Origin of the sequence: Mycobacterium sp. 050272, assembly GCF_039023525.1 — a bacterium.
Taxonomy (GTDB): domain Bacteria; phylum Actinomycetota; class Actinomycetes; order Mycobacteriales; family Mycobacteriaceae; genus Mycobacterium.
Genome location: NZ_JBCHKV010000002.1, coordinates 1 through 115,343 on the forward strand (window position 1 = coordinate 1; position 115,343 = coordinate 115,343).

The following is a 115,343-nucleotide window of genomic DNA, read 5'->3' on the forward strand; positions in this document are numbered from 1 at the left end:
CCCGCCACCATCATCGTGTCCACCACCCTGGCCGAACTCGAAGCCGCCGCCGGTCACGGCCTCACCGGCGGGGGCACCCGGCTCCCGCTCTCCGACGTGATCCGCCTGGCCCGCCACGCCCACCACTACCTGGCGGTCTTCGATGAGGGCAAACCTGTCAGCCTTTATCACGCCAAACGGCTGGCCTCCCCCGGGCAACGAATCGTGTTGTACGCCAAAGACCGCGGCTGCAGCGCCCCCGGCTGCACCGTGGGCGGCTACTACTGCGAAGTCCACCACATCACCGACTACGCCCAATGCCACACCACCGACATCAACAACCTCACCCTGGCCTGCGGCCCCCACCACCGCCTCCTGCAACCCCGCGGCTGGACCACCCGCAAACACCCCAACGGCCACACCGAATGGATCCCCCCACCACATCTGGACCGCGGCCAACCCCGCACCAACACCTACCACCACCCCGAACGACTACTCCACGACGGAGACGACGTAGCGTGAGCCGCGTGGACGGCGAGCGCACCCTGCTGCTGATGCGGCATGCGAAGTCTGGATACCCACCCGGTGTCGGGGACCACGAGCGGCCGTTGGCACCCCGGGGCATCCGGGAAGCGGCGCTGGGCGGTGACTGGCTGCGCGCCAACCAACCCGGCATCGACGCCGTGCTGTGCTCGACGGCCACCCGGACCCGCCAGACCCTGGACCGCACCGGCATCGATGCGCCCGTGCAATTCCGCGAAAGCCTCTACGACACCACCACCGGGACGATCATCGACGAGATCAATAAGGTTCCCGACTCGGTCGACACCCTGCTCGTCGTCGGACACGAACCGACCATGTCGTCGCTGGCGCTCGGCCTGGCCAGCGACGAGGGCACCGATGTGGCTGCAGTGCAACGCATTTCAGAGAAGTTCCCGACGTCGGCGATCGCGATCCTGAAGGTGACCGGCAACTGGAAGAACCTGCAACTGGGGACAGCCACGTTGACCGACTTCCACATCCCGCGCTGACGAGGGGCACCGCGCAGACCACCGAGACCGCGCTGACGAGCTAGGAATTCGTCGAGAGCGTCAGCTCCATCAGCTTGAGGGCCTGAGCGCAGGCATCGATGCCGGGTGCTTGCGGGTTGACCCACCAGCCGACGACACCGGCGGCGTCGCTGGCCACCCCACAGGCACCGTTCGGATCGTCCGGGCGCATCACGATCGAACTCACACCGGCGATCGTCCGGGTTTCCACCTTGTACTTGAGGAAGTCGGCGACCTTACGTTCTTCGCTCAGGCTGCCCTGCTCGAACCAGAACCGGGTGATGTCGATCAGGCCGGCCGGGTTGGCCGCCTGCCAGCGGCAGATCGCGCCGACGAACGTGCTCTGGATGTCGAGCGGGTCGGCGCCCACCGTCTTGGCCAGGATGTCGCTGGTCAGAACCTCACATTCCTTCAGCAGGTTCGGGTACTGCTGCTGGGAATTGTTGTTGCGCGGCACACCGCCGGCACCGGCCTTGACGGCGTTGCCGCCGATCGACCTCGAACAACCGGTCAGGACCATCAGCGCGGCGGTCAAGATGACGACCACCGCCGTCCGGACGCGTCTTGTCATCATTTCGAGTTCGCAATCGATTGACGAGTCAGTTCTTTGGCGATGTCACACGGCGGCGGGAAGGGCTTTTGGCTGAAGCTGATCGACCACTCGATGAAGTCGTCCTGGAACTGGATGCCGACCTCGCACAGCGAGTCGCCCAGGTTCGGCTCATTACCGACGGCGATGAAGCCGCTGTGACCGTTGATGTTGATGTCGTCGACGCTGGCGCGCGACAACTCCTCGGTCTTGCGTTCACGCCCGATCGGGCTGCCGCGGTACCAGGAGAAAGAGAAGTGCGGACCGAGAATGCCGCCGCCGGCCAACCACTGGCAGCCCACGGAATTGCGCGCCGTGTTGATCAGCCCGCTGACCTTGGTCAGCTCGGCGACCTGCTGGTCGTTGATGCCTCCGCATTGCGGAAACATCGGTCCGTGGTGGCCCTCCGCGTTGCCCGGCGTCGTCGAGGACGTCCCACCCGGCTTGTTGTCGCCGGAACCCGAGCAGCCCGCAACCGCCGGGACGAAGATCGTGATGGCCGCAAGGGCTAGCGCCGTGAGGTTACGACGCACCGCTACCCTGCTTCTGCTCAGCCTGCTGCTGGTCCACACGATGCACTGTAGCGGCAGCCCACCGGGTCAACCACCGACGCGCCACCTGAGCAGGCATTTCACAGTGTTTGCCAGACGGGGCGTGCACACCCAACCGCCCGGCGGTGCTGCGCCCCACGACGCGTGCCGTATGCGACAGTTACCAAATGCTTCTGGCACTGCTGCGCCAGTACATCCGGCCGTACCGCTGGCTGGTGGCGGTGCTGATGGTGCTCCAACTGATCAGCACGCTGGCGACGCTGTACCTGCCGACGGTCAACGCCGCGATCATCGATGACGGCGTCAGCAGGGGTGACACCGCGACCATCGTCCGGCTCGGCGTGGTGATGCTGGCCGTCACCGGGCTGCAGGTGCTGTGCTCGGTCGGGGCCACCTACTTCGGCTCACGAACGGGGATGGGGTTTGGCCGCGACCTGCGACTGGCGATGTTCGAACACGTCACCACCTTCTCCGAGCCCGAAACCGCCCGATTCGGCGCGCCGACGCTGCTCACCCGCAGCACCAACGATGTCCGCCAGATCCAGTACCTGGTTCAGATGACGGGCACGGTACTGATCACCGCGCCGATCATGTGCATCGGCGGGGTATTCATGGCCGTCCACCAGGAAGCCGCACTGACCTGGCTGCTGCTGGTCAGCGTCCCGATCCTGGCCGTGGCCAACTACTGGATCATGTCGCACATGCTGCCGCTGTTCCGCAGCATGCAAGCCCTGATCGACGGCATCAACCGGGTGATGCGCGACCAGCTGTCCGGAGTGCGGGTAGTCCGGGCCTTCACCCGCGAAGGCTTTGAGCGCGAAAGGTTTTCCCGCGCCAACACCGCGCTGTCGAATGCATCCCTGACCGCCGGCAACTGGCAAGCGCTGATGCTTCCGGTAACCACGCTGACCATCAACGTGTCCAGCGTCGCGCTGATCTGGTTCGGCGGGCTGCGCATCGATCGAGGCCAGATGCAGGTCGGCTCGCTGACCGCGTTTCTGGCCTACTTCACGCAGATCCTGATGGCCGTGTTGATGGCGACGATGACGCTGGTGGTGCTGCCGCGCGCGTCGGTATGCGCCGAGCGGATCACCGAAGTGCTGTCCACCCGTCCCGCCATCGCGAGCCCACAACATCCCCGGCATCCGGACGCGGGGATCACCGGCGTTGTCCGCCTGGACGGTGCGACGTTCACCTATCCAGGCGCCGACCGCCCTGTGCTGCAACATATCTCGTTGGCCGCGCTACCCGGCACCACCACCGCGGTCGTTGGCAGCACCGGCTCGGGTAAGTCGACGCTGGTGTCGCTGATCTGTCGGCTCTACGACGCGACCGACGGCACGGTCCTGCTCGACGACCTCGACGTCCGCGACTACGACACCGAGCGGCTCTGGTCGGCGATCGGCCTGGTCCCGCAACGCGGCTATCTGTTCTCCGGCACCGTCGCGGAGAACCTGCGCTTCGGAAAGGCCGACGCGACCGACGAGGAGATGTGGGAAGCGTTGCGGGTCGCGGCGGTCGACGAATTCGTGCGTGCGCACGCCGACGGGTTGCAGATGCGCGTCGCCCAGGCCGGGGTGAATTTCTCTGGCGGACAACGGCAACGGCTGGCGATCGCCCGGGCCGTCATCCGCCGCCCGGCGATCTACTTGTTCGACGACGCGTTCTCCGCGCTCGATGTGCACACCGACGCGCGGGTCCGGTCCGCACTGCGCGAGATCTCCGGCGACGCGACCATCATCATTGTCACACAGCGTATTTCGACTGCTTCGGCGGCTGACCACATCGTCGTCGTCGACGACGGGAAAATAGTGGGCTCTGGCACCCACGAGTCTCTGTTGGCCGATTGTGCCACCTACGCGGAATTCGCCGACTCGCAGTCGGTCGGCGCCTTGCGATCAGGCCAAGCGGGAGGAGCGCGGTGACCAGGGCGACGGACCGGGTCGCCCGCGAAACCGCGCCCCGCACGCGATCCCGCGACTTCTGGGGCACCGCGGTCCGGCTGGTGAAACGGCTTGCGCCCCAACGGACGCTGAGCATTGCGGTGGTCGCACTGGGCCTGACCGGCACGGTGATCGGCGTCATTGTTCCCCGAATCCTCGGCCACGCTACCGATTTACTCTTCAACGGCGTGATCGGGCGCCGGCTTCCGGCGGGAATCAGCAAGGCACAGGCCGTCGCCCAAGCTCGAGCGCGCGGTGACGCAACGTTCGCCGACCTGCTGTCGGGAATGAACGTGGTACCCGGCCGGGGCGTGGACTTCGGCGCGGTCGCACGAACCCTGGCCCTTGCCCTGGCCCTGTATGTCGTTGCCGCGCTCTTGATTTGGGCACAAGCCCGACTGCTCAACCTCACCCTGCAGCGCACCATGGTCGCGCTGCGCAGCGAGGTCGAGGACAAGGTCCACCGACTGCCACTGTCCTACTTCGACGGACGGCTGCGCGGCGAGCTGCTGAGCCGGGTGACCAACGACATCGACAACGTCCAATCCTCGCTGTCGATGACGATCAGCCAGTTGCTGACGTCGATCCTGACCGTGGTCACCGTGCTGGTCATGATGCTGTCGATTTCGCCGCTGTTGACGCTGATCACCGTGCTGACCGTGCCGCTGTCGCTGCTGGCGTCACGCGCGATCGCGCGTCGCTCACACCGCCTGTTCGTGGCGCAGTGGACCAGCATCGGAGCGCTCAACGCCCATATCGAGGAGACCTACAGCGGATTCACGGTGGTCAAGACCTTCGGTCACCGGGAGGCGGCACGCGCACAATTCCGCCGCCTCAACGACGACGTCTACCACGCCAGCTTCGGCTCCCAGTTCCTGTCCGGTTTGGTGGCACCGGCCACAACGTTCATCGGCAACCTTGGCTACGCCGCGGTCGCGGTGATCGGCGGCCTGCAGGTGGCCACCGGGCACATCACCCTCGGCAACATCCAGGCCTTCATCCAATACGTCCGGCAGTTCAACACGCCGCTGAGCCAGGTGGCCGGGATGTACAACACCCTGCAATCCGGGGTGGCCAGCGCCGAGCGGGTGTTCGAGCTGCTCGACGAGCCCGAGGAAGTCCCGGATGCCGCGCCGATGCCGCCCAACGGGCAGCCGCGCGGACGCGTCGAATTCCAGCACGTGAGCTTCGCCTACCGCCCCGGCACGCCGGTGATCGAAGACCTGTCGATGACCGCCGAGCCGGGCAGCACCGTGGCGATCGTCGGACCGACCGGAGCGGGCAAGACCACGCTGGTGAACCTGCTGATGCGGTTCTACGACCTCGATGCCGGCCGCATCCTGGTCGACGGCGTCGACATCACCACCATGAGCAGGCAAGCCCTGCGATCGCGGATCGGCATGGTGCTGCAAGACACCTGGCTGTTCGACGGGACCATCGCGGAGAACATCGCCTACGGACGGCCCGGCGCCGGCGCGGACGAGGTGGTCCAAGCCGCCCGGGCCGCCTATGTCGACCGGTTTGTCCAGACCCTGCCGGCCGGCTACCAAACCCGGGTCACCGGCGACGGCGCCAACATCAGCGCCGGCGAGAAGCAGCTGATCACGATCGCCCGCGCGTTTCTGGCCCGGCCGCAGCTGCTGATCCTGGACGAGGCGACCAGCTCGGTGGACACCCGCACCGAGGCGCTTATCCAGCGGGCCATGCACGAACTCCGCCGCGATCGCACGAGTTTCGTTATCGCGCACCGACTTTCGACTATCCGTGGCGCCGACCGCATCGTGGTGGTCGAGTCCGGGCGCGTCGTCGAGCAGGGCAGCCACGCCGAATTGATGGCGCGCCGCGGCGCCTATTACGCGATGACCAGGGCCTGAGTTTTTCGGTCCGCCCGCGAACCTGAGGCGTTACTGAAACGGCACCAAGAAGTTATAGAGGATCCATTTAGAAGTGCGGCTGACGCTAGTCCCATCAGCACCCCAACCGCACACCTGAAAAGGATCACAGCAATGTTCACTCGCCGCATCAACACCATCGCCAGCACCATCATCGGCGCCGCCGCCATCGGGATCGTCGCGGTCGGCACCGCCGGCACCGCCGGAGCCACCACCGCCGACGACGCGTTCCTCGCCCAGATGGACAAGCTCGGCATCTCCTTCAGCTCGCCGGCGGACGCCATCAAGGACGGCCACAAGGTCTGCCAGGAACTCGCCGCCGGCAAAACCGGGACCGACATCGCCACCGAGATCCTGCAGCAGACGGACCTGACCAACCACCAGGCGGCCTACTTCGTCGTCGACGCGACCCACGCCTACTGCCCGTCACTCGCACCGCAGCTCACCTAATCGCGCCACCCACTGGATGGGGGGTCCCGGATAATCGGGATCCCCCATCCGCCATTTACCCGTCGGCGCCCGCCAGGTCCCCCGCCAAGTCATTGAGAATCCTTTTAGGGGTGGGCGCAACGCTGTGTTCATCGGCAGAAAGACCGCACACCCGAAAGGACACAGCAATGTTCGCTCACCGTATCCGCACAATTGCCAGCACCGCGATCGGCGCCGCCGCCATCGGGATCGCCGCAGTCGCCACGGCCGGCGTCGCGGGCGCCAGCACAGTCGACGACTCCTTCATCACGCAGATGGGCAAGGTGGGCGTCACCTTCACCTCACCCGCCGAGGCAGTCAACAATGGCCAGAAGGTGTGCCAGGCACTGGCCTCCGGCGAAAGTGGCGTCGACATCGCCAACGAGGTCGTCGGCCAGACGAACCTCACCAGCAGCCAGGCCGCCCACTTCGTCGTCAACGCGGCCACCGCGTACTGCCCGCAACTGGGCGGCCCGCTCGGCTGAATCGCACTACCCGCTTGGCGGGGGGATCCCGGTAACCGGGATCCCCCCGTTCGGCATAAGCAGGCGCCGCAGGCGGGCGCACCTGCGCGCCGGCCACGCACCGCACTCGACGGAACAACCGAATCCACCACACCGAAGTGGGGTTGGAACGCTTTGCCAATCAAGGTAATTCATCGCATCGGTTGCAGGTATCCTGCTGCGCGCCGATTACTGAAGGCCGCCTGATCCGATTCAGACCTTCCGAATCCGACATCGGCCTCACTAAGCTTTCAGGGCGGCTGTTGATTTGCTGCGCGGCGATTGATATGCAGGAAGCAGCTGTGGCCAACACTTCAAGGAGATGTCGATGAAGCTCTCGCCTCGCACCGTTAGCGCCGCCGCTGCCGCCGCGCTCGCCCTCGTACTCACCATCGCCGGCTGCTCGAGCAACTCGAACACCGGCAAATCGCCCGGGACCACCGCCACCACCTCCAGCAGCGAGGCGGCCACGCTGCTCAAGCAGGCCGCGGACGCGATGACCAAGGTGACCGGGATGCATGTCAGCGTGGCGGTGCAGGGTGACGTGCCCAACCTGCGGGTGACCAAGCTCGACGGCGACATCTCCAACACACCGCAGACGGTTGCCACCGGTAGCGCGACGCTGCTCGTCGGCAAATCCCCGCAAGACGCGAAGTTCGTCTACGTCGACGGCCATCTGTACTCCGACCTCGGGCAGCCCGGCACCTACACCGACTTCGGCAACGGCGCCTCGATCTACAACGTGTCGGTCCTGCTGGACCCCGGCAAGGGGTTGGCCAACCTGTTATCGAAACTGCAGGGTGGCGCGGTCGCCGGCACCGAGCAGGTCAACGGCGTCGCAACCACCAAGATCACCGGCAGCTCGTCGGCTGACGACGTCGCCACGCTGGCCGGCTCCAAGCTGACCGCCCAGAGCGTGACGACCGTGCCCACCACGGTCTGGATCGCCTCGGACGGCTCCTCACACCTGGTCCAGCTTCAGGTCCATCCCACGAATGACACCTCGGTGACGCTGACGATGTCCGACTGGGGCAAGACAGTCACCGCCACCAAGCCCGTGTAGGCGCCCCCGGTCAAAGGCGCGGAATCGCAACCCCTGGAAGACGTGGAAACCGCCGGACCGCCGGCTTTCGGAAAGGAATCACCAATGAGGATGATTACTCGTCGCCGGCGGTTCACGGTGGCCGGCATGGCCGCCGCCGCCGTCGTCAGCGTCGCGCTGGCTCCCGCGGCCGGTGCCGCCGATCAATACGGCGCGATCGCCTACTCCAGCAACGGTTCCTGGGGCCGCAGCTGGGACTACCCGACCCGGCCGGCCGCGGAGGCCACCGCGGTCAAAAACTGCGCCTACACGGACTGCAAGGTGCTCACCAGCTTCACCGATTGCGGCGCCGTCGCGACCAATGGCAGGGCATTCCAGGGCGGGGTCGGCTCCACCCTGGCCGCCGCGATGAGGGACGCGCTGACCAAACTCGGTGGCGGCTCCATCGACACGTGGGCGTGCAACTAGCGGTCTTCATCCCCGCGCGGACGGCGCGGCGCGTGGTCACTCCAAGGATTCATGGAGATAACAAATAGGCCACGATCAGAGCCTTTTCTCAACCACCCCGCACGACCGCGGGACGAGAAAAGGGGACAACGATGAAGATCACGAAGATCGCCGCGATCGCCAAGACCGCCACCCTGGCAGTCATCGCCGTCGCCGTCGCACTGGGATTGGCCGCACCGGCCGGCGCGGCCGCCGGCACGATGTACGGCGACCCGGTGGCCGCCGCCAAGTACTGGCGCTACCAGAAGTACGACGACTGCGTCCTGATGTCGAGCGCGGATGTGATCGGCCAGATCACCGGCAAGGAGCCCTCGGAGCGGGCCATCATCAAGGCGGCGCAGGCCACGCCGAGCGTGGTGCACCCCGGTTCGATCTACACCACGCCGGCCAACACCAAGAACCCGAATTCCGGTATGGGCACCAGCTTTGCGGACATCCCGACATTGCTGGCGCTGTACAAGATCAACGGGACGATCACCAACAAGGAGCACGCCGCCAAAGATGGCGTCCTGGGTGGCATCGAAGGGCTCGAGGAGCAACTCGGCGAGGGCCATAAGGTCATCGTCAGCGTCAACGCAGAACTCATCTGGGGCCAGCCCGTCGAGAACAAGGACGACAAGGGCAACCCCCGCGGCGACCACGCGGTGGTGGTCACCGGTATCGACACCGCCAATGATGTGGTCCACCTCAACGACAGCGGCACGAAGGACGGCCGCGACGAGCAGATCCCGATGGCGCTCTTCATGAAAGCCTGGGAGGCCAGCAAGCAGCTGATGGTATTCACCACCTAGCGCACCCGCACGGCAAAACGGCGGGCAGCCACCCGAAGCACACGCATCGGGCCAGCTGCCCGCCTGATGCGTTTCGTGCAATCCCAACCGAATTCGACCGAGCCGTCGATGATCACACTGGCAGGGAACGCATTTCAGTCGACGGCAACGCCCAAGCCGCGGCACACCAATGTCCACCGTTATTACCGAATTCGGTGGGTTCGTATCACAATGTCAAGGAATGACACCGTATGGGCAGAGGACGCGGCGCAGAGAACCCGGAAGGGCTGGTTAGCGACGATGGTAGACAAAAGTCTCGAATTCGGCCTGCTCGGGCCGTTGGAGATGACTGTTGACGGCACCATGGTGGCGTTGGGCACGCCCAAACAGCGGGCGGTGCTGGCCATGCTGCTGATGAACCGGAACAGCCCGGTCGGCGTCGAAAGGCTGATCAGCGCCCTGTGGGAGGACGAGCCCCCGTCCGGCGCGCGGGCCAGCATCCACTCGTACGTGTCCAATCTGCGCAAGCTGCTCAGCGGCGCGGGTATTGACCCGCGGGTAGTACTGGCCGCGGCGCCGCCGGGTTACCGGCTCACCGTCGACGAAAACAGTTGCGATCTGGGACGGTTCATCACCGAGAAGACTGCGGGCGTGCAGGCGGCCGCGCTCAGCAGGTTCGAGCAGGCGAGCCAGCACCTGTCGACGGCGCTGGCGCAATGGCGGGGACCGGTGCTCGAGGACCTGCGCGACTTTCAGTTCGTCGACACCTTCGCCACCTCGCTCGTGGAAGAGAAAATTCTTGTCCACACCGCGAAGGCAGAGGCCGAAATCGCTTGCGGACGTGGCGCCTCCGTAGTCAGCGACCTCGAAGTCCTGATCACCGAGCACCCTTATCGCGAGCCACTGTGGGCCCAGCTGATCACGGCCTACTATCTGACCGACCGCCAATCCGACGCGCTGGCCGCGTACCGGCGGGTGAAGACGACGCTGGCCGACGAGCTGGGGATCGACCCCGGCCCGACGTTGCGTGATCTAAACGAAAAGATCCTGCGCCAGGAGCCGCTGGACGCCAAGAAATCGGCCAGGACCACGGCGGTCGGCACCATCACCCTGCTGGACCAGCGCACCAAGGTCCCCGCCGGCAAGCCCGCCGCCTATCTGCACGAGGCGTCGGGTCGCAGTTACCCACTGCGCATGGCAGAGACCCGGATCGGGCGTCTCAGTGATAACGACATCGTCCTGGCCAGCGCCAATGTGAGCCGCCATCACGCCGTCATCGTCGACACCGGCACCAGCTACATCATCAACGACCTGCGGTCGTCCAACGGCGTACACGTGCAACACCAACGCATCCGCTCGGCGGCCACGCTGAAGGACGGCGATCACGTCCGAATCTGCGACCACGAATTCACGTTCGAGATCCCCCGCGGCTACAACAGCGACGCAGGAACTGAATAAGGTTGTCGCACAAGATCTTTCGTGGTTAAGGCTGACATGGTCAATCACCACAAGGCTTTTCGCCGGGCGTGCCGGTGTCGGCGGGCGACTCGCCCGCGCCGGGATCTCGCGATTTGCCACGCGTTCGGGTACGCGACCGCCTACCGTGATGGTTGCTAGTCGCGGTGGTTACGAGCGAGGATCTGCCCGTAATTGTTGATATCGTCGGCGGGTCTGCGGTCGGTTTGGAGGATCAGCGATGAGCGAGGAGCAGAACTCGCGGGTCGGGACGATGTTCGGGCCCTACCGCCTAAAGCGGCTGCTGGGCCGCGGCGGGATGGGCGAGGTCTACGAAGCCGAACACACCGTCAAGGAGTGGACGGTCGCGGTCAAGGTGATGACCGCGGAGTTCAGCCGGGACCCCGTCTTTCGTGAGCGGATGCGGCGCGAGGCGCGCACCGCGGGCCGTTTGCAGGAACCGCACGTCGTACCCATCCACGACTATGGCGAAATCGACGGCCAGATGTTCATGGAGATGCACCTCATCGAGGGCATCGACCTGGACGACATGCTCAAGCGATTCGGACCGTTGACCCCACCGCGCGCGGTCGCGATCATCACTCAAATCGCCTCGGCCCTCGACGCGGCCCACGCCGCCGGCGTCATGCACCGCGACATCAAGCCGCCCAACATCCTGATCACCCGCGACGATTTCGCCTACCTGGTCGACTTCGGCATCGCCAGCGCCACCACCGACGAAAAGCTCACCCAGCTCGGCACCGCGGTGGGCACCTGGAAATACATGGCGCCCGAACGGTTTTCCAACGGCGAGGTAACTTACCGCGCCGACATTTATGCGTTGGCCTGCGTACTGTACGAGTGCCTGACGGGCACCCCGCCGTATCGCGCCGGCACCGCGGGCGAGCTGGTCCGGGCTCACACGACCGACGCCATTCCGCAGGCCAGCGCGGTGCGCTCGGGAATCCCGAAGGCTTTCGACGCGGTGATCGCTCGCGGCATGGCCAAAAAGCCCGAGGACCGCTACGCCAGCGCCGGTGATCTGGCGCTGGCCGCCCACGAGGCGCTCAGCAACCCCGATCAGGACCACGCCGACGACATCCTGCGCCGCAGCGTCGAGGCCACCTTGGCCGCCGAAATCAAGAGCGACCCTCCCCCGACGACTCCCGCCAACCCACCCCCGCCGCTCAGTACGCCGCCGGCGCCGTACCCGGGCCCGAGCTCCGGACCGGTGCCGCCGCACCACGCTCCGAGCCCGCGACCCTGGGCACCCGAGAGCGGCCCGGTCCCGACTCCGAGCCAGCACCCCTCCGGCGCGCAGTATTACCAAGGCACCAGCGGCAACTGGGGTGGCGCGCCGCCGGGCGCACCCCCGCCTGCCGGGCCCACGGCCTGGACGGTGGGACAGCCACCCCCGCCCAAGCCCAAGCGCAGCCCCTGGCCGATCGTCATCGGAGCGGTAGCCCTGGTCGTCGTCCTGGTGCTCGCGGCGATCGGTGTCTACCTCGCCACGAAGGAGGACGACAACCCGGCGCCGCATCCCACGCCGACCAGCACGACCCCCCCGCGCAAGACCACGACCACGACAACCCCCACCACCACGACCCCCGCGCCGGGCGACTTGGAAGGCCAGCTGCTCAGCATGGTGCCCCCGGGCTATCCGAGCGGCGTGTGCACACCGGCCACCGCAAAACCCAACACCGTGTGGTCGGACGCGCTCGCGGTGGTCGACTGCGACCAGAACACCAACCCGGGCGGCCCGTCTAAAGCGCGTTACGGGCTCTTCCCCAATCCGGGTGTCCTTAAAGATGCAACGGACGCCGACATCAAGCTCCTGACGCTGGCGACCTGTCCCGGGGAAACCAACAACCCGGAAACCTGGCAGCACCCGAATGACCCGAAGGTCGACGTCGGCGTGGTCGCGTGCGGCACCTACAACAACCACCCCAACATGGTGTGGAGCAACCAGGTCAAGCTGCTGCTGTGCGACGTCTTCGGCGACCCCCCGACCATCGAGGAGCTGCACACCTGGTGGACCAAATACGGTGGCTGACCCGCGGCAGCTAAAGATCAACCAGCCCAACGGCATTGCCAGCAAACCGCGCCCGAGGGCCGAATAACGCGAGGACCACCCCTGGATCAGCTATACAAGTGGTGGACGTGATGACCGTTCTCGAGGTGGCTAGCTAACACAGCGGAGGCAATGCGTGGACGACAGGACCGACATGGTCACCACCATTCCCGGGCTACAGCTGCGGGCGGGTGGGCGTACCTGGCAAGCCACCGGTGGCCGGTCCTGGAGCGTTGGCCGTGCGCACGAGGCCGACATTCAGCTGGAGAACCCGAGAGTGTCGCGCCAGCACGCGGTGCTGCAGCCGACGCCCGCGGGTTGGGTTCTGGTCAACCGCAGCAACAACGGGATGTTCGTGAACGGACGGCGAGTGGAGAGCCTGCCGATAACCCAGCCGATCACCGTCGTGCTGGGCTCGCCGTCCTCCGGGCAGTCGCTCGAGCTCTGGCCGATCGCCTCACCTCCGAGTCCAGCCCGCACACAAACCGTCGCGCCGACGATGACGTCGGTCGGCGAGACCACGGTGGCCCGGCCACCGACCGCGGTCTACACGATGGACCAGATAACCATCGGGATTGGCCGCGGAACCGACAACGACGTGGTGCTCGACGACTTGCTGGTCTCTCGCCACCATGCAGTGCTGCGCCGGTCCGGACATCAGTGGGAGCTGGTAGATAGCAACAGCGCCAACGGAACCTACGTCAACGGCCACCGGATCGCGCGCGCGATCATCGGCCCTAACGACATCGTCGGCATCGGCCATCAGCTGCTGCACCTGTCCGGCGACCAACTCGTCGAATACACCGACACCGGCGACGTGTCCTACCAGGCGTCGAACCTGCGGGTGGTCTCCAACAAGGGCAAGGTGTTGTTGGCCAACGTCAGTTTCGCCCTACCGCAACGCTGCTTCATGGCGGTGGTAGGGCCAAGCGGCGCAGGCAAATCCACGTTGTTGAGCGCCTTGACCGGATTCCGTCCGGCCTCCAGCGGTGAGGTCCGATACGACAATCGCGACCTTTATCAGAACTACGCCGAGCTGCGGCACCGGATCGGCTTCGTGCCGCAGGACGACATCCTGCACACTCAGTTGACGGTGCGACGAGCGCTGAATTACGCTGCGCAGCTTCGCTTTCCGCAGGACGTCTCGACCCGGGAACGAAAACAGCGCATCGACGAGGTGCTGGGCGAGCTCGGGCTGGCCGCACATGCCAATCAACGGATCGACAGCCTGTCGGGCGGTCAGCGAAAGCGCACCAGTGTCGCGCTGGAACTGCTGACCAAACCATCCTTGCTGTTCCTCGACGAGCCCACCTCGGGACTCGATCCGGGCTACGAGAAGTCCGTCATGCAGACGCTGCGCGCCTTAGCCGATGACGGCCGATCCGTCGTGGTGGTCACCCACAACACGGCGCAACTGAATCTGTGCGACCGGCTGCTCATCCTGGCGCCCGGCGGCCGGCTGGCGTACTTCGGTCCCCCGCAACAGGCTCTGAATTACTTCGGTTGCAACGACTTCGCCGACCTGTTCAACCTCCTCGAACACGACACCACGACCGACTGGACCGGCCGCTATGTCGCGTCGCCGATTCACGGCGCCCTGACCGGACCGCACGCCACGCTGAAGGCCCCGGCTCCGGCCAGCCGTCCCGCGAAGGCGGTCGCCCAGCAGAGCGCCGTCGCCCAATTCGCCACGCTGTGCCGCAGGTATTCGGCGGTCATCGCCGCGGATCGCCAGTACGCGGTGACGCTGCTGGTCCTGCCGCTGCTGCTGAGTCTGTTCGCGCACGCCGTCCCCGGGCAGGCCGGGCTGTCGCTGACCAAGGCCATCGAGACGAAGTCCACCCAACCCTCGCAATTGCTGGTGCTGCTGATCATCGGAGGCGCCCTGATGGGTTGTGCCGCCTCGATCCGCGAGATCGTCAAGGAACGGGCCATCTATCAACGCGAGCACGGCATCGGGTTGTCGCGCGTCGCCTATCTGGCCTCCAAGGTGGTGGTCCTGACCGCGTTGACCACGCTGCAAGGGCTGATTCTGGGCTTCCTGGGGGTCCTCGGCCTGCCTCCCCCGGACCAGGCCGTCGTCCTGCCTTGGCCCAGAGCCGAAGTGGCGATGGCGGTCGTCGCCGTCACCGTGGTCTCGATGCTGATCGGTCTGCTGATTTCGGCGATGATCGGCAACGCCGACCGCGGCATGCCGCTGCTGGTGCTCGTCGTCATGGCCGAACTCGTGCTGTGCGGCGGCATGTTTGGGGTGAAGGGCCGCATCCCGCTGGAACAATTGGCGTGGCTATCGCCGTCGCGCTGGGCCTACGCGATGGCCGCCTCGACCATCGATCTCGACGATCTGCGCCGCACCGCGGGCGGCGACGAAGACCCGCTGTGGGAGTACGACCCCGGCAATTGGTGGATGGCCGTGGCTGCCTGCGCTATCCAGGCGATCGTCTTGATCGTCCTGATCGCACTGCGACTCAGACAGCTTGACCCCCAACGCAAAGCGGCTAAATGACGCGTGCCCGTTGGGGGCCGGGATCGAGGCGAAGGCGCTCCGTCGGCGTTTGCCGTCGTCGAGCGGCGGGCCGGCCGCGCCCACCGTCATGGGTGCTTGCCGGGCGTCGCGGGCGACGGGTCTGCGGGGATTTTGTTGATATGGTCGGCGGGTCTGCGGTTGGTTTGGAGGATCAGCGATGAGCGAGGGGCAGGCCTCACGGGAGGGCTCGACGTTCGGGCCCTACCACCTGAAACGGCTGCTGGGCCGGGGTGGGATGGGCGAGGTCTACGAGGCCGAGCACACCGTCAAAGAGTGGACGGTCGCGGTCAAGCTGATGTCGGACCAGTTCAGCGCGGACCCCGTCTTTCGTGAGCGGATGAAGCGCGAAGCGCGCACCGCGGGCCGTTTGCAGGAACCGCACGTCGTGCCGATCCACGACTACGGCGAAATCGACGGAAAAATGTTCATGGAGATGCGCCTCGTCGAGGGCACCGACCTGGACAGCTTGCTCAAACGGTACGGTCCGCTGACGCCGCCACGCGCGGTCGCGATCATCACTCAGATCGCGTCGGCCTTGGACGCCGCCCACGCCGCCGGCGTTATGCACCGCGACGTGAAGCCGCCCAACATCCTGGTCACCCGAGATGATTTCGCCTACCTGGTCGACTTCGGCATCGCCAGCGCCACCACCGACGAGAAGCTCACCCAGCTCGGCACCGCCGTCGGCACCTGGAAATACATGGCCCCGGAAAGATTCACCAACGACGAGGTGACCTACCGCGCCGACATCTACGCCTTGGCATGTGTGCTGCACGAATGCCTGACCGGTGCCCCGCCGTACCGCGCCGACAGCGCCGGTGTGCTGGTCAAGGCCCACATGAGCGATCCGGTCCCGCTGCCCAGCGCGGTGCGTGCGGGCATTCCCAAGGCCTTCGACGCGGTGATCGCGCGCGGCATGGCCAAGAAGCCGGAGGACCGCTACGCGAGCGCGGGCGATCTGGCGCTGGCCGCGCACGAGGCACTGAGCACTCCCGATCAAGACCACGCGTCGGACATCCTGCGCCGCAGCCAGGAAGCGACGCTGCCCGGCAAGGACAAGCTCGAGCAGCCACCGACGATCGCGGGCACCGCGGCCGCGCCGCCCGTGCAGCGGCCGACCACACCCCCGCCGCCGCCGACGCCGACGCCGTACCCGCGTCCGAGCTCCCCGCCGGTGCCGCCGCACCACGCTCCGAGCCCGCGGCCCTGGGCGCCCGAGAGCGGGCCCGTCCCCACCCCGGGTCCGCCCGTCTCAGGTCCGCAGTATTACCAAGGCAGCAGCGGCAACTGGGGCGGCCCGCCATCGGGTGCCCACCCGCACGCGCAGCCCGTCGGCCCCACCCAGTGGAACCTGGGCCAGCAGCCGCCCAAACCCAAGCGCAATCCGTGGCCGATCATCGCCGCGGCCGCCGTGGTGCTCGTGGTCGTGGTCAGCGCGGTGGCTATTTGGCTGATCATTCCCGATCCCAAGCCGCCACCGGAACCGATCGCGTCCACGCGGCTCAACTCGCTGCTGCTGAGCGCCTCGGATATCAACACCATCATGGGCGCGACGAACATCCAGCCCGGCAAGCCCATTACGACGATGGGCACTTCCTCGATGACGGTGTCGATACCGGACTGCGAGGGCGCGCTGTACACGACTCAGGATCCGGTGTACGCCGGCAGTGGCTGGACGGGCATCTACGGCCTGGTGTCCGCCGAACCGGGCGACAACAACGACCACTGGGTCAACCAGGCGGTGGTGGCGTTTCCGACCGCCGACAAGGCCAAGGCGTTCCTGCAGGGCTCGTTGGACAAGTGGAAGAAGTGCGTCGGCCAGACGGTGACGGTGGACAATGCGGGCAAGACCTATCGGTGGACTTTCGCCCCCGTTCAAGGCAATTCGCCGAAGATATCGGTGCTGCAGACCCAGGAGGGGGCCGACGGCTGGCAGTGTGAGCACGCGATGAGCGTGGCGAACAATGTGATCGTCGACGTCAACGCCTGCGGTTACCACATCAGCGATCAGTCCAGCCAGATCGCCGAAAAGATCGTCGATAAGGTGAACAACACCTAGCGACGCCAATGCCTAAGCGGCACTGCGGCATTGGCTTACTCGGGTAGGTCTGGACCCTGGGCGCGCAGGTCGTCGACCGCCGACATCGCGTCGCGTAACTTGGCGAGCCATTCCTCGGTGTGTTCGCCGACGAGCTTGACCGACCACGCCAGAGCGTCGGCACGAGACCTGGCGACACCGGCGTCCACCAACGTGTCGAGCACCTGGCGTTCCGGTTGCTTCAAGCGCGTCATCACCGGAACGGCGATGTGCGTGAACAGGATTCGTTCACCACCGATCTCGAGGCCCCAGGAAACCTTGCGGCCGTAGCGATCCTGCGCCTCGTCGGCGATGCGCATCCGCTCCGAGCGGGTCTCCTCGCGGAACCGGGACGCTCGGCCCTCGGCGCGCGCCTCGCTGTCCTGCGCCGTGTCGGCGAGCTTGCCGATGACAGTGATCTCCTCGCGGTCCACGACGACTGTCGGGTCGCCGTCGAACCAGCCTTCGGGCAGGCGTCCGGCGAACCATTCCGCCGCGCCGGTGGCATCGGGTTGCTGGGCTTGCTGCCAGCCCCCGGGGCGGCCGTACCGCCTAGAACTGTGATGGTGCGATTTCATAATTACATGATTACACCGTTACACCTGTAATGGGCGAAGGTTCGCTCGCGGCGAACGCCACCCGGCCCCCGCTCGGGACCGCAAAACCGTTGATATGGCCCGCTCACAGGCGTATTTTTGATCACGAAGCAGGCCCGGAAGCGGCCAAGTCAAAGCGCCGGCAGAGGGGAAGGAGCCGGCCGCGTCGGACCGTGTCAGACGCCCCCCAGCGCCGCCCGGGCCTGCCTAAACGTGTAACGGACTCAGTCGTTGTCGCCGTCGCCGCGGCGCACCCGGAACAACTTGACCTCATTCTTGACGCCCTTGAGGCGGCGCGCGCCCGCGAAAGACGCGGAGAACTCCAAGGTTTCGCCGACGGCCTGCCACACCGAATCGGCGACCAGAACGGTGCCGGGGCGGGCCACGCCGGTGACCCGGCTCGCGACGTTGACCGGGCGGCCGAACCAGTCGCCGGCCCGGCTCACCGCCATCCCGGCGGCCACCCCCGCCCGCAGCCGGGGAAAGTCGTCGTCGGTATCGACGGTTTCCACAAGCTTCAGCACGACATCGAGCAATGGCGCGGGCTCGGGACAGACGAACATCACCGCGTCCCCGATCGTCTTGATGAACCGGACCGGTGGGACCGTGACGTCCCGGGCCAGCCCGGCGAGCCGACTGGCCAGTTGCCCCAGCTCCTCGGGCGAGACCACCTCGCCCAGCTTGGTGAAACCGACCAGGTCGGCGAACGCGACGGTGACCTCGCGCGCGCCCGGTAATGGTTCCCCCGCGGCGCGCTCGGCGGCGTTGACCGCTTCGGTCTCCATCATGTGCCGAAGCTGCATGAACAGCATCTGCTCGATCATCGGTCCGAGCTGTGGCGCGATCTGGCCCACCAGCGCCTGGGATGCCTTGGCGATCTCCAGCTCGGTGGCTCCCGGGCGCATGATCGCGTCCAGCGCGGCATACCGCATCACCTCGGCGGTGTGCGACAGGCCTTCGGCGAGCACCCGCACCACCAGCACCACCTGGTCGGGATTTAGCCCCAGCTCCACGAAGCGCTGAGCGTAGGCGGCCGCTTCGCCGTCGGCGCGCATGTGGATCGACGCGTCCGGATCGTCCACCCGGGCCAGCCCGATCGCCCGCTGCACGCGCTGCAGCAGCGTCAGGTCGATGTGGTGTTGCTCGCTGATCTCGCGCGCGGACACATAAGTGCCGTCGTCTCCGATCAGGCGACGGCTGGCCAGCAGCAGCGGCGGATTGGTGGCTCGAATCTCCGCGGTGGTGACGCCCTGTTCCAGCAGCCAGGCGACCAGCTCGGCGCGTTCGGTGCGCGCGTCGCCGTCGAGTCCGTCGAGCAGATCGTCAATGTTCGCGTCGACCTCGTCGTCCACCTGGCCAACCTACAACGCCGACGCGCGATGATGGCAGTGATGACCCCGCCGCTGCTGCATGGTTTCGCACCCGTCGTCGACGAGCGAGCCCGGTTGCTGATCCTGGGCTCGTTTCCCAGCGCCCAGTCGCTGGTAGCCCAGCAGTATTACGCCAATCCGCGAAATGCGTTCTGGCCCATCGCCGGTGAGCTCTTCGGGTTCGACCCCGACGCGCCCTACGAGTCCCGGCTGGCCGCGTTGCGATCCCGCGGGGTGGCGCTGTGGGACGTGCTGCGCAGCTGCCGCCGAGCCGGTAGCGCCGACGCCGCGATCGATCCGAAAAGCTTGGTGGTCAACGACTTTGCCGGGTTCTTCGCCGACTACCCCGGAATCACCCGGGTTTACTTCAACGGCGCCAAGGCGGCGCAGATATACCGCGGGCTGGCGCAGCCCGACGAGCGGCTCGAGTTCCAGCGGCTGCCGTCCAGCAGCCCGGCCCATGCCACGCGCCCGGGTGTCAAGCTGGCGGCCTGGCGCGAAATGTTGCGGCTGTGACGCGTCATGACACCGGCGGCCGGCGGTGCGCCCACGGTCGCGCCGCTTCGATCTGCGCGGACAGCGACAGCAGCGTCGCCTCGTCGAACGGCCGGCCCACCAGCTGTACCGACAACGGCAGGCCGTCGCCGTCGAAGTCCCACGGCACCACCGCGGCGGGCTGACCGGTCGCGTTCCACGGCGCGAAGTACGGCACCTGCTGGGCGACCAGCAGCAGCGTCGACACCGCGCCGCGGCGCCGATACGCACCGATGCGCGACGGGCCTTGCGCGGTGCCCGGCGTTATCACGACGTCGACATCGTCAAAGATCGACTGAATCTTGGCGTCCATGCCCTCCTCGGCGGCCCGCACGGCTGCCATCCTGCGGTCCGAGAAGAACGACCCCATCCGCGCCAGCGTGCGGGTGCGGGACTCGAGCCGTTCCGGGTGAGCCTGCGCGTCGGCGTCGTCGCAGATGCCGCGCAGATAGCGCGGCAGGAAGTTCGCGTAGAGCTGGGCCATTGGATAGTCGGGATCGGCGGTGATCACCTCGTGCCCGAGATCGCGCAGCAGCGCACCGGCCGCCTCGACCGCCGCCAGCTCTTCGCGCCCGACCCGCTGCGGGATCGTGGGGATCTTGGTGCTCAACGCAATCCGCAGTTTGCCTGGATCGCGCGACGCGGCGGCGGCGAACTCGCCCTCGGGTCCCGGGATCGTCGAGGTGGTATCGAGAAACAGCGCCGCATCGGCCACCGAGCGTGTGATCGGGCCGTTGACGGAGAGGCCGTACCAGGCGTTGTCGTGCGGTTCCAGCGAGACGCGATCGCGTTGCGGCTTCAGACCGTACAAGCCACACCAGGACGACGGGACACGGATCGAGCCGCCGCCATCGGATCCCAGCGCCATCGGGGCCAGCCCGGCGGCGACCGCGGCGCCGCTACCCCCGCTGCTGCCGCCCGGGCTGCGCCCGAGGTTCCACGGGTTGCGGGTCGCGCCGAACGTCAGCGACTCGGTTAACGGAAAGATCATCAGCTCGGGCACATTGGTCTTTCCGATGATGACCGCGCCGGCCGCGCGCAACCGGCGGACTACTTCCGCGTCGGAGGTCACCGGCGGACCGTGGCCGCCGCTGCCGCACGCCGTCACCTCGCCGGCGACGTCGACATCGTCCTTGATCGCGATCGGCACGCCCAGCAGCGGGAGCCGCTCGCCCGCATCGAGCAGTTCCTGGGCGGCGTAGGCGTCCTCACGTGCGCTGTCGGCCAGCACCACGCGGTAACAGCGCAAGTCGCTGTCCAGCCGGGCGATCCGTTCCAGGTAGACCTCGAGCAGGTCGACGGCACTGATTTCACCGTCGGCGAGCATCCGTGCCAGTGCGCCCGCACCGGCGAATGCGACATCGCGAGCGTCCACTGCGGCAGCCTAACCCTCGGCTGCGCCCGGCCAGTACGGTGGCGACATGTCCTGCGTGTTCTGTGCGATCGTCGCCGGGGAGGCTCCGGCCATCCGAATTTACGAAGACGACGACTACCTGGCGATCCTCGACATCCGCCCGTTCACGCGCGGGCACACGCTGGTGATCCCCAAACAGCACACCGTCGATCTGACCGACACCCCACCGTCGACGCTGGCCGGGATGATCGCCATCGGCCAACGGATCGCACGGGCCGCCCGGGCTACCGAATTGGCCGACGCGACAAACATCGGGATCAACGACGGCAGCGCGGCCTTCCAGACGGTGTTCCACGTCCACCTGCACGTGCTGCCCCGCCGCAACGGCGACAAGCTCTCGGTGGCCAAGGGGATGTTGCTGCGCCGCGACCCCGACCGCGAGGCCACCGGGCAGATCCTGCGCGACGCGCTGGCACGCATCGACGCCAGTCAGTAGAACTGAGTTCATGAGCAACCTCACCACTCTGGAGCGGATCTTTCTGGCTCCGCTGCTGCGCGTTCACGACTCGCTCTACCGAAAAACCGACGGCCGGATCGGCCACCACATACCCGGCATGCCGGACAGCCTGCTGCTGCACACGATCGGCGCCAAGACCGGCCAGCAGCGCTCCTCCACCCTGAGCTATGCCAAGGACGGTGACTCGTACCTGGTCGTCGCGTCCTACGGGGGTAGCGACAGTGCCCCCGGCTGGTATCACAACCTGCGCAAGCGCCCCGAGTGCGAAATCAACGTCGGCTCGAAGCGCTTCGCGGTGACCGCGCGCAGCATCGGCCCGGATGACCCCGACTACGCGCGGCTGTGGCAGATCGTCAACAAGAACAACGCCAACCGGTACGAGGGCTATCAGGGCCGGACGTCGCGGCCGATCCCGATCGTCGCGTTAACGCCTACCAAATAGCACTAACCTGCACAAAAGCACCAGCTAACCCATCTGGGACGTTTATTCTGCCCTAGCACTGGTGAAGCCTCCATGCGTTCACCCCGGGGGGGAACTGATCGGCTGGAGCGGCAATGAAGCGCTGGACGGGGATCCCGTGGCAGCGATTCGGGCTGTCCGCGCGCCTCGGTTGGCTCGTCGTCGCGGGATACGGCTGCGCCGGCCTGCTGATCGTCATCGCGGATGTCCGGAACCTGGAAGGCGCCTACGCGACCCGCCCGGTCGACGAAATCGCGTTGGCGGGAAGTCTGCTGTTCGGTTCGGCATGTTGTCTGCGGGCGGCGCGCTTCGCCGATGGGCGTCGCAGACTCGGCTGGCTGGCCATGGTGGCGGCCCAGCTGGGGTGGGCGATCGGTGAGCTCATCTGGGCGTTCTACGACGTGCGCTCACAGCTGGATCACGCGTCGCACCCGGCGGCCGCGGAGATCGTGCTGCTGTTGTGGCCATTCGGCGCCATGACGTCCTTGGTGGCGCTGTCCAACGTGTCTCGGCACAGTTCGCGGCGGCTGGTGCTCGACGGCCTGATCCTGGTCACCTCGCTGCTCGTGGTGTCGTGGGTCTTGGTGCTGGAAAAGCAGCTGCGTGACACCACCGGCTCCCGGACCGCGACGGTCGCACAGGTGGTCAACGACGGCATCCTGCTGACGACGGCGATCCTGATGCTGTCCCGGGGCCGCCCCGGTGAGCGACCAAGCCGCAGCCTGGTGGCCGCCGGCATCGCGGTGATCAGCATCGCCGACATCACGATGGTGTTCGACACCGGGATAGGCAGCTATCACGTCAGCGATCTGGGCGACCTGGGCCGAGTGGCCGGACTGTGCATGATCACGCTCGGCGCCTTGGCCAGCGTCCATGAGACCACTCAAGTCTCGGCGTCGCGCAGCGAGGTGTTGTCACGCGCCCTGCTGTGGTTGCCCTACCTGCCGCTCGCGCTGGCCGCGGTCGTCGGATTCGGCTCCATAGTCCGGACTCAGCACGGGGTGTTGACCGCTCTGCTGGGCATTCTCGTCGGCGCGGTGCTCGTTCGGCAATTCATCGCGCTCACCGAAAACCAGGACCTGCTGTCGGCGGTCGCACGGGAAGCGTTTCGGGACAGCCTGACCGGCCTGGCGAATCGACCGCATTTCCTGCATCGACTGGAAGACGCCGTCGCGGCTCGAAATGAAGACGGCGCGCCGATAGCGGTGCTGTGCCTCGACCTGGACAACTTCAAGGCGGTCAACGACGGCCTGGGGCACCCGGCGGGCGATGAGCTTCTCATTCGGGTAGCCGGGCGGCTCACCGCCGCCCTGCACGAAAAGGGACTGATCGCCCGCCTCGGCGGTGACGAATTCGCGGTGCTGCTCGAAGGTTCCGTCGAAGAGTCCCAGGCCGCCGCGCAAGACGTGCTCGAGGCGTTCAGCGCCCCGATCGTGATCGACGGCGTGCCCGTCGCGGTGCGGCCCAGCATCGGCTTCACCGTGGCCACGGCCGCGTCGACGTGCACCGTCGACCAGCTACTCCGGCACGCCGACCTGGCCATGTACACCGCGAAACGGGAAGGCGGGCACTGCGTCCGCAGCTTTGTGCCCGACATCCCGTTCTCCTACACATTCCCGCGGTCCACCGAGTCGGCGGTATCGGCGGCCTCGGCGTTGCCGGCCAAACTGGCGGACTGGGTGCCCGTTTCGGCCGCCGTATCGGGGCCCTCCAGCTCATCGCGCGCCGCGCGGGCAGAACCGAACGCATCGAAGCAGCCCGTGGCGCCGGAGCCGTCCGACACGCCACAATGGGGACCGTTGCCAGTCCGAATCGCTATGGCATTCCTGGCAATTGGTGTGATCACTTTTACCGCGACCAGCCTGGCCGGGCTCAACGCCAAAGACACCGCCTTCACCAATATCCTGTATGCGGCGCTGAACCTGTTGGCGGCCATCCTCATTGGAGCGCGTGCCTATCGCGTCGGTGCCGATCGATTGGCCTGGTCGCTGATTGCGCTCGGTATGGCAAGCTCGGCCGTCGGCGACGTTGTCTACCTCTTGCAGGTGCCCGACGGCCAGTCCCCGTCGGTGGCCGACACCGAGTATCTGGCGTTCTACCCATTCGTCTATCTCGGGCTACTGCTGCTCGTGCGGGCACGCCTGGCCGCCGTACCGATCCCGATCCGGCTCGATCCGCTGGTATGCGGTTTGGCCATGGCCGCACTGGGTGTGGCGCTACGGGCCGGACCCTTCCACGCGGCGGCGACCCGGGCGCCGGACACCGTCTTGGTAGGACTGCTGTACCCGTGGGGAGACCTGGTGCTGGCGGCCCTGGCCGCGGGCATGCTGCCAGTGGTGGGTTGGCGCAACGAATTCCGCTGGCTCTTGCTGGTGGCAGGGCTGGTGGGGTTCGCGCTCGCGGACACGGTTTATCTCTTCGAGACGGCCGCGGGTTCCTACCGGGTCGGCACCACGCTGGATGCCGCCTGGCCCGCGGCGTCGCTACTGGTGACCATGGCCAGCTGGGCGCCCGCCTCGTCGGTACCGCCGGCACTCAAGCGCGGATTCGGCTCCTACGCCGTGCCGGTGGCCTGTACGGCGGTGGCGCTAGGTGTAATCATCCTGGACGAAAACTCGCGACTCGCAACGGCTTTGGCGGCGTTGAGCCTCGTTACGGCGGCCGTGCGGTTCTCGCTGACATTGCGTGACGTCAGCATGATGGCCGAAAGCTACAAACACGCCATGACCGATGAGTTGACGACGTTGCCCAACCGGCGGTCACTGGCCACCGCGCTGATGTCGATGTCCGACTCCCCGTCGACAGAGCTCGATCCGGCACTCAAGACCCCGTCGCGTAAGGCGTTGCTGTTGGTGAAGCTGTATGAGATCGACGAGATCAGCGACTCACTCGGGCGCCATTTCGGGGCTGAGCTATTGCGCCATATCGCCGACCGGCTTGCGACCACCGTGCGCCGCGAGGATCTGCTGGCGCGCGTGACCGATGACGAATTCGCGATCCTGCTGACCGAGGGATCCGACCTGACCGGCGCCCGGGCCCAGGCGGGCCGCTTGCTCGAATCCCTCAGTGAGCCATTCGCATTGGACGCCATCACGGTGCGAGTCGATGCGCGCATCGCCATCGCGCTGTGCCCGGACCATTGCGAGCATCCCCAGGATCTGCTGAGTCGAGCCGAGGCGGCGATGCCGCACGCCAAATCCGCTCTGGGCAAGATCGCGGTCTACGATTCGGCGTTCGAGTTGTACCGCGACACCGACCCCAACCTCATCGAGGAATTGCGCGCCGCGCTGTTCGAGGGTGAGGAGCCGACGCTGTACTACCAGCCCAAGATCAACACCAGCGACGGAAGCGTACACAGCGTCGAGGCACTGCTGCGGTGGGACCACCCGACCCGCGGAGTGCTGCTGCCCGAAGAATTCCTGCCCGCCGCCGAACGGGCCGGTTTGATGCGCAAGATCGCGGACCGCACACTCAAACTCGCTCTCTCACAGATCCAGTACTGGCGCGAAAAGGGTGTCACATCGTCGGTCGCGGTGAACCTGGCGACGACCAACCTGCTCGACCTCGAACTCGTCGGCTCGATCGAAAGGCTGCTGTGGGCGCGCGGTTTGCCCGCCGACGCCCTGATCGTCGAGATCACCGAAAGCGCCCTGGTCGACTCGGCGCGGTCGCGTAACACCGTGGCCGAGTTGCAGCGGCTGGGGGTGCGCATCTCGCTGGACGACTACGGCACCGGCTGGTCGTCGTTGGCGCGCTTGCAGGATGTCTCGGTCGACGAATTGAAGCTCGACCGCATTTTCGTGGCGCGACTGGCTCAAGACGCGCGTTCGGTCGCCATCGTGCGGTCGACGGTGGCGCTGGCGGACAGCCTGGGCGCGGACCTGGTGGCCGAAGGAGTCGAAGACGAGGTCACGTTGAGCGCACTGCAGCGATTCGGCTGCACGATCACCCAGGGGTTCGTGCACACACCGCCGTTGCCGCCGGCCGAGCTCGAGGAATGGATCAGTCGCCATGTGCCCCAACATAATCCGAGAAGCTCGGAGCAGGCCGGCGTAGCCGACTAGAACAGTTCCTTGGCCAACAGCTCCAGCGTTGCCACCCGGCCCGGCGCGGTGGCCGGGTCGGTGCCGCGCCGGGCCGACGCGACGGGGTTCACCATCACCTCGTCGACCCCGAACCGCCCGGCCAGCGCTCGCACCTGCTCGGCGGCTTGGGCTGCAGTACCCAGGACGGCACGCGCCAGCCCGCTGTCCACGATGTGCTGTTGAGCCGGCGTCAGTTCGGCCACTTGCGCCTCCTCGACCAGCGGGACCGGGCCCAGCGGCTGTCCAGTCCGCAGCCGAGCCATCATCTGCAAGTTGGGCAACATCAATGCCGTTGCCTCTTCCCGTGTTTCGGCCACCGCGGCGTTCACCGTCAAGAACGTCACGGGCTCGGCGGTCAGTGCGCTGGGCTTAAATCGCGTGCGGTAGATGTCGAGCGCCTCTTCGGTTCCGTTGCCGGAGAAGTGATGTGCGAACACATACGGCAGTCCCTTGGCCGCCGCCAGACGCGCCGAGTACATCGACGAGCCCAACAGCCACAACCGCGGTTCACTGGCCGCGGCCGGAGTGGCCTTGAGCCGGTAGTCGCCGGAGCGCAACGGAACCACCACGCCGCGCGCACTCATCAACGCCGCGACGTCATCGAGGTATTCGGGAAAGTTCTCGATGTCGCGATCTTGCTCGGCCGCTGAGCGGGCACCGCGCAACGCATACGACGTCACCGGGTCGGAGCCGGGCGCCCGCCCGATGCCCAGGTCGATTCGGCCCGGCGCGGCGGCTTCCAGCAGGGCGAACTGCTCGGCGACGGCCAGCGGCGCGTGGTTGGGCAGCATGACTCCGCCGGATCCCAGCCGCACCAGCGAGGTCTGGGCCGCCAGGTAGGCGAGCAGCACCGGCGGGCTGGTCGCGCCGACCGATGCCATGTTGTGATGCTCGGCGACCCAGTAGCGGGTGAAGCCCAATTGGTCGGCGCTGTGCGCCAGCTGCACGGTAGCGGCCAGCGCGTCGCCGGTGGACTGGTCGGTGCGTACCGGGACGAGATCGAGGACGGAAAGTCGCACGATGGCCTCAACGCATTCGGCGCGGGGTTCGTTCCCGGCTAGTAGTTGCTCGGCGTAATCGAATTCACGACCGCCTCGAACTGCTCCTGAGAGATCGGGGCCCCGCCTGGGATGTTGTCGGTGGCCAGGAACTGGGTGCGCTCGGTATAGCCGTGAAAGCGCTTGAAGTAGTTGGTGAAGCCGACGCCGTGGTCGACCCAGTCGCCCCCGCTGACGCGCTTGAGCTCGCCGGCCAGGATGTAGGCGCCCAGCAGCGCGACACTGGTCCCCTGGCCCGACAGCGGCGAGCAGCAGTACGCCGCGTCGCCCACCAGAGCCACCCGCCCGATCGACCAGTGATCCATCACGATCTGCGCCATCTCGTCGAAGTAGAAGTCCGGGGCTTCGCGCATGTACTTCAGCAGTTGCGGGCGTACCCAGCCGTCGCCGGCCATGCGCTTTTCGACCTCGGCGAATTGGGCTTCGATGTCGCGGTAGTCCAGACGCAGTTCGGTGTCCATGAAGCCCAGCATGGCGCGCGCCTCGGTGTTGTTGCGGGCGCTGTAGACACCGGCCATCGTGGTGTCGCCGTAGTGCCACATCTGCCAGAAGTCCAGATTCAGGAAATTGGGCACGGTGAAGATCGCGGCGTGCGTGCCCAGCCGCTTGATGAATCGCTCCTCGGGACCGAAAACCAGTCGGCGCACATTGGAATGCAGGCCGTCGGCGCCGATCACCAGGTCGAAGCTGCGCGCCGGCGCACGTTCGAACGTCACATCGACGGCAAGGCCGCGGTTCTGCAGATCGGTGATGCTGTCGTCGAAGAGGTACTCGGTCGCGGGCTGCGTTGTCTCGTAAAGCAACTCGACCAAATCGTCGCGCAGCAGCTCGATGTCCGGATTGTCTATGGGGCCACCGGTCGGCGTCGATTCGGTGTCGCGGGACAGCTCGTTGCCGTCGCGGTCGACGACCGAGGAGCCGCGAATGCCCGTCTTGCGATCTGCGGCGGCGGCCAGCAGGCCCATGCGGTCCAGCACCGTCAGCGCCGGACCGCGCACATCGATGGCCTGCCCGCCCGGGCGCAGACCTGGGTGGCGCTCCACAACGGTCACCGAATAGCCATGCCGCCCAAGCCAATACGCCAACGTTGTACCGGCGACGCTGGCCCCGGAAATCAGTACTTCAAACATAGAAGGTCACTTAATCCCTGCCAGCTTCTTGGCTTCGATGAAGATGTCGTCAAGCATTGCCGGAGTCAGCCTACCGGTGAACATGTTTTGCTGGCTGGGGTGGTAGCAACCCAACAAACGCACGCCCGACGGTAACTCGGCGACCGCGCCGTGGCCGAAGCGCGGCTTTGGCGTTGATCGCATCGCGGTTATCCCAGGCAGCCGCAGCGCGATCTGCCAGCCGAACGCGCCGAGGGCGACGATGGTGCGCACGTGCTCGGCCACCAACCGCCATTCGGCTTCCAGCCAGGGCCAACACGTGTCACGCTCGGCCGGGGTGGGGGCGTTGGCCGGCGGCGCGCATCGGACCGGGGCGGAAATGCGAATCTGGTTGGTGTGCAACCCGTCTGCGGCGTCCACGCTGATCGGCTGGTTCACCAGCCCGGCCCGATACAGGGCGGCGTACAGCTGGTCGCCGGAGCGGTCGCCGGTGAACATCCGCCCGGTGCGGTTGGCGCCGTGCGCGGCCGGGGCCAGCCCGACGATGAAGATTCGCGGCCGTAGCGATCCCCATCCCGGCACCGGCCGGCCCCAATACGGCTGGTCGGCGAACGCGCGTCGTTTGGCCACGGCGACCTCCTCACGCCAGGCCACCAGACGCGGGCAGGCGCGGCAGACGCTGACCACGGCGTCCAGCTCCGCAACCGAGCGGGCCGCACCGGCCAGCGCCCGGACCTGCGCCGCGTCGGCGGCCTGCGGGGTCCCCGGTTCGGCCGGATCGCCGGGCCATCCGGTGCCGGGCAGCACCGGCGAATCAAAGGCCAATCCGGTATTCGGATGAACAAGCACATGAACATCCTGCATTCAGCCGATAGTGAGCACGAAATTCGGTGGCTGCCGCGATCGCTTTGGGGTTAGATTTTCCCGGCGATATTTATGACACATTCCAGCCGCGGTCCGGCGCTTCTGATTCTGTTCGCCACGCTGGTGGCGACCGCGGGTACCGGCATTTCGCTGGTCGCTTTCCCCTGGCTGGCGCTGCAGCATCGGGAGAGCGCGGGTGACGCGTCGATCGTGGCCGCGGCGATGACGGTGCCCCTGGTGCTCTCCACACTGGTCGCCGGTACCGCGGTCGACTTTTTCGGGCGCCGGCGCATTTCGCTGGTCTCCGATTGGCTGTCCGGCATGGCGGTGGCCTCGGTTCCGGTGATCGCCTGGGTATTCGGGGCGGATGCGCTCAACGTCGCCGAGCTGGCCGTGTTGGCGTTTCTTTCGGCCGGATTCGACCCCGCCGGGACGACGGCGCGCCAGTCGATGCTGCCCGAGGCCGCCGCGCGCGCGAACTGGTCGCTGGACCGCACCAACAGCGTGTACGAGGCGATTCTCAATCTGGCTTACATCGTGGGTCCGGGTATCGGCGGTTTAATGATCGCCACGGTCGGCGGCGTCAACACGATGTGGATCACGGCGGGCTGTTTTGGGTTGTCGTTCCTCGCAATTGGGGTGCTGCGGCTAGAGGGCATCGGCAAGCCGCACCACGCCACCCGGCCCGACGGGTTGGTGTCCGGCGTCGCCGAGGGTTTGCGGTTCGTCTGGAACATGCGCGTGCTGCGCACGCTCGCGTTGGTCGATCTGGTTGTCACGGCGCTGTATCTGCCGATGGAAAGCGTGCTGTTTCCCAAGTACTTCAGCGATCGTCACGAACCCGCGGAGTTGGGCTGGGCGCTGATGGCGCTCGGGGCCGGCGGCGTGGCGGGTGCGCTCGGCTATGCCGTGCTGTCGAAATACCTGCGCCGGCGCACGGCCGTGCTGACCGCGACGCTGACGTTCGGTGCCGCGTCGGTCGGGATCGCGTTCCTGCCGCCGCTGCCGGTGATCCTGGTGCTGTGCGCGCTGACCGGCTTGGTCTACGGGCCCATCCAGCCGATCTACAACTACGTGATGCAGACCCGGGCGCCGCACCATCTGCGCGGTCGGGTGGTCGGGGTGATGACGGGGCTGACCTTCGCCGCGGGCCCACTGGGCTTGCTGGTGGCCGGTCCGCTGGCCGACGCCGCCGGGCTGCGGGTCACGTTCCTGGCGTTGGCGGTGCCCATCATCGTGGTCGGCCTGATCGCCTGCGCGCTGCCGTCACTGCGCGAACTCGATCGCGCGCCGGAGTTTGCTGAGGATTCCGCGCCGTAAAATCGGCACGTGAGCACCACAGTCAATGAAGACATGCTGGCCGGCCTGATCGCCGATCTACCGGACGGGATGGTGGTCACCGACCCGACCATCACCGATGGCTATCGCCACGACCGCGCCTTCGATCCGTCAGCCGGCACGCCGCTGGCCGTGGTCCGGGTGCGCTGCACCGAAGACGTGCAGAAAGTGTTGCGCTGGGCCACCGCCCACCGGGTGCCCGTCGTGCCGCGCGGGGCCGGCACCGGCTTGTCGGGCGGCGCGACGGCGCTGGCCAACGGGATCGTGCTGTCGACCGAGAAGATGCGCGACATCACCATCGACCCGGTCACCCGGACCGCGGTATGCCAGCCCGGGCTGCTCAACGCCGAGGTGAAGAAGGCCGTCGCCGAGCACGGCCTGTGGTATCCGCCGGACCCGTCGTCGTACGAAATCTGCAGCATCGGCGGCAATATCGCCACCAACGCCGGCGGCCTGTGCTGCGTGAAATACGGCGTCACCACCGACTACGTGCTGGGCATGCAGGTGGTGCTGGCCGACGGCACCGCGGTGCGGCTAGGTGGTCCGCGGTTGAAGGACGTCGCGGGGCTGTCGCTGACCAAGCTCTTCGTCGGCAGTGAAGGCACGCTGGGCGTCGTCACGGAGGTGACGCTGCGGCTGCTGCCCGCGCAGAACACCTCGAGCGTCGTGGTGGCCAGCTTCGCCTCGGTGGAGTCGGCCGTCGACGCGGTGCTGGGCGTCACGTCGCGGCTGCGGCCCGCGATGCTGGAGTTCATGGATTCGGCGGCGATCAACGCCGTCGAGGACATCCTGCGTATGGACCTGGACCGTGGGGCCGCCGCAATGTTGGTGGCCGGCTCCGACGAGCGCGGCGGCGCCGGCGGCCAGGACGCCGAACTGATCGCCTCGATATTCGCCGAGAACAAGGCAACGGACGTTTTCACTACCGACGATCCGGCCGAGGGCGAGGCGTTTGTCGCCGCGCGCCGGTTCTGCATCCCGGCCGTCGAAGCCAAGGGTTCGCTGCTGCTCGAAGACGTCGGGGTGCCGCTTCCCGCGCTGGGCAAGCTGGTGACCGGGATTGCCCACATCGCCGCGCAGCGCGACCTGATGATCTCGGTGATCGCCCACGCCGGCGACGGCAACACTCACCCGCTGATCGTGTTCGACCCCGCCGACGCCGCGATGGCCGCGCGCGCCCAGCTCGCGTTCGGCGAAATCATGGATCTGGCAGTCGGATTGGGCGGCACCATCACCGGCGAGCACGGGGTGGGCCGGCTGAAGCGGCCCTGGCTGGACGGCTACCTCGGGCCCGAGGTGATGGCGCTCAACCAGCGCATCAAGCAAGCCTTGGATCCGCTCGGCATCCTCAACCCCGGCGCCGCGATCTAGTTCTACGGGTCGGCGTGCGGCGGCGGGTTGGCGGTGTGCCCTGCTGTGTACTGACGAGCGCCCGGCTGGCCGGGCTCACGATGTCGAGCAAGGTTGACAACCTGCGCCAATTGTCGTACGAATGAGACATGGCAGCGGTTATGTCTCACAACGCACCGGCCATGTTCGCGCTCGCCAACGCCGACACCTGGCCAAATCCATGGCCGATGTACCGCGCGCTGCGCGACCACGACCCGGTGCATCACGTGGTGCCCCCCAAACATCCCGAGCAGGATTACTACGTATTGTCCCGGCATGCCGACGTGTGGGCTGCCGCCCGCGACCACGAGACCTTCTCCTCGGCCCAGGGTCTAACGGTCAACTACGACGACCTCAAACTGATTGGACTGCAAGACAATCCGCCGTTCGTGATGCAGGACCCGCCGGTCCACACCGAGTTTCGCAAGTTGGTGTCGCGCGGGTTCACGCCTCGCCAGGTGGAGGCAGTCGAGCCCAAGGTCCGGCAATTCGTCGTCGAGCGCCTCGAGGCGTTGCGCGCTAACGGCGGCGGCGACATCGTCACCGAGCTGTTCAAGCCGCTGCCGTCGATGGTGGTCGCGCATTATCTCGGTGTGCCCGAGGAGGATTGGGCCCAGTTCGACGGCTGGACGCAGGCCATCGTCGCGGCCAATACCGCCGACGGCGGCGTCGCGGGGGCACTGGAAACGGTCGGCGACGCCGTCGGATCGATGATGGCCTACTTCACCGGGCTGATCGAGCGCCGCCGGACCGAGTCGGGCGACGACACCATCTCGCACCTGGTCGCTGCCGGCGTGGGAGCCGACGGCGACATCTCGGGCACACTGTCGATTCTGGCGTTCACCTTTACGATGGTCACCGGCGGCAACGACACCGTGACCGGCATGCTCGGCGGTTCGATGCCGTTGCTGCACCAGCGGCCCGATCAGCGAAAGATGTTGGTGGACAACCCCGAACTCATCACCGATGCCGTCGAGGAGCTGTTGCGGCTGACCTCGCCGGTGCAGGGGTTGGCCCGCACCACCACTTGCGACGTGGCGATCGGCGACACCACCATCGCGGCCGGTCGCCGGGTGCTGCTCCTCTACGGCTCGGCGAACCGCGACGAACGTCAATACGGGCCGGACGCCGGCGAGCTCGACGTCACCCGCTGCCCGCGCAATATCCTGACCTTCAGCCACGGCGCCCACCACTGCCTGGGTGCGGCGGCGGCCAGGATGCAGTCGCGGGTCACCCTGACCGAATTGCTGGGCCGGTGCCCGGATTTCGACGTCGACGAGAATTCGATCGAGTGGGCGGGCGGCAGCTACGTGCGGCGGCCGGTGTCGGTGCCGATCACCATGAAGTCCTGATGCCCGGTAACGACTGGCTTGCCTCGAGCCGCAGCGAGGCGGCAGTGGACCGCATCCTCGACGCAGCCGGGCAGCTCTACACCCAACGTGACTCGAACTCGATCGGCATGAACGAAATCGCAAGGGCCGCAGGCTGTTCCCGCGCGACGCTGTACCGGTACTTCGACAACCGGGAGGCGCTGCGCACCGCCTACATCCACCGCGAGACGCACCGGCTGGGCCGCGACATCATTGACCGGACCGGCGGCATCGAAGACCCCCGCGAAAAGCTGGTGGTGAGCATTCTCGTCACGCTGGGCATGGTTCGTGAGAGCCCGGCGCTGGCGTCGTGGTTCGCCACCACCCGGCCGCCGGTCGGTGGCGAGCTGGCCGGACAATCCGACGTGATCGCGGCCCTGGCGGCGGCGTTCCTGCGATCGCTGGGACCCGATGATCCCGCCGCGATCGAACGCCGAGCCCGTTGGACGGTGCGGGTGATCGTCTCGCTGCTGACCTATCCGGGACGCGACGCGCACGACGAGCGGGCGATGATCGAGGAATTCGTCGTCCCGATCATCACGCCGGTTCCCACCCGCTAGGCGCGTACCCGGGTGAGGCGGTGCAGCAGCCACGCCAGCGGGATCGTCACCACCAGCGTCGCGACGAACAGGTACAGCATCGGCCCGGTGTAGACGTGGGCGCGCACGATGTAGACCATGGTGAACTCCATGGTCACCAGGTGGATCAGGAAGATCTCGTAGGAGATTTCGCCGAGCCACACCATCGGCCGGCTGGCCAGCAGCTGCCAGTACCAGCCGTAGCCCTCGAGGGCCAGCGGGGCCACCGCCAGGGTGGCGATCACCGCGTAGAACACCGTCTTCACGACCGCCTCCGGCGTCGACGCCGGCGACGTGGTGGGCGCACCGCCGATCGGGGTCGCGACGATGAAATAGCAGATGGCCGCCAACGGGATGGCCGCGAATGCGTAACAGCGCACTCCCATTGCCTGCAGCACCGCCAGCAACATGCCACCCAGAAACCACGCCAGATAGGTCGGTAGCCACAGCCGGGCGCCATCGGCGAACCAATGATCGGTGTGCACCAATACCACCCAGATCGGGCTGATCAACGACAGCGTCAACAGCGTGCCGACCAGCAACCGTGGGCGCCAGCGCCGCCGGCAGATCACCACCAACAGCAGGTAGGCCAGAAACGGCAGCATGACGTAGAAGGACGCCTCAACCGCGAGGCTCCACATCTGGGTCAGGCCCTGATGCAGATACTTGCCGAGGTAGCCGTCGGTGTAGATCTGCGTCAACGTGAGATTGCGGATCAGCCCATGCCAGGAATGTCCGGGGTTAGGTCCGGCATCGCGGAAGTGGTACAGCACGTACGCGAACAGCACGGTGATGACGTAGGCCGGCATGATGCGCCGAACCCGGTGCCACGCATAGCGACTCACCGAGGGTGACGCTCCACCGGTGACGGCGGCCTTCACCCAGGGACGGAACAGCAGAAAGCCGGACAGCACGAAGAAGATCGGCACGCCGATCTCCATCCGGGCACCGACCAGGCCCCAATAGCCGTGCGTGTACTTACCGGTGGTGTAGGCGGCGTGGGTGCCGACGACCAGAATCGCGGCGACCGCGCGGATACCGGTCAGGGAGGCGACCCGGTCGACGTGCGCGACAGCCTCGAGTCCGCCTTGGGCGTCCCGTTCGTCGGACAGGGTCATCCGGCGTCGTTTCTGCGCGGCTTGGGCCCACCGCGCCGGGGCTTATCCGAGGACTTGCCGGACGAGCGGTCCGGCTTCAGGTCGATCAACACACCCGAGATACGAGTTTTCTCAAGCTTTTTCAGCGTCGCCGCCGGCAGCTTGACGGGCAACTCCACCAGCGAGAAGTCGGGCCCGATGGCGATGTGGCCGAAATCGCTGCGGTGCAGGCCGCCTTCGTTGGCGATAGCGCCGACGATCGCCCCTGGCCCGATCTTGTGCCGCTTGCCGACCGCGATCCGGTAGGTCTGGAACGACCTTGTGCCCCTTGGCTTTTCGGGACGTTCCCGACGCTCGTCGTCGCGCTCGGGCCGCTCGCGGCGCTGTCGCGGCGGTTCCGGCACCATCAAGAACTCTTCGCCGTCCCGGGACTGCACCGCCAACGCCGCGGCGATGTCGGCCATCGGGACATCGTGCTCTCGCTCGTAGTCCTGCACCAGCTTGCGGAACAGGTCGAGGCCCGGATTGCCCAGCGCGGCGGTGATGGAGTCGGCGAATTTCGACACCCGCTGCGTGTTGACGTCTTCGACGGTGGGCAGTTCGGACTCGGTCAGCGATTGACGAGTGGCCTTCTCAATCGACTTGAGCAGATGGCGTTCCCGCGGGGAAACGAACAGCAGTGCGGTGCCCGAACGTCCGGCCCGGCCGGTGCGTCCGATGCGGTGGACGTAGGACTCGGTGTCGTGCGGGATGTCGTAGTTCAGCACGTGCGAGATGCGCTCCACGTCCAGGCCTCGGGCCGCCACATCGGTGGCGACCAGGATGTCGATGCTGCCGTCCTTCAGCGCGGCGACGGTCCGCTCGCGCTGGGCCTGGGCGATGTCGCCGTTGATGGCGGCCGCGGAAAAGCCTCGGGCCCGCAGCTTCTCGGCCACCTCTTCGGTCGCCTGCTTGGTGCGCACGAAGACGATCATCGCCTCGAACGGCTCGACTTCCAGAATTCGGGTCAGCGCGTCCATCTTGCGCGGCCCGGCGACCTGAATGTAGCGCTGCGAAATGTTCTCGGCGGTAGCGGTTTTCGCTTTCGACGTAACTTCGAACGGGTCGTGCAGATATTTGTTGGTGATCTTGCGGATCGCCGGTGGCATGGTCGCCGAGAAAAGAGCAACCTGCTTGTATTCCGGAGTTTCGCTCAGGATGCGGTCGACTTCCTCGGCGAAACCCATCGTGAGCATCTCGTCGGCCTCGTCGAGCACCAGGTAGTCCACCCGGGACAGGTCCAGCGTTCCGCGTTCGAGGTGGTCGATGACGCGGCCCGGGGTGCCGACCACCACCTGGGCACCCCGGCGCAGCCCGGCCAGCTGCACGCCGTAGGACGCCCCGCCGTAGATCGGGAGCACGTTGAGCTGCGGCAGGTGGGCGCCGTATCGGCTGAACGCCTCGGCCACCTGCAGGGCCAGTTCGCGGGTGGGCGCCAGGACAAGGGCCTGGGTTGCTTTGCTGGTGACGTCGATTTTGGACAGGATCGGGGTGGCGAAGGCCGCCGTTTTACCGGTGCCGGTCTGCGCCAGGCCGACCACGTCCGAACCCGCCATCAGTGCCGGAATGGTCGCCGCCTGGATTCCGGTCGGCGACTCGTAGCCGACGTCGGCGAGCGCCCGCACGACGTCGGGATGAATCTGCAGGTCGGCGAACGAAGTAGCGGCCGCTTCAGGCGTGCCGTCGGGGACTGTCATCGTGGGAAGAAGTTTAGTGGTGACCGCGAGCACAGCGCAGCTGGGCGCGTGGGTCGTGAAATCGACCGGGCGCCGCGGCGCGCGGCATGCCTGTCACACCGGCGCACGCGATGCCGGTACGGTTGCGCGATGTGTGGTGCCTACCGTGTCGTGTCGAACCACTGACCGTCGGCGTCCTGCTCGCCGTGACGTTGTCCGGCTGCGGTTCGGGAGATTCGACGGTGGCCAAGACGCCGCAGGCCACCACGTCGACCGCGTCGATCACCGCACCCGCCACACCCAAGCCGACCGAAATCGCATCGCCGGGTTCCAGCGCGCCGGCCGATCCCTGCGCGGTCAACCTGACCTCGCCCACGATCGCGAAGGTGGTCTCCGAGTTGCCCCGCGATCCGCGCAGTCAGCAGGCCTGGAACCCGGAACCGCTGGCCGGTAACTACCACCAGTGCGCACAGCTTTCTGCGGTGATCATCAAGGCCAACACGAACGCGGTCAACGCGACCACCCGGGCGGTGCTGTTTCATCTCGGCCAGTTCATCCCGCAGGGGGTGCCCGACACCTACGGGTTCAACGGCATCGACGCGGCGCAAACCACCGGCGACACGGTCGCGTTGACCTATCCCAGCGGTATCACCGGCCTGAACACCAACGTCCGATTCCATTGGAACGGCAACGCCGTCGAGCTGATCGGCAACGGCCCCGGGCACTGACCCGGCACACCTTCGCCACCCGCATCGCTGTCGGCCGCCTCACCTACAGTGGCTGCTGTGTTCGTCACCGACGACAGCATCGTGTACAGCGCGTCGGACCTGGCCGCGGCCGCCCGATGCGAGTACGCGCTGCTCCGGAATTTCGACGCGAAGCTGGGCCGGGGTCCCGCCGTCGACGTCGAGGACGAGTTGCTGGCGCGCACCGCCGCCCTTGGTGACGACCACGAGCGACGCGAACTCGACCGGCTGCGCGACGAGTTCGCCGACGGCGTCGCGGTTATCGGGCGTCCGGCATACACGCTGGCCGGTCTGACCGCCGCCGCCGAGGCGACCCGGCGCGCGATCGCCAACCACGCCCCGGTGGTCTATCAAGCCGCGATGTTCGACGGCCGCTTCGTCGGGTTCGCCGACTTCCTGGTCGCCGACGGTGCGCGGTACCGGCTCGTCGACACCAAGCTGGCCCGCTCCCCCAAGGTCACCGCGTTGCTGCAGCTGGCGGCCTATGCCGACGCGCTGACCCAGATGGGCGTGGCGGTCGCGGACGAGGCGGAACTGCGGCTGGGCGACGGCACGGTGGTGCGCTACCGGGTCTGCGATCTGATCCCGGTCTTTCGTTCCCAGCGCGTGCTGTTGCAGCGGCTGCTCGACCAGCACCACGCCGGCGGAGCCGCGGTGCGCTGGGAGGACGAGGGCGTGCGGGCGTGTTTTCGCTGTCCGCTGTGCGTCGAGCAGGTGCAGGCAACCGATGATCTGCTGCTGGTGGCCGGCATGCGTGTCAGCCAGCGGGACAGGCTGATCGATGCCGGGATCACCACGGTCGCCGACCTGGCCCGGCACTGCGGGCCGGTGCCCGACCTGGCTCCCAGCGCGGTGGCCAAGCTGACTGCCCAAGCGAAACTACAAATGCGGCAACGCGATACCGGAATCGCTCAGTTCGAGGTCGTCGATCCGCAGCCGCTGACACTGTTGCCGGAGCCCGACGCCGGTGATCTGTTCTTCGACTTCGAGGGCGACCCGCTGTGGACCGCTGACGGCCAGGATTGGGGCCTGGAGTACCTGTTCGGCGTGCTGGATGCCGCGGGGAAATTCAGCCCGCTGTGGGCGCACAACCGGGTCGACGAGCGCAAGGCTCTGATCGATTTCCTGACGATGGTGAAAAAGCGCCGCAAGCGCCGGCCCAACATGCACATCTACCATTACGCGCCGTACGAGAAGACCGCGCTGTTGCGGCTGGCCGGACGCTACGGCGTCGGCGAGGACGACGTCGACGACCTGTTACGCAGCGGGACGCTGGTGGACCTGTACCCGTTGGTGCGCAAGAGCATTCGATGCGGTGCTGAGTCGTTCAGCCTCAAGGCCCTCGAGCCGCTGTACATGGGGGCACAGCTGCGCTCGGGCGACGTGACGACCGCCGCCGACTCGATCACCTCCTACGCCAAGTCCTGCGAGCTGCGCGACACCGGCCGCACCGACGAGGCCGAGACCGTGCTCAAGGAGATCGAAGACTACAACCACTACGACTGCCGGTCGACGCAGGAGCTGCGCAACTGGCTGCTGGTGCGTGCATGGGAATCCGGCGTCACACCCGTTGGTGCTCAACCGGTTTCCGGCGGCAACGCCGTCGAGGACCACGACGAGCTGGCGACCGCGCTGGCGGCGTTCACCGGGGACGTTGCCGTCGGCGACCGCACGCCGGAACAGATCGCCGTCGCACTGGTGGGCGCGGCGCGCGGCTACCACCGGCGCGAGGACAAACCGTTCTGGTGGGCACATTTCGACCGGCTGAACTTCCCGGTCGACGAATGGGCGGACAACACCGACGTATTCGTCGCCGACCCGGCACCGGGCAGCGTATCGGTCAGCGTGGAGTGGCATACCCCACGCAAGGCCCGCAAGCCGCAGCGACGGGTGAGGATGCGCGGCGAGCTGGCCCGCGGCGACCTGGTGCGCGACGTCTTCGCACTCTACGAGGCACCGGCGCCGCCGAGCATGACCGACAGTCCGGACCGGCGTGCGGCCGGACGGGCCACCGTCGTCGAGGCCGACGATCCGGCAGTGCCCACCGAAGTCGTCATCCTCGAACGAATAGGCAGTGATGGCAACGCTTTTCACCAACTACCCTTCGCCCTGACGCCCGGTCCGCCGCTGCCCACGACCGCGCTGCGCGAGTCGATCGAGTCCACCGCGATCGCGGTCGCGGCCGGCCTGCCGCAACTGCCCCGCACGGCGATGATCGACGTCCTGCTGCGCTCGGCACCCCGCACCAAGAACCCGCTGCCGCGCAGCACCGACACGATCGCCGACATCACCGCGGCGGCACTGGATCTCGAGTCGTCCTACCTTGCGGTACACGGGCCGCCGGGGACCGGAAAGACCTACACCGCGGCGGCGGTGATCACCCGCCTGGTCACCGAGCACGGCTGGCGCGTGGGCGTGGTCGCACAGTCGCACGCCACGGTGGAGAACCTGCTCGACGCCGTGATCGATGCCGGGCTGGCACCGAGCCGGGTCGCGAAGAAGAAGTACGACCACCACGCCCCGCGTTGGCAGGAAATCGATGGCAGCGAATACGGCGCATTCATCTCGGCCAATGCCGGATGCGTGATCGGTGGCACGGCTTGGGATTTCGCCAACGCCAATCGGGTGCTTCCGGGCAGCCTGGATCTCCTGGTGATCGACGAGGCGGGCCAGTTCTGCCTGGCCAACACGATCGCCGTGGCGCCGTCGGCACGCAACCTGCTGTTGCTCGGGGACCCCCAGCAGCTGCCCCAAGTCAGCCAGGGCACCCATCCCGAACCCGTCGACACGTCCGCCCTCGATTGGCTGGTCGACGGTCAGCGCACGTTGCCCGACGAGCGCGGTTACTTTCTGGACCTGTCCTACCGGATGCACCCGGCCGTTTGCGCCGCGGTCTCCGAGCTGTCGTACGAAGGCCGACTGCATTCGGTCACCGAGCGCACCGCCGCCCGCCGCCTCGACGGCTGCGTGCCCGGTGTGCATGTGATTTCCGTTCGCCACCAAGGCAATTCGATCGAAAGCCGCGAGGAGGCCGACGCGATCGTCGACCAGATCGGGCGCCTACTCGGGTCGTCGTGGAGCGACGAGCACGGCAGCCGGCCGCTGGCCGCCCCGGACGTGCTGGTGCTGGCACCGTACAACGCTCAGGTGGCACTGATGCGCCGGCGGCTGGCCTCCGTGGGCCTGGATGCGGTGCGGGTCGGGACCGTCGACAAGTTCCAGGGTGGACAGGCACCGGTGGTCTTCATCTCGATGACAGCATCGTCGGTCGACGAAGTGCCACGCGGAATCTCGTTCCTGCTCAATAGAAATCGGCTCAACGTCGCGGTCAGTCGGGCGCAGTACGCAGCGGTGATCGTGCGCTCGGAGCTGCTGACCGAATACCTGCCGACCACACCGGCCGGCCTGCTGGAGTTGGGCGGCTTTCTGGCGCTGACGGCGACCGGTGAAGCCTAGCTGCCCGAGGAATGCCGGCCGCGGCCGGTGGGATCGTCGTCCGGGCCGTAACGCTGCCCCCGCGGCGCCCGCAGAGAGCCGTCCACCCGCCGACCCGGCGACGGGGCGCTGCGATCGCTGCGGGTAGCCGGGCCGTGCCAGTGCGGCGGTAGCTCGACGATAGACCGGTACCTCTTTTCGCGATCGATGTGAGATCCGTTGTGGGCGAAGCCAATCGGCTTGGGTCGCGACGGTGGATCGTCGCGACTGCGCCGCCGCGGCCCGGCGGGATCGGTGTACAGCTCCTCGGGCGGTGCTCCCGCGGCCCTGGGCGGTGCTACCGCGGCGCGGGGCGCGGGCTGGCCGCTCTGCTCGCGGCGCAGGATGACTTCGACGTAGTCGTCGTCATCATCGTGATCGTCGTCGTTCGACGCCGCGGCGCCCCGGCCCGCGCGCGACATCATCGAAGACGCGAAGCCGACCAGGAACAGCGCGGCGACGATCCCGAACAACGCGATGAACGCGGGCAGCAGCACCGACTGTGACATCGCCGCCGCGAACGGCTCGCGCAGGAATTCGGGCAATTGCAGCGCAATGGCGCCATCGGCCGCATCGTGCTCGGACACCTCAGGCGGCATCTCGGCACCGATGCGCCACGCCATGAATGCGGCCATCGCGGCGCTGCCGAGTACCGCTCCGAGCTGGCGGACCGAGTTGTAGACGGCGGAACCGGTTCCGGCCAGTTCGGGTGGCAGATTGCGGGTCGCGGTGGCCGTCAGCGGCGACCACACGAACGCCATCCCGACACCGACCATGAAGAACGCCGACAGCAGCAGCCAGATCGGCGTATCGGGGGTCATCTCGAACGACAGCCAGGTCAACGAGATCGCCAGCACCGAAAAGCCGAACCCCAGCACCGGCCGCGGGTGGTATCGGTCGACGATCAGGCCGACGAACGGCGCGAGCGCGCCATTGGCAATCGCCATCGGGGCGATCACCAGGGCCGACATCGTCGGCGACAGCCCGCACACCAACTGCGTATAGAAGGTCAGCGGCAACATCATCGCGGTCGCCGAGAACGAGGTGATGCCGACCCCGAGGCTGCAGAGACTGAAATCGCGGTCAGTGAACACGTCCAGCGGGATCAGCGGCTCGCGGGTGTTCACCGACTGCCAGTAGGCGAACGCCGAGACGAACCCGACGCCGGCCACGACCGTCGCCCAGATCCATGGCTGCCAATGAGCCGACTGGCCCTGCTGCAGACCGAACACGATCAAAAACATGCCTACCCCGGACAGGGCGACGCCGAGCAGATCGAACCGATGCGCACGGATGGGTAGCTCGGGAATCAGCCCCACCGCCAGTGCCAGCCCGACGAGACCGATCGGGATGTTGACGAAGAAGATCCATTTCCAGCCCAGCCCGTCCACCAGCACGCCACCGACCAACGGGCCCACCAGGCTGGCGACGCCGGCGGTGGAGCCCCACAGGCTGACCGCGATCCCGCGCCGTTGCGGCGGGAAGATCCGCGTGATTGTCGACAATGTCTGCGGGGTGAGCACGCCGGCCCCGATCCCCTGCACCACCCGGGCGGCGATGAGCATGCCGGCACTACCGGCCAGTCCGCACCACATCGAGGCGGCGGTGAACACCACCAGGCCGATCAAGTAGAGGTTTTTCGGCCCGTACCGATCCCCCAGCCGGCCGGCCACCAGCAACACCACCGCGTACCCGAGCAGGTAGGCGCTCGTCACCCAGATGACCGCGTCGTAGCCGATATGCAGGTCGGCCATGATGGTCGGGTTGGCGATCGCGACGATGGTCGAGTCGACCATGATCATGAAGAACCCGATCATCATCGCGAAGAGCGCAAGCCACGGGTTGTCGCGGCTGCGCGGCCCCGGGGACACGAGGAACTTGCGTTCCGGCGCCATGTCGGCACGGCTGGGCCCCGCGCACCGGGTTCCGCCGGACGACGACCCGGACGTGGCCCCGGAAGTGGCCCCGGTCATGCATTCACCTCGCTTTAGCGCCCGACGACCGGCTTGCCGCCGTGAGCAGGTGTGATACCGCCCGCACGCCACGATTCCCCCAGCTGCAGCCGACAAACGGCCCGCATCGCCGCCGAGCGGTGTCCCGCCTGCATTATTCCGGGTCGCCCGACCATCCGCCGTCCGCGGTCGAGTTGACGCGCAGCGATCGCGGCTGGCGCCACGTTCAGCAAACGCGCGTTAGCCTGAAGAGACGCCATTGGCAGGAGAGGCACCATGAGCGCGCGACGCACAAGGTCAGGGCCCTGGTCCCTGAGACGAACCGAACCACCGCCAGAGCACGTGCCGTCCGGCCGCTCCGGCCGCCCGAAGGCTTCGACGCGCGCATTGGCGCAGGTCATCGAGCGTAGTTCGCGGGCCCAGGGGCCCGCCGCCGAAGCACTGGTGGCCCGGCTGCGGCGGGCGAACCCCGACGCGAGCCCGGCCGAGATCGTCACCAAGCTGGAAAACCGCTACCTGACCGCGCTGATGGCCAGCGGTGCCGCGGTCGGTTCGGCGGCGACCTTTCCCGGGGTCGGGACGTTGACGGCGATGTCGGCGGGCGCCGGTGAAACCGTATTCTTCCTGGAAGCGACCGCCATCTTCGTGCTGTCGACCGCCCTGGTCTACGGCATTCCGGCCGATCATTACGAACGGCGCCGCGCGCTGGTGCTGTCGGTCCTGGTGGGCGACGACAGCAAGCGGGCCATCGGCGAGTTGATCGGTCCGGCGCGCACCAATGGCGGCTGGCTGGCCGAGGGCATGGCCTCGCTGCCGCTCTCGAGCCTGGGCCGGTTCAACACGCGCATGCTCAAGTACTTCGTCAAGCGCTACGCGTTGCGGCGCGGAGCGTTGATGTTCGGCAAAATGCTGCCGGTCGGCATCGGCGCCGTGGTCGGTGGCGGCGGCAACCGCATCATCGGCAAGAAGATCATCCGCAATGCCCGCCACGCTTTCGGGCCACCGCCGGTCCGCTGGCCGAACCCCTTGCACGTGTTGCCGCCGGTGTCCGAGGCGAGCCGGTAGTCCGCCAGACCCCGGTTCCCAAGGTCTCGCTGGCGAATCAGCAGCGAAGGGTTAGCCTTTATGGGGCGGAAACGTACCAGTCCGTCGCGGGTGTGAGGTACCTCGTCGACCGAGGTGCGCAGAGTCGCAGGCGCCGGGGCAATGGGCTTGCAGAGCATAGGAATTGAGGCGAGCAGCGACCGTGAGCAATAGCAGTTCACCATTCGGGCAAAACGAATGGCTGGTCGAGGAGATGTACCGCAAGTTCCGCGACGACCCGACGTCGGTGGATCCGAGCTGGCACGAGTTCTTGGTGGACTACAACCCGGAGTCTCCGGCCGCACCCACCCAGGACGCGCCGAGCCCGGCTGCCGCGCAGCCCGCCGCGGCACCCAAGCCGGTCGCCGTCGTCGCGCCGCCGGCCGCTGCCACCGCGGCTCAGCCCGCCGCCACCCCGGCCGGCAACGGCGCCGCGACCCCGGCGCCCGCGCCCAAGCCCGCCGCACCCCCACCGGCCGACGGCGACGAGGTGCAGGTGCTGCGTGGCGCCGCCGCGGCCGTCGTCAAGAACATGTCCGCCTCGCTGGACGTGCCGACGGCGACCAGCGTCCGTGCCGTCCCGGCGAAGCTGATGATCGACAACCGGATCGTCATCAACAACCAACTCAAGCGCACCCGCGGCGGCAAGATCTCTTTCACCCACCTGCTGGGCTACGCGCTGGTGCAGGCGGTCAAGAAATTCCCCAACATGAACCGGCACTACGCCGAGGTCGACGGCAAGCCCACCGCGGTCACCCCGGCGCACACCAACCTCGGTCTGGCCATCGACCTGCAGGGCAAGGACGGCAAGCGTTCGCTGGTGGTGGCCGGCATCAGGGGCTGCGAGACCCTGCGCTTCGCGGAGTTCGTCTCCGCCTACGAAGACATCGTGCGCCGCGCCCGTGACGGCAAGCTGACCGCCGAAGACTTTGCCGGAGTAACGATTTCGCTGACCAACCCGGGCACCATCGGCACCGTGCACTCGGTGCCGCGACTGATGGCCGGCCAGGGCGCCATCATTGGTGTGGGCGCGATGGAATACCCCGCCGAATTCCAGGGCGCCAGCGAGGAGCGCATCGCCGAACTCGGTATCGGCAAGCTGATCACCCTCACCTCGACCTACGATCACCGCATCATTCAGGGTGCGGAATCGGGCGATTTCCTGCGCACCATCCACGAGATGCTGCTCTCGGATGCGTTCTGGGACGACATCTTCCGTGAGCTGGGCAACCCGTACCTGCCGGTGCGATGGAGCACCGACAACCCGGACTCGATCGTCGACAAGAACGCCCGGGTGATGGAATTGATTGCGGCATATCGCAATCGAGGGCATCTGATGGCCGACATCGACCCACTGCGGTTGGACACCGGCCGATTCCGCAGCCACCCCGACCTGGAAATCCTCAATCACGGCCTGACCCTGTGGGATCTGGACCGGGTGTTCAAAGTCAACGGCTTCGCCGGCTGCGAATACAAGAAGCTGCGCGACGTGCTGGGCCTGCTGCGCGATGCCTACTGCCGCCACATCGGCGTGGAATACACCCACATCCTCGAGCCCGAGCAGCAGCGCTGGCTGGAAGAGCGGGTCGAGACCAAGCACGTCAAACCGACGGTGGGCGAACAGAAGTACATTCTGAGCAAGCTCAACGCGGCCGAGGCCTTCGAAACCTTCCTGCAGACCAAATACGTTGGGCAGAAGCGGTTCTCGCTGGAAGGCGCCGAAAGCCAGATCCCGCTGATGGACGCGGTGATCGATCAGTGCGCCGAGCACGGCCTCGACGAAGTGGTCATCGCCATGCCACACCGGGGCCGGCTCAACGTGCTGGCCAACATCGTCGGCAAGCCCTACTCGCAGATCTTCAGCGAGTTCGAGGGCAACCTCAACCCGTCGCAGGCGCACGGTTCCGGTGACGTGAAGTATCACCTCGGTGCCACCGGCGTGTACCTGCAGATGTTCGGCGACAACGACATTGCGGTGTCGCTGACCGCCAACCCGTCTCACCTGGAGGCCGTCGACCCGGTCCTCGAGGGTCTGGTTCGGGCCAAGCAGGACCTGCTGGACAAGGGTGACAGCCCGGACGGCTTCTCGGTGATGCCGCTGATGCTGCACGGCGACGCCGCCTTCGCCGGCCAGGGCGTGGTCGCCGAGACACTGAACCTGGCACTGCTGCCCGGCTATCGCGTCGGTGGCACGATCCACGTGATCGTCAACAACCAGATCGGCTTCACCACCGCGCCGGAGTTCTCCAGGTCCAGCGAATACTGCACCGACGTGGCGAAAATGATTGGCGCGCCGATCTTCCACGTCAACGGCGACGACCCGGAAGCATGCGTGTGGGTGGCGCGGCTGGCCGTGGACTTCCGCCAGAAGTTCCACAAGGACGTCGTCATCGACATGTTGTGCTACCGCCGTCGCGGCCACAACGAGGGCGACGACCCGTCGATGACCAACCCCTACATGTACGACGTCGTCGACACCAAGCGCGGCGCCCGCAAGAGCTACACCGAAGCGTTGATCGGCCGCGGTGACATCTCGATGAAGGAAGCCGAGGACGCGCTGCGCGACTACCAGGGCCAACTGGAGCAGGTGTTCAACGAGGTCCGCGAGGTGGAAAAGCACGGCGTGCAGCCGAGCGCATCGGTGGAAGCCGACCAGCCGGTGCCCGCGGGGCTGGCCACCGCGGTGGACAAGGCGCTGCTGGCCCGCATCGGCGACGCGTTTCTGGCCGCGCCGGAGGGATTCTCGGTGCACCCGCGCGTGCAGCCGGTGCTGGAAAAGCGCCGGGAGATGGCCTACGAGGGCAAGATCGACTGGGCCTTCGGCGAGCTGCTGGCGCTGGGATCCCTTGTCGCAGAAGGCAAACTGATCCGGCTATCCGGCCAAGACACCCGCCGTGGCACCTTCTCGCAGCGTCATTCGGTGATCATCGATCGCCACAACTGCGCGGAGTTCACACCGCTGCAGCTACTGGCGACCAACCCCGACGGCACCCCGACCGGGGGCAAGTTCCTGGTCTACGACTCGCCGTTGTCCGAATATGCCGCGGTGGGTTTCGAGTACGGCTACACCGTGGGCAACCCGGACGCACTGGTGCTGTGGGAAGGGCAGTTCGGCGACTTCGTCAACGGCGCGCAGTCGATCATCGACGAGTTCATCAGCTCCGGTGAGGCCAAATGGGGCCAGTTGTCCAACGTGGTGCTGCTGCTGCCACACGGCCACGAAGGCCAGGGTCCCGACCACACCTCCGGCCGGATCGAGCGCTTCCTGCAGCTGTGGGCCGAGGGTTCAATGACGATCGCGATGCCGTCGACGCCGTCGAACTACTTCCACCTGCTGCGCCGGCACGCGCTGGACGGAATTCAGCGCCCGCTGATCGTATTCACCCCGAAGTCGATGCTGCGCAACAAGGCGGCCATCAGCGACATCCGGGACTTCACCGAGATCAAGTTCCGCTCGGTGCTCGAGGAACCCACCTACGAAGAAGGGGTCGGCGATCGCGGCAAGGTCCGCCGGATCCTGCTGACCAGCGGCAAGATCTACTACGAGTTGGCGGCACGTAAGGCCAAGGACAACCGCGATGACATCGCGATTGTGCGCATCGAGCAGCTCGCGCCGCTGCCGAAGCGGCGGCTGAGCGAAACGCTGGACCGCTACCCCGACGTCAGCGAGTACTTCTGGGTGCAGGAAGAGCCGGCCAACCAGGGTGCCTGGCCCCGGTTCGGCCTGGAGCTGCCCGAGCTACTGCCGGACAAACTGACCGGCATCAAGCGCATCTCGCGCCGGGCGATGTCGGCGCCGTCGTCGGGATCGTCGAAGGTGCACGCGGTCGAACAACAGGAGATACTCGACACCGCATTCGGCTGAGTTTTTCAGTCACCGGCTGGACCTCTGCAGACACCAGTTAACCTCGACGCATGGGGCGGACTTGGGAAAGGGTGTACATGCAGAAGTTCGCCGGCAAGGTCGCCGTCGTGACTGGGGCGGGTTCGGGCATCGGTCAGGCGCTGGCCGTCGAGCTCGGCCGCGCGGGTGCCAGCCTTGCGATCAGTGACGTCAACACCGAAGGACTGGCCCAGACCGAAGAGCAGCTGAAGGCGATCGGCGCGCCGGTCAAGGCCGACCAGCTCGACGTCACCGAGCGCGAGGCCTTCCTGGCCTACGCCGACGACGTCAAGGACCACTTCGGCAAGGTCAACCAGATCTACAACAACGCGGGGCTCACCCACATCGGCACCCTGGAGTTCAGCGACTTCAAGGACATCGAGCGGGTGATGGACGTCGACTTCTGGGGTGTCGTCAATGGCACTAAAGCCTTTCTCCCCCATGTGATCGCGTCCGGAGACGGCCACATCATCAACATCTCCAGCGTGCTTGGGGTGATGGCGCTGCCCGGTCAGGTCGCCTACGTCTCGGCCAAGTTCGCCGTCCGCGGATTCACCGAGGCGCTGCGCCAGGAGATGGCGGTGGCCGGCCACCCGGTGGGGGTGACCGTGGTACACCCGGGCGGTGTCAAGACCTCGTTCGGCACCAACGCCGTCGTCGCCGAGGGCATGGGCATCGACCACGAGCAGATGCTGGAAAACTTCGATCAGCAGGTGGCCAAGACCACACCGCAACAGGCCGCCCAAACCATCATGGCCGCGGTGGGCAAGAACAAGGCCCGGGTGCTGATCGGCGCCGACGCGAAATCCGCGGACCTGCTGGTGCGCGTTGCCGGCACGCGATACCACGAGCTGCTGTTCGGTGGGCCGGGCCTGCTGGGCCGGGTGACGACCTTCGCGCGCGGGTTGCTGGCGCGCAGGAGCTGACCCGTTACTACCCGGGACCGTCGGTACCGGTAATCTCGAGGCAATTGTGGACATGAGGGAGGGTGCACGTGCAGGGGTTCGCCGGCAAGGTCGCGGTGGTCACGGGTGCGGGTTCGGGCATCGGCCAGGCGCTGGCCGTCGAGCTGGCGCGCTCGGGTGCCAGCGTCGCGATCAGTGACGTCAACACCGAAGGACTGGCCCAGACCGAGGAACGGCTCCAGGCCATCGGCGCGCCGGTGCGCTCCGATCGGCTCGACGTGAGCGAACGCGAGGCTTTCCTGGCCTACGCCGACGCCGTCAACGAGCACTTCGGCAAGGTCAACCAGATCTACAACAACGCCGGGATCGCTTTCACCGGCGACATCGAGGTCAGCCAGTTCAAGGACATCGAACGGGTGATGGACGTCGACTTTTGGGGAGTTGTCAACGGCACCAAGGCATTTCTGCCCCACCTGATCGCATCCGGGGACGGCCACGTCGTCAACGTCTCCAGCGTGTTCGGGTTGTTCTCGGTGCCGGGCCAGGCCGCCTACAACGCGGCCAAGTTCGCGGTGCGGGGGTTCACCGAGGCGCTGCGCCAGGAGATGTGGGTGGCCGGGCACCCGGTGAAGGTGACCACGGTGCACCCGGGCGGCATCAAGACCGGGATCGCGCGCAACGCCACCGCGGCCGAAGGAATCGACGCGGCCCAACTGGCCAAGGTCTTCGACAAGCGGATGGCCAGGACCAGCCCGGAGACGGCCGCGCGGGTGATCCTGGACGCGGTCCGCAAGAACAAGCCCCGGGTGCTGGTCGGCACGGACGCCAAGGTGCTCGATGCCTTGGTGCGACTGACCGGCCCGGGATACCAGCGGCTGTTCGGGACCGCCACGCGCCGCATTCTGCCCAGCGGCAAGCGGTAGTCCTCAGCGCCCCAACGGGTGTTCGGCGAGCCAGCCGGCGGCGACCGCCAACGCGTCGGCACCGCCGGCGACCTGGCGGCGCATGTCGGCCAGGGCCGCGGTGTCCAGCACACCTGCCACTTCGTTGAGCGCCAGCACCTGCCGATCGGTCAGCGCGTTGCGGCGGTAGAGGGGCACCACGTTCTCCGCCCGGATCAAGGCCGGCTTGCCGTCGGCCAGTGACACCAGGTCGCCCGGAATGGCGGGGTCGGCGGTGGTGGCCCATCCCGTGGTCAGCTGGCCGGCCATTATTGCCGCGAACATCGTTGTGCCGTCTGGGAATTCGCGAGGAGCGGGCAGCCGGCAGCTGCCGATCGCCGTCGGGGCCTGATGACCGGCCACCAGCCCGACAACCAGCCCGTCACAGTGCTTGGGCAGCACGGAAAGATCCGCACTGCGGTCCTGCCCACCCCAGGCCTTGGCGGTCGGCTGGGTCACCAGCAGCACGGGTTTGTCCTCGGCGGCGGTGGTGTAGTCGCCCGCGGCGATGCCCTCGGGCAGTGCCGACACCATTGCGCGGTAGACCTGCGTGTCCGAGATCGCCATGGCCCCGGGCTGCAGGCTCTGCAGCGTGCGACCGGTGAAGGCGGGCGTCACGGTGAAGGCGCCGGAGTCCAGTCGCGCCATCGGATCGTCGGCGGTCTGAACTTCCGCGGCGAAACCGTAGGACCGTAGTGCCGCGAGGTAGACGCCGGCCAACAGCCTCGACGTCGGATCATTGCGGGATCCGACCACCAGCGCAGCCGCATCGCGGTGATCCCCGGGACCGGCCGAACAGCCGGCGCAGGGCGAGGCGGCGAGCACGGCGGCGATCAGCAGCGCCGCCAGCTTGCCGATTCTCACGCCGAGGAGTCTGCCGCCTGCGCCACGGCTTGCGCCACCGCCTCGCCGACACCCGGGTCCAGCGGGCTCGGCACGATCCGGTCGGCCGAGAGGTCGTCGCTCACGACGGCGAAGATCGCCTCGGCCGCGGCCACCATCATCTTTTGGGTGATCCGCCGGGCCCCGGCGTCCAGCGCGCCGCGGAACACCCCGGGGAACGCCAGCACATTGTTGATCTGGTTCGGGAAGTCGCTGCGCCCGGTGGCCACCACGGCGGCGTACTTGGCTGCGATGTCGGGACGGATCTCCGGGTCGGGATTCGACAGCGCGAACACGACGCAGTCCGGGGCCATCGTGGCGATGAGCTCCTCGGGCACCACGCCGGCCGACACCCCCAGAAACACGTCGGCTTCCTTGAGTGCTTCCACCATGCCGCCGGCCAGACCACGGGGATTACTGCTGCGTGCCAGATCGGTCTTGACGACGTTCATGTCGTCGCGGCCGATGTGCAGGATGCCGCGCGAGTCGAGCACGGTGACATCCGAAACCCCCATGGCGAGAAGGAGTTTCGAGCACGCAACACCTGCCGCCCCGGCACCCGAGACCACCACCCGCATCGAGCCCATGTCGCGGCCGAGCCACTTGGCGGCACCCATCAGCGCGGCCAGCACGACGATCGCGGTGCCGTGCTGGTCGTCGTGCATCACCGGGCAGTCCAGCGCCTCAATGGCCCGTCGTTCGATCTCGAAGCAGCGCGGCGCCGAGATGTCCTCGAGGTTGACCGCACCGAACGTCGGCCGCAGCCGCACCAGGGTTTCGACGATCTCGTCGGGATCCTTGGTGTCCAGCACGATCGGGATCGCGTCCAGATCGGCGAACTGCTTGAACAGCGCGCTTTTGCCCTCCATCACCGGCAGCGCCGCCGCCGGTCCGATGTCGCCGAGACCGAGCACCGCGCTGCCGTCGCTGACGACGGCCACCAGCCGGTTCGCCCACGTGTAGCGATCGGCCAGGGTGTGGTCGGCCGCGATCGCCCGACTGACCTGTGCGACGCCCGGCGTGTACGCGATCGACAATGCGCGCTGCGTGTCCAGCGGGGCCTTCATCGCGACCGAAAGCTTCCCACCTACGTGGGCGTCGAAGATCTCGTCGTCCCCGATGTCGATCTGTGACGGCACGATTTCGGACACGCGCCCAGGGTACTGACTACTCATTAGTAGCCCTAATCGACTGTGTCCGATCCCTTCAGATCAGCTTCAGCTCGGTGACCGCCGCGCGCTCGTCGACCAGCTCGGCGGTGGTCTTGTCGATGCGGCCGCGGGAGAACTCGTCGATCTCCAGCCCCTGCACGATGGACCAGTTGCCGTCCTTCGTGGTCACCGGGAACGACGACACGATGCCCTCGGGCACGCCGTAGGAGCCGTCGGAGTACACCGCCATCGACACCCAGTCACCGTCCGGGCTGCCCAGCAGCCAGGAGCGGGCGGCGTCGACGGTGGCCGAGGCGGCCGAGGCGGCCGAGGAGGCCCCGCGCGCGTCGATGATCGCCGCACCACGCTTGGCGACGGTCGGGATGAAGTCGTTCTCGATCCAGTTCTGGTCGGCCACGACCTCGGCGGCATTCTTGCCGCCGATCTCGGCGTGGAAGATGTCCGGGTATTGGGTGGCCGAGTGGTTGCCCCAGATGGTCATCTTCTTGATGTCGGTGACCGCGGCGCCGGTCTTGCGGGCCAGCTGCGAGATCGCCCGGTTGTGGTCCAGGCGGGTCAGCGCGGAGAACCGCTCCTTGGGGATGTCGGGGGCGTTGCTGAGCGCGATCAGCGCGTTCGTGTTGGCCGGGTTACCGGTCACACCGATGCGGATGTCGTCGGCGGCAACCGAGTTCAGCGCCTTGCCCTGCGCGGTGAAGATCGCGCCGTTGGCTTCCAGCAGGTCGCTGCGCTCCATGCCCGGGCCGCGCGGCCGCGCGCCGACCAGCAGCGCCAGGTTCACGCCGTCGAAGATCTTGTTGGCGTCCGCGCCGATCTCGACGCCGGACAGCAACGGGAACGCGCAGTCGTCGAGTTCCATCACGACGCCCTCGAGTGCCTTGAGCGCGGGCTCGATCTCGAGCAGCCGCAGTTCGATCGGGCGGTCGGGCCCCAGCAGGGAGCCGCTGGCCAGGCGGAACAACAGGCTGTAGCCGATCTGGCCGGCAGCGCCGGTGACGGCGACCTTCAGAGGAGTTGCGCTCACGTCGTTGGCTCCTTATGGAGAAAGTTCGGTCGTTTTGCTTCCGGTCGAAACTAGCGCACCCCCGCTTGCCGGAAATCTCCGGTCCGACGCCGCGCAGAATTCAGCGCGGCCCCTCGGGTAGCCGATCCCCCGGCGTGCCTTTTCATTCGGTGTTTTACCAGTACGCGTAGCATGGAGCACCGCTCTGCCAGACCTGCGCTGCGTGAGGAGGTTACGGTGTTCGAGGGTTTCGACGCATTGCCCGAAGCGCTTCGCACGATCGCGCACGAGCCGCGTCCAGAACCCGAGGCGCCACCCACCCCACGCGATGCCCTGGTCGACTGCGCCGTCTACGTCGCAGGCCAACGGCTACCCGGCAAGTTCAGCTACACCGCCGCCTGCAGCAAGGTGCACCAGATCGAGATGCTGGGGCATGAGGCCTTCGTCTGGGTCGGCTTGTACGAGCCGGACGAGACCCAGATGAAGGAAGTGGCCGACGTTTTCGGGTTGCACGCCCTGGCCGTCGAAGACGCGGTCTGCGCCCACCAGCGGCCCAAGCTGGAGCGCTACGACGACACGCTGGTGCTGGTCCTTAAGACGGTCCAGTACGTCCCGCACGAGTCGGTGGCGCTGGCGCGCGAGATCGTGCAAAGCGGCGAGGTGATGGTCTTCGTCGGCAAGGATTTCGTGGTCACGGTCCGCCACGGAGAACACAGCGGACTGGCCGACGTGCGCAAGGGCATGGAAGCCGACGGCGAACAGCTGCGGCTGGGCCCGTTCGCGGTGATGCACGCGATCGCCGACCACGTCGTGGATCACTACCTCGAGGTGACCCAATTGATGGAGAGCGATATCGACAGCATCGAGGAGGTGGCCTTCGCCCCGGGCCGCAAGCTCGACATCGAACCGATCTACATGCTCAAGCGCGAGGTTGTCGAGCTCCGCCGTTGCGTCAACCCGCTGTCCGCCGCGTTCCACCGAATCCAGGTGGAGAACAAGGACCTGATCTCCAAAGAGGTCCGGCGCTATCTGCGCGACGTCGGCGACCACCACTCCGAGGCCGCCGACCAGATCGCCAGCTACGACGACATGCTCAACTCGCTGGTGCAGGCCGCGCTGGCCCGGGTCGGCATGCAGCAGAACAACGACATGCGCAAAATGGCGGCCTGGGCGGGTATTTTGGCGGTGCCCACCATGGTCGCCGCGATCTACGGCATGAACTTCCACTTCATGCCCGAGCTGGACTGGACGTACGGCTACCCGGGGATCATGGGGTTGATGACGTTGGCCTGCCTGGTCCTGTACTTCCAATTCCGGCGCAACAACTGGCTTTAGCCACGCCGTCTGGCGTCGGGTGCTGACTCAGTGTGGTTGTGCCGCACGGCGATTCGGATCCAGCACGTCGACACCGTCGCTCTGCCATGCTTGTCGCATGGCCTCGGCACCTTTGAGCCGCACCCACGCAGCCTCGGTCGCGGTGATCGGCGTCGCCGCCAGAAACGTCACCGGATCGCACGGCGCCTGAAGCGGCAGATCCGCAATGTCGCTGCGTCCCAACAGAACAGCGGTGAAGGGAACCCGCCGCGACGGCCATGCCCATAGCGGCGAACCGAGATCGATCAGCGCATCAGCGACGAGCACCACACCGTCGACGGCCGGTGCGGCTGCCAGAATCGCCAGACTGCGGGCGATTCCGGTGGCCGGCCCGGGATCCCTTAAGCAGAGTGTGATTTCGGCGCGCGGGCCGCGCTGCGGGTCAACGACGATTTCGCCTGGATCGCTCATCGGGTGGCGCGAGCATCCCAGCGACACGTACTGCACCAAGCCGTCTTTCGCGCGAAACCGCAGCACTTCCGTGGGCTCGGCACCCAGAAAGGTCACACTCGCCGAGTCGGGCTCACCCCAGTTGCCCGTCTTCGCGAAGTGGTCGCGCAGGTGGGCGCGGACCTGCTCCAGAATCTGCGTCACGTGCTCGGCACGGTCAGGTTCGCACCGGAATCGGCATCGAACACGGCGAGTTTCGCGGTGTCGAAGGCCAATTCGACCATCTGGCCGATTGCAGCCTTGGACTCGGCCGGAACCCGTGCCACGAATTGGTTTTCGACGACCGTCGACTCGGCGGCCAGGTCGTCGAGCTGCGCCGAATGCACGTCGCATCCGGTGGTGGTGAAGTACACATACTTGTCGGCCCCCAGCGATTCGACCAGGTCGACCTTCACCTCGAAGGTCGTCGCCGTGATGCGCTGGTAGCCGTCGATCAACGCCGCGTCCAGCAGGTGCTCGGGCCGCACCCCGACGATGACGCCGCCAGGCCTGGGGTCCGGTTTCGGGTGCCCGGCGATCACGTCCTGGACTTGCGGAGCCAGCATCACGTCGCCGAAGGGCAGCGTCAAACCCGACGATGTCAGCGTGGCGGGGAAGAAGTTCATCGGCGGTGAGCCGATGAAGCCCGCGACGAACAGATTCGCGGGGCGCTCGTAGAGTTCGCCGGGCGTGCCGACCTGCTGGGCGACACCACCGTGCATCACCACCACGCGATCCCCCAACGTCATCGCCTCGGTCTGGTCGTGGGTGACGTACACGGTGGTGGTGCCCAGCCGGCGCTGCAGCCGGGCGATCTCGCCGCGCATCTGCACTCGCAGCTTGGCGTCGAGGTTGGACAGCGGCTCGTCCATCAAGAAGGCCTTCGGCTGACGCACGATGGCCCGGCCCATCGCGACGCGCTGCCGTTGCCCACCCGACAGTTGGGAGGGCTTGCGATCCAGAAGTTCGCTCAGGTCAAGGATTTTCGCTGTCTCCTCGACCTTCTGCGCGATGTCGGCCTTCTTCATCTTCGCCAGGGTCAGCGGGAAGGCGATGTTTTGGCGAACCGTCATGTGCGGATACAGCGCGTAGGACTGGAACACCATCGCGATGTCGCGGTCCTTCGGCGCCTTCTCGTTGACCCGTTCACCTCCGATTCGCAGCTCTCCCGACGAGATATCCTCAAGGCCGGCAATCATATTCAGCGTGGTCGTCTTGCCACAGCCGGACGGGCCGACCAGGATCAGGAATTCGCCGTCGGCGATGGTGAGGTTCAGGTCGGCCACCGCGGTGTGCCCATCGGGGTAACTCTTGTTGACGTGCTCCAGCACAATCTCGGCCATCGCGTTATCCCTTCACGGCGCCTGAGGTCAACCCGGCGACAATCCGTCGTTGGAAGATTAGAACAAACACGATGATCGGCACCGTGATCACGATCGCACCGGCCGCGATTGATCCGGTGGGTTCCTCGAATTGGGAGCTGCCGGGAAAATTCGCGATCGCCACCGGCGCGGTGATCGCCGCCTTGGTGGCGGTCAGCGACAACGCCAGCAGCAGGTCATTCCAGGCGAAGATGAAGACCAGGATCGCCGCGGTCACCACTCCCGGTGCCGCCAGCGGGACGATAACCTTGCGGAACGCCTGCGCCGGGGTGGCGCCGTCCATCTTCGCCGCCTTCTCCAAATCCCAGGGAATCTCGCGGAAGAAGGCGGACAAGGTGTAGATGGCCAGCGGCAGCGCGAAGGTGATGTAGGGCAGGATCAACCCCGGCCAGGTGTTGAAAATCCCGAGCCAGCGCTCGATTTCGAACAGCGGGGTGACCAGAGAGATGGCCGGGAACATGGTGATCAGCAGGGTGGCACCGATCAGCAGCCGCTTGCCGGGAAACGTCAGCCGCGCGATCGCATAGGCCGCCATCGCGCCCAGCAGCACCGCAATCGCGGTGGTGATCAACGCGATTCCGACCGAGTTGATCAGCGCCGAGCTGAAGGTGTCGCCGTGAAAGATACCGCGATAGTTCTCCAGGGTGATCGACGACGGGATCAGCTTCCCATCCTTGACCGTCGCCGTGGATTTGAGCGACAGACTGAGAATCCAGAGCACCGGCAGCAGCGCGTACACCACGACCAGGGTGTCGATCACGGCCCACATCGCGCTGCGCCGCGCGCCCGCTGACTCAGCGCCCATCGATGTCACCACCCGGAGCGGCGGCGCCGAACACCTTGATGAAGATCAGCGCGATGATGCCCACACAGACGAAGATCAGCACGCTGATTGCCGAGCCCAGGCCGACGTTGAAACCCTGGAACAGGTTGTCGTAGCCCAGCATCGACACCGAGCCGGTGTTGTTGGCACCCTCGGTCAGCACGTAGATGTTGTCGAAAATGCGGAAGGCGTCCAGGGTTCGGAAGAGCAGCGCGACGACGACCGCGGGCTTGATGATCGGCAAGATGACCTTGGTCAACCGCCGCCAGGCGCTGGCGCCGTCGACCTGCGCAGCCTTCAGCAAATCCGTTGGGACCACGGCTAATCCGGCCAGCAGTAGCAGCGCCATGAACGGTGTGGTTTTCCAGACTTCCGCCACGATCACGATGCCCAGCGACGGGATCTGTTCGGTCAACGGCGCGCTGCCGTGCGGCAGCAGATTGGCCAGATAGCCGGTGCCCGGCGTCCAGGCGTAATACCAGCTATAGGACGCGACCACGGTCACGATGCCGTACGGGATGAGCACGGCGGTGCGCACCAGGCCCCGACCGACCATGGTGTAGTGCATCACCAGCGCCAGCGCCATCCCCAGAACGAATTCGATCGACACCGAGACGACCGTGATCGCCAGCGTCACCGCCAGCGCGGTCCACCAATAGCGATCGCTCAGGATGGTTTGGTAGTTGCTCAGGCCGATGAATCCGGTCTCGTCAGGAGTGGTCAGATTGTTGCGCTGCAAGCTCAGCCAAATGGCATAGCAGACCGGATAACCCGTCACCGTCAGCATCAGGGTCGCCGCGGGCGCCACCAGGATGAAGGCCAATCGCTGCTCGGGCGGGCGGTTGCGGAGTCGGGTCACACGGCTCACGGCAGCAGCCCCTTGCCGTCGATGGCTTTCTGCACCTGCCTGGCCAGCTCGTCGGCGGTGGACTCCGGGTCGATCGCGGTGATCGGGCTCAGCGTCGCTGCCAGCCGAATGGACACCGCTCGGTAGACCGGCGTGGCCGGACGCATCGCGGCGTCGGTCAGCTGCTGACGGATGACGGTGTACATCGGGTATTTCGCCTGGAACTGCGGATCGGAATACAGCGATGTGCGCACTGCCGGCAGCCCGCCGCCGATCGAGATGTACTTCTGGCTCTGCAGGCTGCGCAGGCACCGGATGGCCTCGAAGGCTTCGGCCTTGTGCCGGGTGGTGCTGGCCACCGCCAGGTTCAGCCCGCCGATCGTCACCTTGGCCGGTCGGCCCGGCACCACACCGGGGTAGGGCGCGAAGCCGAACACCAACCGGGCGGCCTGATAGGCGATGTGGAATTGCTCCTCGTCGGGCACGAACGTGCCGAACTGGTTGATGCTGCCGGCCAGCGCCGGATTCTGGTTCAGCGGAAGGAAGTTCACGCCGCCCTTGACCGCGTTTTCCAGCATGGACGCCAAGACGTAGGGCCAGTTGACTTCCAGCGCGGCATTACCCTGCTCGACCGCCAGGCGCGCCGTGCCCGCGTCGGTCCGAGTGATCGACGGGTCGGCTCCCGGCGCGGTGGCCACCGCCTTGAGGATCCGCAGCGCGCTGACCGTGGCGGCCCGGTGCGCCGCAGTGTCGGTCAGCGTGACGTGTTTGCCGTCCTCGGAGAGCACCTGACCGCCGGCGCTGGCCAGCAGCGTGTTGAACCACACCACCAGTCCCTCGTCCTCGTGGGCCTGCACGGCGATCCAGCTGGGCTCACCCGCGGCGTGCAGCCGCGCCGCCTCGGCCACCATACCGTTCCAGTCATGCGGTGGTTCATGCACCAAATCCGTTCGATACCAAAGCAATTGGGTGTTGGTCGTGACGGGCGCGGCGTAAAGCCGGTGCTTCCAGCTTGCCGTGGCAAGCGGCCCCGGCAGCGTGTCGGCGGCGGCGTCGCCCTCGGCCAGGCCGGCCGGGTCGTCGGACAGTGGCAGCACCCAGCCCGCTTCAGCGAACTCCGCCGTCCAGATGACATCCAGTGACATCACGTCCAGCGTGCTGTCGTGACTGGTGAGCCGGCGGGCATATTGCAGCCGTTGCGCGCCGGGCTCCCTGGGCAGGCGGTAGTGGGCGATGGTGAACCGTCCACCGGATTCTTGGCTGCAGCGCCGGGCGACTTCGGCGAACGTAGTGCCGTCGGCGGCCGGGGTATAGAAGTTGATCACCAGTCCGTGGTGGCCGGACCCGCAGGACAGCACCGAGACGCTCAGCACCGCCAGCAGGATTGCGCTTACCCGGCGCACCCGCCCGTGGCGACTCACCAGCAAATTAGATCGCCAGTCGCGCAAGCAAATCCCGGGCGCGCTCGGCATTCTGCGGATCGCAGAGCACATCGTAGCGGCCGGCAACCAGTTGCATCGTCGAGCTGAAATCCCTTGTGCCGCGGGCCATTGAGTACGGAACGGCGGACGTGATCAAACCGAAGAACACCCCGGCGACCAGGCCGGTCGCCAGCGCGCCCCACGGGTTGGGGCTGAAGAAGCCGAGCACCAACCCGATGAACAGCCCGAGCCAGGCCCCGCTGAGCACACCGCCGCCGAGCACCTTTGGCCACGACAGCCGGCCGGTGACCCGCTCGACCTGCATCAGGTCCACGCCGACGATCGTCACCTGCTGTACCGGGAACTGCTGCTCGGACAGGTAGTCGACGGCGCGCTGCGCCTCGGCATAGGTGGGGTAGGAGCCCACCGGCCAGCCCTTGGGCGGAGTCGGCAACTGCGGCACACCGCGCCGGCCCGCGGCCCCGCCAGTGGGCGTTGAACCAGGGACTTGGCCAGGCTGGAAAGGACTAGTCATCGCAGCTCATTCTCCTACGCCGTGGCCGTAGTTTCACCTCGGCCCTCCCACCCTATCGAGGCAGCCCGCAAGCTAGGTTGAACACCATGACAGCTCCCGGCGGTGCCAGTGGAGAAGACGCCGCCGATCCGCACGCACCCGGCGGGCAGCCTCCTGCCCAGCCGGGATGGGCAGCCCCCTGGAATCCCCCGGCCGCGCCGCCACCAGCGGACTACCCGAACCCGCCCTACCCGCCGCCCGGCTACCCGCTCGACTACCCGCAGTTCACCCCGCCGTTCGGCTACCAGCAGCCGCCCGGCGCCCCGCCCTACCCACCGGGACCTGCGCAATTCGGCGGACCGCCACCCGGCTACGGTCCTGCGCCGTATCCCGGCGGCTATTACCCGGCACCGGATTATCCGGGCGACTACTGGTCGCACGAGGGCGTCCGGTCCGGTACGAACGGGATGGCGATCGCGGCGCTGATCACGTCATTCACCGGCTTGTTCTGCTGCGTCGGCGGGATCGCGGCGATCGTGCTGGGCACGGTCGCGCTCGACCAGATCAAGCGGACCCGCCAAGACGGTTACGGCATGGCCGTCGCCGGCATTGTGATCGGCATCGCGACCCTGGTGGTGGCTCTGATCGTGATGATCTTTGCGGTGCATTCCCATTAGCAAGGCTCGCCAGAGCCGGTTAGCTGCCATCGCGCGAGCGGCTGCCTAGGCTCTCCCCATGGCATCGGTCAACAGGGTGTACGTGGCGCGGCTGGCGCGGATGTTGGTGTTGGGGCCGATGGGCGAAAACTTCGGCCGCATCCGCGATGTCGTGATCAGCATCAGCATCGTCCGCCAGCAACCGCGGGTGCTGGGTCTGGTGGTCGATCTGGCCACCCGCCGCAGCATCTTCATCCCGATTCTGCGCGTCGCCGCGATTGAGCCGCACGCCGTGACCCTGAACACCGGCAGCGTGTCCCTGCGCCACTTCGAGCAGCGCCCGGGCGAGGTGCTGGCGATCGGTCAGATCCTCGACACTCCCGTCACGGTGAACGACCCCGAGCTGCCGGAGCTGGTCGGGCGCGACGTCGTGATCACCGATTTGGGCATCGAGCAGTCCCGGACCCGCGACTGGCTGGTGACCAGGATCGCGGTGCGAAGCCAGCGGCGGCTCGGCCGGCGTGGACCGGCACACGTCGTCGACTGGCAAAGCGTGCACGGATTGACACCGTCGGCGTTGGCGATGCCGGGCCAGGCGGTGGCGCAACTGCTCAACCAGTTCGAGGGACGCCGCGCGGTCGACGTGGCCGACGCCATTCGCGGGCTCCCCCCCAAGCGCCGCCTCGAGGTGTTCAAGGCTCTCGGCGACGAGCGGTTGGCCGACATCCTGCAGGAGTTGCCCGAGTCCGAGCAGGCCGACGCGCTGTCGCACCTGGGAACCGAACGCGCGGCCGACGTACTCGAGGAGATGGACCCCGACGACGCCGCCGACCTGCTCGGCGAGCTGAATCCGACGGATGCCGAGCTACTACTGGCCCGGATGGACCCCGACGAATCCGCCCCGGTGCGAAGGCTTTTGAAACACTCGCCCGACACCGCGGGTGGGTTGATGACGTCGGATCCGGTGGTGCTGACCGCCGACACCACGGTGGCCGAGGCGCTGGCCCTGGTCCGCGATCCCGACCTCACCCCCGCGCTGTCGTCAATGGTGTTCGTGACGCGCCCGCCGACCGCCACGCCCACCGGGAAGTACCTGGGCTGCGTCCCACTGCAGAAGCTGCTTCGCGAACCGCCGAGCGAGCTGGTCGGCGGAATCGTCGACAGTGATCTGCTGACCCTGTCCCCGGAGACCACACTGGCCTCCGTGACGCGCTACTTCGCCGCCTACAACCTGGTGTGCGGACCCGTGGTCGACGACCAGCGCCACCTGCTGGGGGCGGTCACCGTCGACGACCTGCTCGATCACTTACTGCCGCACGACTGGCGTGCGCAAGCCCAAGAGCTGACCGCGGCCGTCCCCGGCTCCGAAGCAACCGAGGGGGCCTCGTGAGCAAGTCGGCGCCGGTACGGCGGCTGTACACCCCGCGGACATCGCGGGGGCTCTCCCTGCGGCTGGATCCCGAAGCGGTGGGGCAGAGCACCGAGGCCATCGCGCGTTTCTTCGGCACCGGCCGCTATCTGCTGATCCAGACCGTCATCGTGGTGGTGTGGATCGCGATCAACCTGGCCGCGGCGAGTCTGCGCTTCGACCCGTACCCGTTCATCCTGCTGAACCTGGCCTTCTCCACCCAGGCCGCCTACGCCGCACCGCTGATCCTGCTGGCCCAGAACCGACAGGAGAACCGGGACCGGGTTGCCCTCGACGAGGATCGTCGCCGCGCCGCCCAGACCAAAGCCGACACCGAATATCTGTCGCGCGAGCTGGCCGCCCTGCGGCTGGCGATCGGCGAGGTCGTGACCCGCGAATACCTGCGCGATGAGCTCGATGAGCTGCGCGCCCTGCTGACCGGACCGGACGCGCAGACCCCGGCCAAGGAGTCCCCACCGCGCCGGTGATCACCCGGTCCGGACCAGGTAAGGGCCGGCTGCGGACCACTAAGAGATCCCCGTGAATACCTAATCCGCCATTGCGCCACTCCCGTCACAAGAGTTATGTATGGTGATCTAGTTCACGAGGCTAAGAACAGGTTTCCGGCAGCTCACACGGTCTGCGGCGACCCACATACTTAGGACGGTGGAGTGCGCATAGGGGGTCGCTTGGGTGCCCACCCGGCCGTCGCGGCGGTGCGGAAGCCGAGGCTTCCGGTTACCCGGGCTCAGGCCTTCAGCGTGGCGGTGATCAGTCCGTTGGTGTTCGCGGGTGCCGTCGGCGCCACGCCCGAGCCGTTACACGGACACACGAAGAGCCCTATTCCGTCGGTGCATGCCGTCATCACCCCGGTCGCCGCGGTTTCCCCGACCGTCCCCGATCTGTCCGGACCGGTTGTCATCGCCATCGACCGGGCGCCGACGGCCTTCCACGTCGCGGCGGGCGCCTCCTCGGCACCGCCGCCGCCCAGAGTGGTGAGTGCGCCTGGCGCGCTGGGCATTCCGATGATGGCGCTGACCGCATACCGCAACGCCGAACAGAAGATGTCGGTGTCCGACCCGGCCTGCGGGGTCAGCTGGAACCTGCTGGCCGGCATCGGGCGCATCGAATCCGGACATGCCGGCGGCGGCGCGGTCGACGCCCGCGGCACCGCGGTCACCCCGATCTACGGGCCTTCGCTGGACGGCACGCTGCCCGGTAACGAGGTGATCGTCTCCAGCAACGTCGGCAACCGCGTCACCTACGCCCGCGCGATGGGACCCATGCAGTTCCTGCCCGGCACCTGGGCACGGTATGCCGCCGACGGCGACGGGGACGGCATCGCTGACCCGCAGAACCTGTTCGACTCCACACTGACCGCCGCCCGCTACCTGTGCAGCGGCGGGCTGAACCTGCGCGACCCGGCCCAGGTGATGGCCGCGATCCTGCGCTACAACAACTCGACGGCCTACGCGCAGAACGTGCTGGGCTGGGCCGCGGCGTATGCCACCGGCGTGGTCCCGGTCGACCTGCCGCCGATCACCGGGCCGCCGCCGCCGCTCGGCAACGCTCACGACGAGCACCCCGAGGGGCTCGGGCCCGGTCTGCCGATCAACATGATCGGCCTGCCGCAGGACGACCCGATGGCGCGGATGCCGCTGATCGACCTGACCGGCCAGCAGCAGCTGCCGGCCAGCCCGACGCAGCCCATGTTCCCCTGGATGCCGCAGCCCAACACGCCGCCGCAGCCGACGATGGGCCACATGCCCGGGTGCACGGTGATCTGCATCAGCTCGCAAGCCCCGCCGCCGGGCGGCCCGCAGCCGTTTGCACCGCTGGCCCCGCCGCCACCGCAGAACGCGCCGCCGCCCTGGACGCCGCCGTGGGCGCAACCGCCGCAACCGCCGGCCGCGCCACCACCTCCGGACCCGCAGGCCGTGCCGCCGAGTGCTGCGCCTCCGCCCGCGGCGCCGAACCCGGCGGCCGCAACGCCCAGCGCGGCACCCGCGCCGAAGCCGGCCACCCCGGCGCAGGCACCCGCGCCGACGCACTGACCCGCCTGGCGGCAGCGCGAAGGGTGAGCCGCCTACACTCGGCGGTAATGTCTCGTCACGACACTGCCGATCTGAATGCAGCTATCCGCACCGCACTGGGCAAGGTAATCGACCCCGAATTGCGGCGTCCCATCACCGAACTCGGGATGGTCAAGAGCATCGACGTCGCCTCCGACGGCGGCGTGCACGTCGAGATCTACCTGACCACCGCCGCCTGCCCGAAGAAGACCGAGATCAGCGATCGGGTCGGCCAGGCCGTCGCCGACGTCCCCGGCACCGGGGCGGTGAAAGTCAGCCTCGACGTGATGAACGACGAGCAGCGCACCGAGCTGCGCAAGCAGCTGCGCGGTGACGCCAGCGAGCCCGTCATTCCGTTCGCCCAGCCCAGCTCGCTGACCCGGGTCTACGCGGTCGCGTCCGGCAAGGGCGGCGTCGGAAAGTCCAGCGTGACGGTCAACCTGGCCGCCGCGATGGCCGCGCGCGGCCTGTCCGTCGGGGTGCTGGACGCCGATATCCACGGCCATTCCGTCCCCCGGATGATGGGCACTACCGACCGGCCCACCCAGGTCGAGTCTATGATTCTGCCGCCGATCGCCCACGAGGTGAAGGTGATCTCGATCGCCCAGTTCACCGAGGGCAACGCCCCGGTGGTGTGGCGCGGTCCGATGCTGCACAGGGCACTGCAGCAGTTCCTGGCCGACGTGTACTGGGGCGACCTGGACGTGTTGCTGCTCGACCTGCCGCCCGGCACCGGCGACATCGCGATCTCGGTGGCCCAGCTGATCCCCAACGCGGAAATCCTGGTCGTCACCACGCCGCAGCTGGCCGCGGCCGAGGTCGCCGAGCGGGCCGGCAGCATCGCGCTGCAAACCCGCCAGCGCATCGTCGGCGTGGTGGAGAACATGTCGGGGCTGGTGCTGCCGGACGGCTCCACCATGCAGGTGTTCGGCGAGGGCGGCGGCGCGCAGGTGGCCGAGCGGCTGTCCCGCGCGGTGGGCGCCGACGTGCCGCTGCTGGGTCAGATCCCGCTGGACCCGGCGCTGGTCGCCGCCGGCGATTCCGGTGTGCCGATCGTGCTGAGCGCGCCCGATTCGCCGGTGGGCCAGCAGCTGCGCAGCGTCGCCGACAAACTGTCGGCGCGCAAGCGCGGCTTGGCAGGCGTGTCGCTGGGGCTGGACCCGACGCGCAAGTAGGCCTGACCGCGGTCCGTTAGGTGGCGTCGCTGTCGAACGGCGCCGGACCGTGTTGCCCAACGCCGAATGTCGGGTTGCCATTCGGCGCCGGGGGCTGCGCCTGCGGCGGAGTGCCGTTGACGGGCCGCTCGAAATTGCCGGTGAGGAACGAATCGTCGCCGTCCAGCAGGTGTTTGGTCAGCGCCGCGCGCGGCGTCATGCCGCGCAGCTTCTGCAGCTCGCTCAGCGGGCCGCGCAGGTCGTCGAATTCGGGGCCGATGTCCTCACGCAGCTGGCTGGTGACACCGCTGAGGTAGTCGCGGGCCTGACGCAGGGCGGTCGACGTCCAGCGGATCGCGCCCGGAAGCCGTTCCGGGCCAAGGATTACCAGCCCGACCACGACGAGGACGAGCATCTCCCCCCAGCCGACGTTGGCGAACATCAGCCGCTGTCGGCGTCGGGTTTGACGGTCAGGGTGACGTTGCGGCCATCGCGGACCACCTCGACCGGGGCATCTTGCCCGATGGTCAGCTGGCGCACGGCGACCACGAACTCGTCGGCGTCGGCGACCTTGCGGCTACCGACCTTGACGATGACGTCGTTCTCCAGGATGCCGCCCTTCTGCGCGGGGCTGCCCGCCTTGACGTTGGCGACCTGGGCACCGGCGGCGATCGAATTGCTCACCGATCGGGTGCTGACGCCCAGCGTCGGGTGCACGATCTTGCCGTCTTTGATCAGCGTCTGCGCCACCGACTTGACCTCGTTCACCGGGATTGCGAAGCCAAGGCCACTTGCGCTGTCGGACAACGACTTTCCGGCGGTGTCGATACCGATCACCTGAGAGTCCATGTCGATCAGCGGCCCACCGGAGTTGCCGTGGTTGATCGACGCGTCCGTCTGCAGGGCGTCGATGACGGTGTCGGTGTCAGACCCCTCCCCCGACAACGGAACCGGACGGTGCAGGGCGCTGATGATGCCGTGCGTCACGGTGCTGCGCAGGCCCAGCGGTGCACCCGCGGCGATCACCTCGTCGCCGACGCGCACCTTGTCGGAGTCGCCGAGCCGCGCCACGCTCAGGTTGTCGACGTTGTCGACCTTGAGCACGGCCAGGTCGGTCTTGGGGTCGCGACCGACCAGGTTCGCGGGCACTTCCTTACCGTCGTTGAACACCACGGTCGTCTTGAACTGGCTGGGGTTGTTGGCGGCCTCGGAGATCACGTGGTTGTTCGTGACGATGTAGCCGCGGCCGTCGATGACCACACCGGAGCCCTGCATGCCTTCTTGTTCGCTCTTCGACTCGATGGTCACCACCGAGTTGGCGGTCGCGGCCGCCACTTTGGCGAAGCGGCCCGCCGGTTCTTCGGTGTTGTTGTTGGTCGCCAACGTCACCTTGGAGGTGGTGAAGGCCTCGACGACCTCGGCCGTCTTGTTGCCGATCAGCCCGCCGATGGCGCCGATCACCAGCGCGATGACGAACAGGACGGCCAGCGCCAGGTAGGACACCTTCTTTCCGAACAGGACGTCGCGGACGCCGAGCTTGCCGGCGTATCCCGACGGCGTGGGCGCCGTGGTGTGGGCGACGGCCGGGGTCCCCAACGCCGCCGCGGCGCCCGGGTCCCGCCACGGATCGTCCGCCTCGTCCTCGTCGAAACCGTTCTGCTCGGCGGCCAGCGCGCTGGCGTCGATCGGGTGGCGCTGCAATGTCTCGGCGCCGCCGACGGGCTTGCTGAACGCCTCCTCCAGCACGGGGTCGCGGCGCTGGTCGTGCGGGCTGAATTCGATCTGATCCCGGTACTTCGAGGGGCGTACCCGCTCCGCGACGAAGGATCCCTGTAGACCATCCGGGCGACCGAAGGCCTGACGCGCCGCAGGGTCGACCGGTGGCCGGGAAATGGGGCGCGGCGCCAGCCGGTTGGCTCCGTTGTCGCCGCCGTCTTGCCCCTGGTAGAAGCCTTGGTCGGAGGTCATGAATCCTCTACTTGAATGCTCGAAACCGGCCTCGCAGCCGGCCCCTGTCCAGGGCGAGCACCAGGCACAGAATTGTCCGTGTCCACCCTAGTATCCACGGTTGCTGAGCGGTCGGCATGAACCCACGAGCTGGGGCAAGGCGAGTGCTACCGGCGCTTACGCTGGTCGCGCACATTGCGATCAGCGAAACGGTCGGTAGGCTGCGAGGGCGTGTCGTCGGGCGGGTAATGCGGAATCTCCGAGAGCATGCCGAGCAGGGTGCTGGGGATGCGGATCGGGTGGGAATCGCGCAGCGCGGCACGCGCCCGGCTCTGGTCGTCGACCTCGGACGCGCATTGCGGACATAGCGAGAGGTGATGGGCCGCCCGCAGGTGGGCGTTCATCCGGAGCTCACCGTCGACAAACGCGGCGATCGCTTCGACGGACAGGTGCTCGGTGGAGCCGAATTGCCGTGGCGCGCCCACCGGCGCGTCACTCTGGGAGGCGAACTGCGCGGGCAGCCAGGAGAACGCGCGGCGGAACACATGTCCCCGGTCGGCCATCACCAGCTCCTTTCGCTGCCACGTACCCCTCGAATGTAGCGCGATAAGGTGCCCTGCACCGATATGCATCCTGCGAAATCGCACGATTATCGGCTCGCGGGCCGTGCTGTGCACCGGCCCGGCCATTGTCTAAGCCGATTGGGCGTGGGTTTCCGGCGCGGAATGCGCGGCCAGGTAGTCGCGCAGCGCCTGACGTCCGCGGTGGATCCGGCTGCGGACGGTACCCAGCTTGACGCCCAGGGTGGCGCCGATCTCCTCATAGGACAGGCCTTCGATGTCGCACAGCACCACGGCGGCGCGAAACTCCGGCGGCAGCGAGTCCAGCGCGGCCTGCAGGTCGGGCCCCAGGCGCGCGTCGTGGTAGATCTGCTCCGGGTTCGGCTCGTCGGCCGGGACCCGGTCGTAGTCCTCCGGCAACGCTTCCATCCGGATGCGGGCGCGCCGGCGCACCATGTCAAGGAACAAATTCGTGGTGATGCGGTGCAGCCAGCCCTCGAAGGTTCCGGGCTGATAGTTCTGCACCGACCGGAACACCCGGATGAATGTCTCCTGGGTCAAGTCCTCGGCGTCCTGCTGATTACCCGAGAGCCGGTAAGCCAGGCGGTACACCCGGTCGGCGTGCTGACGCACCAACTCGTCCCACGACGGCATCGTCGTCTTGTCCCCGGTCGCGTCGAACACTGCGGTGCCCTGCAGGCCCTCGGCCGGTTCGACCCATTCGTCGTCCGGCAGTTCCTGGGCGTGCGACATCGTGTTCGGGCTTAAGAGAGTGGTGTTGATCGAATCCTCCGAATACTGTGCCCTGCCCGAAAGGGGCAGTTCGTCATCCGCAACACGCAGTTGCCAATCTGTATTCCCCGCCCAACGTCCTCCACGTTCCATACCGTCACCGTCGCCTACCGGCGTATGCGCGGCATAGGAGCAATCTGAGGTTTGGCTGAGAAACCTTATCGTTACCTGCCACACGCAGGGCATACCCACAGCGGAGTGACTTACGCCGCCCCGGTGTCGCCGGGCGTGTCGGAAACGGTCCGATCCGCCGCGCGCCTGTCGGACTGCGCGCCCACATGCAATACGCTGCGGGCATGGACGGCACCGAGGAAGAAACCCCCGGCCAGGCGGCCCCCAGTCGGGCCGAATCGCTCACCGCGCACGCGGAGGGTTCGATCTCCGAGGACGCGATTCTGGCCGCCGCCCGGGAGCGCTCCGTCGACATCGGCGCCGGCGCGGTGACGCCCGCGGTGGGGGCGCTGCTGAGCCTGCTGACCAAGCTCAGCGGCGGCAAAGCCGTGGCCGAGGTGGGCACCGGCGCCGGGGTCAGCGGACTCTGGTTGCTGTCGGGGATGAGCGACGACGGCGTACTGACGACGATCGATATCGAGCCCGAGTATTTGCGGCTGGCCAAGCAGGCCTTCTCCGAAGCCGGCATCGGACCGTCACGCACCAGGCTGATCAGCGGTCGCGCCCAGGAGGTGCTCACCCGGCTCGCCGACGAGTCCTATGACCTGGTGTTCGTCGACGCCGACCCGATCGATCAGCCCGATTACGTCGTCGAAGGCGTGCGGCTGCTGCGATCCGGCGGAATCATCGTCGTGCACGGCTCGGCGCTGGGCGGGCGGGCCGGCGATCCCGCGGCCCGCGACGCCGAAGTGGTCGCGGTCCGGGAGGCGGCCCGTCTGATCGCCGAGGACGAGCGGCTGACGCCCGCACTGGTGCCGCTCGGTGACGGCGTGCTGGCCGCGGTCCGCGACTAGCCCCGCGCCTCCACGCCCGGCATCGGACTGATTTCTTTTACGCATCCCTTACGGGGCTCCCCCTTGACCGTTGGCTGAACGCGCGTTTAGCGTACTGAACATGCGTTCAGCCGATCTGACCGCCGTCGCCCGGATCCGCGATGCCGCGATCGAGCAATTCGGCCAGCACGGCTTCGGGGTGGGACTGCGCAGCATCGCCGAGGCCGCGGGGGTGAGCGCCGCACTGGTCATTCATCACTTCGGATCCAAGGACGGCCTGCGCAAGGCCTGCGAGGACTACATCGCCGAGGAGATCTACCACAGCAAATCAGCGGCGCTGCGGTCCAACGACCCGGCAACCTGGTTCGCGCAGATGGCCGAGATCGAGGCCTACGCACCGCTGATGGCCTACCTGGTGCGCAGCATGCAATCCGGTGGCGAGCTGGCGACCATGCTGTGGCGCAGGATGATCGACAACACCTACGACTACCTGGAAGAAGGCGTGCGCGCCGGGACGATCAAACCCAGCCGCGATCCCCATGCCAGGGCGAAATATATCGGCATCACCGGCGGTGGCGGGTTTCTTCTCTACCTCCAAATGCACGACACCCCAACCGATCTGCGGGCCGTCCTGCGCGACTACGCCCGAGACATGATGCTGCCCGCCTTAGAGGTTTACACCGAAGGCCTGATGACGGACCGCACCATGTATGACGCATTCCTGGCCGCCGACGATCAAGGAGAATCCCATGGCAGTTGATAGCGTCGCACCCATCGAAATCCGGGACCTCACCAAGAACTTCGGTGCGGTACGGGCGCTGGACGGCCTCGACCTGACGGTGCGTCGAGGTGAAGTGCACGGCTTTCTCGGTCCCAACGGCGCCGGCAAGTCCACTACCATCCGCGTGCTGTTGGGCCTGGTTAAGGCCGACAGCGGCAGCGTGCGACTGTTGGGCGGCGACCCGTGGGCTGATGCCGTCGAACTGCACCGTCAAATCGCTTATGTGCCAGGCGACGTCACGCTCTGGCCGTCGCTGACCGGTGGCGAGACCATCGATCTGCTGGCCCGCATGCGCGGCGGCATCGACGACGTCCGACGCCGCGAGCTGATCGAGCGCTTCGACCTCGACCCGACCAAGAAGTCGCGCACCTACTCCAAGGGCAACAGGCAGAAGGTCTCGCTGATTTCGGCTTTCTCGTCGCGGGCCAGCCTGCTGCTGTTAGACGAGCCCAGTAGCGGCCTGGACCCGTTGATGGAGAACATCTTTCAGCAGTGTGTCGCCGAGGCCCGCGACCGTGGCGTGACGGTCCTGCTGTCCAGCCATATCCTGGCCGAAACCGAAGCGCTGTGCCAGACAGTGACGATCATCCGGGCCGGCCGGACCATCGAGAGCGGTTCACTGGACTCGATGCGGCATCTCAGCCGTACCTCCATCAAGGCCGAAATGATCCGTAGCCCTGGTGATCTCAGGCGGATCAAGGGCGTTGAGGATGTCAGCTTCGAGGGCAATATGTTGCGCGCACAGGTCGACAGCGAAAGCCTCGGGGAACTCATCCGGGTGCTGGGCGACGCCGGCGTGCGCAGCCTGGTCAGCCAGCCACCGACCCTAGAGGAGCTCTTCCTGCGCCACTACAACACCGGACGCAGTGAAAATAAGGTCTCGGCATCATGAGCACCGCGACCCTGCAGCGTCCGGAACACAGTGCTCCGCAACGTGGTTCGAATTTCGCCGGAACGCTGGGCATGCTGCGGCTGTATCTGCGCCGCGACCGGATCTCGCTGCCGCTGTGGATTCTGCTGCTGTCGCTTCCGCTGGCGACGGTCTACATCGGCAGCATCGAAAAGGTCTATCCCAGCCAAGCCGCCCGGGCCGGGTTCGCGGCGACCATCATGGCCAGCCCGGCCCAGCGCGCCCTCTACGGGCAGGTCTACAACGACAGCCTTGGCGCCGTGGGCATTTGGAAAGCCGGGATGTTCCATGTGCTGATCGCGGTGGCCGTGATTCTGACGGTGATCCGGCACACCCGCGCCGACGAGGAAAGTGGCCGCACCGAGCTGGTGGACTCGACCGGGGTGGGACGTTACGCCAGCCTGACCGCGGCGCTGATGCTGAGCTTCGGGGCCTGCATCGCCACCGGCGCAATCGGCGCGGCGGGACTGCTGTCCACCAACGTCGCGGCCGGCGGATCGCTGGCCTTCGGCGCCGCGCTGGCCGGCTCCGGCGTGGTGTTCACGGCGGTGGCCGCGGTGACCGCACAACTGTCGTCGAGCGCGCGATTCGCCCGCGGTGCCGCCTTCGCCGTGCTGGGAGCCGCGTTCACGCTGCGCGCCATCGGCGACGCCGGCTCCGGCACGCTGTCCTGGTTTTCCCCACTGGGCTGGTCGCTCCAGGTGCGCCCCTATGCGGGCGATCACGGGTGGGTGCTGCTGCTGCATCTGTTCACCGCGATCGTGCTGACCGCGGTGGCGTATCGGCTGCTGGCCGGGCGCGACGTCGGCGCGGGACTCATCGCCGAGCGCGCCGGCCCGGCCACCGCCGCATCGTGGTTGAGCAACGTGTTCGGACTGACCTGGCGGCTGGACCGCGGCGCCTTGCTGCTGTGGACGGTGGGCCTGTGCCTGTACGGACTGGTGATGGGCAGCGTCGCGCACGGCATCGGTGATGAGATCGGCGGCGGCATGGCGCGCGACATCGTCGCGAGGATGGGCGGCACCTCCGCGTTGGAGGAGGCCTTCATCGCGGTGGCGTTCAACATGATGGGCATGGTGGCGTCCGCCTTCGCCGTCTCGCTCACCTTGCGACCACACCAGGAAGAGGCCGGCCTGCGCGCCGAGACGACGTTGGCCGGAGCGGTGTCCCGAACTCGTTGGCTGGCAAGCCATTTGACGGTAGCCCTGCTGGGGTCCGCGGCGGCGATGGTGGTCGCCGGCGCGGCCGGCGGGCTGCTCTACGGGGTCGCGGCCGGCGACGTCGGCGCCAAGATGGCCGTCGTGATCGCAACCGCGGCCGTGCAGTTGCCGGCCGTCTGGCTGGCCTGCGCCGTGACCGTCCTAATCTTCGGTTTGGCACCACGATTCACGCCGGTGGCCTGGGGGGTGTTGATCGCCTTCATCGCCCTGTACCTGATCGGCTCCCTGGCCGGCTTCCCGCAGTGGGTCCTGGATCTCGAGCCCTTCGCACACGTGCCGCGGGTCGGCCGCGACTTCACCGCGCTGCCGCTGCTGTGGCTGCTGGTCATCGATGCGGCGCTGATTACGTTGGGAGTCGTGGCCTTTCGCCGACGGGATCTACGCTCATGAACACGGCTGTTCGAGCGACGGCAACGGCGATTTATGGGCTGGCCGCCGTCGGCTTGCTGCTGTTCTTGCCCGCCGGCACGTTCAACTATTGGCAGGCATGGGTTTTCATCGCCACCTCGACGGTGTCCACCACCGTGCCGAGTGTGTACCTGGCCCGGACGAATCCGGCCGCACTGCGGCGCCGGATGCAGGGCGGGCCGCAGGGCGAAACCAGAACACTTCAGAAGATCGCGATCACCGGCGCGATTGTGGCATTTGTGGGGATGCTGATGTTCAGCGCGTACGACCACCGGATGGGCTGGTCGCAGCTGCCCGCTTGGCTGTGCCTGGTCGGCGATGCGCTGGTGGCGCTCGGACTGTGTATCGCCATGCTGGTGGTCATTCAAAACGGCTACGCCGCTGCCAACATCACCGTGGAGACGGGCCAGACAGTGGTCAGCACCGGGCTCTACCGGCTCGTCCGTCATCCGATGTATGCCGGAAACGCCATCATGATGGTCGGGATACCGCTGGCGCTGGACTCCTACTGGGGGCTCCTTTTCGCCATCCCCGGCGTGGCGGTGCTCGTCGTGCGCATCCTCGACGAGGAAAAGATGCTGGCCCAGGAACTAGCCGGATACCGCGAGTACACGCAGCGCGTGCGCTTTCGGTTGCTGCCCAACGTCTGGTAGCGCTCCGGGGGGCTAGACCCAGACGCCCTTGCCCACCGCGACCACGCCGCCGGCGCTGATCGCGAAGCGCTCCCGGTCCTTCTCCAGATCCACCCCGACCATTTCGCCGGGCCCGATCACGACGTTCTTGTCCAGGATCGCGTGGCGCACCACCGCGCCACGGCCCACCCGGGCGCCCGGCATGATCACGCTGCCCTCGACGATCGCGCCGTCGTCGACGACCACATTCGACGACAGCACCGAGTTGCGCACCGAGGCCGCCGAGATGATGCTGCCCGCGCCGACGACCGACTCCTGGGCGGAGCCGCCGTTGACGAACTTCGCCGGCGCCAGGTTCTCCGTCGCGCCCTGAATCGGCCAGCGCCGGTTGTACAGGTTGAACACGGGGTGCACCGACACCAGATCCATGTGCGCGTCGTAAAACGCATCCAGCGTCCCGACGTCGCGCCAGTAAGCCCGGTCGCGATCGGTGGCGCCGGGCACCTCGTTGTCGTTGAAGTCGTAGACCGCGGCCATCCCGTCGTCCACCAAGCGGGGAATGATGTTGCCACCCATGTCGTGATCGGAGTGGTCGTCGTCGGCGTCGGCGCGAATCGCGTCGACGAGCACCTTGGTGGTGAAGATGTAGTTGCCCATCGAGGCGAACGTCGTCTCGGGATCGTCGGGCGTGCCCGGCGGCTCCAGCGGCTTCTCGACGAAGCTGCGGATCCGGCCGGATTCGTCGGCGTCGATGCAGCCGAATGCCGAGGCCTCGCCGCGCGGCACCCGGATGCCGGCCACCGTCGCGCCGGCCCCGCTGTCGATGTGAAAGCGGACCATCTGCTCGGGGTCCATCCGGTACACGTGGTCGGCGCCGAAAACCACTATGTAGTCCGGGTCTTCGTCGTAGATCAGATTCAGCGACTGGTAGATCGCGTCGGCGGAGCCGGTGTACCAGCGCGGGCCGAGGCGCTGCTGGGCCGGCACCGGGGTGATGTACTCACCGGCCAGACCGGACAACCGCCAGTTCTGCGAAATGTGACGGTCAAGTGAATGCGACTTGTATTGCGTGAGAACGCAGATTCGCAAGTACCGGGCATTGACGAGGTTGGACAGCACGAAGTCGATCAGGCGGTAGGCGCCGCCGAAGGGAACCGCGGGCTTGGCCCGGTCCGCGGTCAGCGGATACAACCGCTTGCCCTCACCGCCGGCCAGGACGATACCCAGCACGTGGGGTGCTTCCCTCATGACTCCAAACCTATCGGCCGTCACGAACCGCTGCCAGGGGCAATCCCCCGCGCCGCCGTTGCGACGGGCTGTCCGTCAAGGTATTTGGCAAACGTGACCGCCGCTCACCGTAATCGATTGTGCCGCCCGGCGCGCGGCGGCGTCGCCGCGGGGAATTCACCAGCCGCTTTTCGGTCCGATTCGCGAGGGGCGTCGCAAGCGAACTACGGTGCGGTGTATGCGGGTGGCAATGATGACTCGGGAGTACCCACCAGACGTCTACGGGGGAGCCGGCGTACACGTCACCGAGCTCGTCGCCCAACTGCGCCGACTGTGCACGGTCGACGTGCACTGCATGGGCGCCCCACGCCCCGGAGCCGTCGCGCACGAGCCCGACCGGCGCCTGCGCGACGCCAACGCGGCGCTGTCCACGCTGTCCACGGATCTGGTGATGGCTAACGCCGCGGCAGAGGCCACCGTGGTGCATTCGCATACCTGGTACACCGGCATGGCCGGGCACCTCACCGCGATGCTCTACGACATCCCGCACATCCTGACGGCGCACTCGCTGGAACCGTTGCGGCCGTGGAAGGCCGAACAACTCGGCGGCGGCTACCGGATCTCGTCGTGGGTGGAGCGCACCGCGGTGCTGGCGGCCGATGCGGTGATCGCGGTGAGTTCGGGCATGCGTGAGGACGTGCTGCGGGTCTACCCGACGCTGGATCCCAGCCAGGTGCACGTCGTCCGCAACGGCGTCGACAGCGACGTATGGCATCCCGCCGGAGCGGCCGAGACCGGCTCGGTGCTGGCCGAGCTCGGCGTCGATCCGAACCGGCCGATGGTGGCGTTCGTCGGGCGGATCACCCGGCAGAAGGGCGTCGGCCATTTGGTCGCTGCCGCGCACCAATTCAGCCCCGACGTGCAACTGGTGCTGTGCGCCGGCGCTCCCGATACCCCGGAGATCGCGGACGAGGTACACACCGCGGTGGACGAGCTCGCCCGCGTCCGCACGGGCGTGTTCTGGATCCAGGAAATGCTTCCCGTCGCGGAATTGCGCGAAATACTTTCGGCGGCGACGGTTTTCGTCTGCTCATCGGTGTACGAGCCGTTGGGCATCGTCAACCTGGAGGCGATGGCCTGCGCGACCGCGGTGGTGGCCTCCGACGTCGGCGGAATTCCGGAGGTGGTCGTCGACGGAGTCACCGGATCACTGGTGCATTACGACGCCGACGATGCCGGGGCTTACCAGGCGGGATTGGCACAAGCGGTCAATGAACTCGTCGCGGACCCGGCGAAGGCGCAGCGCTACGGACGCGCCGGACGCCGGCGTTGCATCGAGGAATTCTCCTGGGCGCATGTCGCTGAGCAGACCCTGGAGATCTACCGAAAGGTGTGTTCTTAGCTGCCCCCGACACCCGGGGGACTTAGCTGGTGACGCCTTTGAGTTCGTCGCCCAGGGCAGCGGCCTCGTCGGGCGTCAACTCGACGACGAGACGGCCACCACCTTCAAGTGGTACCCGCATTACGATGCCGCGCCCCTCCTTAGTCGCTTCCAGAGGACCGTCTCCGGTCCGGGGCTTCATCGCCGCCATCGAGTGCTCCCTCCAGATTCGAGTTGGCCCGTCCTCGCGAGCCTGGTCGGCGGCGAGCTAGTCCCGCCAGCGGATTTCCAGCCATACCCGACTTTGAACTGCCAAATCACCCCCCCATTGTTCCCTATTCCGCCCACTAAATGCACAAGACCCGTCCGTAGCGCCCTGCACGGGGGTTCCGAGCGTGGTTTGCCGGGCCCATCGCCCGACCCCTCATCGTGGCGAGGGAACCCAGCAATCACGGACGTGGTCGTCGACCATCCCGGTCGCCTGCATCAGCGCGTACGCGGTGGTGGGGCCCACGAACCGGAAACCGCGGCGCTTGAGTTCCTTCGCCATGGCCTTGGATTCATCGCTAGCGGAAGGGATTTCGGATTCGGAGGCGGGACGAGGCCGCGACGGCGGCGCGAACGACCACAGCAGGTCGGACAGGTCTTCCGCCGATCCCAATTCGGCCACCGCGCGCGCGTTGGCAATCGTCGCATCGATCTTGGCCCGGTTGCGGACGATGCCGGCGTCGGCCATCAGCCGCTGCACGTCCGCCTCGGTAAAGCGCGCCACCTTTTCGGTGTCGAACCCGGCGAAGGCGCGGCGGAAATTCTCCCGCTTGCGCAGGATCGTCAACCAGGACAGGCCGCTCTGAAAGGCTTCCAGGCTCATCCGCTCGAACAGTGCCACCCCGCCGCGCAGCGGGCGGCCCCACTCCTGGTCGTGATAGTCGCGGTACATGTCGAAGTCGGGCCCGGGCCGGCCAACCGCCCAGCTGCAGCGCGTCCGCCCGTCATCGGTCACGCCGGATCCCCACCCGGGGGGTCCTCGCCGTCGGCCACGTCGACGCCCTCGCGATCCGCTGCTGTTGCGGCCGCGCTGACCGCGGCCAGCTGACCGCGCAGCGCCTCGAGCTCGCGGGCCAACCGGTCCAGCACCCAGTCGACCTCGCTGGTCTTGTAGCCCCGCAGCACCTGGGTGAACTTGACCGCGTCGACGTCGGAGCCCGTGACACCGTAGGCGGGCAGCACCGTCGCCGTCGTCCCCCGCGGTAGGGGCGGCAACTGCTCACCACGCCCGAACAGCAGGCTCGCCGCGCCGAACAGCACGATCGCCACCAGCACCAACACCACGATGTAGAGCAAGACCAACGCCACGGAATCGATAGTGCCCTATCCCGCCGACAGGACGGCGATCAGCGTGGCCGCACCGTGTTCATCGGCGGCCGGTCCTCCAGCGACACCGGCGAGGTGTGCGGCGTGTAGCCGTCCTCGTCGGCGACGAACTGTGTCAGACCGACGCCGGAGTCGGGAATCCCGCAGCGCGACAGCAGCGTCGCGATGACCTGCCGGCTCATCGCTCCCAGCTCGCCCAGCGGCCGATTGCGGTGCGCCCGCTTCCCCAGGTTGACCTGCGCGATCGCGTCCAGACCCAACCGGTCGAAGGTGTCGATCAGCAAGCCGATCTCCACGCCGTAGCCGGGCGCGAACGGTACCGACGTCAGCAGTTCGCGGCTGGCCGCGTACTCGCCGCCGAGCGGCTGCAGCACGCAGCCCAGCTCGGGCCGTAGCGCCGCCAGCAACGGCCGGGCCGCCAACTCGGTGACCCGCCCGCCACCGGTGGGAGCCACGCCGCTGCCCGCAGCACAGCCGTCGCCCACCTCGCTGACCTTCAGGGGCCGCCGGTAGAAGCTTTTGACCAGGTGGACGCCGTCGCACAGCAGCAGCGGGCCGACCAGCCACGGCACGAACATCGGATGCGGATCGAGCAGGTCGGAGTCGATGAACACCACAATGTCGCCGTTGGTCGCGGCCAGCGAGCGCCACAACGCCTCACCCTTGCCCGGCCGGGTCGGCACCTCGGGCAACGCCTGTTCACGGCTGACGACGCGGGCGCCGGCCGCAATGGCGCGGATCTCGGTCTCGTCGGTGGAGCCGGAGTCCAGCACGATCAGCTCGTCGACCAGCCCGCCGGAATCGCGGACCAGCGGCGAAATACTGGCGACCACCGACGCGACGGTCTGTTCCTCATCGAGTGCAGGCAGCACCACCGAAATGGTTCGGCCCGCCTTCGCCTCCTCCAGTTGCCGCAGGGTCCACGCCGGACGACTCGAGTTGCGGTTGGATAGCCAGACGTCGCCGGGCCGGGCCGCGACGGCTCCGGCTGCGAGATCCCTGGCAACCAGCTCCGTCATGCCAGTCCTCGCACGGTGCGCGCCGGCGCCCGGATGCCCTGGATCGAGGCGACCATTTCCAGCACCCGTCGCGTCGCGGCAACCTGATGCACCCGAAATACGCGCACGCCGGCGGCCGCTGCCAACGCGGTGGCCGCCAGTGTCCCCTCAAGCCGTTCGGTCAGTTCCACACCCAAAGTCTCCCCGACGAAGTCCTTGTTGCTCAAAGCCATGAGCACAGGCCATCCGGTATTAACAAGTTCGCTCACGTGGCGCAACAGGACCAACCCGTGGAAGGTGTTCTTGCCCATGTCGTGCGTCGGGTCGATCAGCACCCGGTCGGGGGCCACCCCGGCGGCGACCGCGCGCTCGGCGGCGCCGGTGACCTGACGGATCACGTCGTCGACCACGCCGCGGGTGGTGGTGCCGAAACGCACCCGGAACGGACGGGTGCGCGGCTGCGCGCCACCGGTGTGCGAACACACCAGGCCCACGCCGAACTCGGCGGCGACTTCCGGCAGGGCCGGGTCGACGCCCGCCCAAGTGTCGTTGATCAGGTCCGCGCCGGCCGCGCAGGCCAGTCGGGCCACCTCGGAGCGCCAGGTGTCGACGCTGATCAGCTGGTCCGGGTAGGCGCCCCGCAACCATTCGATGAACGGCACCAGCCGGGCGATCTCCAGGTCCGCGTCCACGTTCTCGCCCGGTCCCGCCTTGACCCCGCCGACGTCGATGAGATCGGCACCGTCGGCGACGGCCCGGTGCACGGCTGATCGAGCCGCTTCGTCGCTGAAGGTCGCACCCTTGTCGTAGAACGAGTCCGGTGTGCGGTTGATGATCGCCATGACCAGCGCGCGGTCCCCGGCAACGGGTCGGCCGCACAGAGTTGACTGCACACGTCCATAGTGCCTGGTCCGTCCGGGGCCGGTGCGCTCCCCCAAGGCCTCAGCCTTGCGGTCGCTTACCGGCCGCTACCTCGGCCGGGTATTCGTCGTAGTACGGCACATAGCCCTCGTCGCGGCCGGCCAGCACGTACAGCGGATCCGCCACATCGGGCCCGTAGGCCTGCTCGCGCAATTCCACCTTGCGGCTCTTGAACGTCGTGGTGTGCTCGAGCGTCTTGACCACCCGGACGAACAGCGGCAGCGCATAGGCCGGCAGTTGTCCGTACACCGCACTGGCCAGTGCCTTGCCGTCGAACTCCGCGCCCTCGCGCAACTGGACCGCGGCCATCCCGGCACGGCCCCCGGTGTTGGGCACTTCGACACCGAACACGGTGCACTCCTCGACGGCCTTGTCCGACGCCACCGCCGCCTCGACCTGCGTGGTGGCGACATTCTCGCCCTTCCAGCGGAAGGTGTCGCCGAGTCGGTCGACGAACGCGGCGTGCCGCATGCCCTGCGGGCTCATCACGTCGCCGGAGTTGAAGTAGCAGTCACCGTCGCGGAAAGCGTTGCGCACCAACTTCTTTTCGCTCGACGCCTTGTCGGTGTAGCCGTCGAAGGGCTGCAGCCGGTTGACCGGGCTGAGCAGCAGACCGGGCTGACCGGCCGGCACCTTGCTCACCCGGCCGTTGGCGTCGCGCAACGGGTCCCCCGAGTCGGGGTCGTACTCCACGTACACCAGCGGCATCGGCGCGAGGCCCGTTGACCCGGGCACGTTGAAGATGTTGATGAAGGCCGTGTTGCCCTCGCTGGACGCGTAGAACTCACACACCCGCGAGATGCCGAACCGCTTGGTGAAGTCCTTCCAGATCTCGGGGCGCAATCCGTTGCCGGCGATCAGGCGCACCCTGTGTTTGCGGTCGGTGTCCTTCGGCGGCTGGTTGAGCAGATAGCGGCAGATCTCCCCGATGTAGATGAACGCGGTGGCCTGACTCTCGATGGCCTCGTCCCAGAACCGGGAGGCCGAGAACGACTTACCCAACGCCAGCGTCGCCCCGGAGTTGATCGCCGACGACAGCGCCACTGTCAGCGCGTTGTTGTGATACAGCGGCAGGCAGCTGTAGAGGGTGTCGGAGCCCTTCAGCCGCAACCCCAGCCCGCCGAACGCCGCCAGGGCCTTGAGCCAGCGCAGATGCGTCATCACGCTGGCCTTGGGGAACCCGGTGGTGCCCGACGTGAAGATGTAGAAGGCGGTGTCGCGGGCCTGCACGGCCCCCACCGAATCCGGGTTGGTGGCCACCGCTCCCACCGCGAAGCGCTCCAGGTCTTCGATCGTCAACGTGTTGGCGGTGCCCGCGGAACCGGTCTCGGCGACCGCGCTGACCAGGTCGGTCTCCGCGATCAGCACCTTGGCGTCGAGCAATCCAAGGCTGTGCGCGAGCACCTCACCGCGCTGGTGATAGTTGAGCATTCCGGCGACGGCCCCGCACTTGACGGTGGCCAGCATCGCCAGCACGGTGTTGGGCGAATTGCGCAGCATGATCCCGACAACGTCGCCGTGGCCGACTCCGCGCGCCGCCAACACCGCGGCATACCGGTTGGCGGCCGCGTTGGCCTCGCGGTAAGTCAGCTGCTGGTCACCGAAGCGCAGGAAGACCTTGTCGCCGTAGCGCGCGGCACGGTCCTGGAACACGCTGCCGATCGACCGGTGTGAGCCCGGCTGCGCCAACAGTCCGGTCGCCGCGCCGCGAAGGATCACCCGCATGTCGGCCAGTACGGCCGGCAGTCCCGACGCGATGTCGGTCAGGCCGATCCGTCTGCGTGCTCCCCCGGCGTGATCGGACACGTGCTCCCTCGATTCCCCTTGACGCAGCCGACCTCAGTTAGGGGCGCACGCCTCGATTGCGTCATTCACCTTATCGACCAGCATCAGCGTGTCCATCGCTACCTGTGAGATGTACCCGCGGTCAACCAAGTCGTTCAGCCAGACCCACAAGCCCTCGTAGTGTCCCCAGGTATCCAGCAGCACCACGGGTTTGTCGTGCATACCCAAAGAGCCCGTCGTCCACGCCTCGAACAGCTCGTCGAGCGTGCCGATCCCACCGGGAAGCGCGATGAACGCGTCGGAGCGGTCTTCCATGATCCGCTTCCGGTCGCGCATGTTGTCGGTGACGATCAGCTCAGAGGCGTTCTCGTCGGCGAGTTCGCGGCGCACCAACTGGCGCGGGATGATGCCGACCGTCTTGCCGCCGCGGGCGCGCGCCGCACTGGCCACCGCGCCCATCGCCGAAATGTCGCCGCCGCCCCACACCAGGGTCCAGCCGCGGTCGGCGATCGCTTGGCCGAGTTCGCTAGCCAGATCAAGCAATTCGGCGTGTGTCGGGCCGGATGCGCAGTAGACGCAGACCGCCCATTCGCTCGAGGATTCGCCGTCGGGCCGCATAACCGCCAAGGTAGACCAACGCCGTTCGAACCGTGCACGTATGGGGCTTTCGCGCCAGCTAGTCATCGGCTGGCCACCGCGCCGCCATAAAATTCGGCGATGCCGATTCGATGGAACGTCCCGCAGCACGCTGCCACCCTGGAACGACTGGATTCCGCTCTGGGTGACGCGGCGCGGCGCGGTGCGGTGGTGCTCGGTCCCGACGGCGTCGGCAAGTCGACCCTGGCGCGGTTGGCCGCCGAGAACTTCTCCAGCGCCAACCCGGGCACTTTCATCCGCTGGGTCACCGGCACCCCGACCGAGCGCGTGGTCCCGTTCGGCGCGTTCAGCCACCTCGTGGACTTCGCCAGTTTCGGGGACGACATCGGCAAGCCGGCCGCGCTGCTGCGGGCGGCCCGGGCAGCGCTGAGCGGGGACCCGCAGACAGATCTGCTGCTGATCGTCGACGATGCCCACGACTTGGACATCCTGTCGGCCACCCTCGTCTACCAGCTGGCGCTGGCCGGGACCGCCCGGATGATCGTCACCGCCCGCGACCCGGATTCGGGGGCCGCACCCGAAGCGATCGCCGCGCTGTGGACCGACGGCCTGCTGGAGCGCATCGATGTCGACGCGCCCGGCCAGCCCACCAGCACGGCCGAGGTCGACACCTTCATCGCCGAGTTGCCCGCCGCCGCGCGGGCGGTGCTCGACTATCTCGCCGTCGAGGAGCCGCTGTCGCTGGCCGATCTCACCGCGCTGGCCGGCGACGGCGCGGTCGGCGAGGCGCAGCAGTGGGGCGCGGCCGAAACCCGGGTGCGCGACGAGCGCGCCGAAGATCCGGTCGTGTACACCGCCCATCCGCTGTTCTCCGAACGGGCGCGGGCCGCGCTGGGTGCCGACGGTGCCCGGCGGCGGCGAACCGAGTTGGTCGAGCTGCACTCCCAGCATCCGTCCGATCACCTCAGTGACCGGCTGCGGCTGGCCTCCCTGGCGCTGGACAGCGACGCTGCGCAGTCGGTGGCCGCGGTCGTCGACGCCGCGCAGCAGGCGCTGCGGCTCGGCGATCTCACGCTCGCCGAACGATTCGCCCGCTGCGCGCTGGCGCGCTGCGAGGACGGCCAGGCACTGGCCGCGCGGCTGCCGCTGGCGAATTCGCTGGCGTTTCAGGGCCGGGGCCGCGAGGCCGAGGAGTTGCTGGCCGCCGTGGATTCCGCCGCGTTGTCCGAAGAAGACCTGATGGCATGGACCCTGCTGCGGGCGGCCAATCAGTTCTTCATGCTCAGCGAGCCGGAGCGGGCCACCGCGTTCCTGCTGACGATCCGCAATCGCGTTCCCGATGTCGGCCCGCGGGTCACGCTCGACGCGCTGAGCGCAACCTTCGCGATGAACGCCGGCAACGTCGAGGGCGCCGTCGAGATCGCGCATCGGGTACTGGACTCACCGGCCGCCGACGACCAGGCGGTGGCCTGGGCGGCGAGCGCGGCGACGCTGTGTTCGGCGCGCCAGGGCCGGTTCGCCGACGTCGAGCCGCTGGCGCAGCGCGCCCTGGGCGCCGAGCACCCCGGGTTGCTGCGGTTCACGGTCGGCCTGGGCGAGACGACGACCTTACTGATGGCCGGCCGGGTCGAAACGGCGACCGAATTGGCGCAGCAGTTCACCGATTTCGCCGAATTGCAGCAGCCGGGTCGCGCGATCGGCGAGGCGCTGCTGGCGCACATGATGATCGCCGCCGGCCGATTCGGCGAAGCCGCCGCGCTGCTGGGCCCGGCGGCCGCGGCACTGGAACGCACCGGCTACTCGTGGGGACCATTGTCGCTGATGCTGCTGGCCACCGCGCTGGCCCAGCAGGGCGACATCGCCGCCGCGGCAAAAGCCTTGAGCAGAGCCGAATCTCGGCATGGCACCAAGTCGGCTCTGTTCAGCCCCGAGCTGGGCGTGGCCCGGGCCTGGCGGCTGGCCGTTGGGCGCGACTCGCACGGGGCGATCGCCGCGGCGCGCGACGCGGCCCGGATGGCCGAACGCCGCGGGCAGTCGGCGGTGGCGCTTCGCGTCTGGCACGAGGCCGTGCGCCTCGGCGACATCCGCGCGGTGGATCCGCTGGCCCGGCTGTGCGGCGAGGTCGACTGCGTGGCGGGACAGCTCGCGCTGGCTCATGCCAAAGCACTGGCGACAAACGACGGGGACGCGCTGCGTGCGGTGGCCGAGGAGCTGGCGGCCGTCGGTCTGCACGCCGCGGCCGCCACTGCGGCCGCGCAGGCCCAGCAGTGCGCTTAGCCGCCCAGGTATCTGCGCAGCATCTCCGCGGCCGCGCAGATCGCGGCGGCTGGCACCCGCTCGTCGCGGGTGTGCGCCAGGTTGGGGTCGCCGGGCCCGAAGTTGAGCGCCGGGATGCCCAGGGCGGCGAATCGGGACACATCGGTCCAGCCGTACTTGGCGCGCACCTGCCCGCCGGCAGCCTCGACCAGCGCCTTGGCGGCCGGCTGCGACAAGCCGGGTAGCGCTCCGGCAGCGCCGTCGGTCTGCTCGATCCGCACGTCGATCCCGTCCAGCACGTCGTGCACGTGTTGCAGCGCCTCGGCGAGCGATCGGTCAGGGGCGAAGCGGTAGTTGACGGTGACCGAGGCCGCGTCGGGAACGACGTTGCCGGCGACGCCGCCGTCGACCCGCACCGCCGACAAGCCTTCCCGGTATTCACAGCCGTCGATCTCGACGGTCCGAGCCTGGTAGGCGGCCAACCGCTCCAGCACGGTACCCAGTTTGTGAATTGCGTTGTCGCCCAACCAGGACCGCGCCGAGTGCGCCCGAGTTCCGTTGGCGCTGACCACAACTCGCAGCGTGCCCTGGCACCCTGCCTCGATGTAGCCGCCGGTGGGCTCACCCAGGATCGCGACGTCGGCGGCCAACCAGTCCGGCAGCTCACGCTCGATGCGACCCAAACCGTTTGCGGCCGCGTCGATTTCCTCGCAGTCGTAGAGCACCAGCGTCAGATCGTGTGCCGGTTCGGCCACCGTGGCGGCCAGATGCAGAAAGACGGCGTCGCCGGATTTCATGTCCGAGGTGCCGCAGCCGTACAGCATGTCGCCTTCGGCGCCCACCGAGCGATGGCTGGGCAGGTTGTCGGCGGCTGGGACCGTGTCGAGATGACCGGCCAGCAGCACCCGCGACGGCAGGTTTCGCCGGGTGCGCGCCAGCACCGCGTTGCCGTTGCGGATGATCTCGAAGCCGGTGGTCTGCGCGCGCAGGGCCGCCTCGACCTCGGCGGCGATGCGCGCTTCGTCTCGCGACTCGCTGGGGATGTCGACCAGCGCCGCGGTCAGCTCGATCGGATCCCCATGCAAGTCCAGCACGCAACCAGCGTAATGGTCGGCGGGGCGGGGGGACCCCCGGCTCGACGGCCCAAGTAACCTGACCGCCGTGACTGGAGCTGCAGGTATCGGGTTGGCGACACTGGCCTTCGACGGATCGATCCTCGACACATGGTTTCCCGCACCGGAACTGACGGAGTCGGACACCAGCGGCACGTCGCGCCTCGCGCTGTCCGACATTCCGCCGGAGCTGGCCGCACTGGTCGGACGCGACGACGACCGCAACACCGAAACCGTGGCCGTGCGCACGGTCATCGGCTCACTCGACGAGGTGGCCGCCGACGCCTACGACGCCTACCTGCGGCTGCACTTGCTGTCGCACCGCCTGGTCGCGCCGCATGGGCTGAACGCCGACGGCTTGTTCGGCGTATTGACCAATGTGGTGTGGACTAATCACGGACCCTGCGCGATCGAGGGTTTCGAGTCGGTCCGCGCGCGGCTGCGCCGCAAGGGACAGGTGACCGTCTACGGCGTCGACAAGTTCCCGCGGATGGTCGACTACGTGATGCCCACCGGGGTCCGCATCGCCGACGCGGACCGGGTGCGCCTGGGCGCGCACCTCGCGTCCGGCACCACCGTGATGCACGAAGGTTTCGTCAACTACAACGCCGGCACGCTGGGCACCTCGATGGTGGAAGGCCGCATCTCGGCCGGCGTGGTGGTGGGCGACGGCTCCGACATCGGCGGCGGCGCGTCGATCATGGGCACCCTGTCCGGCGGTGGCACCGAAGTCATTTCGATCGGTAAGCGGTGCCTGCTCGGCGCCAACGCGGGCCTGGGCATCTCGCTGGGCGACGACTGCGTCGTCGAAGCCGGCCTGTATGTCACAGCCGGCACCAAAGTCATTACGCCCGAAGGCAAAACGCTGAAAGCACTCGAGCTGTCGGGCGGCAACAACCTGTTGTTCCGCCGCAATTCGGTCAGCGGTGCCGTGGAAGTGGTGGCCCGCGGCGGTCAGGGCATCGCGCTGAACGAGGACCTGCACGCCAACTGAGCTACAGCGGCGTCCCGCAGGTTTCCGGCAGCAGATAAGTGGAGACCAGGCTGATCAACGCGAGGGCCGCCAGCATGACCCCGATCGACCAGCTGCCGTAGGTCGCCAGCAGCGTCCCGGCGATCAGCGGCGGCACCGCCCCGCCGAAGACACCGGCCAGATTGATCGCCAGTGCCGAACCGCTGTAGCGGTAGCGAGTGGCGAAGAGTTCGGGGATAAAGGCTCCGACGGGTCCGCTGCCGATGCCGGAGATCGCGAAGGTGCCGACGATCGCGACCGCATACAACGCTTTGTGGCCGGTGTCGATCAGGGGGATCACCAGGAACGCCCACGGCACACACGTTGCCCAGCCCACCAGCATGATCCGGCGCCGGCCGAATCGATCGCTCAGAATGGCCGAGGCGATCACCGCCGCGATGCTCACCAGACCGCTCAGCACACCGACCGACCAGATGAAGCCGCGCGTATAGCCCAGGTGCGTGTGCGCATACATCGTGAAGTATGTGTTGCCCATGTAGCAGAACGCCATCGTGCACAGCACGCTGCCGGCGGCCAGCAGGATCTCCCGGCCCTGCAGGCGAAACACCTCGGCCAGCGGCGCTTTGGGCACCAGGTCGCGTGACTTCTCCTCGGCGAACACCGGAGTCTCGTCGATGTTGAGCCGCACGTACAACGCCAGCGCGATCAGCACCGAGCTGATCAGGAACGGGATCCGCCATCCCCACTGCAGGAACTCGGGGCTGTACTCACCGATCGTGACGTTCACGCCGAGGAAGGTCAGGCTGCTCAGCACTCCGGCGACACCGCCGCCCAGCAGGGTGAACATCCCGTACAAGCCGCGTCGGGCGCCCGGGGCGTATTCGGCGCTCAACAACGCCGACCCGGCCCATTCGCCGCCCACCGCAAACCCCTGCAGCAGCCGCAGCCCCATCAGGATCAACGGCGCCGCCATCCCGATGGAGGCGGTGCTGGGAACCAGGCCGACGCTCACGGTGGCCACGGCCATGATCAGCAACGTGGAGATCAGCGTCTTCTTGCGGCCCAGCCGGTCCCCGAAGTACCCGAAGACGGCCGCACCGATGGGCCGCGACAAAAACGCCGTGGCGAACGTTCCCATCGAGGCGATCATCGCCACGCCGGGCGTGAGGTTCGGAAAGAACACCGCGGGAAACACCAATGCCGCCGCGGTGCCGTAGATCAGGAAGTCGTAGAACTCGATTGCCGAGCCGACCAGACACGAGGTCGCGACCCGCGCCATCGGTGTGGCGCGCGGTTGGTCCGCGATCGTCGTCGCAGCACCCGCCGGGTGGATCGACTCACCCATGGCACATCCTTACCTGTCCCCGTGGTGTGTTTGCCTGCATGTCCACAAACGAAATTATGCGAAGCAGTGAACTCTCGCTGGTCCGAAAGCCTGGCAATATCCTGCGTGTCGCGAAAGCTCCAGCTGACAACCCATTTTGTGATGTCTTGGTTATCGCGCCGGTGCTCGCTCGGTTCCAGGCCGCTACAGACGGCCCTCAACCTGCATACCAGAAACGGCGCTACGTCTCATCCCTCGGACAGCAACTGCTTCTTGACGACCTTGCCCATCGCGTTGCGCGGCAACGCGTCCACAACCCGAACCTCGCGCGGTCGTTTGTGGATCGAAAGGTCTTGGGCGACAAAGTTAATTAGCTCGTCGGTGTTGAGGTCGGAAGCGCCGACCACGAATGCGACGATGCGCTGGCCAAGATCGTCGTCGGGCATCCCGACAACGGCCGCTTCCTGCACGCCAGGATGCCCCAACAGCGATGTCTCGATTTCGCCCGCGCCAATGCGATATCCGCCCGATTTGATCAGGTCGACCGATTCGCGGCCGACGATGCGGTGCATGCCCTCGCCGTCGACGACCGCGACATCGCCGGTCTGGTACCAACCGTCGGCATCGAAAACCTCCGCGGTGGCCTCCGGCCGATTCAGGTATCCGTCGAACAGCGTCGGGCCCCGAACCGCAAGCTTGCCAACGGTTTCCCCGTCATGCGGGACGGGGTCACCGGAGTCGTCGAGCAGCCGGGTCTCGACGCCGCTAAGCGGCAGGCCGACCCAGCCCGGGCGGCGTTCGCCGTCGGCCCGCGTCGACACCGTGATCAACGACTCCGAGGCACCGTAGCGTTCGATGGGCCGGTGACCGGTCAGCTGTTCCAGCCGGTCGAACACCGGTACCGGCAGCGCCGCACTACCGGACACCAGCAGCCGTGCCGTGCGCAATGTCTCGGCGGCCGCCTGATCGGCCACCACCCGCGACCACACCGTCGGCACCGCGAAGTACAAGGTGCCACCGGATTCCGTATGGGCCTTCGCATAACCGGCCGGTGTCGGTTTTCCGGTGTGCACGAAGCGATTTCCGATCCGCAACGACCCGAGCAGGCCCAGCACCAAGCCGTGGATGTGAAACAGCGGCAACCCGTGCACCAGCACGTCGTCGGGAGTCCACTGCCAGGCCTGGGCCAGCGCGTCCAGGTCGGCGGCGATCGCCCGGCGACTCACCACCACGCCCTTGGGCGCTCCCGTGGTGCCCGAGGTGTAGATGACCATCGCGGTGGCCTCGGGTGCCGGCTCGGGATAGCGATGCCAGGACCGGGCGTGCAGCCGCACCGGGATGTGCGGCAGGCCCTCCAGCTCGTCGGGCTGCGTCCCGAGCCACGCCTGCGCGCCGGAGTCGGTCAGCATGTGCTTGCGTTCGGCAGCGCCGACATCCGAGGGCACCGGGACGAAGGGGACGCCGGCGATCAGGCAGCCGGTGACCGCCAGCACGGTCGACACGCTCGGGGTGGCCAGCACCGCGACGCGGTCCGCCCCGGCGACGCGTTCGGCCACCGACGTCGCGCCGCCGACCAGGTCGCTGCGACTCAGTACGTCGCCGTCGATCTTGACCGCGTCGGGGATGTCAGTGGCGGCGGGATTCAGCGATGCGAGCAGCACCTCAGCAGGCTACCGACACTTGTCGACTAGGCCCTGTCAGGCCTGCTCGTCCCATATTTTCATCAGTGTGGACAGGATCTCTTCGCCACGGCCCAGCCCGGCCAGGTGACTTTCGCCCGGCAGCACGAACAATTCGCAGTCGGGCAGCAGGGACACCACGTGCTCGCCGTGGGCAAAGGGCACGATGTGGTCGCTGTCGCCGTGCCACCAGCGGACCGGAACCTTGACCTCGTCCAGCCGGAACCCCCAGTCCCGGACGAACAGGATCACGTCGTTGAACGGGGCCGCGAGCTGTTTGCGGCTGCCGTTGAGCAAATCGTCGAGGAACATGGCGCCGAACTCGGGCCGGGTGAGCAGGCGCCGGTCGGCTTCCGGCGAGATCGCGGCATACAGGTACAGCGCGGTGTTCGCGACCGGACGGACGGCCCGGACCATCAGGCTGGCGCCGATCCGCAGCGGGTCACCGCCCAGCCGCAACAGCGGTGCCACCCGCTTGCCCAGTTCCATCAGACCGCTGCTGATCCCCTCGTCGCCGACGAACGGCGCGACGCCCCCCAGCACACCGGTCGCCACGACGCGATCAGGCAGCACCGCGGCACAGGCGAGTGCGTACGGGCCCCCGCCGGATAGGCCGATGACGGCCATCTTGTCGATACCGAGGGTGTCGGCGATGGTGCGCAGGTCATCGGCGAACGCCCGGATGTTCTCGTAGCGGTGCGGCGTCGACGAGCCGATCCCCGGACGATCCAGGCCGATCAGCCGGATGCCGTGATCTTCGGCGTAGACGCGGGCCTCGGTCGGAATTTGCCGGCGGGCACCCGGGGTGCCGTGCAGCCAGAACACCGCCCGGCCGTGCGGGTCACCGAATTCGGCGAAGCCGATTTGGCGGTCGTCGCCGACGGCGACGTTTCCTTCTAGCTTTGGACGGGCGATCTCGATGACCATGTCAGCAGCTTGGCATGTGACAAGCCGTTTACGAAAGGCTCACGCCGGCGTCGCATCGCCTTCGGTAGGGTGCTGCTCGACCGGGTCAGGAAGGCTTTGCCATGCAGAGTTCGTTTCCGTTGCACTCCCCCGACTTCTACGCGGGCGACCCCTACCCCGGCTACCGAGAGCTACGCGCGACGGCACCGGTGTGCTGGAACGAGGTCGCCGGGTTCTGGGCGCTGCTGCGCTACGACGACGTCCGCTTCGTCTCGACGAACCCGGCGCTGTTCACCTCCACCCGCGGCATCAACATCCCCACCCCGGGCCTGCCCAATCCCGTGCAGGAAAGCAGCCTCATCTTCACCGACCCGCCGCGGCACCGGCAGCTGCGCAAGCTGATCAACGCCGGATTCACCCGCCGCCAAGGCGCCCTGCTAGAACCGGCGATCCGCGAGATCGTCGGCGGGATCCTGGACGGCATCGAGCCGGACTCGGTACACGACTTCATCGAGACCATCGCCGCTGCGCTGCCGGCGCGGGTGATCGCCGAACTACTCGGTGTGCCGCGCGAGGACCGCGAGCAATTCCGGGCCTGGACGGACGCGGTGATCGCAACCGCCGGCACCAGCCCCGAGCTCGACGGCTTCGAGACCGCCGGCCGGCTCTATCACTGCATCCGCCAGCTGGTCGCGGCCAGCCGCACCGCCGGTGGCGATGGCGTGTTGTCGGCGCTGGCCGGCGCGCGGGCCGACGGGGTTGGGCTCAGCGACGATGAGCTGCTTGACTTTTCGTTCCTGCTGCTGGCCTCCGGAATCGAGACCACCCGCAGTCTGCTCGCGCTCGGCACGCTGGCGCTGATCGCACACCCCGACCAGCGCCGGATGCTCGTCGCGGATCCGGCGAAGATCGCGGGCGGCGTCGAGGAGATGTTGCGCTGGACCAGCCCCGTGACGCACATGGCCCGAACGGCGACGACGGAGGTCGAGATTCGCGGTCAGCGGATCGGCGAGGGCGAGTCGGTGGTGATGCTGTACGGCTCGGCCAACCGCGACGAGGACGTATTCGGTTCCGACGCCGAAGAATTCAGGGTGACCCGGAATCCGAACCCACACATCGCCTTCGGCTCCGGTGAACATGCTTGTGTCGGTGCGCAATTGGCCCGCCTCACGGCAACGGTGTTTTTCGGCGAGCTGCTGGGTCGCTTTCCCGACGTGGAGCTGGCCGGCGAGGTGGACCGGATGCCGGCCACGATGTTGCCGTTGGTGACCCGCATGCCGGTGCGGTTCGGCGGCTAGGAGCCTTGCACCCGCTCGCCGATCACCCGCTGATCGCGCAGCGTGGCCACCTCGTCGTCGGACAGACCGAGACCACGCAGGATTTCGTCGTTGTGCTGCCCGAGGGTCGGCGGTGCGCTGTGGTGGTGGTGATCCGGCCCGGGACGGATGCGAAACGGCCAGCCAGGATAGCGGTGCGGGCCGGTGATCGGATGTTCGAGTTCCTCGTAGAAGCCACGCGCGTCGAGCTGGGCGCCGATGAATTCGGGCTCATACATCTGCTCGCCGGTGATCACTTGCTCGGCCGCAATGCCCTGCCTTCCAAGACTTTCGACGATGTCGGCGGGCTGCTGCGTGCGGGTCCAGGCGGCGACCAGCTCGTCGAAGACGTCGTGGTCGATCGTCTCGTCGTCGGGCAGCGACACCGCAACCCAAACACCCTCGGCGGCGGTCGGGTAGACGCCCTGCAGGTAGCCGCGTTGACGGTTGCCCTGCCGGGATGAGACGACCCCGTTCATCGAGTACTCGATCACCGGCTCGGCGGTCACACACGCGGCGACCTCGATCTGGGCGACTTCGATCAGCTGCCCGACTCCGGTGCGGCTGCGGTGTTCGAGCGCGGCGAGCAGCGCGACGCCTGCGTGCACCCCGACGATCGGGTCGGCCGGCCCCTGCGGATTGCACGGCGGTCCGTCCGGATACCCGGTGATCGCCGACATGCCGGCGGTCTGCTCGAAGTTCAGCGCCCAGCCGACGTAGTCGCGCCACGGCCCGGTCAATCCATAACCGGGCATTCGTATCACGATCACGTCGGGGTTCAGCGCCGTCAGCGCGTCGTAGTCCAGACCGAAGTTCTCCACCACGCGCGGGGAGAAGTTCTCCACCACGACATCGGCCGCCGCGGCGAGTCGCCGGGCGATGTCGCGGCCATGCTGCGAGGTCAGGTCGAGCGTCACGTCGCGCTTGTTGAGGTTGGTGCCCTGCCAGATCGGGCTGCGCTCATACCAGTCGTCGCCCTCGTAGGCGAACGCCCCCGAGTAGCGGAGGCCGTCGGGGCGCTGGATCGATTCGACCTTGACGATATCGGCGCCGAACGCGCCGAGGTAGCAGGTCAGATACGCCCCCGCCCAAAACGTGGTCAGGTCCAGCACCCGCAATCCGGCGAACGGCACCTCGCCCGCCACCGGCGCCAGCGATTGGCCCGCGGTGGGCCACGGGGCGGCTGTTGTTCCCAGGAGCGGCGGCGGGCCCGGTTGCGGCACAGGCGTTTTCGAGAACCGGAATGGCGGCCCGGGGCGCCGGTGGCCTTCGTATTCGACGAAGAATCCGCGCTCGGCGTACTGCGGGCAGTCCAGTACGCTGGCACCGTCATTGACCGGGGCGGCTGGAATCCGCAGCGCCTGGCCCAGTTCGACGATCTCGGCGACCGTCTGGCCGGCGAGCATCGGCTCGGCCTTGGCGAAGAATTCGTCACGCTCGGGGCCACCCAGCATGATCGCGATCTGCTGTTCACCGTACTCGGGCAGGCCCAGCATCGCGCACACGTCGAGCCAGTGCTGGCCCGTCAGGCAGTTGATCCCCACCCAGCCGTCGACGGCCCGCACCACGCCCAGCATCGGTGCCGAGCGCATATTCGCCGGCAGCCCAAGTCGTTTCATCCGCTGGGCCATCAACATCGGATAGGGCAGCGTCGACAACAACGCCTCGACCTGCGACACGTCCACCTCGCGGACCCGGCCGGCAGACCGCATGCGCAGCGCGGTCAGCGCGCCCAGTGCCCCGTACGCCCCCGCGACATATTCGCAGATCCGGCCGCCGACCTGCACCGGTGGGCGATCGGGATCCCGGCTGCTGATCCAGCCCGAGGCCGCCTGCATGGTCAGCGGCGTCATCGGCCGGTCCCGCATCGGTCCCGACTGACCGTAGTGAGAAATACGCAGCACCACCAGGTTTGGGTTGAGCTGTTGCAGGGTGTCGCTGCCGAGCCCCCAGCCGTCCAGCGTTGCGGGCGCGAAGTTCTCCACCAGCAGATGCGCGCCGGCGATCAGCTCGCTCGCGGCCGCAACGCCGTTCGGCTCGTCGAGGTCGAGGGTGGCACCGGTCTTGCCCGCGCTGAGGTATCCGAACAAGCCGCCGCATGCCGGGTCGGCATCCCCGGACGCAAACGGGCCCCAGCGACGCAGTGGATCCCCGGCGGCCGGCTCGATCTTGGTGACCTCAGCACCGAGGTCTACGAAAAGCTTTGCGGCGTAAGGACCTGCGATCTGGTTGGCGATTTCGACGACGTGGAGCCCGGTGAGGGGTCCCGTCACGCGGGAACCCCGATGGCCATCTGTTCCATGTATTGATGGATGCCGATGAGGCCACCGCCCTCGCGGCCGAGTCCGCTCAGTTTGAAGCCGCCGAACGGCGCCCCACCCGGGCTGCAACCATTGACGGCGACCTGCCCGGTCCGGATGCGACGCGCAACGCGGGCAGCGCGATCCACGTCGGCGCCCCACACCGCGCCGGAAAGTCCGTACTGCGAGTTGTTCGCGATCGCGATCGCGTCCTGTTCGTCGCGGTAGCGCAGCACCGTCATCACCGGACCGAACACTTCCTCTTGCGCGATAGTCGAATTCGGCTCGACACCGGTCAGGATCGTCGGCTCGAAGTAGAAGCCGCGGTGCTGGCCGGGCGGACGTCGACCGCCGGTGACCAGCGTGGCGCCCTCGGCCAGCGCGCCGGCCACGTGCGCCTCGACCCGCTCCCGTTGCGCGGCGCTGATCAGCGGACCCATCTGCACGTCTGGATCGGTGGGGTCGCCGACCTTGATCGCGCCGGCCAAAGCCGCCAGCCGATCGACCACCTCGTCGTGCAGCGAATCGGGAAGCAGCAGCCGGCTGTGCAGGATGCAGGCCTGCCCGGCGTGCAGCGAGCAGCCGTCGAACAGCATCTGTTGCAGCATCTCGTCGGTGATCTCGGTGTCGTCGAGAACGATGCTCGCCGATTTGCCGCCGAGTTCGAGCAGGAGTCTCTTCATCGTGTCCCCGGCGGCGGACATGACCTGGCGGCCGACGACCGAGCTGCCGGTGAAGCTGACCATGTCGATCCGTGGATCGGTGGTCAGCAGCCTGGCCGCCTCGACGCCCGACGGCGTCACCACGTTGACGACACCCGATGGTATGTCGGTGTATTCGTCGATGATCCGCGCCAGCGCAAGGCCGGCCAACGGCGTCAGCGGTGACGGCTTGAGCACGACCGTGTTTCCCGCGGCCAGGGCATGGTTGAGCTTCATCACGTTGAGGCAGTGCGGGAAGTTCCACGGCGTCAGCACCGACACCACGCCCAGCGGCTGGTGGCGCAGCACCGTGGTGCCCGCGCCCATCCCGCTGACCTCTTGGTCGGTCAGCTGGGTGGCGAGCTGGGCGGCGTACATGGACATGAACCCGGCTCCGTCGATCTGCATCATGCGCTCGTTGGCGGTGCAGCCCCACTCCACCTGCGACAGGGCGAAGAAGTCGTCGGCGTGCTTCATCAGCGCATCGCCGAGCTGACCGAGACACCCGGCGCGCTGCTCGGCGCTCATGGTGCCCCACGGGCCGCTGTCGAAGGCACGCCGCGCGGCCGCGATCGCGTCGCCCACCTGTGCGACGCCCGGGTCGGGTGCGGTCGCGATCACCTGCTCACTGGCCGGGGAGATGTCGTCGTAGCGACCGTCGGTGGGTTCGACCCAGTTGCCGTCGATATAGAGCCCGTAGGTGTCGACAAGCGTTTGCGGAGTTCGAAGCTCGGTCATCTGCATCCTCACCCGAGGGTCGGTCATCTAAACACCTGGTGTACACCCATGCGCCTGTGACGTCAATCACCAACCTCGTGAATTCCGCGGTACTACAGTGCGTTGCGCATGTATTGACAGCGTCGGGCGGGCCGGAGTAGACACAACGTCGCAGGACACATTGCGGCAATCTGTCGGATGGCCCGTCCCGCCGGAGCGCTAGGAAGGCCAGGCCATGCAGACCACCTTTCCACTGCACTCACCCGACTTCTACGCCGGCGATCCCTACCCGGCGTACCGGGAGCTGAGGGCCGGTGCGCCGGTGTGCTGGAACGACGTCACCAACTTCTGGGCGCTGCTGAAGTACGAGGACATCCGCTTCGTGTCGAGCAACCCGGCGCTGTTCACCTCCACCCACGGCATCACGATTCCCGATCCGCACCTGCCCAACCCGGTGCAGCAGGGCAGCCTGATCTTCACCGACCCGCCGCGCCACCGGCAGATGCGCAAGCTGATCAACGCCGGATTCACCCGGCGCCGGGTTTCGGTGCTCGAGCCGAAGATCCGCGAGATCGTGGCCGGCATCCTCGACGACATCGAGCCGGGCTCCGTCCACGAATTCGCCGAACAGATCGCCGCTCCGCTGCCCACCCGGATGATCGCCGAACTCATCGGCGCACCTCCCGACGACTGGGAGCAATTTCGGGCGTGGTCGGACGCGGCGACCGGCACGGCCGATCCGGAGATCGAGCTCGACCCGTTGGTGGCGGCCGGCCAGCTCTACGAATACTTCCAGCGGCTGATCGCCGCCCGCCGCAGCCAACCGCGCGACGACTTGCTGTCGGTGCTGGCCGACGCCGAGATCGACGAGGAACGGCTCACCGACGAAGACCTGCTCAACTTCGCGTTCCTGCTGCTGGTCGCCGGAAACGAGACGACCCGTAATCTGATCGCGCTCGGCACCCTGGCGCTGATCGCGCATCCCGACCAGCGCCGGCTGCTGGTGCAGGACCCGACGCTGATCCCGGGTGCCGTCGAGGAGATGCTGCGGTGGAATAGCCCGGTGGTCCACATGGCCCGCACCGCGACGGCCGATGTCGAGATTCGCGGTCAGCAGATCCGGGCCGGCGAGGTGGTGGTGATGCTGTACGGTTCGGCGAACCGGGACGAGGACATTTTCGGTTCGGACTCCGAGGAATTCAAAGTGACCCGGCATCCGAACCCGCACATCGCGTTCGGTTGCGGTGAACATTCCTGTATCGGTGCGCAATTGGCGCGCTTGGAGGCCACGGTGATGTTCGAAGAACTGTTGCGGCGCTTCCCCGCGATCGAGCTGGTGGGCGACGTGGACCGGATGCGGGCCACGATGGTGCCCGGGGTGAAACGTATGCCGGTGCGACTCGGGACAGGTGACTAAACGATGCAACTCGAGTACACCGCCGAGCAGGAGCAGCTGCGCGCCGAGATCCGCAGCACGCTGAAACAGGTGATGACACCAGAGCGCACCGACGCGATCAAGGACCGCATGGAGGGCGGCCCCGAGGTACGCGAGTGCGTGCGCGCCCTGGCCGAGGCAAACCTACTCGGTGTGGGATGGCCCAAAGAGTATGGCGGACGCGGTTTCTCGGCGATCGAGCAATTCATCTTCGCCGAGGAGGCGCGGCGGGTCGATGCTCCGATCCCTCTGGTGACGCTCAACACGGTCGGGCCGACCCTGATGCAGTGCGGCACCGAGGAACAAAAGCAGCGGTTCCTGCCGTCGATCCTCGACGGCAGCGTCGAGTTCGCGATCGGCTATTCCGAGCCGGGAGCCGGCAGTGACCTGGCGTCGGTCCGCACCACCGCGGTCAGGGACGGAGACGAGTACGTGATCAATGGACAGAAGATGTTCACCAGCGGTGCCGCCTACGCCGACTACATCTGGCTGGCCGCCCGCACTGACCCGAATGCCAAGAAACACAAAGGGATTTCGATCCTCATCGTGCCCACGTCATCGCCCGGCTTCTCCTGGCAGCCGCTGCATACCATGCCGGGCGTCTCCACCTTCTACACGTTCTACGACAACGTGCGGGTCCCGGCCAGCGCTCTGGTCGGCGGCGAGAACCAGGGCTGGCAACTGATCACCACGCAGCTGAACTTCGAACGCGCGGCTCTGGGTAACCTCGGCGCGCTGGAGCCGTTGTTCGACAAGACACTGGACTGGGCCCGCACCACCGCGCTCGACGACGGGTACGTGATCGACCAACCGTGGGTTCGGCTGACACTGGCCCGGGTCGAAGCGCAGGTTGCCGCGTACAAGCTGGTGAACATGCGGGTCAACGCGGCCATGACGAAGGGCGTGCTGAACATGGGCGAGGCGTCGGCCGCCAAGGTGTTCGGCACCGAACTCACCCAGCAGGTCGCCCGCCAATTGCTGGAGGTGCTCGACCACAACGGATTACGCAAGGGCAACGACGCGCCCCTGCGCGGCGCGCTGGAGTCGGCGTACCGGTTCGCGGTCATCAACACGTTCGGCGGCGGCGCCAATGAAATTCAACGTGACATCATCGCCATGGCGGGATTGGGCATGCCGCGAGCACCGCGTGACCTACGGGGCCCCCAAAACAGTCAGGAACAGTCAGGAGGATCCAGCAAGTGACCAACCAAGATCCCGAGTTCCTCGCCAAGTTGCGGGGGCTCGTCAACAAGCCCACCGGAGGCAGCGGAACGCCCACCCTTGCACCGGATCCGGTGAATCAACCGATGATCCGGCATTGGGCGTACGCACTGGACGACATGAACCCGGCCTACCTCGATCCGGAGTTCGCGGCGGCATCGCGGTTCGGCGGCATCGTGTCCCCACCGGTCATGCTGCAGACCTGGACGATGCCCTCGCCCAAGCTGGAGGGCATCGGCGAGCGCGGCGGGGCACCGATGGAGATCAAGGACAATCCCACCGCATTCCTCGACGAAGCCGGGTACAGCAGTACGGTCGCGACCAACTCGGAATTCGAGATCGAGCGCTATCCCCGGCTGGGCGATGTGATCAGCGCGACGTCGGTGTTCGAGGAAGTATCCGACGAGAAGAAGACCGCGAAGGGATCCGGCTTCTTCCTGACCTGGGTGATCACCTACTCCGATCAGAACGGCGAAGTGCTGGGCCGGCAACGGTTCCGGGTACTGCGTTTCAAGCCGGAGAATTCGTGAGCACCCGGCTGGCACCGGCGATCAGTCCGGACACCGAATTCTTCTGGAACGGGCTGCGCGACCACAAGTTGCTGATCCAGCGCTGCAAGGGATGTGCAACGCTGCGCCACCCGGCACGGCCCATGTGCCCCCACTGCCGCTCGCTGGAGTGGGAAGCCATCGAATCGTCGGGCCGCGGCACCGTCTATAGCTACGTGATGCCGCACGAGCCCAAGTTTCCGTTCTTCGAGTACCCCTACATCGTGGTGCTGGTGGAGCTCGACGAGGGCGTGCGGCTGGTGTCGAATCTCTGTGACATCGATCCGGCGGACGTCACGGTCGGAATGCCGGTCGAGGTTTTCTACCGGTCTTTCGATAACGACCTTGTGCTGCACCAGTTCCGGCCGAGCAGGTAGGTAACACCTGATGGACTTCGCCTTCACCGAAGAACAAGAGACGGTCAGCAAGGTGGCCCGCGACCTGTTCGAGCGCCGCGCCACCCCGGAGCGACTGACCGAGCTGGAAGCCGGCCAGACCCGCTTCGACGCCTCACTTTGGCAGGAACTCGCGGCCGTCGACCTGCTGGGCACCGCGTTGCCGGAGTCGTTGGGCGGCAACGGCGGCGGCTTCGTGGAACTCGGCGTGCTGTTGGCCGAGGTCGGCTGGAGCGTAGCCCCGGTGCCGGCCTACGCGACCTTGGTGCTGGGCGCGGACCCGATCGCCCGCCACGGCAGTCGCGAGCAACAGCAGCGATTTCTGCCCGGCGTCATCTCTGGAACTCGCATCCTGACCGCCGGGCTGGCCGAGCCCGGTCGTTCCGACCCGCTCAGGCCGGTCACCAAAGCTGTTCGCGATGGCCAGAACTGGCGCCTGGACGGGGTCAAGGAACTGGTGCCGGCCGCCCAGCTTGCCGACACCGTGCTGGTGCCCGCCACCACCGGCGACGGGCAGGTGAGCCTGTTCCTGCTGCCCAGCGACGCCCCAGGCGTCGAGATCCGACCGGTAGCGACGACCAGCCGAGAACCGCATGCAGATGTATTCCTTTGTGGTGCAACTGTTTCTGACACCGACCGGCTGGCCGGCCCGATCGAATCGCTGCACACCCGGGCGCTGATCGGGCTGTGCGCCATCCAGCTCTGCGTCACCGAACGGGCGTTGCGGATCGCCGCGGAATACACCAGCGGGCGTGAACAATTCGGGCGACCGATCGGCAGCTTCCAGGCCGTGCAGCAGCGGCTGGCCGACGCCTTCATCGACGTCGAAGCGATCCGCTGGACCACCTGGCATGCCGCCTGGCTGATCGCGAACGGACGCCCAGCCGATCGGGCGGCCCGCATCGCGAAGTTCTGGGCCGCCGACGCCGGTGCACGCGTTGTCGCCACCGCGCAGCACGTTCACGGCGGCATCGGAATCGACATCACCTATCCCCTGCACCGCTATTTCCTCTGGGCCAAACACAACGAGCTCACCCAAGGCTGCGCCACCGCGCAGCTCGCCGGTATCGGCAGCACCTATTGAGAAGGAAGCGATGACGACGACCGCACACCGCACCACCACCGTGAAGTGGGCCGACATCAACGTCGGGGACGAGGTCAGCCCACTCGAAATCCCGATCACCACAACCATGATCGTGGCCGGCGCGATCGCGTCGCGTGACTTCATGCCGGTGCACCACGACGTGGAATACGCGAAGAAGCAGGGCTCGCCCAACCTATTCATGAACATCCTGACCACCAACGGATATTGCGTGCGCTTCCTGACGGATTGGGCCGGCCCCGAAGCGATGGTCAAGAAATTGTCGATTCGCTTGGGCGTGCCGTGCTTTCCCGACGATCCGCTGCGCTTCACCGGCAGCGTGACCGCCAAGACCGAAGGGACGGGCGGTGAGAACTTCGTCGAGGTCACCTTCGCCGGCACCAACAGCCTTGGCGACCATGTCTCGGGGACGGCGATCCTCAGCCTGCTGGACGGAGCAGTCGCATGAGTCGCCTGCCCGGGAGTTGCGCGATCGCCGGCATCGGTCAGACCGAGTTTTCCAAGGAATCCGGGCGCAGTGAACTGCAATTGGCGTGCGAGGCGCTCAGCGCCGCGCTCGACGATGCGGGCCTGGCGCCCAGTGACGTCGACGGCATGGTCACCTTCACGATGGACTCCAGCGACGAGATCGACATCGCCCGCAACGTGGGCATCGGCGATCTCAGCTTCTTCTCCCGCGTGCATCACGGCGGCGGCGCCGCGGCCGGCACCGTCGTGCACGCGGCGATGGCCGTCGCGACCGGAGTCGCCGACGTGGTGGTGTGTTGGCGCGCCTTCAACGAACGTTCCGGGTTCCGGTTCGGTGGCAGCGGGCGCAACATGACCGAGACCCCGCTGTTCATGGCGCACTACGCGCCCTTCGGATTGCTCACTCCCGCAGCGTGGGTCGCGATGCACGCCCAGCGCTACATGTCGACCTACGGTGTCACCAACGAAGACTTCGGCCGCATCGCGGTCGTCGACCGCAAACACGCCGCCACCAACCCCGACGCGTGGTTCTACCAGCGCCCGATCACGTTGGAAGACCACCAGAAGTCACGCTGGATCGTCGAACCCGTGCTGCGGCTGCTGGATTGCTGTCAGGAAAGCGACGGCGGTGTCGCGCTGGTGGTGACCAGCGCACAGCGCGCTCGCGACCTGAAGCAACCGCCGGCGATCATCACCGCCGCCGCGCAGGGCGCGGCCGCCAACGGCGAGATGATGACCAGTTACTACCGCGACGACATCACCGGTCTGCCGGAGATGGGCGTGGTCGCCGACCGGCTGTGGCGCGACTCGGGCCTCAAGCCCCAGGACATCCAAACCGCCTTCATCTACGACCATTTCACGCCGTTCGTGTTCACCCAGCTCGAGGAACTCGGCTTCTGCGGGCGCGGTGAAGCCAAAGACTTCGCCACCGTCGAGCGACTGTCGCTGGGCGGGGAATTCCCGATCAACACCAACGGCGGGTTGCTCGGCGAGGCCTACATCCACGGGATGAACGGCATCACCGAGGGCGTGCGGCAGGTCCGCGGAACCTCGTACAACCAGGTCGACAACGTCGAACACGTGTTGGTCACCTCGGGCACCGGTGTGCCGACCAGTGGCTTGATTCTCGCGCCGGCGGGCTGAGGGGACTCGTGACTCAGACTTCTGCAGACCGCCAGGCGACCGATACGCGCGAGGTCATCGTCGAATCCGCGTTTGCCTGCTTCGGTAGGCAGGGTCTGCAGAGGGCCACGATCGTCGATATCGCCAAGCAGGCCGGGATATCGCGCAGCACGATATACGAATACTTTTCCGACAAGGCGTCCATCGTGGAGGCGTGCGCCGAGCATGCGTCACAGCAGTTTTACCGCGAGATGACCAAGGCGATGGAACGCGGCAGCTCGCTCGAGGACAAGCTCTGCGCGGCGGCGGTTTTCGTCACACAGGCGCGGCGAGTCATCGCTTCGGAGAAGTACTTTGACGAGGACGCGATCAGCCTGCTGTTGACCAAGGACGCAGCCGTGCTGCTGCGCGAGTGCGTCGAGTTCTTCACCCCCTATCTCGCGGCGGCCCGGCTCACCGGCGAGGTCCGCAAAGACCTCGACATCGAGGCCGCCGGGGAATGGTTCGCGCGAATCCTGTTCTCGCTCTTCAGCACGCCGTCGTCGACGCTGGACATGGACAACCCCGACGTCGCGGCCGAGTTCGTCCGTGCCCACGTGGTGCGCGGATTCGCCAGCGAGCGCCCGCGGAGACGGTGACTGACATGGGCACATCGTCGACTATGCGAAAAATCAGAGCAATCACCGCAGTCCTGCTGGCGATTTCGTCGATATTGTCGGGTTGCAACAGCCCCCAGGATTCACACGCGGTAGTGGTCGTCTCGGGTGGCGACGCGACGAGCCCGTTCACCACGCCGGACCAAGCCTGCGCGACGGGTCTTGCGGCGGGCAACACCGATACCGCGATCCGGGAATATCTGCTCACACAGCATTACCGGGCTTTCACCTCACCAGCGATGGCCGGCCGCGGGCAAGTAGTAGATCAGAGCGGCTTCGGCGCTTTCGGCCAGTGCCCGATCGGCTTGCCGGAGAACATGACCGTCAACTCCACCGGCAGCATCGACACGGCAGGAGAGCATCTGGCCCGGTTTCTGAATTACCTGCACAGCGAAAGGGGCATCACGGTCGTCGATCTAGTCGGCCATTCGATGGGTGGCTTGTACTCCCGCGCGGCAATCCGCGTGCTGGCCACCACGAATTCCCCGGTGCGCGTGCGCTCGCTGACCACCATCGGGACGCCCTGGCAAGGCTCCTACCTTTCGGATTACGCAAATGACTTCGTTCCGCTGACCGACTGTGCCGGCGATCAGTTCTGCGAGAACGCGATGAAGGGCTTCAAGGATGAAGTGCTGCGCCTGATGTCGGGCTCCGGGCGCGAGGTCAACCAGCCCTACCTGATGGGCAAAGACGGATGGAATCAATTCCAGTCCGGGGTGTTGGACAAAGTCCCGGTGGTGCTGATCGGCGGCAAGAGGTTCGCCAGGCCGGGTCCGGTGAACGCGATGGTGTGGCCGAATGACGGCATCGTCGCGCTGCGCAGCGCGCTGGCGGGCGATGTCGGGGACCAGGTGCTGCCACACCGGCGCTGCTATACCTTCGACGACACGCACAGCATCTACGTGTCCAACGCTGCGGGCCTGGACTGGAATACGGCGCTCACCTGGGACCCACGGGTCTTCGAGGTGTTGCACACCGCCCTGCAGAATGCACCAACATCATTCGACGGACCCAACCGCGACGGCTGCCCCGGCCCCTAGGCGCCGGCGAAGCTGACCGGCGAGGTCCGTAAGGATCTCGACATCGAAGCAGCGGGCGAATGGTTCGCGCGAATCCTGTTCTCGTTGTTCAGCACGCCGTCGCCGATCCGGGATATGGACGATCTGACGTCGTCACCGAATTCGTCTGCGCGCATGTGGTGCGTGGGTTCGCCGAGCTCAACACATGACTTTCGGCCCTCGCGACAGCGGCCCTCGTCATACACACTGCACATCATGACCAAGGGTGACCCCTGGATGGCGCAAGCCTGCCGCGGGCGCTCTTATCACGATTCAGGAGTACACGATCATGAGCACTCACTACGAGGCACGCCCTGCCGCAGGCGAATACAGCGCCGAAGACGACAACCAGCTGCAACCGGAAGACAGTCTCATCGACCGCGGTGTAAACGACATTCTCGACGAGGGCTATTCGCCGCCCGAACAGCCATATGGGCCCGGCGCATTTGGCCCGTCCGAAACCATGGACCAGATGCTCGGCGAGGAAGAACCGGATCCCGCGTCGCGACTCAATGTGCTGCTCGATGAGGCCGAACAACAGCGCTCCGACGAATCAGAACGCGAAACCGAATTTGCCCGGCGACGCGAGGTCGGTCGAGTCCGAGCGGGCCGGCTTATCGCGCCCGACCAGGGATCTGGCGAAGACGCCGAGGCAGAATTGGTCGCCGAGGATGTCGGTATCTGTGGCGGCGCCGCCTCTGCCGAAGAAGCCGCGGTTCACATCATCGACGACGAGATCGATGGCATCGAAGACGAGGATTAGCGAATTCGCCAGATTGCGAAGGACTGCTTTCACCATGAAAATGTGGGTCCAACTCGAGGGCCACGACGAAGACGACGAGTATCCGGACGACGCCACCTACGAGGTACTCACCGGTGGCGTCCTAAAGGTCAACAGCGGCAACGACATTCACCTGTACGGTCCAGCCTACTGGCAAGAGGTCACGATCGACACCCGCCCCGCCGCTGCCCATGAAGAGCAGGCCGAACGACTCGACGACGAGCTCAAATGGCAATGATGCGCGTTCGGAGTCAAATCTCGGTATCGGCGGTGGTACCGGTCGATGGTGCGGCAGGGCTGAAGGCGTCTTGGAATAGGTAGGCGCTGGCAAGACTGCGATACGGGCGCCACGGCTCTGCGAGGCGGACCACTTCGCCTTGGCTCGGTAGGTGGTCGAGCCCATAGCACCGCTGGATGGCCTTGCGCAGGGCGAGGTCTCCGGGCAGCACCACGTCGGGGCGCGCGAACGCGATGATCAGAAAGCCGTGCACGGTCCAGGGGCCGATACCGGGGATCGCGGTCAAGCGCGTCTGGATCTCGTCATCGGACAGTCCGCGCAGTTCACTGTCGCTGAGAGTGCCGTCGGCGAACTGGGCGGCAACGGTTCGCAGCGTGCCGATCTTGCGTCGGGACAGCCCGGTCTTGCGGAGCTGGTCGGGGTCGATGGCCAACAGCTCGGCGGGGGTGGGGAGATGTTCGTTGAAGAGGCCCTGGAGGCGATCGAGGATACGGCGGGTGACTGCGACGGACAGCTGTTGGCCGATGACCTGGAAGATCAACGTTGCGAACGCGTCCAAAGGCGGGAGGTCCGCCAGCCACGCGCGGGGGTCGAAGTCGGGGTGCTTGTCGATGATGTTGGCCAGCACGGGATCGGCGTGGCGCAGATGGTTGCGGGCGGGATCGGGCCGCCCGTCGACGACCGGGCTCATGGCCGTGACGCTACGCCTGCGCGGCCCCGGCCTAGGTGAGCTCAGTGGCCGCGTTGCGCCAGCGCCCGCAGGAAGAACGTCAGGTTGGCGGGCCGTTCGGCGAGCCGGCGCATGAAGTAGCCGTACCACTGGGTGCCGAAGGGCACGTAGACCCGAACGTGATGACCGGCGTCGGCCAGTCGTCGCTGTTCGTCGTCGCGGATTCCGTACAGCATCTGGTATTCGAATTCATCGGTGCCACGGCCGGATTCGCGCAGCAGCGCCGGCACCGCCGCGATGATGGCGGGGTCGTGCGAGGCCACCATCGGATACCCCGAGCCGGCCATCAGCACCCGCAAGCAGGCCAGATAGGAGTCGGTGACCTCGTCACGGGCCCGGTAGGCCACCGCCACCGGCTCGTCGTAGGCGCCCTTGCACAGCCGGATCCGGGCCCCGGAAGCGGCGAACTCCCGGCAGTCGCCCAGCGTGCGCTTCAGATACGCCTGCAAAACCGTTCCCAGCCATGGAAATTCGGTTCGCAGCTCCCGCACGATGGACAGCGTCGAATCGGTCGTGGTGTGGTTCTCGGCGTCCACCGTCACCCACACCCCGGCCCGCTGCGCGGCGTCGCAGATCGACCAGGCGTTCTCCCGGGCAACCTTTTCTCCGTCGCGCACCAGCGACTGCCCCAGCGCCGACAACTTGACCGAGACCTCGAGCGGCCGGATTCGCTCACCCGCAGAATCGAGGCGGCCCAACCGCTCGATCAGGTCGAGGTACACCCGGACGGCCGCATCGGCGCCGTCGGCGTTGCAGACGTCCTCGCCCAGATAGTCGATGCTGACCAGGCGGCTCGAAGAGCGCAGCGCAACAACGCTATTCAGCGCGGAATCGATCGTTTCACCGGGTACGAAGCGGTGCACCACCTTACGGGTGACCGGCAGCCCTTCGGCGGCGCGGCGCAGACCCGTACGCCGGCTGGCGGCCATGATGGCCGGCCGCAGCGTGGTGGCGAACACGCCGGCCATCAGTCGGACCCCATGTGCGGGTAGGTGTACTGCGTGGCCGGAACGAATGTCTCCTTGATGGTGCGTGCCGACGTCCAGCGCAGCAGGTTCAGCACCGAGCCGGCCTTGTCGTTGGTCCCCGAGCCACGCGACCCGCCGAACGGCTGGCGCCCGACGACGGCGCCGGTCGGTTTGTCGTTGACGTAGAAGTTACCGGCCGCGAAACGCAGTCGCTCCTGCGCGGTGAGCACCGCCCGACGATCGTCGGCGATCACCGCACCGGTCAGCGCGTAGCGCGACCCGGTGTCGATCACGTCGAGAATGCGTTCGTAGGAATCGTCGGGGTAGACGTGAACGGAAAGCAGCGGGCCGAAATACTCCGTCGAGAACGCCTCGTCGGTCGGGTCGTCGGACAGCAGTACGGTCGGACGCACGAAATAGCCGACGCTGTCATCGTATTCGCCACCGACCGCGATCGTGACACCGGCCGCGCCCTTGGCCCGCTCGATGGCGTTGACGTTCTTGGCAAAGGCTCGCCGGTCGATCAGGGCACCACCGTAGTTGGTCAAGTCGGTGATGTCCCCGTAGCTCAGGCCGGCCGTCGCGCCCAGGAAGTCGTCACCCATCCGTTGCCATACCGAGTGCGGGATGAATGCCCGCGACGCCGCCGAGCACTTCTGGCCCTGGTAGTCGAACGCCCCGCGAATCAGCGCCGTGCACAGCACCTCCGGGTGCGCCGAGGTGTGCGCGACCACGAAGTCCTTACCGCCGGTCTCGCCGACCAGTCGCGGATAACTCTGGTAGCGACCGATATTGGTGCCCACCTGCTGCCACAGATGCTGGAACGTGGCCGTCGACCCGGTGAAGTGAATTCCGGCCAGCCGCGGATCGGCCAGTGCCACATCGGAAACCGCGAAGCCGTCGCCGGTGACCAGGTTGATCACCCCGGGCGGTAGGCCGGCGGCCTCGAGCAGTTGCATGGTCAGATACGCCGACAGCGTCTGGGTGATCGACGGCTTCCACACCACCGTGTTACCCATCAGCGCGGGCGCGGTCGGCAGGTTGCCCGCGATCGAGGTGAAGTTGAACGGCGTGATCGCGTAGACGAATCCGTCCAGCGGCCGGTACTCACTGCGGTTCCATTCCCCCGGCCCGCTGACCGGCTGTTGTGCCAGGATCTGACGGGCGAAAGCCACGTTGAACCGCCAGAAGTCGATCTGCTCGCACGGCGAATCGATCTCGGCCTGGTAGACGGACTTGGACTGGCCGAGCATGGTCGCGGCGGCGATCTTCTCCCGCCACGGGCCCGCCAGCAGGTCGGCGGCCCGCAGGAACACCGCGGCGCGCTCGTCGAAAGGCAGGGCTGCCCAGTCGTGCTTTGCGGCCATCGCCGCCTCGATGGCCGCCGCCGCTTCCGCATGCCCGGCGTTGGTCAGAGTGCCCAGCGTGGCGTCGTGCTGGTGCGGCGCGACGACGTCGATGCGTGCACCGTCGCCCATCTTGTGCAGGCCGCCGATGACGTGCGGGAGTTCGATCGGATGATCGGCCAGCGCGGCCAGTTCAGCATGCAGGCGGGCGCGTTCGGGCGAGTGTGGGGCGTAGTCGTGGACCGGCTCGTTGACCGGCGCCGGCACCTGTGTGATCGCATCCATGTTGCCCAGGATCCTCGGCGCAGCCCGTCATCCTGTTAGCCGATTAGACAACATATCCCGTCACTCGTAGTAAAATCGGACAACATGCGGGTGCCCGGGGTCGGACTGGGCCAGCTGCTGCTGGCGCTGGACGCGACGCTGGTCAGCCTGGTCCCGGACGGTCGGGCCCCGCGTGGCCTGGACCTGCCGGTGAGATCGGCGGCGCTGATCGATTCCGACGACGTCCGGCTGGGCCTGGCGGCGGCAGCGAGCTCCGCCGATGTGTTCTTCCTGCTGGGTGTCGGCGACGACGAGGCGCTGCGCTGGATCGACAAGCAGGCACCGGAGCACGCCCCGGTGGCGATCTTCGCCAAGGAGCCCTCGGCGGCTCTGGTGCACAGGGCCATGGCGGTCGGGTCCGCGGTCGTGGCCGTCGAGCCGCAGGCCCGCTGGGAGCGGCTCTACCAACTGGTCAACCACGTCCTGGAACACCACGGCGACCGCACCGATCCGACCGAAGACTCCGGCACCGATCTGTTCGGCTTGGCGCAGTCGCTCGCCGATCGCATCCACGGGATGGTCAGCATCGAAAACGCGCAGTCGCAGGTGCTCGCCTACTCGGCCTCCAACGACGAGGCCGACGAGCTGCGCCGGCTTTCCATCCTGGGCCGGGCCGGACCGCCCGAGCACCTGGAGTGGATCGGCCAGTGGGGAATCTTCGACGCGCTGCGGGCCGGCGGCGAGGTGGTTCGCGTTGACGAGCGCCCGGAATTGGGTCTGCGTCCGCGGTTGGCGATCGGGATCTACCAGCCGCCGGCCGGGCCGCGGCGTCCGCCGGTGTTCGCCGGCACCATCTGGGTGCAACAGGGGTCGATACCCTTGGCCGACGACGCCGAGGAGATCCTGCGCGGCGCGGCAGTGTTGGCCGCTCGCATCATGTTTCGTCTAGCAGCCCGGCCGTCAACACATGCGCGACGGGTCCAACAGTTGCTCGGCCTGACCGACGCCGATCCGGCCGACGTGGCGGCGATCGCCCGTGAGCTGGGCCTGACCGCCGACGGCACCGCGGCGCTGATCGGTTGGGACGCAACCGACACCGGATCCCGTCACGCACGACTGGCCGACGTTTTAGCATTGAGCGCCAGCGCTTTTCGGCGCGACGCTCAGATCGCCTCGCAAGGATCGCGAATGTATGTACTGCTGCCCGCGACCTCGACATCCCGATCGGTGACGTCGTGGGTCCGCGGCACGATCAGCGCGTTGCGCGCCGAGCTCGGTGTCGAGCTGCGGGCCGCCATCGCCGCGCCGGTCGCCGGCCTGGCCGGGGTCGCCGCGGCACGCAGCGAGGTCGATCGAGTGCTCGATAGTGCTGAGCGACACCCGGTTTCGATTGGTCAGGTGACGTCGCTGGCCGAGGCGCGCACCACCGTCCTGCTCGACGAGATCGTCACGACGATCGGAACCGACGAGCGGTTGGTCGATCCGCGGATACGCGACCTGCGGGCGCGGGATCCCATGCTGGCCGAGACGCTGCGGGTCTACCTGGACAGCTTCGGCGACATCGCCACGGCCGCATACTGGTTGCAGGTGCATCCCAACACGGTGCGCTATCGGGTGCGCCGGATCGAAAAGCTGTTGGCGACGTCGCTGGGCGATCCCGAAGTGCGGCTACTCTTTTCGCTGGGTCTGCGGGTGCTGGAGCGCTCGAGCGTCTAGTGGCTGGCGGCGGGCGGCGTTAGGCGGCGTGGCGGCTGGCGGCTGGCGGCTGGCGGCGTTATCCGGCGTGGCGGCGGGCGGCGTTATCCACAGTCCGGTGTCTTTCCACAGGCGTGACCCTGCCAAGAAGTGTGAGTCAGTAGAAGCCGCTATATTCGAAATTATGTTCGATAGCGATCGCGCGGTGGTGGCCAGCATCACCGAATGCGCCCGGGCCGAAGCGGCGGCCGCGGCGCGCAAACTGCAGGCTATCGCCGAATTGGTGCGCCGGCGTGCCGATGGTCCCGTGGATCGCGGCAGCTGGTCGTGCGACAACTGGGATGCGATAGCCGCGGAAGTTGCTGCTGCGCAAGGGATTAGCCATGGTACGGCATCCGGGCAAATGTATCTCGCCGTCGCGTTGCGAGACCGACTGCCCCGGGTGGCGGCCCTGTTCGCCGAAGGCGTCCTCAGCGCACGGTTGGCCACGGCGTTGGTTTGGCGTACCGACTTGATCACCGACCCGCGAACTCTGCGAATTGTCGACGAAGCACTCGCCAGTGCGGCCGCGCGGCTCGGGCCACTCTCGGCCGCCAAGAGCAGCCAGGCGATCGACGCGATCGTCGACCGCCACGATCCCGCGGCGGTGCGCCGCACCCGGGCCGCCGCCCGCGGGCGTGATGTGGTGATCAGCCCCGGCGACAGTAACTCCGGCACCGCGGCACTGTGGGGCTCCTTGTTCGCAACCGACGCAGCCGTGTTGGACCGGCGGTTGACTCAGATGGCACACCAGGTGTGCGACAGTGACCCCCGCACGCTCGCGCAACGTCGCGCCGATGCGCTGGGCGCGCTGGCCGCCGGTTCCGATCTACTGGCGTGCACATGCGGAGCGCTCGAATGTCCAGCTGCCCTGGACACCGACCCACGCGCCCGCGCGGTGATGATTCATGTCATCGCCGAGGAAGCCGCCCTCGGCGCCCGGCCGGATCCGTGCATCTCCGGCGAACTCCCAAGCCGCCCGCTCACCGCGGATACACCGTTGCACGTCGCACTGGCCCCCGACCCCGAACCACCCGCGCCGGGTTGGACACCCGCCGCCCATATCCGCGGCGGCGGTATGGTCCCGGCGCCGCTGATGGCGCAACTCATCGGCAACGGCGCCGAGGTGCGGCCTGTGGTCCACCCCGCCGAGGCCTGTCCCGAGGTGGGCTACCACCCATCGGCGGGGTTGGACCGTTTCGTCCGGTGCCGGGATTTGACCTGCCGCTTCCCCGGCTGCGATCGTCCCGCGGAATATTGCGATCTGGACCATACGGTCCCCTACCCGCTAGGGCCGACGCATGCGTCGAACCTCAAGTGTCTGTGCCGAAAACACCACCTGTTGAAGACTTTCTGGACCAGCTGGCATGACGAGCAACAGCCCGATGGAACAGTCGTATGGACGACACCGAGCGGACAGACGTACGTCACTCGCCCGGGCAGCCGCCTGCTGTTTCCCGCACTGTGTCTGCCCACCGGGGAGTTGCCCACCGCTCCAAGCAGTGACCATCCGCCGGGCGCTCGTGGTGTCCTCATGCCGAAGCGTCGCCGAACCCGAGTACAAGACCGCGCGTATCGCATCAAGGCCGAACGCGCGCTGAATGTCGCACCGAGATAACCCTCGGAAACGAAGTGCGCCCGCATCTTTCGCGGCGACCGCAGCACGCGCCGGCAACGGGGCTTGACCTGCGCTTTCCGAAATGCGAGGGTCCAACCAGCGATAACGAAACGCCGAGCACGGGAGGTTAGATGCGCGATCAGGGTGCTCGAGGCCGGATGACGAAATTGTCTGTGGCCCTGGCAGTTATTGCCATCGCTTCGCCGGGAGTGCCGGCCAACGCAATGCCCGGTGCGCGGGTCGTGCCCGACAAGTTCCGCTCCGATCTGCCCACTGGTCCTGACGATCCCCGATGCCTGCAGTATCCCGGGTTCGCCGCGTGTCAGGGCGGCCCGTACTGGGTGGGGCCACCGACACCGTCCCCACCACCGGGACCGCCCACGGGTCCGCTCGATTCCCAATGCACCTTGTATCCCGCCGACGCGGCGTGTGTGGGAAGCCCGTTCCTGCCGCCGTCCCCGCCGATCGCACCCCCACCGCGGGTGGAACCGATCGCCCCGCCGCCGGAAATTCCGGGACACATCTAGGTCCGGCGATCCAGCCGCCGTCGACGCGATCGCGCCAGAACGGGTGCTCATCAGCAAACTTGACGAGAGTCAAGGGATTTCGCTGCTGAATTATGCTCAGCGTGAACGTAAATCTGCGTGTTGCAGGAGATTTGCATCCGGATAGGCTTTGCTGGTGGCACACAATCCGTCGTCCTATTTGGTGCTGGCCTCCCAGCGCAGTGGCAGCACGCTACTCGTCGAATCGCTGCGGGCGACCGGCGTGGCCGGCGAGCCCCAGGAGTTCTTCCAGTACCTGCCGAAGACCAGCCAGGCGCCCCAACCGCGGGAGTGGTTCGCCGGCGTCGACGACGAGTCGATCCTGCGCCTGCTAGATCCGCTCGACGAGGGGAAGCCGGACCTCGCGCCCCCGGAAATCTGGCGCGACTACATCCGCACCGTCGGCAGGACGCCGAACGGCGTGTGGGGCGGCAAGCTGATGTGGAACCAGACGCCGCTGCTGCTGGAGCGTGCCGATGGCCTGCCCAATCGGTCGGGCGACGGACTGCTCGCGGCGATCCGCGATGTCGTCGGCGAGGACCCGCTGCTGGTCTATGTCTATCGGCCCGATGTGGTGTCGCAGGCGGTGTCGTTCTGGCGTGCCGTGCAGACCCGGGTCTGGCGCGGCCGGCCCGACCCGGTCCGCGATGCGCGCGCCACCTACCACGCCGGAGCCATCGCGCACGTCATCACGATGCTGCGGGCCCAGGAGCAGGGTTGGCGCAACTGGTTCGCCGAAGAAGACGTCAAGCCCTTGGAGATCCCGTATCCGGTGTTGTGGCGCAATCTGACTCAAGTCGTAGGCAACATTCTCGCAGAGTTGGGCCTGGATCCCAACCTGGCGCCCGAGCCGGTGCTGGAGCGTCAAGCCGACAAACGCTCCGACGAATGGGTAGATCGTTACCGGGTCGACGCCGAACGAGAGGGGCTACCGACATGACCACCAGTACCGACACCCGCGTCGACGAATTGCGACTGCTGGAAGCAGAAGCGGTACACATCATCCGTGAGGTCGTCGCGGAGCTGGAGCGGCCCGTGCTGCTGTTCTCGGCCGGCAAGGACTCGATCGTGCTGCTTCGTTTGGCGGAGAAGGCTTTTCGTCCGCTCCCGCTGCCATTTCCGGTACTGCACGTCGACACCGGACACAATTTCCCCGAGGTCATCGAATTCCGGGACCGCAGGGTCACCGGCCAAGGACACAAGCTGATCGTCGCGTCGGTGCAGGAGTCCATCGACAACGGCCGGGTCCCCGACCCCGGCCCCGGCGCCTCGCGCAACCGGGCTCAGACACGCACGCTGCTCGACGCGCTGGAGGCCGGTGAGTTCGACGCGGCCTTCGGCGGTGCGCGCCGCGATGAGGAGCGCGCCCGCGCCAAGGAACGGATCCTGAGCTTCCGCGACGAGTTCGGCCAGTGGGATCCCCGCGCACAGCGACCGGAGCCCTGGTCGTTGTACAACGGCCGGATCAAAAAGGGTGAGCAAGTGCGGGTGTTCCCGCTGAGCAACTGGACCGAGATCGACGTCTGGCGCTACATCGAGCTGGAAGACCTTGAGATACCGTCGATTTACTACGCGCACAAACGCGAGGTGTTCGAGCGCGACGGCATCTTGCTGGCGGTCTCGGAATACACCAGTCCGCAAAACGGCGAAACCGCGGCGACGGAATGGGTGCGCTATCGCACCGTCGGGGACCTGACCATCACCGGGGCGGTGCGCTCGCGGGCGACCGACATCGCCCGGGTGATCACCGAGATCTCGGCCGCGACAGTGTCCGAGCGCGGCGAGACGCGAGCCGACGACCGCACGTCGGCCGCCGCGATGGAAGACCGCAAGCGAGAGGGTTACTTCTGATGACGGCTATCGAGAACGCCGCAAAGTCTCTGCCGCACAAGGGCATCACGCGTCAGTTGCTGCGCATCGCCACCGCGGGTTCGGTCGACGACGGCAAGAGCACGCTGATCGGGCGGCTACTGCACGACACCGACAGCCTGCCGCTGGACCACCTGGAGGCGGTGACGGACGAGGAGGGCATCGCCGACCTCGCCGCGCTGTCTGACGGTCTGCGCGCCGAACGCGAGCAGGGCATCACGATCGACGTCGCCTACCGGTTCTTCTCCACCGCCACCCGCAGCTACATCCTGGCCGACACTCCGGGCCACGAGCGCTACACCCGCAACATGTTCACCGGCGCCTCCAACGCCCACGTGGCCATCCTGCTGGTCGACGCCCGGGCCGGGGTGCTGCGCCAGACCCGCAGGCACGCTCGGATCGCAAAGCTGTTGGGCATCAAGCACTTTGTTGCTGCCGTCAACAAGATCGACCTGATCGACTTCGACGAGGCCGGGTTCGCCAAGGTGGCAGACGAGCTGCGGCAGCTGGCGGCACGCCTGGGCGAGGTGGACATCACGGTCATTCCGATCGCGGCCAAGCACGGCGACAACGTCGTCCACCGTTCCGAGAACACACCCTGGTACAGCGGCCCCACCCTGCTGGAGTACCTGGAGGGAATCGAACTGGCCGCACCGAACGCCGAGCCGTCGCGGCTGCGCCTGCCCGTGCAATGGGTTTCGCGACCCACCGCGGACGTGCGGCGCCGCTACACGGGACGACTGGCGGCGGGAACACTGTCCGTCGGCGACCCGGTGATCTCGCTACCCGCCGGCACCCGCTCGACGGTCACCGCGCTGGACACCCTCGACGAGGATCGCACCACAGGCGTTGCGCCGCTGTCGGTTTCGATCGAACTGGCCGACGACATCGACGTGGGCCGCGGCGATGTCCTGGTCAGCGGAGCCGAAGACGCGCAGCTGCCGGTGCAGGCCCGGGAACTGGACGCGACCGTGTGCTGGTTCGTCGACACTCCGCTGCGAGCCGGCGACCGGCTGGCCCTCAAGCAGACCGCCAAGACCGTGCGGGCCACCGTGCAGGAACTGCACTCGCGGCTGGATCCCGAGACACTCGACGAGCTCGACCAGCCAGTTGAGCTGACGCTCAACGACATCGGCACCGTGACCCTGCGAACCAGCTCGGTCGTCATCGCCGACAGCTACACCGACAATCGCGACAGCGGCGCGTTTATCCTGATCGACGAGACCACGAATGACACCGTCGGCGCGGGCACCATCATCGAGGCGCGGGAAGTCAAGCCAGGCACCCATCCACGCACCGACATTCGCTGGCATCCCTCGGCGCTGGACCGTGGCCACCGGTGGCACGCCACCGGCCAGGCCGGGGCGACGATCTGGTTCACCGGTCTACCCGCCTCCGGCAAGTCCACCGTCGCGGTTGCCGTCGAGCGCGCGCTCGTCGAATCCGGGCGGGTGGCCTATCTGCTCGACGGCGACAACCTGCGGCACGGACTCTCCGACGATTTGGGCTTCTCCCCCGGCGATCGCACCGAAAACATCAGGCGGGTTGGGCATTTGACTCGGTTGCTGGCCGACGCGGGCGTAGTCGCACTGGCCTCGCTGGTGTCACCGCTGAAGTCGGACCGGGAGACCGCACGCGCTCTCAACGACGCCGCCAAGCTGCCGTTCATCGAGGTGCACGTCGCCACCTCATTGGCCGAATGCGAAAGACGGGACCCCAAAGGTCTTTACGCGCGGGCCCGCAAGGGCGAGCTCAAGGGATTGACCGGTGTCGACGCGCCCTATGAACCGCCGGAGAATCCCGACCTGGTGCTCGACACGTCTGGCGCCGACATCGACGAGCTCGCCGCCCGGGTCATCGCGTTGCTCGACGAACGCAGCCCGCAGCGGCCCGCCACCTAGATTCAGCGCGAGCCAATCACTTGGTCCGCGACGCCGGGCCCGGCAATATGCGTGCGTGAGTGATTGGCGCGAGCGGGTCGGCTCGATATCGGTGGACTGGTGGGCGACGCTGATCGCCGGTGTGATCGTGGCGTTGGCGGTGGCCAATGCGCTTCCGAAGATTCCGTGGTGATCGCGTGAGCACCACTGGGGTCGAACCGGATGAAACGCTGGACGAACCAACGTTTACCAGCAGGCAGCCGCTGGACTACGCGCCGGGGGTCTTGCTGCTCATCGGCGTGGGCTTGCTGGGCAAATACGCACAGATCTGGTGGAACACGCTGGCCAAACACGAACACTGGCGGGTGCCCGACATCGAATACGTGTTGTGGGCCATCGTGATTGGGCTGCTGATCACCAACACCGTCGGCCTGCACCGGATATTTCGTCCGGGCGTGCAGACCTACGAGTTCTGGCTCAAGGTCGGGATCGTGGTGCTCGGGGCGCGCTTCGTGCTCGGCGACATCGCCAAGCTCGGCGCGATCAGCCTGGTCCAGATTCTGGTGGACATGACGATCGCGGGAACCATCATCATCGTCGTGGCGCGCGCCTTCGGACTGTCGGGC

Annotated in this window: 99 protein-coding genes and 3 pseudogenes (1 of these 102 running past the window's edge); 61 read left to right on the forward strand and 41 right to left on the reverse strand. The window is 67.2% G+C overall.

From position 1 onward, the window contains the following. Together AAHS21_RS04780 and AAHS21_RS04785 are read left to right on the forward strand one after the other, a co-directional pair. A partial coding sequence (locus tag AAHS21_RS04780; protein ID WP_342926581.1) for a DUF222 domain-containing protein occupies positions 1 to 501 on the forward strand: 501 nt, incomplete at its 5' end. A 5-nt stretch (positions 502 to 506) separates the two neighbouring features. Further along, positions 507 to 1,010, forward strand: a complete 504-nt coding sequence (locus tag AAHS21_RS04785; protein ID WP_342927072.1) for a histidine phosphatase family protein — start codon at positions 507 to 509, stop codon at positions 1,008 to 1,010. A gap of 40 nt (positions 1,011 to 1,050) precedes the next feature. On the opposite strand, the gene AAHS21_RS04790 is transcribed toward AAHS21_RS04785, so the two are convergent. Both AAHS21_RS04790 and AAHS21_RS04795 read right to left on the reverse strand, forming a co-directional pair. Next, positions 1,051 to 1,599: a DUF3558 domain-containing protein gene (locus tag AAHS21_RS04790; protein WP_342926582.1), complete on the reverse strand. Its 549-nt coding sequence runs from the start codon at positions 1,597 to 1,599 to the stop codon at positions 1,051 to 1,053. After that, positions 1,599 to 2,150, reverse strand: coding sequence for a DUF3558 domain-containing protein (locus tag AAHS21_RS04795; RefSeq protein ID WP_342926583.1), 552 nt, complete (start codon positions 2,148 to 2,150; stop codon positions 1,599 to 1,601). The genes AAHS21_RS04790 and AAHS21_RS04795 overlap by 1 nt, the downstream gene beginning before the upstream one ends. Before the next feature lie 185 nt (positions 2,151 to 2,335). Here AAHS21_RS04795 and AAHS21_RS04800 point away from each other — a divergent pair, with 185 nt between their 5' ends. From AAHS21_RS04800 to AAHS21_RS04850, 11 genes are all read left to right on the forward strand, one after another. Further along, entirely contained in the window at positions 2,336 to 4,093 is a 1,758-nt protein-coding gene (locus AAHS21_RS04800) for an ABC transporter ATP-binding protein (protein WP_342926584.1), read from the forward strand. Then, a complete protein-coding gene (locus tag AAHS21_RS04805) occupies positions 4,090 to 5,985 on the forward strand; it encodes an ABC transporter ATP-binding protein (protein WP_342926585.1) in 1,896 nt (631 codons plus the stop codon). The genes AAHS21_RS04800 and AAHS21_RS04805 overlap by 4 nt, the downstream gene beginning before the upstream one ends. 132 nt (positions 5,986 to 6,117) lie before the next feature. Continuing rightward, entirely contained in the window at positions 6,118 to 6,453 is a 336-nt protein-coding gene (locus AAHS21_RS04810; protein WP_342926586.1) for a DUF732 domain-containing protein, read from the forward strand. Between the two features lie 167 nt (positions 6,454 to 6,620). After that, positions 6,621 to 6,956, forward strand: a complete 336-nt coding sequence (locus AAHS21_RS04815; RefSeq protein ID WP_342926587.1) for a DUF732 domain-containing protein — start codon at positions 6,621 to 6,623, stop codon at positions 6,954 to 6,956. Positions 6,957 to 7,302: 346 nt separating this feature from the next. Continuing rightward, complete coding sequence (locus AAHS21_RS04820) at positions 7,303 to 8,037, forward strand: LppX_LprAFG lipoprotein (RefSeq protein ID WP_342926588.1); 735 nt, start codon at positions 7,303 to 7,305, stop codon at positions 8,035 to 8,037. A 90-nt stretch (positions 8,038 to 8,127) separates the two neighbouring features. Next, positions 8,128 to 8,484, forward strand: coding sequence for a DUF4189 domain-containing protein (locus tag AAHS21_RS04825; RefSeq protein ID WP_342927073.1), 357 nt, complete (start codon positions 8,128 to 8,130; stop codon positions 8,482 to 8,484). Between the two features lie 131 nt (positions 8,485 to 8,615). Further along, positions 8,616 to 9,314, forward strand: a complete 699-nt coding sequence (locus tag AAHS21_RS04830) for a C39 family peptidase (protein WP_342926589.1) — start codon at positions 8,616 to 8,618, stop codon at positions 9,312 to 9,314. Positions 9,315 to 9,593: 279 nt separating this feature from the next. After that, complete coding sequence (locus AAHS21_RS04835; RefSeq protein WP_342926590.1) at positions 9,594 to 10,751, forward strand: BTAD domain-containing putative transcriptional regulator; 1,158 nt, start codon at positions 9,594 to 9,596, stop codon at positions 10,749 to 10,751. A 238-nt stretch (positions 10,752 to 10,989) separates the two neighbouring features. Beyond that, positions 10,990 to 12,801 carry a serine/threonine-protein kinase gene (locus AAHS21_RS04840; protein WP_342926591.1) on the forward strand — a complete coding sequence of 604 codons (1,812 nt, stop codon included), beginning with the start codon at positions 10,990 to 10,992 and terminating at the stop codon, positions 12,799 to 12,801. A 172-nt stretch (positions 12,802 to 12,973) separates the two neighbouring features. Beyond that, the gene (locus tag AAHS21_RS04845) at positions 12,974 to 15,325 is read left to right on the forward strand and encodes an FHA domain-containing protein (protein ID WP_342927074.1); all 2,352 of its coding nucleotides are present in this window, start codon (positions 12,974 to 12,976) and stop codon (positions 15,323 to 15,325) included. A 178-nt stretch (positions 15,326 to 15,503) separates the two neighbouring features. After that, positions 15,504 to 17,405, forward strand: a complete 1,902-nt coding sequence (locus AAHS21_RS04850) for a sensor domain-containing protein (protein ID WP_342926592.1) — start codon at positions 15,504 to 15,506, stop codon at positions 17,403 to 17,405. Between the two features lie 35 nt (positions 17,406 to 17,440). On the opposite strand, the gene AAHS21_RS04855 is transcribed toward AAHS21_RS04850, so the two are convergent. Together AAHS21_RS04855 and AAHS21_RS04860 are read right to left on the reverse strand one after the other, a co-directional pair. Beyond that, positions 17,441 to 18,001 (reverse strand): hypothetical protein, encoded by a 561-nt coding sequence (locus AAHS21_RS04855; protein ID WP_342926593.1) that lies wholly within the window; start codon positions 17,999 to 18,001, stop codon positions 17,441 to 17,443. A gap of 242 nt (positions 18,002 to 18,243) precedes the next feature. Beyond that, positions 18,244 to 19,371 carry an adenylate/guanylate cyclase domain-containing protein gene (locus AAHS21_RS04860; RefSeq protein ID WP_342926594.1) on the reverse strand — a complete coding sequence of 376 codons (1,128 nt, stop codon included), beginning with the start codon at positions 19,369 to 19,371 and terminating at the stop codon, positions 18,244 to 18,246. A gap of 39 nt (positions 19,372 to 19,410) precedes the next feature. On the opposite strand from AAHS21_RS04860, the gene AAHS21_RS04865 reads away from it, so the two are divergent. Then, positions 19,411 to 19,905, forward strand: coding sequence for a DNA-deoxyinosine glycosylase (locus AAHS21_RS04865; RefSeq protein ID WP_342926595.1), 495 nt, complete (start codon positions 19,411 to 19,413; stop codon positions 19,903 to 19,905). A gap of 4 nt (positions 19,906 to 19,909) precedes the next feature. Here the strand turns inward: AAHS21_RS04865 and AAHS21_RS04870 are convergent, their stop codons facing one another. Next, complete coding sequence (locus AAHS21_RS04870) at positions 19,910 to 21,298, reverse strand: amidase (protein WP_342926596.1); 1,389 nt, start codon at positions 21,296 to 21,298, stop codon at positions 19,910 to 19,912. 46 nt (positions 21,299 to 21,344) lie between these two features. Between AAHS21_RS04870 and AAHS21_RS04875 the strand changes: the two genes are divergently transcribed. The 3 genes from AAHS21_RS04875 (at position 21,345) to AAHS21_RS04885 (ending at position 26,318) form a co-directional block, all read left to right on the forward strand. Further along, complete coding sequence (locus AAHS21_RS04875) at positions 21,345 to 21,773, forward strand: HIT family protein (protein ID WP_342926597.1); 429 nt, start codon at positions 21,345 to 21,347, stop codon at positions 21,771 to 21,773. 10 nt (positions 21,774 to 21,783) lie between these two features. Further along, the gene (locus AAHS21_RS04880; RefSeq protein WP_342926598.1) at positions 21,784 to 22,236 is read left to right on the forward strand and encodes a nitroreductase family deazaflavin-dependent oxidoreductase; all 453 of its coding nucleotides are present in this window, start codon (positions 21,784 to 21,786) and stop codon (positions 22,234 to 22,236) included. Between the two features lie 113 nt (positions 22,237 to 22,349). Then, positions 22,350 to 26,318 (forward strand): bifunctional diguanylate cyclase/phosphodiesterase, encoded by a 3,969-nt coding sequence (locus tag AAHS21_RS04885; RefSeq protein ID WP_342926599.1) that lies wholly within the window; start codon positions 22,350 to 22,352, stop codon positions 26,316 to 26,318. Here the strand turns inward: AAHS21_RS04885 and AAHS21_RS04890 are convergent. Genes AAHS21_RS04890 through AAHS21_RS04900 form a run of 3 tightly spaced genes read right to left on the reverse strand, consistent with a single transcriptional unit; the run spans position 26,315 to position 29,370 of the window. Beyond that, positions 26,315 to 27,358 carry an LLM class flavin-dependent oxidoreductase gene (locus AAHS21_RS04890; protein WP_342926600.1) on the reverse strand — a complete coding sequence of 348 codons (1,044 nt, stop codon included), beginning with the start codon at positions 27,356 to 27,358 and terminating at the stop codon, positions 26,315 to 26,317. The genes AAHS21_RS04885 and AAHS21_RS04890 overlap by 4 nt on opposite strands. Before the next feature lie 38 nt (positions 27,359 to 27,396). Further along, entirely contained in the window at positions 27,397 to 28,527 is a 1,131-nt protein-coding gene (locus AAHS21_RS04895; RefSeq protein WP_342926601.1) for an FAD-binding protein, read from the reverse strand. Between the two features lie 6 nt (positions 28,528 to 28,533). Continuing rightward, the gene (locus tag AAHS21_RS04900; RefSeq protein ID WP_342926602.1) at positions 28,534 to 29,370 is read right to left on the reverse strand and encodes a uracil-DNA glycosylase; all 837 of its coding nucleotides are present in this window, start codon (positions 29,368 to 29,370) and stop codon (positions 28,534 to 28,536) included. 72 nt (positions 29,371 to 29,442) lie between these two features. Here AAHS21_RS04900 and AAHS21_RS04905 point away from each other — a divergent pair, with 72 nt between their 5' ends. The 4 genes from AAHS21_RS04905 (at position 29,443) to AAHS21_RS04920 (ending at position 34,027) form a co-directional block, all read left to right on the forward strand. Continuing rightward, the gene (locus tag AAHS21_RS04905; RefSeq protein ID WP_342926603.1) at positions 29,443 to 30,690 is read left to right on the forward strand and encodes an MFS transporter; all 1,248 of its coding nucleotides are present in this window, start codon (positions 29,443 to 29,445) and stop codon (positions 30,688 to 30,690) included. A gap of 33 nt (positions 30,691 to 30,723) precedes the next feature. Further along, entirely contained in the window at positions 30,724 to 32,079 is a 1,356-nt protein-coding gene (locus AAHS21_RS04910; RefSeq protein WP_342927075.1) for an FAD-linked oxidase C-terminal domain-containing protein, read from the forward strand. 128 nt (positions 32,080 to 32,207) lie between these two features. Next, complete coding sequence (locus tag AAHS21_RS04915; protein WP_342926604.1) at positions 32,208 to 33,449, forward strand: cytochrome P450; 1,242 nt, start codon at positions 32,208 to 32,210, stop codon at positions 33,447 to 33,449. Further along, complete coding sequence (locus tag AAHS21_RS04920; RefSeq protein ID WP_342926605.1) at positions 33,449 to 34,027, forward strand: TetR/AcrR family transcriptional regulator; 579 nt, start codon at positions 33,449 to 33,451, stop codon at positions 34,025 to 34,027. The genes AAHS21_RS04915 and AAHS21_RS04920 overlap by 1 nt, the downstream gene beginning before the upstream one ends. Here the strand turns inward: AAHS21_RS04920 and AAHS21_RS04925 are convergent. Next, positions 34,024 to 35,163: an acyltransferase gene (locus AAHS21_RS04925; RefSeq protein WP_342926606.1), complete on the reverse strand. Its 1,140-nt coding sequence runs from the start codon at positions 35,161 to 35,163 to the stop codon at positions 34,024 to 34,026. The two genes, AAHS21_RS04920 and AAHS21_RS04925, sit on opposite strands and share 4 nt — an antisense overlap. Beyond that, on the reverse strand, positions 35,160 to 36,878 hold the full coding sequence (locus AAHS21_RS04930; RefSeq protein ID WP_342926607.1) for a DEAD/DEAH box helicase: 1,719 nt from the start codon (positions 36,876 to 36,878) through the stop codon (positions 35,160 to 35,162). The genes AAHS21_RS04925 and AAHS21_RS04930 overlap by 4 nt, the downstream gene beginning before the upstream one ends. 122 nt (positions 36,879 to 37,000) lie before the next feature. On the opposite strand from AAHS21_RS04930, the gene AAHS21_RS04935 reads away from it, so the two are divergent. Beyond that, on the forward strand, positions 37,001 to 37,585 hold the full coding sequence (locus tag AAHS21_RS04935) for an LppP/LprE family lipoprotein (RefSeq protein WP_342927076.1): 585 nt from the start codon (positions 37,001 to 37,003) through the stop codon (positions 37,583 to 37,585). Positions 37,586 to 37,642: 57 nt separating this feature from the next. Beyond that, positions 37,643 to 41,059, forward strand: coding sequence for a TM0106 family RecB-like putative nuclease (locus tag AAHS21_RS04940; protein WP_342926608.1), 3,417 nt, complete (start codon positions 37,643 to 37,645; stop codon positions 41,057 to 41,059). Here the strand turns inward: AAHS21_RS04940 and AAHS21_RS04945 are convergent. Beyond that, the gene (locus AAHS21_RS04945) at positions 41,056 to 42,972 is read right to left on the reverse strand and encodes an MFS transporter (protein ID WP_342927077.1); all 1,917 of its coding nucleotides are present in this window, start codon (positions 42,970 to 42,972) and stop codon (positions 41,056 to 41,058) included. The two genes, AAHS21_RS04940 and AAHS21_RS04945, sit on opposite strands and share 4 nt — an antisense overlap. A gap of 333 nt (positions 42,973 to 43,305) precedes the next feature. Here AAHS21_RS04945 and AAHS21_RS04950 point away from each other — a divergent pair, with 333 nt between their 5' ends. The 4 genes from AAHS21_RS04950 to AAHS21_RS04965 all read left to right on the forward strand — a co-directional run bounded on the left by AAHS21_RS04950 (position 43,306) and on the right by AAHS21_RS04965 (position 49,823). Continuing rightward, the gene (locus AAHS21_RS04950; protein ID WP_342926609.1) at positions 43,306 to 44,094 is read left to right on the forward strand and encodes a hypothetical protein; all 789 of its coding nucleotides are present in this window, start codon (positions 43,306 to 43,308) and stop codon (positions 44,092 to 44,094) included. A 181-nt stretch (positions 44,095 to 44,275) separates the two neighbouring features. Next, positions 44,276 to 47,977: a multifunctional oxoglutarate decarboxylase/oxoglutarate dehydrogenase thiamine pyrophosphate-binding subunit/dihydrolipoyllysine-residue succinyltransferase subunit gene (locus AAHS21_RS04955; RefSeq protein ID WP_342926610.1), complete on the forward strand. Its 3,702-nt coding sequence runs from the start codon at positions 44,276 to 44,278 to the stop codon at positions 47,975 to 47,977. Between the two features lie 77 nt (positions 47,978 to 48,054). After that, positions 48,055 to 48,921, forward strand: a complete 867-nt coding sequence (locus AAHS21_RS04960; RefSeq protein WP_342927078.1) for an SDR family oxidoreductase — start codon at positions 48,055 to 48,057, stop codon at positions 48,919 to 48,921. Positions 48,922 to 48,989: 68 nt separating this feature from the next. Continuing rightward, positions 48,990 to 49,823, forward strand: coding sequence for an SDR family NAD(P)-dependent oxidoreductase (locus tag AAHS21_RS04965; protein WP_342926611.1), 834 nt, complete (start codon positions 48,990 to 48,992; stop codon positions 49,821 to 49,823). A gap of 3 nt (positions 49,824 to 49,826) precedes the next feature. Here the strand turns inward: AAHS21_RS04965 and AAHS21_RS04970 are convergent, their stop codons facing one another. From AAHS21_RS04970 to AAHS21_RS04980, 3 genes are read right to left on the reverse strand one after another with little or no spacing between them, the layout of a single operon-like run. Beyond that, the gene (locus AAHS21_RS04970; RefSeq protein WP_342926612.1) at positions 49,827 to 50,705 is read right to left on the reverse strand and encodes a glycine betaine ABC transporter substrate-binding protein; all 879 of its coding nucleotides are present in this window, start codon (positions 50,703 to 50,705) and stop codon (positions 49,827 to 49,829) included. Beyond that, on the reverse strand, positions 50,702 to 51,874 hold the full coding sequence (locus tag AAHS21_RS04975) for an NADP-dependent malic enzyme (RefSeq protein ID WP_342926613.1): 1,173 nt from the start codon (positions 51,872 to 51,874) through the stop codon (positions 50,702 to 50,704). Before AAHS21_RS04975 ends, AAHS21_RS04970 begins: the two co-directional genes overlap by 4 nt. A gap of 55 nt (positions 51,875 to 51,929) precedes the next feature. Beyond that, positions 51,930 to 52,919, reverse strand: coding sequence for a malate dehydrogenase (locus tag AAHS21_RS04980; RefSeq protein WP_342926614.1), 990 nt, complete (start codon positions 52,917 to 52,919; stop codon positions 51,930 to 51,932). 216 nt (positions 52,920 to 53,135) lie between these two features. On the opposite strand from AAHS21_RS04980, the gene corA reads away from it, so the two are divergent. After that, positions 53,136 to 54,233: a magnesium/cobalt transporter CorA gene (corA, locus tag AAHS21_RS04985; protein WP_342926615.1), complete on the forward strand. Its 1,098-nt coding sequence runs from the start codon at positions 53,136 to 53,138 to the stop codon at positions 54,231 to 54,233. 27 nt (positions 54,234 to 54,260) lie between these two features. Here the strand turns inward: corA and AAHS21_RS04990 are convergent, their stop codons facing one another. The 6 genes from AAHS21_RS04990 to AAHS21_RS05015 are packed head-to-tail and all read right to left on the reverse strand — an operon-like array spanning position 54,261 to position 59,709. Continuing rightward, on the reverse strand, positions 54,261 to 54,866 hold the full coding sequence (locus tag AAHS21_RS04990; protein ID WP_342926616.1) for a suppressor of fused domain protein: 606 nt from the start codon (positions 54,864 to 54,866) through the stop codon (positions 54,261 to 54,263). Continuing rightward, positions 54,863 to 56,044: a sn-glycerol-3-phosphate ABC transporter ATP-binding protein UgpC gene (gene ugpC, locus AAHS21_RS04995; protein WP_342926617.1), complete on the reverse strand. Its 1,182-nt coding sequence runs from the start codon at positions 56,042 to 56,044 to the stop codon at positions 54,863 to 54,865. Before ugpC ends, AAHS21_RS04990 begins: the two co-directional genes overlap by 4 nt. Positions 56,045 to 56,048: 4 nt before the next feature. After that, on the reverse strand, positions 56,049 to 56,888 hold the full coding sequence (locus tag AAHS21_RS05000; RefSeq protein WP_342926618.1) for a carbohydrate ABC transporter permease: 840 nt from the start codon (positions 56,886 to 56,888) through the stop codon (positions 56,049 to 56,051). Then, a complete protein-coding gene (locus tag AAHS21_RS05005) occupies positions 56,878 to 57,774 on the reverse strand; it encodes a sugar ABC transporter permease (protein WP_342926619.1) in 897 nt (298 codons plus the stop codon). The genes AAHS21_RS05000 and AAHS21_RS05005 overlap by 11 nt, the downstream gene beginning before the upstream one ends. Continuing rightward, positions 57,771 to 59,177, reverse strand: a complete 1,407-nt coding sequence (locus AAHS21_RS05010; protein WP_342927079.1) for an extracellular solute-binding protein — start codon at positions 59,175 to 59,177, stop codon at positions 57,771 to 57,773. Before AAHS21_RS05010 ends, AAHS21_RS05005 begins: the two co-directional genes overlap by 4 nt. Before the next feature lie 4 nt (positions 59,178 to 59,181). Next, on the reverse strand, positions 59,182 to 59,709 hold the full coding sequence (locus AAHS21_RS05015) for a general stress protein (RefSeq protein WP_342926620.1): 528 nt from the start codon (positions 59,707 to 59,709) through the stop codon (positions 59,182 to 59,184). Between the two features lie 86 nt (positions 59,710 to 59,795). Between AAHS21_RS05015 and AAHS21_RS05020 the strand changes: the two genes are divergently transcribed. The 5 genes and pseudogenes from AAHS21_RS05020 (at position 59,796) to AAHS21_RS05040 (ending at position 64,999) form a co-directional block, all read left to right on the forward strand. Further along, positions 59,796 to 60,365 (forward strand): DUF4190 domain-containing protein, encoded by a 570-nt coding sequence (locus AAHS21_RS05020; RefSeq protein ID WP_342926621.1) that lies wholly within the window; start codon positions 59,796 to 59,798, stop codon positions 60,363 to 60,365. A gap of 58 nt (positions 60,366 to 60,423) precedes the next feature. Then, positions 60,424 to 61,732, forward strand: a pseudogene (locus AAHS21_RS05025) (CBS domain-containing protein); the annotation flags it as partial. After that, positions 61,731 to 62,189, forward strand: a pseudogene (locus tag AAHS21_RS05030) (DUF1003 domain-containing protein); the annotation flags it as partial. The pseudogenes AAHS21_RS05025 and AAHS21_RS05030, both read left to right, overlap by 2 nt. A gap of 234 nt (positions 62,190 to 62,423) precedes the next feature. After that, positions 62,424 to 63,806, forward strand: coding sequence for a lytic murein transglycosylase (locus AAHS21_RS05035; RefSeq protein WP_342926622.1), 1,383 nt, complete (start codon positions 62,424 to 62,426; stop codon positions 63,804 to 63,806). 47 nt (positions 63,807 to 63,853) lie between these two features. After that, positions 63,854 to 64,999, forward strand: coding sequence for an Mrp/NBP35 family ATP-binding protein (locus AAHS21_RS05040; RefSeq protein WP_342926623.1), 1,146 nt, complete (start codon positions 63,854 to 63,856; stop codon positions 64,997 to 64,999). 16 nt (positions 65,000 to 65,015) lie between these two features. Here AAHS21_RS05040 and tatB read toward each other — a convergent pair whose 3' ends face one another. From tatB to sigE, 4 genes are all read right to left on the reverse strand, one after another. Continuing rightward, positions 65,016 to 65,420, reverse strand: coding sequence for a Sec-independent protein translocase protein TatB (tatB, locus tag AAHS21_RS05045; RefSeq protein ID WP_342926624.1), 405 nt, complete (start codon positions 65,418 to 65,420; stop codon positions 65,016 to 65,018). Next, complete coding sequence (locus AAHS21_RS05050; protein ID WP_342926625.1) at positions 65,420 to 66,946, reverse strand: trypsin-like peptidase domain-containing protein; 1,527 nt, start codon at positions 66,944 to 66,946, stop codon at positions 65,420 to 65,422. The genes tatB and AAHS21_RS05050 overlap by 1 nt, the downstream gene beginning before the upstream one ends. A 146-nt stretch (positions 66,947 to 67,092) precedes the next feature. Next, positions 67,093 to 67,488, reverse strand: a complete 396-nt coding sequence (gene rseA / locus AAHS21_RS05055) for an anti-sigma E factor RseA (protein ID WP_342926626.1) — start codon at positions 67,486 to 67,488, stop codon at positions 67,093 to 67,095. 129 nt (positions 67,489 to 67,617) lie between these two features. Next, entirely contained in the window at positions 67,618 to 68,370 is a 753-nt protein-coding gene (gene sigE, locus AAHS21_RS05060; protein ID WP_342926627.1) for an RNA polymerase sigma factor SigE, read from the reverse strand. 203 nt (positions 68,371 to 68,573) lie between these two features. Between sigE and AAHS21_RS05065 the strand changes: the two genes are divergently transcribed. From AAHS21_RS05065 to AAHS21_RS05085, 5 genes are all read left to right on the forward strand, one after another. Beyond that, complete coding sequence (locus AAHS21_RS05065; protein WP_342926628.1) at positions 68,574 to 69,242, forward strand: O-methyltransferase; 669 nt, start codon at positions 68,574 to 68,576, stop codon at positions 69,240 to 69,242. A gap of 100 nt (positions 69,243 to 69,342) precedes the next feature. Beyond that, positions 69,343 to 69,981 carry a TetR family transcriptional regulator gene (locus AAHS21_RS05070; RefSeq protein ID WP_342926629.1) on the forward strand — a complete coding sequence of 213 codons (639 nt, stop codon included), beginning with the start codon at positions 69,343 to 69,345 and terminating at the stop codon, positions 69,979 to 69,981. Next, positions 69,971 to 70,894, forward strand: coding sequence for an ABC transporter ATP-binding protein (locus tag AAHS21_RS05075; RefSeq protein ID WP_342926630.1), 924 nt, complete (start codon positions 69,971 to 69,973; stop codon positions 70,892 to 70,894). Before AAHS21_RS05070 ends, AAHS21_RS05075 begins: the two co-directional genes overlap by 11 nt. Beyond that, a complete protein-coding gene (locus AAHS21_RS05080) occupies positions 70,891 to 72,522 on the forward strand; it encodes an ABC transporter permease (protein WP_342926631.1) in 1,632 nt (543 codons plus the stop codon). The genes AAHS21_RS05075 and AAHS21_RS05080 overlap by 4 nt, the downstream gene beginning before the upstream one ends. Continuing rightward, positions 72,519 to 73,193 (forward strand): isoprenylcysteine carboxylmethyltransferase family protein, encoded by a 675-nt coding sequence (locus AAHS21_RS05085; RefSeq protein ID WP_342926632.1) that lies wholly within the window; start codon positions 72,519 to 72,521, stop codon positions 73,191 to 73,193. Before AAHS21_RS05080 ends, AAHS21_RS05085 begins: the two co-directional genes overlap by 4 nt. 12 nt (positions 73,194 to 73,205) lie before the next feature. On the opposite strand, the gene glgC is transcribed toward AAHS21_RS05085, so the two are convergent. Next, entirely contained in the window at positions 73,206 to 74,420 is a 1,215-nt protein-coding gene (gene glgC / locus AAHS21_RS05090; protein WP_096289664.1) for a glucose-1-phosphate adenylyltransferase, read from the reverse strand. A gap of 217 nt (positions 74,421 to 74,637) precedes the next feature. On the opposite strand from glgC, the gene glgA reads away from it, so the two are divergent. After that, on the forward strand, positions 74,638 to 75,801 hold the full coding sequence (gene glgA / locus AAHS21_RS05095) for a glycogen synthase (protein WP_342926633.1): 1,164 nt from the start codon (positions 74,638 to 74,640) through the stop codon (positions 75,799 to 75,801). A gap of 22 nt (positions 75,802 to 75,823) precedes the next feature. Here the strand turns inward: glgA and AAHS21_RS05100 are convergent, their stop codons facing one another. The 7 genes from AAHS21_RS05100 to AAHS21_RS05130 form a co-directional block, all read right to left on the reverse strand. Next, on the reverse strand, positions 75,824 to 75,991 hold the full coding sequence (locus tag AAHS21_RS05100) for a DUF3117 domain-containing protein (RefSeq protein ID WP_003406247.1): 168 nt from the start codon (positions 75,989 to 75,991) through the stop codon (positions 75,824 to 75,826). Between the two features lie 213 nt (positions 75,992 to 76,204). Then, on the reverse strand, positions 76,205 to 76,783 hold the full coding sequence (gene tag, locus AAHS21_RS05105) for a DNA-3-methyladenine glycosylase I (RefSeq protein ID WP_342926634.1): 579 nt from the start codon (positions 76,781 to 76,783) through the stop codon (positions 76,205 to 76,207). Next, the gene (locus AAHS21_RS05110; RefSeq protein WP_342926635.1) at positions 76,780 to 77,136 is read right to left on the reverse strand and encodes a DivIVA domain-containing protein; all 357 of its coding nucleotides are present in this window, start codon (positions 77,134 to 77,136) and stop codon (positions 76,780 to 76,782) included. The genes tag and AAHS21_RS05110 overlap by 4 nt, the downstream gene beginning before the upstream one ends. 38 nt (positions 77,137 to 77,174) lie before the next feature. Next, complete coding sequence (locus tag AAHS21_RS05115) at positions 77,175 to 78,173, reverse strand: glucosyl-3-phosphoglycerate synthase (RefSeq protein WP_342926636.1); 999 nt, start codon at positions 78,171 to 78,173, stop codon at positions 77,175 to 77,177. Next, on the reverse strand, positions 78,170 to 78,994 hold the full coding sequence (gene folP / locus AAHS21_RS05120) for a dihydropteroate synthase (RefSeq protein ID WP_342927080.1): 825 nt from the start codon (positions 78,992 to 78,994) through the stop codon (positions 78,170 to 78,172). Before folP ends, AAHS21_RS05115 begins: the two co-directional genes overlap by 4 nt. 100 nt (positions 78,995 to 79,094) lie before the next feature. Beyond that, on the reverse strand, positions 79,095 to 80,879 hold the full coding sequence (gene fadD6 / locus AAHS21_RS05125) for a long-chain-acyl-CoA synthetase FadD6 (protein ID WP_342926637.1): 1,785 nt from the start codon (positions 80,877 to 80,879) through the stop codon (positions 79,095 to 79,097). 33 nt (positions 80,880 to 80,912) lie between these two features. After that, the gene (locus tag AAHS21_RS05130; RefSeq protein WP_342926638.1) at positions 80,913 to 81,476 is read right to left on the reverse strand and encodes a TIGR00730 family Rossman fold protein; all 564 of its coding nucleotides are present in this window, start codon (positions 81,474 to 81,476) and stop codon (positions 80,913 to 80,915) included. A gap of 99 nt (positions 81,477 to 81,575) precedes the next feature. On the opposite strand from AAHS21_RS05130, the gene AAHS21_RS05135 reads away from it, so the two are divergent. Then, complete coding sequence (locus AAHS21_RS05135) at positions 81,576 to 83,732, forward strand: GTPase domain-containing protein (protein WP_342926639.1); 2,157 nt, start codon at positions 81,576 to 81,578, stop codon at positions 83,730 to 83,732. Here AAHS21_RS05135 and dapE read toward each other — a convergent pair. Beyond that, a complete protein-coding gene (gene dapE / locus AAHS21_RS05140; RefSeq protein WP_342926640.1) occupies positions 83,729 to 84,805 on the reverse strand; it encodes a succinyl-diaminopimelate desuccinylase in 1,077 nt (358 codons plus the stop codon). The two genes, AAHS21_RS05135 and dapE, sit on opposite strands and share 4 nt — an antisense overlap. 58 nt (positions 84,806 to 84,863) lie before the next feature. Here dapE and dapD point away from each other — a divergent pair, with 58 nt between their 5' ends. After that, positions 84,864 to 85,817 carry a 2,3,4,5-tetrahydropyridine-2,6-dicarboxylate N-succinyltransferase gene (dapD, locus tag AAHS21_RS05145; protein WP_342927081.1) on the forward strand — a complete coding sequence of 318 codons (954 nt, stop codon included), beginning with the start codon at positions 84,864 to 84,866 and terminating at the stop codon, positions 85,815 to 85,817. Position 85,818: 1 nt separating this feature from the next. Here dapD and AAHS21_RS05150 read toward each other — a convergent pair whose 3' ends face one another. The 3 genes from AAHS21_RS05150 to AAHS21_RS05160 form a co-directional block, all read right to left on the reverse strand. Beyond that, a complete protein-coding gene (locus AAHS21_RS05150) occupies positions 85,819 to 87,075 on the reverse strand; it encodes an MFS transporter (protein WP_342927082.1) in 1,257 nt (418 codons plus the stop codon). A gap of 293 nt (positions 87,076 to 87,368) precedes the next feature. Continuing rightward, positions 87,369 to 88,781 carry an acyl-CoA synthetase gene (locus AAHS21_RS05155; RefSeq protein ID WP_342926641.1) on the reverse strand — a complete coding sequence of 471 codons (1,413 nt, stop codon included), beginning with the start codon at positions 88,779 to 88,781 and terminating at the stop codon, positions 87,369 to 87,371. A gap of 36 nt (positions 88,782 to 88,817) precedes the next feature. Continuing rightward, positions 88,818 to 89,726, reverse strand: a complete 909-nt coding sequence (locus tag AAHS21_RS05160) for an alpha/beta hydrolase (protein WP_342926642.1) — start codon at positions 89,724 to 89,726, stop codon at positions 88,818 to 88,820. A gap of 101 nt (positions 89,727 to 89,827) precedes the next feature. Here AAHS21_RS05160 and AAHS21_RS05165 point away from each other — a divergent pair, with 101 nt between their 5' ends. Beyond that, the gene (locus AAHS21_RS05165) at positions 89,828 to 91,003 is read left to right on the forward strand and encodes a cytochrome P450 (protein WP_342926643.1); all 1,176 of its coding nucleotides are present in this window, start codon (positions 89,828 to 89,830) and stop codon (positions 91,001 to 91,003) included. On the opposite strand, the gene AAHS21_RS05170 is transcribed toward AAHS21_RS05165, so the two are convergent. Together AAHS21_RS05170 and AAHS21_RS05175 are read right to left on the reverse strand one after the other, a co-directional pair. Continuing rightward, a complete protein-coding gene (locus AAHS21_RS05170; RefSeq protein ID WP_342926644.1) occupies positions 91,000 to 93,294 on the reverse strand; it encodes a CoA transferase in 2,295 nt (764 codons plus the stop codon). The two genes, AAHS21_RS05165 and AAHS21_RS05170, sit on opposite strands and share 4 nt — an antisense overlap. After that, complete coding sequence (locus AAHS21_RS05175) at positions 93,291 to 94,760, reverse strand: aldehyde dehydrogenase family protein (RefSeq protein ID WP_342926645.1); 1,470 nt, start codon at positions 94,758 to 94,760, stop codon at positions 93,291 to 93,293. The genes AAHS21_RS05170 and AAHS21_RS05175 overlap by 4 nt, the downstream gene beginning before the upstream one ends. Before the next feature lie 214 nt (positions 94,761 to 94,974). Here AAHS21_RS05175 and AAHS21_RS05180 point away from each other — a divergent pair, with 214 nt between their 5' ends. From AAHS21_RS05180 to AAHS21_RS05235, 12 genes and pseudogenes are all read left to right on the forward strand, one after another. Then, positions 94,975 to 96,156: a cytochrome P450 gene (locus AAHS21_RS05180; RefSeq protein WP_342926646.1), complete on the forward strand. Its 1,182-nt coding sequence runs from the start codon at positions 94,975 to 94,977 to the stop codon at positions 96,154 to 96,156. A gap of 3 nt (positions 96,157 to 96,159) precedes the next feature. Then, positions 96,160 to 97,377: an acyl-CoA dehydrogenase family protein gene (locus AAHS21_RS05185; protein WP_342926647.1), complete on the forward strand. Its 1,218-nt coding sequence runs from the start codon at positions 96,160 to 96,162 to the stop codon at positions 97,375 to 97,377. Continuing rightward, positions 97,374 to 97,925: a MaoC family dehydratase N-terminal domain-containing protein gene (locus AAHS21_RS05190; protein WP_342926648.1), complete on the forward strand. Its 552-nt coding sequence runs from the start codon at positions 97,374 to 97,376 to the stop codon at positions 97,923 to 97,925. Before AAHS21_RS05185 ends, AAHS21_RS05190 begins: the two co-directional genes overlap by 4 nt. Beyond that, positions 97,922 to 98,320, forward strand: coding sequence for a Zn-ribbon domain-containing OB-fold protein (locus AAHS21_RS05195; RefSeq protein ID WP_342926649.1), 399 nt, complete (start codon positions 97,922 to 97,924; stop codon positions 98,318 to 98,320). The genes AAHS21_RS05190 and AAHS21_RS05195 overlap by 4 nt, the downstream gene beginning before the upstream one ends. Before the next feature lie 10 nt (positions 98,321 to 98,330). Next, positions 98,331 to 99,422 (forward strand): acyl-CoA dehydrogenase family protein, encoded by a 1,092-nt coding sequence (locus AAHS21_RS05200; protein ID WP_342926650.1) that lies wholly within the window; start codon positions 98,331 to 98,333, stop codon positions 99,420 to 99,422. Between the two features lie 10 nt (positions 99,423 to 99,432). Continuing rightward, a complete protein-coding gene (locus AAHS21_RS05205) occupies positions 99,433 to 99,888 on the forward strand; it encodes a MaoC family dehydratase (RefSeq protein WP_342926651.1) in 456 nt (151 codons plus the stop codon). Then, complete coding sequence (locus AAHS21_RS05210; protein WP_342926652.1) at positions 99,885 to 101,051, forward strand: lipid-transfer protein; 1,167 nt, start codon at positions 99,885 to 99,887, stop codon at positions 101,049 to 101,051. The genes AAHS21_RS05205 and AAHS21_RS05210 overlap by 4 nt, the downstream gene beginning before the upstream one ends. Positions 101,052 to 101,059: 8 nt before the next feature. Further along, positions 101,060 to 101,668, forward strand: coding sequence for a TetR/AcrR family transcriptional regulator (locus tag AAHS21_RS05215; RefSeq protein ID WP_342926653.1), 609 nt, complete (start codon positions 101,060 to 101,062; stop codon positions 101,666 to 101,668). Positions 101,669 to 101,673: 5 nt separating this feature from the next. Further along, entirely contained in the window at positions 101,674 to 102,726 is a 1,053-nt protein-coding gene (locus tag AAHS21_RS05220; protein WP_342926654.1) for an alpha/beta hydrolase, read from the forward strand. After that, positions 102,727 to 102,914, forward strand: a pseudogene (locus tag AAHS21_RS05225) (TetR/AcrR family transcriptional regulator); the annotation flags it as partial. It abuts the gene before it with no gap. Positions 102,915 to 103,033: 119 nt separating this feature from the next. Beyond that, the gene (locus tag AAHS21_RS05230; protein WP_342926655.1) at positions 103,034 to 103,507 is read left to right on the forward strand and encodes a DUF5709 domain-containing protein; all 474 of its coding nucleotides are present in this window, start codon (positions 103,034 to 103,036) and stop codon (positions 103,505 to 103,507) included. A 34-nt stretch (positions 103,508 to 103,541) separates the two neighbouring features. Beyond that, the gene (locus AAHS21_RS05235) at positions 103,542 to 103,763 is read left to right on the forward strand and encodes a hypothetical protein (protein ID WP_342926656.1); all 222 of its coding nucleotides are present in this window, start codon (positions 103,542 to 103,544) and stop codon (positions 103,761 to 103,763) included. A gap of 13 nt (positions 103,764 to 103,776) precedes the next feature. Here the strand turns inward: AAHS21_RS05235 and AAHS21_RS05240 are convergent, their stop codons facing one another. From AAHS21_RS05240 to pruA, 3 genes are read right to left on the reverse strand one after another with little or no spacing between them, the layout of a single operon-like run. Further along, positions 103,777 to 104,454 (reverse strand): hypothetical protein, encoded by a 678-nt coding sequence (locus AAHS21_RS05240; RefSeq protein WP_342926657.1) that lies wholly within the window; start codon positions 104,452 to 104,454, stop codon positions 103,777 to 103,779. 41 nt (positions 104,455 to 104,495) lie between these two features. Continuing rightward, positions 104,496 to 105,461, reverse strand: a complete 966-nt coding sequence (locus tag AAHS21_RS05245) for a proline dehydrogenase family protein (RefSeq protein ID WP_342926658.1) — start codon at positions 105,459 to 105,461, stop codon at positions 104,496 to 104,498. Next, positions 105,461 to 107,092: an L-glutamate gamma-semialdehyde dehydrogenase gene (gene pruA / locus AAHS21_RS05250; RefSeq protein WP_342926659.1), complete on the reverse strand. Its 1,632-nt coding sequence runs from the start codon at positions 107,090 to 107,092 to the stop codon at positions 105,461 to 105,463. Before pruA ends, AAHS21_RS05245 begins: the two co-directional genes overlap by 1 nt. 84 nt (positions 107,093 to 107,176) lie before the next feature. Between pruA and AAHS21_RS05255 the strand changes: the two genes are divergently transcribed. From AAHS21_RS05255 to AAHS21_RS05285, 7 genes are all read left to right on the forward strand, one after another. Then, on the forward strand, positions 107,177 to 108,787 hold the full coding sequence (locus tag AAHS21_RS05255; RefSeq protein ID WP_342926660.1) for a helix-turn-helix domain-containing protein: 1,611 nt from the start codon (positions 107,177 to 107,179) through the stop codon (positions 108,785 to 108,787). Between the two features lie 163 nt (positions 108,788 to 108,950). Beyond that, entirely contained in the window at positions 108,951 to 110,423 is a 1,473-nt protein-coding gene (locus AAHS21_RS05260; protein ID WP_342926661.1) for a DUF222 domain-containing protein, read from the forward strand. 158 nt (positions 110,424 to 110,581) lie between these two features. Then, a complete protein-coding gene (locus tag AAHS21_RS05265; protein WP_342926662.1) occupies positions 110,582 to 110,950 on the forward strand; it encodes a hypothetical protein in 369 nt (122 codons plus the stop codon). 154 nt (positions 110,951 to 111,104) lie between these two features. Further along, positions 111,105 to 111,908, forward strand: coding sequence for a Stf0 family sulfotransferase (locus AAHS21_RS05270; protein ID WP_342926663.1), 804 nt, complete (start codon positions 111,105 to 111,107; stop codon positions 111,906 to 111,908). After that, positions 111,905 to 112,819, forward strand: coding sequence for a sulfate adenylyltransferase subunit CysD (gene cysD / locus AAHS21_RS05275; RefSeq protein WP_342926664.1), 915 nt, complete (start codon positions 111,905 to 111,907; stop codon positions 112,817 to 112,819). Before AAHS21_RS05270 ends, cysD begins: the two co-directional genes overlap by 4 nt. Beyond that, positions 112,819 to 114,738, forward strand: coding sequence for an adenylyl-sulfate kinase (gene cysC / locus AAHS21_RS05280; protein WP_342926665.1), 1,920 nt, complete (start codon positions 112,819 to 112,821; stop codon positions 114,736 to 114,738). Before cysD ends, cysC begins: the two co-directional genes overlap by 1 nt. 146 nt (positions 114,739 to 114,884) lie before the next feature. Beyond that, positions 114,885 to 115,343: the beginning of a YeiH family protein gene (locus tag AAHS21_RS05285; RefSeq protein ID WP_342926666.1), read on the forward strand. 690 nt of this gene lie beyond the right edge of the window; 459 of the gene's 1,149 nt are visible here — the first part of the coding sequence; the start codon lies at positions 114,885 to 114,887; the stop codon falls past the right edge of the window.

What these genes read in the sequence shown, in the direction of transcription:
- AAHS21_RS05200 (WP_342926650.1), top strand. Translation starts at nt 98,331, where the DNA reads ATGGACTTCGCCTTCACCGAAGAACAAGAGACGGTCAGCAAGGTGGCC.
- AAHS21_RS05210 (WP_342926652.1), top strand. Translation starts at nt 99,885, where the DNA reads ATGAGTCGCCTGCCCGGGAGTTGCGCGATCGCCGGCATCGGTCAGACC.
- AAHS21_RS05040 (WP_342926623.1), top strand. Translation starts at nt 63,854, where the DNA reads ATGTCTCGTCACGACACTGCCGATCTGAATGCAGCTATCCGCACCGCA.
- AAHS21_RS04855 (WP_342926593.1), bottom strand. Translation starts at nt 18,001, where the DNA reads ATGAAATCGCACCATCACAGTTCTAGGCGGTACGGCCGCCCCGGGGGC.
- AAHS21_RS05245 (WP_342926658.1), bottom strand. Translation starts at nt 105,461, where the DNA reads ATGGCCGGCGTGTTCGCCACCACGCTGCGGCCGGCCATCATGGCCGCC.
- AAHS21_RS05075 (WP_342926630.1), top strand. Translation starts at nt 69,971, where the DNA reads ATGGCAGTTGATAGCGTCGCACCCATCGAAATCCGGGACCTCACCAAG.
- AAHS21_RS05180 (WP_342926646.1), top strand. Translation starts at nt 94,975, where the DNA reads ATGCAGACCACCTTTCCACTGCACTCACCCGACTTCTACGCCGGCGAT.
- AAHS21_RS04840 (WP_342926591.1), top strand. Translation starts at nt 10,990, where the DNA reads ATGAGCGAGGAGCAGAACTCGCGGGTCGGGACGATGTTCGGGCCCTAC.
- ugpC (WP_342926617.1), bottom strand. Translation starts at nt 56,044, where the DNA reads ATGGCCGAGATTGTGCTGGAGCACGTCAACAAGAGTTACCCCGATGGG.
- glgA (WP_342926633.1), top strand. Translation starts at nt 74,638, where the DNA reads ATGCGGGTGGCAATGATGACTCGGGAGTACCCACCAGACGTCTACGGG.
- AAHS21_RS05130 (WP_342926638.1), bottom strand. Translation starts at nt 81,476, where the DNA reads ATGCGGCCCGACGGCGAATCCTCGAGCGAATGGGCGGTCTGCGTCTAC.
- AAHS21_RS04915 (WP_342926604.1), top strand. Translation starts at nt 32,208, where the DNA reads ATGGCAGCGGTTATGTCTCACAACGCACCGGCCATGTTCGCGCTCGCC.
- AAHS21_RS04910 (WP_342927075.1), top strand. Translation starts at nt 30,724, where the DNA reads ATGCTGGCCGGCCTGATCGCCGATCTACCGGACGGGATGGTGGTCACC.
- AAHS21_RS04960 (WP_342927078.1), top strand. Translation starts at nt 48,055, where the DNA reads ATGCAGAAGTTCGCCGGCAAGGTCGCCGTCGTGACTGGGGCGGGTTCG.
- AAHS21_RS05185 (WP_342926647.1), top strand. Translation starts at nt 96,160, where the DNA reads ATGCAACTCGAGTACACCGCCGAGCAGGAGCAGCTGCGCGCCGAGATC.
- AAHS21_RS04880 (WP_342926598.1), top strand. Translation starts at nt 21,784, where the DNA reads ATGAGCAACCTCACCACTCTGGAGCGGATCTTTCTGGCTCCGCTGCTG.
- AAHS21_RS05085 (WP_342926632.1), top strand. Translation starts at nt 72,519, where the DNA reads ATGAACACGGCTGTTCGAGCGACGGCAACGGCGATTTATGGGCTGGCC.
- AAHS21_RS05100 (WP_003406247.1), bottom strand. Translation starts at nt 75,991, where the DNA reads ATGGCGGCGATGAAGCCCCGGACCGGAGACGGTCCTCTGGAAGCGACT.
- AAHS21_RS04905 (WP_342926603.1), top strand. Translation starts at nt 29,443, where the DNA reads ATGACACATTCCAGCCGCGGTCCGGCGCTTCTGATTCTGTTCGCCACG.
- AAHS21_RS04925 (WP_342926606.1), bottom strand. Translation starts at nt 35,163, where the DNA reads ATGACCCTGTCCGACGAACGGGACGCCCAAGGCGGACTCGAGGCTGTC.
- AAHS21_RS05160 (WP_342926642.1), bottom strand. Translation starts at nt 89,726, where the DNA reads ATGGTCATCGAGATCGCCCGTCCAAAGCTAGAAGGAAACGTCGCCGTC.
- AAHS21_RS05255 (WP_342926660.1), top strand. Translation starts at nt 107,177, where the DNA reads ATGCGGGTGCCCGGGGTCGGACTGGGCCAGCTGCTGCTGGCGCTGGAC.
- AAHS21_RS05150 (WP_342927082.1), bottom strand. Translation starts at nt 87,075, where the DNA reads ATGGCGCGGGTCGCGACCTCGTGTCTGGTCGGCTCGGCAATCGAGTTC.
- AAHS21_RS04830 (WP_342926589.1), top strand. Translation starts at nt 8,616, where the DNA reads ATGAAGATCACGAAGATCGCCGCGATCGCCAAGACCGCCACCCTGGCA.
- AAHS21_RS04875 (WP_342926597.1), top strand. Translation starts at nt 21,345, where the DNA reads ATGTCCTGCGTGTTCTGTGCGATCGTCGCCGGGGAGGCTCCGGCCATC.
- AAHS21_RS04865 (WP_342926595.1), top strand. Translation starts at nt 19,411, where the DNA reads ATGACCCCGCCGCTGCTGCATGGTTTCGCACCCGTCGTCGACGAGCGA.
- AAHS21_RS05115 (WP_342926636.1), bottom strand. Translation starts at nt 78,173, where the DNA reads ATGACGGAGCTGGTTGCCAGGGATCTCGCAGCCGGAGCCGTCGCGGCC.
- AAHS21_RS05070 (WP_342926629.1), top strand. Translation starts at nt 69,343, where the DNA reads ATGCGTTCAGCCGATCTGACCGCCGTCGCCCGGATCCGCGATGCCGCG.
- AAHS21_RS04950 (WP_342926609.1), top strand. Translation starts at nt 43,306, where the DNA reads ATGAGCGCGCGACGCACAAGGTCAGGGCCCTGGTCCCTGAGACGAACC.
- tatB (WP_342926624.1), bottom strand. Translation starts at nt 65,420, where the DNA reads ATGTTCGCCAACGTCGGCTGGGGGGAGATGCTCGTCCTCGTCGTGGTC.
- AAHS21_RS04885 (WP_342926599.1), top strand. Translation starts at nt 22,350, where the DNA reads ATGAAGCGCTGGACGGGGATCCCGTGGCAGCGATTCGGGCTGTCCGCG.
- AAHS21_RS05230 (WP_342926655.1), top strand. Translation starts at nt 103,034, where the DNA reads ATGAGCACTCACTACGAGGCACGCCCTGCCGCAGGCGAATACAGCGCC.
- AAHS21_RS05260 (WP_342926661.1), top strand. Translation starts at nt 108,951, where the DNA reads ATGTTCGATAGCGATCGCGCGGTGGTGGCCAGCATCACCGAATGCGCC.
- AAHS21_RS04850 (WP_342926592.1), top strand. Translation starts at nt 15,504, where the DNA reads ATGAGCGAGGGGCAGGCCTCACGGGAGGGCTCGACGTTCGGGCCCTAC.
- AAHS21_RS05265 (WP_342926662.1), top strand. Translation starts at nt 110,582, where the DNA reads ATGACGAAATTGTCTGTGGCCCTGGCAGTTATTGCCATCGCTTCGCCG.
- AAHS21_RS04930 (WP_342926607.1), bottom strand. Translation starts at nt 36,878, where the DNA reads ATGACAGTCCCCGACGGCACGCCTGAAGCGGCCGCTACTTCGTTCGCC.
- AAHS21_RS04820 (WP_342926588.1), top strand. Translation starts at nt 7,303, where the DNA reads ATGAAGCTCTCGCCTCGCACCGTTAGCGCCGCCGCTGCCGCCGCGCTC.
- AAHS21_RS05135 (WP_342926639.1), top strand. Translation starts at nt 81,576, where the DNA reads ATGCCGATTCGATGGAACGTCCCGCAGCACGCTGCCACCCTGGAACGA.
- AAHS21_RS05050 (WP_342926625.1), bottom strand. Translation starts at nt 66,946, where the DNA reads ATGACCTCCGACCAAGGCTTCTACCAGGGGCAAGACGGCGGCGACAAC.
- AAHS21_RS04825 (WP_342927073.1), top strand. Translation starts at nt 8,128, where the DNA reads ATGATTACTCGTCGCCGGCGGTTCACGGTGGCCGGCATGGCCGCCGCC.
- AAHS21_RS04945 (WP_342927077.1), bottom strand. Translation starts at nt 42,972, where the DNA reads ATGGCGCCGGAACGCAAGTTCCTCGTGTCCCCGGGGCCGCGCAGCCGC.
- AAHS21_RS05080 (WP_342926631.1), top strand. Translation starts at nt 70,891, where the DNA reads ATGAGCACCGCGACCCTGCAGCGTCCGGAACACAGTGCTCCGCAACGT.
- AAHS21_RS04920 (WP_342926605.1), top strand. Translation starts at nt 33,449, where the DNA reads ATGCCCGGTAACGACTGGCTTGCCTCGAGCCGCAGCGAGGCGGCAGTG.
- AAHS21_RS04900 (WP_342926602.1), bottom strand. Translation starts at nt 29,370, where the DNA reads ATGCAGGATGTTCATGTGCTTGTTCATCCGAATACCGGATTGGCCTTT.
- cysC (WP_342926665.1), top strand. Translation starts at nt 112,819, where the DNA reads ATGACGGCTATCGAGAACGCCGCAAAGTCTCTGCCGCACAAGGGCATC.
- AAHS21_RS05015 (WP_342926620.1), bottom strand. Translation starts at nt 59,709, where the DNA reads ATGACTAGTCCTTTCCAGCCTGGCCAAGTCCCTGGTTCAACGCCCACT.
- AAHS21_RS04800 (WP_342926584.1), top strand. Translation starts at nt 2,336, where the DNA reads ATGCTTCTGGCACTGCTGCGCCAGTACATCCGGCCGTACCGCTGGCTG.
- AAHS21_RS04810 (WP_342926586.1), top strand. Translation starts at nt 6,118, where the DNA reads ATGTTCACTCGCCGCATCAACACCATCGCCAGCACCATCATCGGCGCC.
- AAHS21_RS05165 (WP_342926643.1), top strand. Translation starts at nt 89,828, where the DNA reads ATGCAGAGTTCGTTTCCGTTGCACTCCCCCGACTTCTACGCGGGCGAC.
- cysD (WP_342926664.1), top strand. Translation starts at nt 111,905, where the DNA reads ATGACCACCAGTACCGACACCCGCGTCGACGAATTGCGACTGCTGGAA.
- AAHS21_RS05235 (WP_342926656.1), top strand. Translation starts at nt 103,542, where the DNA reads ATGAAAATGTGGGTCCAACTCGAGGGCCACGACGAAGACGACGAGTAT.
- AAHS21_RS04790 (WP_342926582.1), bottom strand. Translation starts at nt 1,599, where the DNA reads ATGACAAGACGCGTCCGGACGGCGGTGGTCGTCATCTTGACCGCCGCG.
- AAHS21_RS04895 (WP_342926601.1), bottom strand. Translation starts at nt 28,527, where the DNA reads ATGTTTGAAGTACTGATTTCCGGGGCCAGCGTCGCCGGTACAACGTTG.
- AAHS21_RS05220 (WP_342926654.1), top strand. Translation starts at nt 101,674, where the DNA reads ATGGGCACATCGTCGACTATGCGAAAAATCAGAGCAATCACCGCAGTC.
- AAHS21_RS05175 (WP_342926645.1), bottom strand. Translation starts at nt 94,760, where the DNA reads ATGACCGAGCTTCGAACTCCGCAAACGCTTGTCGACACCTACGGGCTC.
- AAHS21_RS04845 (WP_342927074.1), top strand. Translation starts at nt 12,974, where the DNA reads ATGGTCACCACCATTCCCGGGCTACAGCTGCGGGCGGGTGGGCGTACC.
- AAHS21_RS05240 (WP_342926657.1), bottom strand. Translation starts at nt 104,454, where the DNA reads ATGAGCCCGGTCGTCGACGGGCGGCCCGATCCCGCCCGCAACCATCTG.
- rseA (WP_342926626.1), bottom strand. Translation starts at nt 67,488, where the DNA reads ATGGCCGACCGGGGACATGTGTTCCGCCGCGCGTTCTCCTGGCTGCCC.
- AAHS21_RS04815 (WP_342926587.1), top strand. Translation starts at nt 6,621, where the DNA reads ATGTTCGCTCACCGTATCCGCACAATTGCCAGCACCGCGATCGGCGCC.
- glgC (WP_096289664.1), bottom strand. Translation starts at nt 74,420, where the DNA reads ATGAGGGAAGCACCCCACGTGCTGGGTATCGTCCTGGCCGGCGGTGAG.
- AAHS21_RS04835 (WP_342926590.1), top strand. Translation starts at nt 9,594, where the DNA reads ATGGTAGACAAAAGTCTCGAATTCGGCCTGCTCGGGCCGTTGGAGATG.
- AAHS21_RS05020 (WP_342926621.1), top strand. Translation starts at nt 59,796, where the DNA reads ATGACAGCTCCCGGCGGTGCCAGTGGAGAAGACGCCGCCGATCCGCAC.
- AAHS21_RS05000 (WP_342926618.1), bottom strand. Translation starts at nt 56,888, where the DNA reads ATGGGCGCTGAGTCAGCGGGCGCGCGGCGCAGCGCGATGTGGGCCGTG.
- AAHS21_RS05205 (WP_342926651.1), top strand. Translation starts at nt 99,433, where the DNA reads ATGACGACGACCGCACACCGCACCACCACCGTGAAGTGGGCCGACATC.
- AAHS21_RS05065 (WP_342926628.1), top strand. Translation starts at nt 68,574, where the DNA reads ATGGACGGCACCGAGGAAGAAACCCCCGGCCAGGCGGCCCCCAGTCGG.
- sigE (WP_342926627.1), bottom strand. Translation starts at nt 68,370, where the DNA reads ATGGAACGTGGAGGACGTTGGGCGGGGAATACAGATTGGCAACTGCGT.
- pruA (WP_342926659.1), bottom strand. Translation starts at nt 107,092, where the DNA reads ATGGATGCGATCACACAGGTGCCGGCGCCGGTCAACGAGCCGGTCCAC.
- folP (WP_342927080.1), bottom strand. Translation starts at nt 78,994, where the DNA reads ATGGCGATCATCAACCGCACACCGGACTCGTTCTACGACAAGGGTGCG.